Source organism: Yersinia mollaretii ATCC 43969 (assembly GCF_013282725.1).
Lineage (GTDB): Bacteria > Pseudomonadota > Gammaproteobacteria > Enterobacterales > Enterobacteriaceae > Yersinia > Yersinia mollaretii.
Map to the genome: position 1 here is coordinate 2941244 of NZ_CP054043.1, position 115343 is coordinate 3056586.

A 115343-nucleotide genomic window follows, 5' to 3' on the forward strand; every position below is an offset into this window, starting at 1 on the left:
TGCTTGGGGGCGTATCCAACTGACCGACGCCATTGATGATCTGGCGGCAACTCAACCCGTGGAGGCAGTCGCTTTAACCGGCCAATCTTACAACTGCGGTGAAAAACTCGGCTATATGCAGGCTTATGTTGCCTATGGCTTACGGCATCCTCAGCAAGGTGCAGAGTTTAAAGCTTGGCTGAAAGATTTCGTGGCTTAATTCGAGTTTGGTCGTAATGAAAAGCAATCGCGTGATTGCTTTTTTTATGCATATCAGTGAAGTAAAATGATTCATATTCGCTCCATACCTCACAAAGGCAAACGTGTGCGCACAGCAACTGGTCAGTTGTGCTATCTATCGCACCAATCACTACCCAGCGGACATAATCCTGAGTTAACATGTTTCCCACATCAAAAACCTGTTGGCTTCAAGGCCGGTAACAGGTGTCATCCTTCAGACAGGAGTTTTTTTAATGTCCAAACAACAGATTGGCGTTGTCGGTATGGCGGTGATGGGCCGTAACCTCGCGCTCAACATCGAAAGCCGTGGCTATTCCGTCTCTATTTTCAACCGTTCATCAGACAAAACCGACGAAGTGGTTGCTGAGAATCCAGGTAAAAATTTGGTGCCGAGTTACACCGTTGAAGAGTTTGTTGATTCACTGGAAAAACCACGCCGCATCCTGCTGATGGTGAAAGCGGGTGAAGCGACTGATAAGACTATTGCTTCACTGACGCCGCACCTTGATAAAGGTGACATTCTGATTGATGGTGGTAATACTTATTACAAAGATACCATCCGTCGTAATCGCGAACTTTCTGCGCAAGGCTTTAACTTTATCGGAACTGGTGTTTCCGGTGGTGAAGAGGGCGCATTGAAAGGCCCTTCAATTATGCCTGGCGGCCAGAAAGAAGCTTACGAATTGGTAGCACCGATTCTTGAGAAAATTGCGGCCCGTGCAGATGACGGTGAAGCCTGTGTTGCTTATATCGGCTCTGATGGTGCAGGCCATTACGTAAAAATGGTGCACAACGGTATCGAATACGGCGACATGCAGCTGATCGCTGAAGCCTATTCTTTGTTGAAGCAATCTCTGGGCCTGAGCAACGAAGAGCTGGCAAGCACCTTCGCTGAATGGAACAAAGGCGAGCTGAACAGCTACCTGATTGATATCACGAAAGATATCTTTACCAAGAAAGACGAAGCAGGCATCTATCTGGTTGATGTCATTCTGGATGAAGCAGCCAATAAAGGCACCGGTAAATGGACCAGCCAGAGTTCTCTGGACTTAGGTGAGCCACTGACACTGATCACTGAATCTGTGTTTGCCCGCTATTTATCTTCCCTGAAAGATCAGCGTGTTGCGGCATCTAAAGTATTAACCGGTCCTAAAGTGCAGCCTTTTGCAGGCGATAAAGCTGAATTTATCGAAAAAATCCGTCGTGCGTTGTATCTGGGTAAAATCGTCTCTTACGCGCAGGGCTTCTCTCAGTTGAAAGCGGCATCTGACGAAAATAACTGGGATCTGCATTACGGTGAAATCGCTAAAATCTTCCGTGCAGGTTGCATCATCCGTGCTCAGTTCTTGCAAAAAATCACAGATGCTTACGCAGAAAATCCGAAAATCGCTAACCTGCTGTTGGCTCCATACTTCAAGCAAATTGCTGATGAGTACCAGCAAGCGCTGCGTGATGTGGTCTCTTATGCGGTACAAAATGGCATCCCAACCCCAACATTCTCTGCTGCGATTAACTACTACGATAGTTACCGCTCAGCCGTGCTGCCAGCAAACCTGATTCAGGCGCAGCGCGACTATTTCGGTGCGCATACTTATAAGCGTACTGATAAAGAGGGCGTGTTCCATACTGAGTGGATGGAGTAATCCATTTAACGGCTACTGCGCTTTGCCATTCTGGGATTGCGCAGTGCTCGGACAAAAGTACATGTACTTTTGAACGCCTGTAAGGTGGCCCTGTAGGGTGCATCAGATCTGGCGCTTACGGTTTAGCAGCAGATTGGGTTATCCAATAAAAAACGCCTCCAGTGATAAGCCGGAGGCGTTTTTTTGTCAGCAGGAGAGCAATCAGTAATTACTTCTCGTGGCGTTCCCGCAGGCGGCCAATGACTTTGCTCAGATCCAAATCTTGATCCTGCAATAGCACCATGAGGTGGTACATCAAATCTGATGCTTCATTAGTCAGCTCTTCACGGTCATTTACCGTCGCGGCGAGGGCAGTTTCTACCCCTTCTTCCCCCACTTTCTGGGCAATACGCTTAGTCCCGCTGGCATAGAGTTTTGCAGTATAAGAACTGTCGGGATCGGCTGACTTACGTGATGCGAGTAGCTGCTCCAACTGATACAGGAAACTCCAGTCGCTGGCCGCAGGGGCGAAGCAACTGTTATTGCCTAAATGACAGGTTGGGCCGATAGGATTGACCAGAATCAGCAGGGTGTCATTGTCACAATCAGGGTAGATACTCACCACATTCAGAAAATGGCCGGAGCTTTCGCCTTTGGTCCATAAACGCTGTTTAGTCCGGGAGAAAAAGGTCACTTTGCCCGAGTCTTCCGTTACTGACAGCGCCTCGCGATTCATATACCCCATCATCAGAACTTCACCTGATACGGCATGTTGAACGATGGCAGGCATTAGATTGTCGACTTTTTGCCAATCCAGTTGGTTAATTTGTTGTTCGCTTAACACACTCTTATCTCCACGCCTTGTTCAGACAAATACTTTTTCAATTCGCCGATGTTAATGATTTGCTTATGGAACACTGAAGCTGCCAAGGCACCGTCTACATCGGTATCGCGGAAGGCTTCGAGGAAGTGCTCCGGTGTACCGGCACCGCCAGAGGCGATTAACGGCACATGGCAGATAGCCCGCATCTGTTTCAGTTGACGCAAATCATAGCCGTTACGCACGCCATCTTGATTCATCATATTCAGCACAATCTCACCGGCTCCGCGCAACTGGACTTCTTTGATCCAATCCTCGGTCTGCCAAGTGGTGGCTTTGGTCCGCTTTTCATCGCCGGTGAATTGATAAACCTGATAACTGCCACTTTCTGCATCATACCAAGTATCAATACCCACCACGATGCATTGTACGCCATAGCGGTCAGCCAGTCGGGTAATTAAGGTCGGATCAGCCAGCGCGGGTGAGTTGATAGAGATTTTATCTGCGCCGAAGGTCAAGATTTGGGCCGCGTCTTCCACGCTTTTAATACCGCCTGCGACACAAAACGGGATGTCGATCACTTCCGCGACCCGTGATACCCAGCTTTTATCGACAACACGGCCATCGGAGGAGGCGGTGATATCGTAAAATACCAGCTCATCAGCGCCTTCTTGTGCGTAGCGCTGCGCCAAAGGCACAATATCACCAATAATTTCATGGTTACGGAACTGGACGCCTTTGACCACCTGACCATCTTTCACATCCAGACAGGGAATTATACGTTTTGCCAGCATGCGATCGCCTCCTTCACGTTAAATTTGCCGTCCAGTAGCGCACGACCCACAATCACCCCTTGTACACCGCTGCCGCGTAGACGGGCGATATCATCCAGACAACCGATGCCGCCAGAGGCTTGGAACGCCACTTGCGGGTAACGCTGGCAAACTTCCTGATACAGCTCAACATTGGAGCCATTCAGGGTGCCATCGCGGGAGATATCTGTGCACAGCACATGTTTTAGGCCGAAAGGCAGGTACTGCTCGACGATCTGCTCCAACGTGGCATCGGAGTTTTCCTGCCAACCGCTGATGGCAACTTGTTTGCGCCCCGCCTCATTGATGCGCACATCCAGCGCCAAAACAATCGCCTCGGGGCCGTAACGCTCAAACCACTGCTGCACCATTTCCGGCTGCTTAACGGCGGTTGAACCGACCACCACTCGCGTCGCACCCGCTTCCAATAGCGCGACCACATCCTGCTCATTGCGGATGCCGCCACCCACTTGCACGGGCACATCGACACCGGCCAATAGCTCTCGCAATAATGGGATCTGGCGGGCAGCCGGATCTTTGGCCCCCGTGAGGTCAACCAAGTGCAAGACCTGAGCGCCTTGCTGCTGATAATCCTGTAAACGTGGCAGCGGGTGATTGCCATAATCACGTTGCTGACCGTAATCGCCCTGATGCAAACGCACCACCTTACCTTCGATCAAATCCAAAGCGGGAATAATCATGGTGTTTACATCTCCAGAAAGTTTTTCAGCAATTGGGCTCCCGCCGCGCCGGAACGTTCCGGATGAAACTGCACGCCAAAGAAGTTGTCTTTTTCGACTGCGGCGGTAAACGGCTCGCCGTAATTGGCTTGGGCGATGGTATTTGGGCATATTGGCATTGCATATCCGTGCACAAAGTAGAAATAGGTTCCGTCTGGGATACCACGGAACAGATGATTCCCCGCTTGCGCGGTAATCTGATTCCAGCCCATATGCGGTAGCGGTAAGCCAAAATCGGTCATCTGTTTCACTGGCGCATCAATGATGCCAAGGGTTTTGATGCCACCACTCTCCTCGCTGCTGTTTGCCAGCAACTGCATACCGAGGCAGATACCCAATACCGGTTGAGTACAACTCTTAATCAGTTCGATAAGCTCGCGCTCTTTCAACTGATCCATTGCGGCGTGCGCGGTCCCCACGCCCGGTAGGAACAGTTTATCGGCACGTAGCACGATTTCAGGGTCACGGCTGATAACAGGTGCGTAACCCAATCGCTGCACCGCGTAAGTGACAGAGGAGAGGTTGGCGCAACCGGTATCCAGAATCACTACATTCATCAGAGTACCCCTTTGGAGCTGGGCAAGGTGTTTCCTTCAACGCGGATCGCCTGACGTAGCGTGCGGCCAAACACTTTAAACAGGCTCTCTACCCGGTGGTGATCGTTACGGCCTTTGGTTTTCAGGTGCAATGTGCAGGCCATAGCATAAGAGAGGGAACGGAAGAAATGCTCGACCATCTCGGTGCTCAGATCGCCAACACGCTGATAGTTAAACTCGGCTTTGTATTCGAGGTGCGGGCGGCCGGAAATATCCAGCGCGCAACGTGCCAAACACTCATCCATTGGCAGTACAAATCCGAAACGGCCAATACCACGTTTGTCGCCGAGCGCATTATTAATCGCCTCGCCCAGAGCCAGTGCGGTGTCTTCCACGGTATGGTGGTCATCAATGTAGAGGTCACCGCTGACCTGAATATCCATGCGGAAACCGCCGTGGGTGGCGATTTGATCCAGCATATGGTCGAAGAAACCGACGCCCGTTTTGATCTTGCTACCGCCTTCGCGATCCAGCCAGACATTCACGTCAATCGCTGTCTCTTTGGTGACACGGTTAACGTGAGAGTGGCGATCACGTTGGGTTAACTGTTTAGCAATTTGTGACCAGTTAAGGCCGTCGCGCTGATAACGCAGGCCACCGATACCCATGTTTTGCGCCAGTTGCAGATCAGTTTCACGGTCACCTATTACATAACTGTTGGCGCTGTTCATCACGCCATCTGCCAAATAGCGCTCAACCAAGGCGGTTTTTGGCTTACGGCAAACACAGTTATCTGCGGGTAAGTGAGGGCAAATCAACACCTGCTCAAAATTGATCCCCTGAGAGCTGAAAATCTGCATCATCAGATTGTGCGGCGGATCGAAGGTCTCCTGCGGGAAGCTGTTGGTTCCCAAACCATCTTGGTTAGTGATCATCACCAAACGATAATCTGCTTTTTGCAGTGCCAGTAATGCCGGGATCACTTCTGGCTCTAGTGCCAGTTTATCTAACCGATCAACTTGGTAGTCTTCCGGTGGCTCGGCAATCAGGGTGCCGTCGCGATCAATAAAAAGAAATTTCTGGCTCATATCGTTTCCTTACGGAGGCTGGCGGTATTGGTGTTATTCGGGCTATCAACGCCGGGCAGGGGAGCAAGGGCGGCAATCACTCGCTCACACTCCTGACGGGTGCCAATAGTAATGCGCAGGCAGTTGGATAACCCCGGCTGCTTATTTTGATCACGTAGAATAATGCCTTGATCCCACAACGCTTTGAATACACTGCTGGAGGCCGTGAAGCGAGCCAGTAAATAGTTGCTCTCACTGGAGAATACCTGCTCAACACAGGCGCAGCCATTCAGCGCATTTTGTAGCCACTCACGGTTAGCCCGCACTTCATTCACTCGCTGACGCATTTGCTCAAGCCCTTGCGGGTTAAGGGCTTGTGCGGCGATATCGGCGACTGGCGTAGATAATGGGTAGGGCGCAATCACTTTAAGCAGCAACTGGATAATATCGCTATTGGCTAAGGTAAAGCCACAACGTAAACCGGCCAATGCGAAGGCTTTCGATAAGGTGCGCAAAATCACTAAATTCGGATAATCTTTTAGCCAACTGCTGACACTGGCCTGTGGGCAAAACTCAATATAGGCTTCATCAATGGCGACGATAGCGCGGCCTTGCGCCAGTTCCAGCACTTCGCGCAGGTCAGCCGGATTGATTAAGTTGCCGGTCGGGTTATTCGGGCTGCAAATGTAAATTAGCTTTACCCGATCCAGACTTGCTTTAATTGCCGGTAAATCGAGCTGCCAGTCCGTTTGGGTCTGCACGGTGCGCAGCTCTACACCAAAAGTTTCGGCACTGACGGCATACATGCCATAGGTTGGCGGGCAGAACAGGATGGCATCCTGACCCGGCTCACAGAAGGCGCGGATTAACAGTTCGATACCTTCATCAGCCCCACGGCTCACCAGCACTTGCTCCGTCTCTAAATCGGCATAAGCCGCGTAGCGCTCAATCACCAGCTTCGGCTGGCACTCGGGGTAGCGGTTGAAGGTTTGCGCGGTCAACTGGTATTCGGTCGCCAGTGGATATTCGTTGGCATTGAGCCATACATCGCCATTGCCGCCTAAGCGGCGGGCCGACATATAAGGGGTCAGGGCGCGGATATTGGCGCGGGCCAAATCAGTGATGTTGGCAGATTGACTCATGCTTGCTCCTTATTGGCGGCGGTCAGGGCCGCGACGCGTAGAGTGACGGCATTTTTGTGGGCGGTGAGTTGTTCGGCCTGAGCCAGTGTTTCGATGGTCGATGCCAAGCCTAGCAAGCCTTGCGGGGTTAGTTGCTGAACTGTCATGCGTTTAACAAAATCGGCCAGACCCAGACTGGAATAGGTGGAGGTGTAACCATAAGTTGGTAACACATGATTAGTCCCGGAGGCGTAATCACCGGCGGATTCCGGCGACCAGTCCCCCATAAAGACTGAACCAGCATTATCGATTTGGTCGATAATTTCTTCCGGCTGACGTATTTGCAGAATCAAGTGCTCTGGGCCGTATGCATTGCTGATATCAATGCATTGCTGCAAATCTTTGGTGATAATCAAGCGGCTACTTTCCAATGCCTGGCGGGCAATATCGGCGCGCGACAACAGCTTAAGCTGCTGCTCAACTTCCACTGCCACGGCTTGCGCGATGGCGGCATCTGGCGTCAGCAACACCACTTGCGAATCCGGCCCGTGTTCGGCCTGAGACAGTAAATCAGAGGCGATAAACGCCGGTGTTGCGCCGCTGTCGGCGATCACCAACACTTCTGACGGGCCAGCAGGCATGTCAATGGCGGCACCATCAAGGCGCTGGCTGACCTGACGTTTCGCTTCGGTCACATAAGCATTGCCCGGCCCGAAGATTTTATTTACTTTCGGCACAGACTCACTGCCGAAGGCCATCGCGGCAATGGCTTGCGCCCCGCCAATCTGGAACACTTCCTTAATCCCGCACAACTGCGCGGCATACAGAATTTCATCGGCAATCGGCGGCGGTGAACATAAAATGACGCGCTGACAACCCGCAATACGCGCTGGGGTGCCGAGCATCAGCACAGTAGAGAGTAGTGGGGCGGAGCCACCGGGAATATACAAGCCGACGGAGGCAATCGGGCGAGTGATCTGCTGGCAACGCACGCCCGGCTGAGTTTCAACATCCACCACCGGCATTTTCTGCGCATTGTGAAAGATTTCAATATTACGTACCGCTTGCGCCATGGCCTGCTTGATATCATCACTCAAACGCGTAGCGGCAGCGACTATCTCTTCGGCACTGACGCGAATATCGGCAATTTGTACGGCATCAAAGCGCTGGCTGAAATCACGTAAGGCACTGTCGCCCTCGGCTTTTACCCGATCAAGGATTTCGCTGACCGCTGCCGTAATCCGGCCCGATGCATTAATGGCCGGGCGGCTCAGCAGCGATTTTTGCTGCTCTTCACTGCATTGCTGCCAGTCGATTAAGGTATTGAAATTCGTCGGCTGCATCAGTTACTCCATCATTTTTTCAATCGGTAATACCAGAATGGAGCTGGCACCCAGCGCCTTCAGTTTTTCCATGGTTTCCCAGAACAGAGTTTCGCTACTCACCATGTGCATCGCGACGCGGCTCTTATCGCCAGCCAGTGGCAGAATGGTAGGGCGCTCGGCACCCGGCAGCAGGGTAATGATTTCGTCCAGACGTTCGCTCGGTGCGTGCATCATGATGTATTTGGATTCACGCGCCTGAATCACGCCTTGAATACGGGTCATCAGACGGTCAATAAGTTCTTGTTTCTCAGCAGGCATTTCGCCATCACGTTGGATCAGGCAGGCTTTCGAGCGGTAAATCACTTCAACTTCGCGCAGGCCGTTGGCTTCCAGCGTGGCACCGGTTGAAACCAAATCACAGATGACATCGGCTAAGCCCGCACGCGGCGCTACTTCAACTGAGCCGTTCAGCAAACAAGATTTAAAGCTAACACCTTGTTTGTCGAGGTACTGTTTTAAGATGTGGGGGTAAGAGGTGGCGATACGTTTATTTTGCAGGCATTGCGGGCCGGTGTACTCCGTATCCAGTGAGGCCGCCAGTGACAGGCGGCAGCCACCGAAATCGAGACGGCGTAAGGTGAAGTAACGTGGGTCTTCGCCCTGAGCGCGGCGGCTTAGCAACTCCTCTTCCAGCACATTTTCGCCGATAATGCCCAGATCAACCACTCCATCCATCACCAGTCCCGGGATATCGTCATCACGTACGCGCAGAATGTCGATTGGCATGTTTTCTGCGAAAGCGATCAGTCGCTGTTGCTGCAAATTGATTTTAATCCCGCAGCGTGACAGCAATTCATGGCAATCGTCACTCAGGCGGCCTGATTTCTGCATTGCGATACGTAAGCGTGTTTTATCCAGCATGGTAATCCTCTTAATCTATCAATATCTAATTTATAAAATGGTGGGCAACAAAAAAGCCCTCGGAAGATAATCTTCCGAGGGCTTTCTCTATTGCGTTCTACCGCCACCTGGAAGATTCGTTAACCGTCTTCCAGCACACATCGGCCTGCAAGACTAGTCAGGATGATGGTGATGATGGTGATTAAATTGAACGCGATTCATTATAATTTCTCTATGTGGGCTTTTTGAGGAAATCAAAATAGCCATAATTGGAACGTGCCATAATTTCTGTCAATCAACGTAAACCATCTGGCGGCAGTGGTGCAACCTTTTTTTCACCCGATGAGGTGATTTCAAGGTGGCAGGCCGCGACTGATCTGCCGCTAATCGTTTTCTTTATGGCGGTTATGACTCTATTTTATGTCAGTTTAAGCACAAAATTGTTACGCATTGCCATTACGCCGATGAATGACATGAACGTCATAATACGCTCAACATAATTGTTAGCGACAGCCAACTGGCGTAGGTTATCAGTATAGTATTTGTTATCGGTATGAATTATCAGCATGAGTTATCGGTATGAACCGGTGGAGAGCCATTAAAATGAAAAAAGTCGCCATTATTGGATTGGGCTGGTTGGGAATGCCGTTAGCGCAATCATTGATCCGTCGCGGAGTACAAGTGGTTGGCAGCAAGACCACACCGGATGGCGTCGAAGCCGCCAGAATGAGCGGAATTGATTGCTACCCATTACAACTGACACCGGAACTGATTTGCGAGCCGGATGATTTAGCGCAACTGATGACAGTTGATGCCTTGGTCATTACCTTACCCGCCAGCCGGACTACGGAAGGGGGCGGGGATTATTTTCAGGCGGTACAAATGGTGGTTGATAGCGCACTGGCTTTTGGTGTGCCGCGCATTATTTTTACCAGCTCCACCTCGGTGTATGGCGAAACCCGTGGTCGAATCAAAGAGAGTTCACCACTGCAACCGGTGACCACTGCCGGAAAAACGCTCATGGAACTCGAACTTTGGCTACATAAACTGCCCAATACCTCGGTGGATATTTTGCGCCTTGCCGGGTTGGTGGGGGCGGATCGCCACCCTGGGCGCTTTTTGGCGGGTAAAACCAATGTGAAAGGCGGTTCACTGGGGGTTAATTTGGTGCACCAAGAAGATGTGATCTCAGCCATTGAACTGTTGCTCAATTTGCCCAGAGGCGGCCATATTTACAATCTGTGCGCACCGCTTCACCCGAGCAAACGCGACTTCTATCCCGCCAGTGCACGGGCGTTACAGCTCACACCACCGGAGTTTGCCGTGGAGGATATTGAGGAGCCTGCACGTGAGATTGATGGCAGTAAGATTTGCAGCGAATTGGGGTTTGAGTATCAGTACCCTGATCCCGCAAGAATGCCTTTGAGCTGAAAATATACGGCTACTGCGCGTCGTCATACTGAGATTGTGCAGTGCTCGTACTCCTCACGTACTACGTGTACGTTCCGGGTACTGCGCGCTGTACGCACTCAGTCTGACTTAGCTCGTTACGCCTAGAATGGATGGGAACTTAAAACATTCAAAATAAGAATCAAATAAATGGGAGCATCCCATCACCGTTTCTGATGAATATAGGTCAGTGCCAATGCCATCGCCAGCACCAGCCCTTTGATGATGTCCATTGCATAGTAGGGCACAGATAACATCACCAGCCCATTTTGCAATACGCCGAGGATCACCGCGCCAATCAAGGTGCCGAAGGCATTGGGTTTGCCTGAACCCGCCAGCGAGAAACCAATATAGGCGGCTGCCACGGCATCCATCAGATAACCGCCACCGGCGTTCACTTGTGATGAACCAATGCGTGATGCCAGTAAAATCCCGCCCAGTGCCGCTAATAGTGATGAAAGCACATAGGCCAGCACCCGATAGCGCACCGTGCGGATACCCGCCAGCCGTGCGGCTTCTGGATTACCGCCGATGGCATACATCCGGCGGCCATGTTTGGTCAGCGACAAATACAACTGCACCACAATGGTGACCGCCAACATAATCAGCACGATAACCGGGACTTGTCCCAACGCTGAAAACATCTCAGGGATGACGCCCTCCGCCATATCGCCGCTTGGCAGCAACATATTCTGTGTAATCGAGCCGCCGTAGCTGTAGGTCATTGCCACACCTTGGATTACAAACAGACTGGCGAGGGTTGCCAGCATGTCGGGGATCTTCAGCACCACAATCAGGAACGCATTAAACAATCCGACCAGCGTACAAATCAGCAAGGTGAGAATGATCGCGCCTGTGGTGCCAAAGCCGTACCAGACAAACAGTGACACCACGATGGCGTTAGCCAATGACGCGGTGGAGCCGACTGACAGGTCAAACCCGCCAATCGACAGCGAAATCGACACCCCGATGGCGATCACCGTCACGATGGCAATCGATCGCAAAATATTGATGATATTGTTCGGATCGAGGAAGTTTTCCGATGCCAGACCAAATAACGCGATGAGCGCCACAACGGTGAGCAACATCCCCCATTTGTAGAGAAAATCAAATAGCTGGTGACGCCATGGCTGTGCGTCTGGTAGGGGCAGTTCTTTGCTCACTCTGGGACTCCTCCCGTTGAAAATAGTAATAATGTCTCTTCATCGACCTCTGCGGCGTTCAGTTCGGCGACAATGCGACCATCCCACAACACACAGATACGATCACATAAACCAACCAATTCTGAGAATTCACCGGAGGCATAGATAATGCCTTTGCCCTGCTGCGCCAATCCATCAATCAGATGGAACAGATCCTGCTTGGCTTTGATGTCCACCCCTTTGGTCGGCTCATCAAAAATCAGTACTTGCGCATCCCCCCGTAACCACTTGCCGATAGCCACTTTTTGCTGATTTCCGCCGGAGAGGCGAGCCAGTTTTTGCTGTGGTGAAGCGGTTCGCACCCCAAGGCGCTGGATCAGCTCTTTGGCCCAACGCAACTCTTGGCGACGGCTAAAAATACTCCAGCGGGAAAAACTGTCATCGGCGGCGACACTCAGGTTCATTGGAATACCCTCGTGGATAAAAATACCCTCTTTGCGCCGCTCTTCTGGTACCAGCGCCAATCCTTGCGCCACGGATTGGTCAGGTGAGCGCGGTTTCCATGCTTTACCCCGCAATTCGCCGCGATCAACACGGCTAGGAGTGGCACCAAACAAGGCTTTGCACAATTCGGTTTTGCCGGCACCGGCTAAGCCAGCGATGCCCAAAATCTCTCCCTCATGCAGTGTCAGTGAGATATCACGCAGTTTGTGCTGGTCATGCAACCCACTGACAGATAAAAGGATCTTCTCGCTGATAATGGCTCGTCGCGGCGGGAAAATATCATCCAAGGTGTGGCCGAGCATCTTTTCCACAATCTGCTCGCCACTTAAATCCCCCATCAGATCATGGCTAACGCGGCGGCCATCACGTAATACGGTCAATTGATCGCAGATTTCACGTAATTCATGGATGCGGTGCGAGATGAAAACGATGGCCATTCCTTCCGACTGCAAACGGCGCACCACACGAAACAGCCGCGCGCTCTCCTCTTGATCCAGTGGTGCAGTGGGTTCATCCAGAATCAGAAAGCGGCATTGGTGGGAAAGGGCGCGTGCCAGCAGCACCTGCTGTTTCTCTGCCAGCGTGCATGACTCCAAGCGCTGACGCACATTCAACTTAAGATCGAGCTGCCCAAGGAGGGCTTCCGCCTGACGGTAAAGCTGCGGCCAGTTAAACAGATGACCCCGCTCGGCGAGGGTATCCAGCATAATATTTTCCGCCACAGAGAGGGTAGGGATCAGCGCCACATCAACCTCTTGCTGAACCACATGGATGCCGTGCTGCTTTGCCTGCCGGGGGGAGTGAATGTCTATCTGCTGACCATCAATATAGATCTCGCCGCGATAGTGGCTGTGAGCGCCGGAAAGAATCGCCATCAGGGTCGATTTTCCTGCGCCATTGGCACCGACTAGCGCATGGGTAGAACCACCTTCCAGTGTAAAATCAACTTGTTGCAGAGCATGGAATCCAGAAAACGAGATAGAGATATTCCGCATCTCAAGGCGGGAGGAGGTGATGCTGGACATAAATTTCTGCAACTGCCCTATAAAGTATTGAGGCGGCCTACCCCTTTTGGCTATCTCGGAATAGGCTTATGAATTTTCTCAGGTAAACACGCTGGAGAAACAGCCAGTCAATTATGCTGCTGGCTGATAGCACTCTTTTTTAACACAGTTTTTATTAATCGCAACAAACTAAAATAGTTAAGCTATATCAAAAAATTATTAAACATTACTGGCGTTGCCCTTAAGATGAGAAAAACATTGCTGAGATTGCCATTTAAAAGGAACGCGCCATGAGCACGAATGCCATCCGAGTGCAGGTGGGGCCTGCTAACTATTTCTCTTTTCCGGGTGCTATCGACAAACTGAGTGAGTTTTATCCTCCGGCGGCACTGGATCATGCTTTGTGGATCTACGGCGAGCGCGCATTGGCGGCTGCCAGCGATTATCTGCCCGCCGCGTTTCATGGGGAAAATGCGGTACGTGCTGCATTCTCAACCCATTGCAGTGAATCGACGGTCGCCGATTTGGTGCAACAAGCGGGCAGTGATCGGCAGGTGGTGATTGGTATTGGTGGTGGGGCGGCATTGGATACGGCAAAAGTGGTGGCGTGTAAACTGGGCGTACCACTGGTTGCCATCCCCACTATCGCGGCCACTTGCGCGGCCTGGACGCCGCTGTCGGTTTGGTATAACGATGCCGGACAGGCGCTGAATTTTGAAATTTTCAACGACGCCAACCATTTGGTGTTGGTGGAACCGCGCATTATTTTGCAAGCCCCCGTGGCGTATCTGTTGGCGGGTATCGGCGATACGCTAGCGAAATGGTACGAGGCGGTGGTACTTAGCCCGCAACCAGAAACTCTATCTTTGACAGTGCGATTGGGGCTACAGGCGGCACTGGATATCCGCAATGTGCTGCTAAAACAGAGTGAAGCGGCGTTACAGGCAGTGAAGCAAGGTGAACTGACGCAAGATTTTCTGGATATTGTCGATGCCATTATTGCCGGTGGCGGCATGGTCGGTGGGCTGGGTGAGCGCTATACCCGTGTCGCGGCGGCCCATGCGGTGCACAACGGCTTGACGCTGCTCCCACAAACAGAACACTTCCTGCATGGCACCAAAGTCGCTTACGGGATCTTGGTCCAAACCGCACTGTTGGAGCAGGATGAAGCATTGAAATCGCTGATAACGGCCTTTAATAAGTTAGGTCTGCCAACGCATCTGGCCGCTCTGGATGTTGATATCAATGACCGCGAGGGAATTGAGCGCGTCATTGGCCGAATTCTGAAGCCGAGCGAGTCAATTCACTACCTACCCATTGCGCTAAATCCAGACAAACTGTGGGCAGCGATTGAGCGGGTGGAAATGGCCGCTCAACGCACGCACAGCGCGGGAATAGGTGTTTAGATCAATCCACCAGAAGAATATTGTTTCTAACGGTTTAACACCTTGTTTTTTGCCCTCGATTTAGGGCAAAATACGCGCCATGCAATAACCGACGTTTAAACGCGTCGGTTATTTTTTTGCATTCATGTTTTCACAAATCAAGAGGCCGGACAACGATCCGGATAGATAAACAGGTCCGCGAGCGATTATTCACATACGAAAATCGCCGTTATGAGGAAAGAAAGATGGGGCAATTATTTTCATTGGCACCGGTGCCCACCGGTATGCGCTGCACATGCAGCGATTATGGCGCAGCAGGTATGGTAAGTACCCGTTACACCGCTCTGGTTTCCCCACTTACGTATCCCAGGCAGATACGAAGTTTCCCCGTCACCTCTGACCGTTGCACTACACTTGCAAATCGAGTTAAAGGTATGGGGAGGCTGAATCATGACGCATAATGCTACTGTTGAAGTCGGCACCAATCAAACGGGCACCAACAACCGCGTTCAACTCAGAAAAACCCTGACGTTGGTACAAGTGGTGATGATGGGTCTGGCCTATTTGCAGCCGATGACCATTTTCGATACTTTTGGCATTGTATCCGGCCTGACCGATGGTCATGTCGCGACCTCTTACGCCATTGCGTTGATCGCGGTGCTCTTCACGGCTATCAGCTATGGCAAACTGGTTAAGCGCTTCCCGTCTGCGGGTTCGGCTTATACCTATGCCCAGAAATCCATTAGCCCGAACGTCGGTTTTATGGTGGGTTGGTCATCACTGCTGGACTACCTGTTCATGCCGATGATTAACATTCTGTTGGCGAAAATTTACCTTGAAGCCATTTTCCCTGGCGTGCCATCGTGGATTTTTGTTGGCGCACTGGTCACCCTGATGACGCTGTTCAACCTGCGTGGCATCAATGTGGTGGCGAACCTGAACTCCGTCATTGTGGTGGTTCAAGTCGCCATCATGGTGGTCTTTATGGGCCTGCTGATTCATGGCGTCTATCAAGGTGAAGGGGCGGGTACGCTGGTTAGCCCACGTCCGTTCTACTCGGAGAATGCCCATTTGGTGCCGATGATAACCGGGGCCACGATACTCTGCTTCTCATTCCTTGGCTTCGACGGCATCAGTTCGCTGTCTGAAGAGACTCCGAATGCCGGTAAAGTGATCCCGAAAGCGATTTTCCTGACCGCATTAATTGGTGGCGTGATCTTTATTGTCGTCTCTTACTTCTTGCAGCTCTATTTCCCGGACATTTCGCGCTTCACCGATCCTGATGCATCACAGCCGGAAATCATGCTGTTTGTGGCGGGTAAATTCTTCCAGTCAGTGATTCTGTGCTTCTCCTGTGTCACGGTGTTGGCATCCGGTATGGCCGCACACGCGGGGGTTTCACGCCTACTGTATGTGATGGGTCGCGATGGCGTATTCCCAGAAAAAGTATTTGGTTACGTGCATCCGAAGTGGCGCACTCCTGCCATCAACGTACTGTTGGTGGGGGGCGTGGCATTGTCTGCCATCTCCTTTGATCTGGTGACGGCAACCGCATTGATTAACTTCGGTGCGCTGGTCGCCTTTACCTTCGTTAACCTGTCAGTGATTTCGCAGTTCTACATTCGTGAACGCCGCAACCGCACCTTCAGGGATCACTTCAGCTACTTGATTCTGCCGATGATTGGCGCAGGAACCGTGGGTGTGCTGTGGATGAACTTGGAAAGCAGCTCAATGACCTTAGGGCTGGTATGGGGTGCTATCGGCCTGCTTTATATGATCTGGAAAACCCGCGCTTTCCGTCAGGCGTTGCCGCAGTTTAATGGTGAGCTGGCACAGTAACTCGATTTAACATTCTATTGTGACTGATGAGAAGTGTTATTACTGATGAAAACGGAGCCTGATGGCTCCGTTTTTTATGGGATAATCTTCAGTTGCCGAGGTTAACTCACCAAGCCTTTTGCATACTCAAACAGCGCTTTCAGTAGTGCCAATTTCTCTTTATCGTCTTCGTACTGGTTATAGAATTGCTCCAGTTGTAGGACGTAATCTTGCACACGCTCTGGATTGAGTGCTTCACGGCGATGTTCCAACCAGCGTTTCTGTTCACTGTCGGTCAAGGTGTTTGGATAGTTACGGGCGCGGAAACGAAAGAGTAGCGGTTCCAGCCGCGGGTCTTGGAACGTCAGATCCAGTGCTGGCAGGTTTTGCGCCTCAGTCTGCAAAATGATTTTCATGGTGGCGCGATCAGCATCGCTGAAAAAACCGTTATACAGTTGCGCATCCACATCGTCAGAGACAGCAAAGGGTTCAGCTTCGGCAAATAGCGCGACCACTTTTTCGCGCACTTGCGGGTTTTGTCGCAACAGTTGCAGATTTTGCAAGCAGCGTTGGCGGTCGATACCCAGCCGCTCGGCATTTTCTGGCAGCAATGTTTTAGCTGGGGCCAGCACCGGGCATTTATTGATATGCACCAGCTTCAGGGGGATAGCGGCATCCTGAGCACTGAGTTTATCGCGGCGGGTATAGAGACGTTCACGTAGCGTATCGCTATCCAGTTCCAGCAATGGCGACATATCACCCGCCAAATCGCACATGATCACCGCATTTTTATTCTCGGGATGCCATGCCAGTGGCGCGACCCAACTGGTGTTGCCCCGTGCGGCCCCGAACATGCCGGACACATGAACCAGCGGTGTCATCTCTGCGATATCAATCAATGCATTGATTTTATGCTTACTGCGGTGCTGATACAGGTAGTCGAACAGCCGTGGTTGTGCCTGTTTCACCAATTTTGCCATGGCGATGGTGGCGTGCACATCTGACATCGCATCATGGGCGTGAAGATGTTCGACGCCGTTGGCCTTGGTCAGATGCTCCAGTTTGAAACTCGGCAAACCATCTTCATTTTCCGGCCAGATAATGCCCTCCGGACGCAGCGCGTAGCAAGCGCGCATCACATCCAGCAAGTCCCAGCGGGAGTTCCCCCCTTGCCAGCTATAGGCATAGGGGTCATAGAAATTACGGTAGAAAATATTGCGGCTGACTTCATCATCGAAGCGAATATTGTTGTAACCGAGAATGCAGGTGCCGGGTACATTGAATGCCTGATTGATTTGGCGGGCAAATTCAGCTTCATTGACCCCATTGGCTAAGGCGTGTTGCGGGGTGATGCCGGTAATCATCACCGCCTCGGGCTGTGGCAGGTAGTCATCTGCTGGTGCACAGTAAATAACCAGTGGCTCTTCGATAATATTAAAATCTAAATCGGTACGCACCCCGGCAAACTGCGCTGGCCTGTCGAGAGCAGGCCGCTGACCGAAGGTTTCATAATCATGAACGTAAAATGTTGGCTGCTTATTTTTATCTGACATTATTCGGTTTAACCCTTAATTGACTAAGGTCGTGTACTCAGGTCATGCCTTATGAGTGGCCTGTTTGAACCCGCGTCTTTTTGAACAGGGGAACTCAGCGACCCATGACGTTGGGGGTAGAATAACATTTCAGACGGAGAGAGACGCTAATTTTGTCGCAACCATGCAACAATCAATGGGTTGTAAAATGCGCCACTGTTAATTATTGTGCCGGCATTCGCTGAAGTGACTTTTCTCTATCGGCAGATTTATTTTGAAATAATTATATTTCTCTCTAAATATGTCGATCGTAATAATATTTATCTGCCGTTTACTTAGCTATTTATATAATCCGCCTACTAAATAGCATGGTAGGACTCATAGTGAAAACACTTCTGTTAACCGGTGCAACAGGTTTTTTGGGCGGAGCAGTGCTCGAAAAGTTATTGTTGGAAAACTCAGATTTTAATTATTTATTATTAGTTAGGGCCAAGACACCGGAACAGGGATTAACCCGCATTCGAGAAAATCTGGCAAAGTTTTATCTGCCTGCCGGGCGGTTGAATAAAATAACGACGAACCATATTTTATTGGGTGATTTAGCTGAACCCAATAGTTTTATTCATGATCCGCGTATTAACGAGGTGACCCATGTTATTAATTGCGCGGCTGTCGCGTCATTCGGTAATAATCCATTAATCTGGAAAGTGAATGTTGAGGGTACGCTACTCTTTGGCAAAAGAATGGCCGAGGTGGCGGGTTTACAGCGGTTTGTCCATGTTGGGACGGCCATGTCATGCACCCCTGATGCGGATACTGTTGTGAGTGAGCAGGTATTATTAGCGGAAGATGATGCGCATTTAGTGGAGTACACCAAATCTAAATCTGCCATTGAACGCCTGCTGGTGGAACAGTGCCCAAATTTACCCTTAGTATTTGCTCGTCCATCGATTGTTGTTGGGCATACCCGTTTAGGTTGCCAGCCATCGAGCAGTATTTTTTGGGTATTCCGAATGGCGTTAATGCTGCGTAAATTTATGTGCTCATTGGATGACTATATTGACGTCATTCCTGTCGATTATTGTGCTGATGCGTTGCTCTGTATTTTGCAGCACCCAAACTTACCCGACAATATCTATCACATTTCTGCTGGGGAAAAAGAGAGCGTCAGTTTTGCCGAAATTGATCTGGCAATGTCATCAGCGGCGAGGCAGACCCCAATGGGGGCAGATTATCGGCAGGTAGAATATAGTGTGTTGGTACAGATGCGTAATCAACTGAAAGGTATTTTCGGCCCCTGTAATGAGCGGCTCATGTTGAAAGCCATGCGTTTATATGGCTCCTTCGCCATGCTCAATGTACGTTTTAATAATGAACGGCTACTGAGTTTGGGCATGCCACGATCGCCACGCTTCACCGATTATATTGCCTGCTGCGTGGAATCCAGCCACGGAATCACTATTCAGCAGCAAATGGCGGTTGATTTTAAATAAGCTAATTTCCCCGCCAGACTCCCTCTGGCGGGGAAACTCTATTTGACGCCATTTCCCACGACACATTGCCCACGACTTTTGGTTACGGTTAACCTCGTGTCAGCGAGCCATAACTCAGCTAGACTTGGGTTTTGGTATCTTATTGGAAGTAGGTGTGTTGTGCGCCTGAATAAAAAAATCTCGCCACTGGATAACCTGATTTATAGCCATTACCGCATCACTCATGCTTTGCGTATTACGCTGGCATTTATCTTAACGTTTCTGATTATCCGCTTGCTGGCACTCCCGGAAGGGACATGGCCACTGATCACACTGGTCGTGGTGATGGGGCCAATATCTTATTGGGGCAATGTGTTATCGAGGGCGCTACAACGTATTGGCGGCACTGTTTTTGGTGCCATCTCTGGCCTGATAGCCCTCTATCTTGAATCCTACTCCCTGACACTCATGCTGGTTTGGTGCGGGGTCGTGATGTTCCTGTGCGGCTATCTCACCCTAGGAAAGCGGCCTTATATGGCGCTGCTGATCGGGATTACGCTGGCGGTGGTCTGTGGCTCTGCACCGGGGGATATGAACACCGCGCTATGGCGCAGCGGCGATGTGATTTTTGGCTCCTTATTGGCGTTGATTTTTACCAGTGTTTATCCGCAGCGTGCCTTCACCCACTGGCGTATGCAAATGAGTGATAACTTGCGGGCTATCAGCCAGATTTACGCCGCTTATCTGTCGCCAAATGTGGTTGAGCGCCCGCGATTAGAGCCAAAGTTAAAAGCTGCGCTAAATCAGTCAGTGAAGATGCGCACGCTGATTGCCCCCTCGAGCAAAGAATCTCATATCAATAAAGACGTTTTCGAGGCTATTCAGACACTGAGCCGCAATCTGATATGCACCTTGGAGCTGTTGGTGGATGCCTATTGGTCGTCGCGCGAAAGCCATTTTATTATGCTCAACGCCAAAGGTTTACGTAGCACCCAGTTGATGACGATTCGCACGCTGAATACACTCAGTGACAGTCTGCGTGATGGTTCGCCTGCCCGTGAACGGGAGGTCGCGGCGGATTTGAGTGTGATTTCCAGCGAGTTAAAATCACTGATGCTGGCTGTGACGCAGGAGCAGCAGGTAGAAACGCCGATTTATGGCTATGTTTGGTTGAGTCTGGAGTTGACCAAACAGCTTGAGGAATTGGATGATCTGATTAATATGACTCTGCGCAGGTGATCATTCGTGGCGATCAGGCAGATGAAATTTCTGTCTGGCGGGTAAAGCAGGTAAGATAAGCCAATGAATCTTGTCACCGGGTACGGCAAAGCGGTAAGGTGCAGGTAGCCTGGTCACCAGCAATTGAATTTGTGTAAAACTTAAGTGAAGGTGTAAAAATGGATAATGCAATTAAGCCGACTTTCCAGGACGTTTTGGAGTTTGTGCGTATGTTTCGTCGCAAAAACAAGTTGCAGCGTGAAATCGTTGATAACGAAAAGAAAATCCGTGATAACCAAAAACGCGTTCTGTTGCTCGATAACCTGAGTGATTACATCAAACCCGGCATGAGCATTGAAGAGATTCAGGCGATTATCGCTGATATGCGCACGGCTTATGAAGATCGTGTTGATGAATACACCATCAAAAACGCCGATCTCTCTAAAGAGCGCCGCGAGTTGTCGAAAAAACTGAAAGCGATGGGCGAAGTTAAGTAACTTTTACCCAACGCGGGGTGGCTTTGAGGCTATCGAATATTAGGCTGGCATTGATTGCCAGCCTTTTTCTTAGCGGTTTTGACGTAAGAAGCGAAACGCCGGAATATTCACCCCTTTGATAAAGATAAAGGCCAGCAGCAGCGACCCCCAGAGCGCCATAGTGATATAACTACTGACCCCCATGATGTTCAGCCCGCTTTCCAGCATTTGCAGCAGGAACAGTGCCAGCACAATCCCGAAAATCTTACCGAATCCCCCATCAGGATTAACCCCGCCCAACACCGTCGCCAAAATGGTGATCAGCAGCAGTGACTCACCATAGGAGGCTTTGGCCGAGTTCAGTTTAGACATCATCAGCAGTGCGGCGACAGCGCACAGCAGGGATGAGATGACGTAAACCCAAATCAGTGTACGGCGGGTGTTTATGCCAGAGAAAAAGGTCGCTTTCTCATTGGAGCCGGAGAGATAAATTTGGCGGCCCAATGGGGTCTTCGCCAGAATCAGCCAGATAACCAACGCCACTGCGATGAACAGATAGAGCGGCAATGGCACACCGAGAAAATGACTGCGATCCAGAGCCAATACATAGTTTGGGAAGTTAGAGATGGCCGAGCCCTTGGAGATCAGCACGTTCACGCCTTTTAGCAGCGTCATGATGCCGAGTGTCGCCAAAATAGGGGAGACGCGAACAATCGAGATCAGCACACCATTAATCAGCCCCACCACTAAGGCGACCGAGGCACCGGCCAGCAGCATGAGCATCATTGAGCTGAATGTCGGCTCCAGATGAGTACAAACCCACGCCATGACAAGCGCACTGGCATTGGCGGTCGCAATAATGGATAAGTTAATCCCACCCGTCAGCATGGTGATAGCCATAGCCAGCGTTAATACCCCAGCGACAGGAATTTGCGAAGCGATGGATTGGAAGTTGGCCGCCGACCAGAATACCTGTGGGATCAGCAGGCTGAACACCACGCCAACCAGCACCAGCAGTGCGATCAGCCAGCGCTCGGTATGATCACGTTGCGTTGTTTTTGACATGATTATATCCCTACCTTATGACGTTGGCCCCAAGCCGTCACACTGATACTGATGACAATCACCAGACCGATAACCACGGTGTGCCAGTACGACGAAATACCCAGTAAATTCAATCCATTCTGTAATATCGCCAGCAGAATCACCCCCAGTAAAGTCCCCGTGAGGGTGCCACGCCCGCCCACAATACTGGTGCCACCGAGCACCACTGCTGCCAGCACGGTCAGCTCATAACCCAGCAATGAATCCGGCGCGACGGTTAAGACGGTATAGGACTGTACTACGCCGGCGATCCCAGATAAAAAACCCATATAGCCATAGACAAAGAGTTGCAGCTTAAGAATGCTGAACCCCATGCGGGAGGCCGCTTCCTGATTGCCGCCCAATGCATAAATTTGGCGGCCAATACTGGTGCGGGTCATCAGTAGGGCCGTGACGATAATGGTGATCAGGAGTGTCAGAATGGGCAGCGAGAGGCCATAGTCATAGCCATCGGCAGCGGTAAAGGAGAAGATCATTGGCCCATGTTCGAACCACTCAGGGTAGGTATAGAGCCAGACCCCCCGGCTGAGATACAACAGCAAGCCATAGAATATATTCAGCGTAGAAATGGTGATGATGATAGAGGGCACGCGCAGGCGATTAACCAGCAGCGCATTAATCAACCCCAACAATAATCCAATACCGCCTGCTAGCGCGAAAGCCACCGGGAAGTTGCCGCCAAATTTCACAATTAATGTCACCATGACATATTGCGAAATAATGGTCATGGCAGGGAATGAAATATCAATGCCGCCAGAAATTAACACGATAAATAATCCACACGCCAAAATGGTCAACATGGCATAGTTATTGATCAGATCGTAAATATTGGCGAGGGTCAGAAAATCTGGGCTAGTGAAGGCAAGATAAGTCGAAATAATCAAAATAGTGAAGGCCAACATCACTTCATGACGTTTCAGATGTTCTTTATTAAATAAACCGTCATGACTGCGGTTCACTTTATGGGGCACAGATTTATCTACCGCATGGGGATTAGCCATTGACTACCTCCGCGATGGCTGCTTCGCTGCTGTTGCTGGGTAAGAACTCCTGCACCAGTCTCCCGGCCCGCATCACTAAAATTCGGTGGCTGTTAAAGTAAGCCTCATCAATCTCATCGCAAACCATGAATATCGCAATGCCCCGTGCTGCTAGCGCATTGATAATATTATAAATACCCGCTTTATTGGCGATATCGACCCCGACGGTGGGGGAGTCGAGAATCAATATTTGGGGATCAGTGGCGAGCCATTTGGCTATCGCAATCCGCTGCGCATTACCGCCGGATAAGGTATTTACCGGCAAGTCGCTATTGCCGATTTTGATCGACAGGTGCTTCACCATATCTTCGACCAAGGTATCGACCCGCTCAGTGCGCATCAGATGAAAGGCATTTTTCAGCCGATGCAACACGGTGGCGCTGATATTGTCGCGAATAGATTGCGCCATAATCAATCCGGTGCTCATTCTATCTTCCGAAACGTAACCGATACCCGCAGCAATGGCGTCGCGGTTACTGGCAAAATAGACCGGTTTATCATTGATACGAATGGTGCCTGACTCCGGCGTGGTCAAACCGAATAAACTCAGGCAGAGTTCAGTTCGCCCAGAACCCAGCAAGCCCACCAACGAGACAATTTCGCCGGGATGCAGAGTCAGTGAGATATTGTGATACTCGTGGCTGCGGGACAGCTCCTCCACCGCTAACACCGGTGGGCGGGCGGCGTGATAGGGCGGCAGCACCTGAAAATCAAACTTCATGCCGGTCATTAGCCAAGCCAATCTCTGGTTATCCACTTCGGCAGCAGGGTAAGTACCGACCCAATCCCCATCTTTCAGCACCGTAATGCGGTCTGAAATTTCCAGCACTTCACTCAAGCGGTGGCTGACAAAGACCACGCATATATTGCGTGATTTCAGCTCATGCACCACGCGCAGCAAGCCGTTAACCTCTTGTCGCGTCAGAGAGGCGGTGGGTTCATCCATCACAATCAGGCGGGCATCCTGTGCCAGTGCGCGGCAAATGGCGACCAATTGCTTCTGAGCAATGGGTAAATTCTCAACCAATTCATCCAGATCAAGGTGGGCATCAATGCTACTGATCACCTGTTTCGCTGTGGCGCGCATTTGGCGTTTATCCACCCACAGATGATGGTGATAATGGTTCATGGCGATATTCTCAGCCACAGTCAGATTTGGGAAGAGTGACAAATCCTGATAAATCACCTGAATCCCCAGCCGAACCGATTCGATCGGTGTCAGGGTGGCGTAGGTTTTGCCATCAATGGTTATTGCGGCATCCGCATCGGGCTGGTAGACGCCGGAGATAATCTTGATCAGTGTCGATTTACCACAACCGTTCTGCCCCGCGAGGCAATGAACCTCACCCGGTAGCAGGGTCATCGCGACCTTGTTTAGCGCCTTGACGCCATAAAAGGTTTTGCTGATGTTTTCCAGGGTAATAAATGGCTGCATAGATCCTCTGGATACAAATAGATGCTATCTAAACCATAAAAGAGCCAGACAAGAGACTGCGACCATGAAGCTGGAGCAATATCAATTGAAGGGGAAGCGTGCCGTTGGGGTCGTAGCGGCGTAAGCCGCCGGAGTGCCCCTAGGTGCGTTAAACCCTTCTGACTCAGAACTTATCGGCTATTTTTTTCATTAATGGCAGAACCGAACAGGCCATTCGGTTCTGCCATAACGTGGTGAATCAATACAGCGAATCGACGTTATCTTTGGTGACACGCAACACATTGTGGAACTGAATCAGATGCTTATCCTGATCGACTTCCGCTTTACCCACCCCCGGGATCTCCATACCGGTTTCGATTTTCTCGCCTTTCAACACTTTGTCAGCGACGGCGGTCAAGGCATAACCGGCAGAACCTGGGTCATAGGTCACGCCCATCGCAATATCACCGCTTTTCACCAGAGAAGCCGCTTGAGAAGGGATCATCATGCCAAAGACATGCACTTTATCTTTCGCCCGTTTCTCTTTCACGGCACGACCGGCCCCAATCGGGCCTTGTGAACCGAAAGCCACAATCCCTTTCAGGTCACTGTGGGCTTTCATCAAGTCCAGCGTGGTGCGGCGTGAATCATCAATGCTCTCGGCAACTGGCATACGGCTGGTCACTTCGAACATATCGGGGTAGTGCTCTTTCTGATATTTAACAAACAGATCGGCCCACAGATTATGTTGTGGCACGGTCAGGCTACCGACATAAATGACATAGCCGCCTTTGCCCCCCATGGCTTTCGCCATCTCTTCCACGTTATCGGCGGCAAATTTAGCGTTATCAATGATTTCGATATCCCAGTTGGCACTTGGCTGCCCCGGAGATTCATTGGTCAACACCACGATCCCTGCGTCACGGGCTTTCTTGAATACCGGCTCCAGCACATCGGCATCGTTCGGTACAATACTGATAGCACTGACTTTCTTGGCGATTAAGTCCTCGATGATTTTCACTTGTTGTGGGGCATCGGTACTGGAGGGGCCGACCTGATAGGCTTTGATACCCAAGTCTTTACCCGCCCGCTCCACGCCTTCACCCATGCGGTTAAACCACGGCATACCCGCGATTTTCGAGATATTGACCACTTCGACTTCTTGCGCCAGTGCGCTACCCGAGCACGCCATCATGCTAAACAGGCTGGCGGCCAGTAAGGTTTTGACACTCAATTTATTCATCTAATAAGGCTCCCGGAGCAAATGTAGGTTGAGGTTATCGTTATGACCTGCGGTATTGCTGCAATAGTTGGCTTCTGTATTACATGAGTTTTATTTATGTTTTTAAAAAATTGAAGATTTAACAGGCAGCAGATTTTACATCTGCACTACATTTCCTGTTGCTCGACTCTAATCCCCCGATAGCGATTTCCCCCATATCCCTGAATGCTATTTATATGGATTAATTAGCTGCTTTCCCTGTTTGTGACTGAGGTCATGATTCTGGCGGGAAGGGCAAAGAGAATTACATAAAAGTGATGGGCAGGAGGGGAATAACAGGGGTGATTACATGGACATTATGATTCGGATATTTCTCACCCATTTAGCTCGCCATCTGGGACTCAATAGCGGCCAAAGAGATTACCGCACCCCACCGGACACCATGGTCAGCAGGTGCTGGTTTGGGTAGTTTTGGGTGATATTGCGCCGCTGTAGTTGCCAATAAATCTGTTCTACGTCATGGCGTTGGCGGTCTAGTAGCAACCCCACCACACTGCCGCTGTGGGCGACATTCAGCCCGTATAAATCCAGATCTTCCACTAATTCCATCAGCGCCGAAAAATCGGGTTTGACCAGCAAACGCTGGCTGGCTTGTGCGCTGAGGGTGGTGGCTTGGCCCAACAGTGAACAGTCGCGGCGGTCAACGGCTTGGGTAAAGAGTTGCCACGCTTGCGCCAGTGAAGCGGCACTGGTCAGCAGTTCAGCTTGGCGATCACGGCGATGGTAATCCTCGGTATTTAGGATCTGCGGGCTTTCCAGCAGCAAAATATCCACGGCGGGCTGCCAATCATAAGAAATTTGTGTGGCGGCGGTTTGGTGATCAAACAGAGTTAACTGCTGAAACAGTGTGCTGTCAGTGGGTTCGAGGCTGACACACAGTGCCGCGAGGGTGGTCTCATCAAGGGTTTCACCCAAATGACGGGCGGTGGCCAGTGCGGTGGCAGCAATATCTGCGGTGCTGCTCGCCAGCCCTTTTGCCACCGGAATGGTGGAATCAAAATGGATATTAAGGCCACGGGCCAGCTCGGCGGGGTGGTCGAAGTGAGCCAGCACCGCCGCCAACATCTGGCGCATCCGGGGCCGCTCATGGCCGCTGGGTATCCCGTCACTCACCGAGACGGTGCTGAACCAGTTCACCGGGCAGGAGATCAGCTTCTCGCCTCCCAGTATCCAGCCCTGAATTAACTCACCACAGGAGGCAGGGCATCGGGCTTCAGCCATGGCCGAAAACCTGTTGCAGGGCGCTGATCAGCCGCTGATTATCTGCGGCACTTTTGATCGCCACGCGGTAGTGGTCACGGGTCAAACCGGGGTAGTTGGCGCAATGGCGGATCAAAATATGGTACTGCAAGAGCGCCTGTTGTAGGTGGATTTCCGGTGTCAGGCAGCGCAGGAAAATATAGTTAGCCGCCCCTTGCCAGACCTGTAACGCAGGCAGGGTAGACAATTGTTGATATAACCAACGCTGCTGCTGTGCCAGCCATTGATGCGTGGCCTGAATATAGGGTTGGTCATCGAGGATAATCTCGCCCGCCAGCGCCGCGAAGGCATTGATAGTCCAAGGTTCGCGCTGCTGTTTCATCTGGGCGATGGCCGCCTGATCGCCACTGAGTAGATAACCCAAGCGCAGCCCCGGAATGGCGAAAAATTTGGTCAGCGAGCGCAGCACATAGAGACGCGGGAAATCCGCCAGTTGGGGGATCAACCCCGGCGCATCCGGCAGAAAATCGATAAAGGCCTCATCGACAATCAACGCAATGTGATGTTGGTGGCAGCACTGCACAATGGCTTGCAGCAGCGCACTATCAGGCATCAGCCCCGTGGGGTTATTCGGTGTCGCCAGAAACAGGCAGTCAGGGCGTAGCTGTGCCAATCGCGCCAGTAAGCGCTCATCGGGCTGATAGCCCTCCGCTTCACTCAGCGAATAATCATGAATCTGGCAGCCGACCCGTTGCAGGGCGCGGCGATACTCGGCAAAACCCGGTGTCAGCAGCAAGGCACTGCGCGGTTGCAGATACTGCACCACCGCATAAATCAATTCGGTGGCCCCATTGCCCGCCATGATGTTCTCCGGCTGGCAGTGGTGAGCGCGGGCCAGCGCGGCATGGAGCTGGCGATACTCAACATCAGGGTAGCACTCTGCACGGGCTAACTGCGCAACAATGGCGGTTTTCAGCGAATTGGGCATCCCCAGCGGATTAATATTGGCACTGAAATCAATGATATTCGCTGCATCTGTCCCGATTTTCAGCGCCATCTCCAGCACATTGCCACCATGCTCACTCATTGCTGCGTTATACCCTTAGTTAGTTTGGGTGTTCAGAGTACCATAAGCGAGGGAATTGAGCTTAGCGACAACGTTTCTGGCGTGAATGCCAGAATCTCCCGCAGGCGCACTACATCCCCAATCACAATCAATGCCGGAGCCGATAAACCCTGCGCGGCGGCCTGATCCGCTAAGGTGGTCAAGGTGCCACTGGCGACTTGCTGCTGCTGGTGGCTGGCATACATCACCACGGCGGCGGGCGTAGTCGGCGCTTTTCCTCCAGCGATCAACTGCTGGCAAATCGTCGCCAGTTGCGTCATCCCCATCAAGATAACCAGTGTGCCCTCCAACTTCGCCAGTGTCGCCCAATCCTGTGGCTCATTACCTTGGCGCAGATGCCCGGTAATCACATGAAAACCAGAGGCATAATCACGGTGGGTCACCGGAATGCCCGCATAGGCTAGCCCGCCAATGGCGGAGCTGATTCCCGGAATCACTTCAAATGGGATCGCCGCCAGCGCCAGTGCTTCCGCTTCCTCCCCGCCGCGCCCGAACACATAGGGATCGCCGCCTTTGAGCCGCACCACATTCAGCCCGCGTTGGGCGCAATCCACCAAAATCTGATTGATCTCCGGCTGCGGCACCAAGTGGTGATTGGGGTTCTTGCCCACATTAATCATTTCACAGCCGTCAGGGGCTTCCGCCAGCAGCTCGGCACAGACCAGCCGGTCATACACCAGTGCCTCGGCCTGACGAATGGCATGCAACCCTTTTACCGTAATCAGCGCCGCATCCCCCGGCCCCGCGCCCACCAGCCACACTTTTCCACTTTTCATCTTGTTTCTCACTGTAGGGCGAGGGCCGGTTGGACCGGCAGGGGTTGCGCCACGCGCATAACATCACGGGCAATCATTAATTCTTCATTGGTATTGACGATAGCAATCTGTACCGGCCCAGAATCCTTCTGGATAAAGAACTGATTTTTTTGGTTTTTATCGTCATCCAGCTCAATACCAAGAAAAGCCAGATCCCGGCATATCCGCTGACGGGCGTTGCGGGCATTTTCGCCAATACCGCCAGTAAAGATCAGCGCGTCGATCCCGCCCAGTTGCACGATATAGCTGCCAATCACTGCACGGATGCGCTCAGCAAACAGCTCAAGGGCCACTTGTGCGCGGCTATCACCTTGGCTGGCGGCCTGCTCCACATCGCGATAATCGTGTGAGATGCCGGAGATCCCCAGCAAGCCGGATTGGTTGTTGATCAGATGGTTGATTTCGGCGGCGCTTTTGCCCTCGGTCTGCTGAATAAACGGCAGAATCGAGGGGTCAATATCGCCACTGCGAGTCCCCATCATGATCCCCGCCTGTGGGGTGAAGCCCATCGAGGTATTGACCGAGCGACCATGGCCGATAGCACACAGGCTAGAGCCGTTGCCGAGGTGGCAGGAGACAATGCGCAACTCCGCCAGTGGCCGCCCCATGCGCTCTGCGCAGACCGTGCTGACATATTTGTGGCTGGTGCCGTGGAAACCATAACGACGAATCCCCAGCTCTTCATAGTAGCGCCACGGCAAGGGGTAGAGATAGGCGGTTTGGCTGAGGGTTTGGTGGAAGGCGGTATCAAATACCGCCACGGCGCGGGCATCGGGCAGGGCATGTTGAAACACCCGAATCCCCAAGGCGTTGACCGGATTATGCAAGGGCGCGAGCAGACCCAGTTGCTCGATTTTATCCAGTACATCGGGGGTGATCAGCACCGAATCGGCAAAGGTTTCGCCGCCGTGGGCCACCCGATGACCGACGCCGATGATCTCATCCAGCGAATCAATAATGTTGTGCTCAATCAGTGCGCGCAGCAGATGTTCTGCCCCTTGGCGGCAATCGGCGATTGGCAGGGTTTCCCGCCATTTCACATCACCTGCCCGCAGGGTAAACACCGCATCATCCATACCGATGCGCTCAATTAACCCTTGGCACAGCACCTGCTCTTCCCCTTGGCCGCTCTGCGCATTGCGCATGGAAAATAGCTGAAATTTCAACGAAGAACTGCCGGCGTTTATCGCCATAATCTTACCGGACATACGACTCTCCAGAATGATTCAAATAAGTTATAAGGTCAGTGAGTCCCTCGCCAGTGAGCGCCGAGGTGACAAAGAGAGTGTGTGCGCCCGCTTGCGTCAGGCAATCCGCCGCCCAGCTCAGTGATTCTGGCTGGCTGACGGTGTCCGCTTTGCTGATAATGCCGATCACCGGTTTGTTGAACACCTGCGCCAGCATTGGGGCAAACCAGCTCTGAGTGGCATCGGCGTTTTGCACCAATCCCACCACATCTGCCTCACAGGCACTTGCCAGTAACGCGCTGTATAAGCAGCGGTTTTCCAGATATTCACCCGGCGTATCAATGGCATTGTCCTGCCAGATAATCGACTGGGTTTTCTGGTAATTCAGCGCCTCGCCCTGCAAGCGCTGAATCAGCGAGGTTTTACCGCACTGGCTGGGGCCAATTAACATGATGCGCTGCATGGCATCAGGTCCGGGTCATCGGGCAGGCGGTGAATTTCATCATGTCGCCCAAGGTGTGAATCACCTGTTTTAGCGCATACTCCACTGCCGAAACATCGCCGGTAAACACCACTGCGCCGGTGAATCGGTCGATAAAACCAATCTCAACCGCACCGGATTTTGTGGCGATATCACTGGCAATAATCGAGGCTTCGCTGGGGGTGATGGTCAGAATGCCAATGGCGCTGCTGACATCATTCAGCCCCAGTTTTTTATAAAGCGCCTTATTGGGGTTGGCGATAAGATGCGCGAGGGTGATCTGTTTACCGGGCACATACTCCTGAATCACGCGCTCGGGGGTGCTGCTCTTCTCCATCATGCCTCCTGAACTAACTGACGCCACAGCGCCTCATGGGGACGGGGGATCACTGTGCTATAGACCAATAATCCCTTCTCGCCAGCACACTGGCTGGCAACTTCAACGGCGGTTTGCACGTCGGCAATATCGCCGCTCAGCACCTGATAACATTTACCGCCGATACCAAAGGCCATATGGATGCGCACCAAGGTGACATTGGCGGCTTTGACCGCGCGGTCTGCGGCGGTGATGCAAGCCGCGACACTCCAAGTCTCCACCACGCCCGCCGCTTGGCGATTCTCCACTGTGTTTAGGCCGCTGATGGCGGGTAACACCGAGGGGTGCAAATTGGGCAGCACGATGCTATCGACCAATAAATGGCCGCTGTGCTTTTCGCCATTTTGCACTGACTGGCTGACAGCACCGATATCGCCACCCACCATCAGCAGATATTTACCGGGGCAGAGGGTTTTACTGACCAGTAACTTGACGTTGGCGCTTTTCAGCATCAGGTCGCAGACTTCCATCCCCTTGGCGATACTACTTAATTCAACAATTCCAATGGCTTGAGACATGCTCACTCCTGTTAAATGGCGCGACAAAGTGTGATGGCGCTGGCACTGATCTCTGTGACGACACCCGAAATCGTGGCGTGCAGAGGCGCACCCAAGGCGTTTTCGGGGATCTGCCCAATCAACTGGCCGTGCTCGACCTGCTCACCCACCGTCACCACCGCTTCTGCGGGTGCGCCAATATGTTGACGCAGCGGTAACACCACCTGCGGTGGCAGATAGTGTTGCTCGCTGAACGGGGCGGGCTGATACCAGTCGGTCAGATCCAGCCGTGCAATCAGCCGCGATGTTGGCACCATGCGGTAATTCGCCATCGGATCAGCCTCACGCAGCTCCCCCTGATAGCGCGCGCCCTGTGCACGCAACTGCGTTTTCAGCAGGCGATTAATGCGCATGGGCGAGATATCCACCGGACAGGCGTAGCTTTCGCACAACCCACACTCCGAGCAGGTGAGGGCGCTGAGCAAGATATCCGGCGTGGCAACTTGCTGATAGGTTATCGCCCGCACCAGCAGATGGGGCGGCAGCTCATGGCCGATCAGGTGGCGCGGACACAGCTCGGTGCACATGCGGCACTGCTCGCAGACGGCGCGCGCAATGGCGAGCACATCCTGATCACTGCGGGCGCGGCGGGTGATCAGCAAGTGATTGGCGGGTAGCACCAACAGGCCACCCGTGGTTTTGGTTACGGGCTGATCGAGGTCGTGTAGGGCATGGCCCATCATCGGCCCGCCATTGATATAGGCGGGATTGTCGATGGTTGCGCCTCCCGCCAGTGCCAGCACTTCCCGCAGCGAAGTGCCCAGCGGTACCGTCAGGGTGAGTGGCCGTGCCACCGCCCCATTCACGGTCAGTGTGCGGCGGGTCACGGGCCACTGCTGCTCCACCGCCCGCGCGACGTTAAGCAGGGTTTGCACATTATTCACCACCACGCCAATAGTGATGGGCAGCGCGGCGGGCGGGACACGGCGACCGGTCGCCAGCCAGATAGTGATCACCTCATCACCCGCGGGGTAAACGTCGGGCAGAATATGCAGCCGAATCTGTGGCGGCAGCAGTGGCGTTAGTGCCGCAATCGCCTCCTCATATTTGGCTTTCAGCGCAATGATCCCCTCACGCGCGCCAGTAGCGACCATGCCATAGAGCACGCCGCGTACCAGCCGTCCGGCCTGACGGGGGATCAACTGCTGATCCACTTTCAGCATCGGCTCACACTCAGCGGCATTGACCAGAAAAATGTCAGCCTGCGCTTGTAGTTTCACCGCCGTCGGGAAACCCGCGCCACCCGCACCGACCACCCCGGCATCGCGCACCCGTTGCTGAATAGTGGCGGCATCACACGGCATCAGTTCACCGCAGGCGAGCGGGGCGCTCAATAACGGCGCAATGGGCATCTGGAGATCACTCATACAGCGCCTCGACAATGCCTCGAATCGCTTTTTCATCTGCCGGACGCGGGTTGGTGCGCAGGGTGACGTCCGCCAGTGCGGCGGTGATGATGTCCGGAATGCGCTGTTGCAACTGGCGTTCGTTAACTTTCATCGCCGCCAGCGGCTGAGGCAATCCACACTGGCGCTTAAGCTGCTCAATCTGATAAATCAGTTGATTCACCGCGCCGCGATCCTCCCCGTTGGCCGGGCTGAAATGGCATAATTTCGCCAGCCGCGCATAGCGTTTACAGGCTCGCGCATCGACGGCATTAAAGCGAATCACCGGGACTAACAGCAGCGCATTGGCTAACCCGTGGGCGATGTGGAACTGACCGCCCAGTTGGTGAGCAATGGCGTGATTGATGCCCAGCCCTGCCTGACTGAAGGCCATGCCCGCCAGTGTTGAGGCGTTATGCATCTTGCCTCGGGTGATCAGGCAATCGCCTTTCTGGCAGGCGGTCGGCAGATGGCGAAACACCAACTGCACCGCTTTTTCCGCCAGCGCATCAGTAAAATCACTGGCGCGTGGCGAAACATAGGCTTCCAGCGCATGGGTCAGCACGTCCAGTCCGGTATTGGCGGTGATGGCAGGCGGCACGGTGACCACCAGCGCGGGGTCCAGAATGGCAATATCCGGATAGATCGCATCGTCAAATAGCGGATATTTAATGCTTTTTTCCGGATCGCTGATCACGCAAGCGCTGGTGACTTCTGAGCCAGTGCCGCTGGTGGTGGGGATGGCGATACAGGTTTCAATCTCCAGCCCCTGCTGGCGGCTAAACCAGACGATAGCTTTCGCGGCGTCCAGCGCCGAACCGCCACCAAAGCCAATCACCACATCAGGGCGCAGGGCTTGCATCTGCTCAATACCCTTGACCACGGTGCTGATATTGGGGTCCGGCGTGATGTCGCTAAACAGGCTGATCTGGTTATCTGCCGCCAGCGCCTGTTGCAAACGATCCAGCAGTGGCGAGGTGGCGAGAAAGCTATCGCAGACAATCCAGATTTTTCGCTGATGGAAGCGTTGCAGCACTTTGAGGCTGCCTTCCCCGCTATAAATGCGTGTTTGCAGGAAAAAAGTCTTCATACGTCCTCGCTCAGCGAATGGAGAAACCGTTAGTCAGCACACAGCGGCGTTGACGCGCAAAGGTGCGGGCCGAGGTGGTGCCCTCTCCGGTGGGGGTGGCGATGGTGAAGGTGGTAAAGCCCTCGCCGCCGACCCCGATCCCCGCATAGGAGGGGCCATTTTTGACAAAAATGGAGGTCTGCAATAGGCGGGCCGCCAGATTCAGGCGCGAGACATTCTGGGAGTGCATGGTTGCGGTGTGATGCAGGCCGCCTTCCACTTGCAGCGCCAGTGTCAGCGCCGCATCAAAATCCTTTACCCGCACCACTGGCAGCAGCGGCATCAGTTGTTCCGTGGTCACTAGCGGATCGTCACCCGCCACTTCCACCAGCAGTAGGCGTGGGGCTTTGGCAGGGCAAGTGATACCCGCCGCTTTCAGCAGTTCAGCCGGGCTTTTGCCCACCAGATTTTTGTTAGCGTGGCCTTGGGGGGTCAGGCAGGCTTTGCGTAGGCTATCGACCTCTTGCGGCTGAGTGATCAGCAGCGCGTCGAAAGCTTGCATCTGCTGCAACAGGCGGTCGGCGACACTCTCCACCACAATCAAACTCTTCTCGGCAATGCAGGGCAGGTTGTAGTCGAATGACGCGCCGGACACGATATCTTGCGCCGCTTTCACCAGTTCGGCAGTCTCATCCACCAGACAAGGCGGATTACCCGCGCCCGCACCAATCACTTTTTTGCCGCTCTTCATGCCCATCGCCACAATGGCTGGCCCACCGGTGATCGCCAGTAGAGCGATTTTGTCGTGGGCCATCATCTGTTGGGTGGCCTCAAAGCTCGGTTCTTGCACCGTCACCACCAAATTGCGGATGCCGCAACGGTTGAAAATGATCGCTTCAATTTGGGCAATCAGATCCAGTGAGACGGCTTTAGCGCCGGGGTGCGGGCTAAAATAGACCGCATTACCCGCGGCTAACATGCTGATGCTGTTATTGATAATGGTTTCGGTGGGGTTAGTGCTGGGGGCGACAGAGCCAATCACGCCGAACGGCGAATATTCGAACAGCACCATACCGCCGTCGCCCGTCAGAGCCGTGGTGGAGAGGTCTTCGATGCCGGGGGTATTCTCCAGCGCGGCCCTGTTTTTCAGGAATTTATCTTCTTTGTTGCCCATACCGGTTTCGCTGGCACCACGCTCAGAGAGTGACGCCAACTGAGGGGCTAACTGCTCACGCAGGGCGCTGATAATGGCGCTACGGGTTTTCATCGGGCTTTGCTGATAGCGCAAAAAGGCGCTGTGGGCGGCAGTCACGGCTTCATCCACGCTGGCAAAAATGGCGCTGACGGCAGAGGCCGTCGCAGGCGTCAGTTGCTCGGTGAGGATAGTGCGAATGAGAGATTCAATATCATGGGTGTTCATTATTCATTCCTCAGATGTAGAGCCGATATGGCGGCTTCTGCGATGTGCATATCTTGTTCGACGCTACCGCCGCTGATGCCTAAGCCGCCCACCAGTTGGCCGTGACGCCACAGGGGGTAGCCGCCACCAAAACTCACCACTTTGCCGCCGGTGCTGGCTTCCAGTTGGAACAGGTCAGCCCCCGGTTGCACGGCGCGGCTCAGTTGATGGGTGGCGGTTTTCAGGGCGACAGCGGTCCAGGCTTTTTTCGGTGCCAGTTCGCTACTGACCAGCAGGGTATCGGGCATACGGTAGGTCATGATCAGGTTGCCGTGGCGGTCAGTCAGTGCCACCACCACAGCGATCTGCAATTTCATGGCGGCTTCAACCGCCAACTTAACTAATTGGTGGACATCGGAAAATCCCAGTCCGGCGGGCTGGGTGACTATTGACTCGCGGGTAGGCTCTGCCGCCTCGCTGGCCGCCAGATAGCGCGCCAGCACGGTTTGTGCGGTTTGCTGCAATCGTTGGCGCTGATCTTCATCGCGGGCCACGGCATACAGACAATCGGATAAGCGATTGAGATACTGCAACAGCACCGGGCGCACCGGCACCTGTTCGGCCAGCTCAATCAGCCGCCGTTCACCGCGCCGCGCCAGCGTGCGGGCAAAATGCAACCGGCTACCCGCTTCGGTATCACCGGGTAGAATAAAACCTTTTACTGGCGGCAACTGCGCCATGCAGCGGTCAACCGCTAACTCCAACGCCTGAATATCCTGCTCGCTGATACTGTTGCGCCCAACAGGCGGGGTTTCGATACCTTCGCTGGCCAGTTCAGCGCTGAAATAGAACAACTGATGTTGTACCGCATCAAGTAGCTGACGGTTCTCTTCGCCTTGCGTCACGCGGGCGCACAGGCTCAGCGCGGCGTTAAGTTCATCCAGCGTGCCGTAGGTCTCCACCCGTGGGTGGCTCTTTTTCACCCGTTGCCCGGTAAACAGGGCTGTGGTCCCTGCATCACCCGTTTTGGTATAGATGCTCATAAAATCACCGCTCAATCAGTCAAGTTATTCATCATCAGTAGGAACACTCATCGACGATGGCGACAATCGCCAGATCGATGGCATCATTTGGCTCGGCAAAGACGCGTCTGGCACTGGAGCCGCCCGCCAGCAGCACCAGCTCTCCCTGACCCGCGCCCACAGAATCCACCGCCACTTCATCCGGTGTTTTACTGTCCGGTGGCAAGGAGCCATCCCCGGCGACACGGCGCACCAGTAGCAGCTTCTTGCCAATCAGCGTCGGCGATTTTTGCGTTGAGACCACCGAACCTACCACTCTGGCCAGTTGCATGATTTACTCCTGCCTTAACAGTTGAATGTGACGGGCTGATACGGTGTCCTGTGCCAGCGGTGTAACCAGCGTATGCGCATCGATCAGCAGCCAGCCGGGGTCGAGCGTGGCAATATCGCGATAACTCAATACCTTGCCTGTGTGCAGCCGAACCGCGACCCCCTGACTGTCGCTAAAACTCAGCGGCAAGGGGCGCAGGGCGGCGGCGGGCAGGGCGGCCAGCAGTTGACGATGTAAGCTGATATGCACTTTCATGCCCCATGACCACGCCTCGTTCAGTGCCGTGACTGCTGGGCAGCGGGTATCGAACTGCGCCAGACGGTGCATAAAGGCTAAATCCGGCAGCATCAGATGCAGCGTGGCATGGTGGACGAAGACCCATGAGTCAAGCCCGGCGCGCAACTGAGGCAGCAGCAAGGCGTGAACCCGCCGTTCGCGCTCGGTCAACCGCGTGACAATCTGGCTGACCAGTTGTTCGGTTTGCGCCTGAGTCAGATTCATGGTTGTGATGTCCGTGGGGTTAGAGTTTGTGGCATCAATAACGTCGCAAACGCCGCAGGATCATCCGCGCCAGCGGCATTGGCCTCGTCGGTATCGATGTGCATCTCCAGTTTCATTTGCGGTGAAACACGGATCGCCACATCGTCCATAATCATCCGACGACCACTGCCCTGAATCGCCACTTGTACCCGGTCGCCGTGCTTAACCCGATAGATAAGGGCATCCAGCGGCGACATATGAATGTGCCGGAGTGCCACAATCACCCCATGGGGCAGCTCTACTTCGCCGTAGGGGCTGACCAGACGAATGGCGGGTGTGCCCTCCAGATTGCCGGACATGCGCAGCGGGGCATTGATCCCCAGTGTGCGGGCATCGGTGCGGGAGATCTCCACCTGACTTTGGCTGCGCAATGGCCCCAGAATACGGACGTTTTTTAGGCTGCCTTTCGGCCCGACCAAGGTCACCGTCTGTTCGGCGGCATATTGGCCGGGCTGAAGCAGCGTTTTTTTCTCGATGAGCGGCTGCTCAGGGAACAGCCGTTGGTAGTCCTGCGCCGAGAGATGCAGGTGTCGGTTGGAAACCCCAAGCGGGATCGGACGAAGACGCATTTCGTCGAGGATCTTACTGACAACGGGTTCCAGTAATGCTTTTTCCATCAGACTTTTCCTCGTTTACCCAAGTGGATGCAGCGAAAGCGAGGCTCACCTTTATGGCGTCGGCAAGCCGGGTCGAGGCAGAGATTGCAGCTCACACGAGGAGCTGGCGGGGCCTCACTTTCTATCCTGTTTTTGTCTATCCTGTTTTTGTCTGCGCTGTCTTTGTCTATGCTGACATTATCGCTACCCGCCGCTGTGTCGGGGGCATCGTCAGAGGCAGTGTCAGCCGAGGCTGGGGCATCGGCTTCTTCTGTCTCCTCGGCGCTAATCACCTCTGCCGCTTCAATCACGGCTTCGGCTTCAGCGGGCGCTTTGGCCGTGATGTCAGCGGCGGGGTGCTGCCAATAGGCCATCAGGCTATCTGCCGGACGGGCCAGTACCGCGTGGGAGACCAGCCCATGATGCTGTTCGGCAAAGGCGGCACCGGTACTGATTGCCGCCTGAACTGAGGCCACATCCCCCGTCAGGCGGATTAACATCCAGCCGGAACCCTTGGTTTGTTCTATGCCGATCAGGGTGACGGAGGCGGCTTTTGCCATGGCATCCGCCGCGCCGATAGCCAGCGCCAGACCACTCACTTCCAGTAAACCCAGTGACGTTTTCACGCTGTGCTCCTCGTCTCACCCTTAGGCAGAGGTCGGTAAAATGGCTTCTACGTCGCTGTGCGGGCGTGGGATCACATGGCTAGAGGTCAATTCACCCACCGCACTGGCTGCCGCAGAACCTGCATCGACCGCCGCTTTGACTGCGCCGACATCACCGCGCACCATCACTGTGACCAGACCGGAGCCAATTTTTTCGTAGCCCACCAGTTGTACGTTGGCCGATTTGACCATGGCGTCTGCCGCTTCGATGGCGGCGACCAGACCTTTGGTTTCAATTAAGCCCAATGCATTGTTCATAGATATGAGTTCCTTGTTATAAAGTAAGGGCTATCTTGTTTGCCATTTTGAACCCGGGCAGTGCTCGCCATCCTCACGTACTCGGACTTTATAAGACCAGGTGTACGCTCCGGTGGCTGTGCGCTGGCCGAGTCCAAACTGCCTGCACCGATTACGCCCTATGATTTGAGTGTGATCACTTAAACGGTAAACCTTTCACTAACCGGGCGGCGTTGTTGCCGAGCCGCCGTAATTGCTCATCGTCTTGCGCCCGCGCCTGCCGGAATAGTGGGCTGGCGGGGGGGAGATGACGGAAATGCAGCACCACTTCGTCGGCAGAACAGGCCAGCCCCACCAATAAGGGGGAGCGGGTGGCGGCTTGCCAGGCGCGTTGTGTGGCATCAGTGTCATCGTCGTGCTGCCACTGCCAAGGAATGCCCTCCTCCTCGATGCCCAGTAACACTTGATGCCAAATGGCTTCCGGTGTGGGCGTGGTGAGGCTGATCACGATGGCGGGGGCATCTTGGGTGAAGTTCATCAGTTGCTCTCCCGCTGATAAGCCAGAATCAGGCCCGTGGCGACCGCATTGCGTGGGCCTTCACTGGCGCGGATGTTGCCGCGACCTGCCACCAACTTGTAGTGGGAGAGGGCGTCGGTCACCAATTGCGGGATTTCGAAGTCCAGCGACGAGCCACCTACCAGCACCACGAAGGGGATATCGCGGATATTGCCGGTTGGGCTGACTTGGCGCAGCGCACGAAGCGCATTGGTGACAAACACCCGCTCTTTAGCTGAGCGGCGGATATTGCGGACTTTTTCCAGTGCGTAATCACCCGGTAGCGGCACCAAACCTTCCGGTTTGACTACCACCAGTCGGGCAAAAACCTCGGGTGAAAGCGGTTGTGGGAAGAACTGAACACTGCCATCTTCGTGGCGCAGGTGGAACAGACTCTCCACTTTGGCGAGCGGATACTTTTTGATATCTTCCGCCAGATAGCGGTCTTGGAGATCCAGTTCCGAAGCGATGATCATCGTCACCATGTCGCCAGCCCCCGCCAGATGAGTGGCGACAATTTGGCCTTGCGCGTTGATGATGGAGGCGTCGGTAGAGCCAGCCCCCAAGTCGAGAATGGCGAGTGGCCGCCGCGTCCCGGGTGTGGTCAGCGCGCCAAGTATTGCCGCTTCGGCTTCCGCCCCCCCGACCTGAACATCAATACCCAAGGTTTTTTCGATCTCACTGGCGATATGCGCCATTTGCAGGCGATCAGATTTCACCATCGAGGCAATACCTACCGCTTGCTCAAGGGAGAACTCGCCCGCCAGACCGCCAATGACATTGACTGGCACCGCCGTGTCAACGGCGAGCAGGTCTTGAATGAAGATCTCATTGGTCGGTTTGTTGGTCAGTTCGGCCATGGTTTGGCGCACGTGTTCGAGCATGCCGCCGATATTGGTGCCCGCTTCGCCACTGACATTGTCCAGATGCCGGAAGCTGTTCACCGCCGTCATAATGGCTTCACTGCCCGTGGCGACATCCACCCGCACAGTACGTCCATCGGCGAACAGCTCCAGATGACCCGCAGGAATAGAGCGCGCTTTTACGTCCCCTTCCGGCGTTTTCACCACCACCGCTGAACGTGTGCCAATCAAGGCGCGTGCCACCGGGACAATGTTTTTGGTCTCTTCGGCGCTGAGTTCAAATACCGTGGCAATGCCATAGGGGTTAGAGAGGGTTTCAATCACCTGACCCGGCATGGCAACCTCCACCGCCGCCAACATGCCCATCGGGATGCGGTCAATGTGCAGCACCTCATCGACGATAGGCAGTGGGTGGTTGAGGCGGTTGCTGACCAGCACGCCATCGTCACGTTGCAAGATAATCGCCGTAATGCGGTATCCCGCGCCGTTAGCTGCATTGACCACCGTCGCGACATCAGCAAAATCAACTGCCGATGGCACCACCAGAATATAGGGTTGGGCAGGGTCACGGGTGACCAGCTCATCAAGGGTGATGGTCAGCCCAACCCCTAACCCCAGTCCGCCGGGGGTTTTCGGGTTGTGGCCGATCATGGTGGATTCGGTGATGATGGTTTCCGTGATGGTCTCCATCGCCACATCACCAATGACCGGGGTCGCTTCGTTAATGCGGATCAGACTGATATCGCCCAGCGCGATACCGGCCTTCTCCACCAACAAGGCCAGCGCTTTGTGGATGCCGAAAATGTTGCGTTGCGTCCCTTTGATACCGGTGGTTTCGGTGAGGGCGCTGGTGACAAACTGCAACTGACCGTCAGCCGCACATTGTGCCAATGCCACTTCCGTTGATGAGTTACCGATGTCAATGCCTGCTATATACCGCATGTCCGTTCCTTAGATGGCTGACGATTGATTAATCGTCGCCTTTGAGCTTTTTGCGCTGGACATACAACACGGCAGCTTCGCGCACGAAGGCGGCGCAGATAGTCGCTTTGTAGGTTTTTTCCAGATCATCAGCAATGGCGTTCAGCTCCTCTTTGCTTGAGCGGAACGGGCGCAGGGCGTTATAGATATCTAACACCTTGTCATCCGGCACGGCGGTCAGCTCAGCGGCACGTTCGAAGTTCATTGCCAGCAGCGGGCGGCCCGCATCTTTCGCAATCGAGGCTTGAATGCGCAGGATCTCCGGGGTAATCCGCAAATCCTGTGAGGTGACACTGCCGTTCAAAACATTCGCCAGCGTCAGATCATCCAGCGTTTTATTGGTGGCGGTTTTCACCCAATCAGGGTGTTTGTTCGCCAGCGGATAATCTGAGACTTTGGCATTGCTGCGCGAACTGGCTGCGGGTGCCGCACAAGCCGCCGCAGGTGTCTGGCCCTGCAAGCTGTTCATCTTGTTCAGCACATCGCGAACCATGGATTCAATAGCTTCGGAATTCATTGTGTTTTCCTTTGTTAAAGCGCCACCCGGAGTTCCTGAGGATTCTTGCCGGTCACCACATATTTGGTTTCTTTAATGTGCAGAATCGCGGATTTGGCCTGATATTTTGGCCGTGCCATTTGGTCGTTCAGGGTCGGTACTGGTTGTGGTGACTCCCGTTTGGCATAGCGCGCCGCATTTTTACCAATCAGGCGGTAGGTATCCAGCGTCAGCAGCGGCGCTTGCGGGAACAGCTCCAGATTGGAGAGTGGCGGCAGACCTTGCTGATGAATGACTATCGTGCCTTTGGATTGGATGCCGATAGAGATACCGGAACCGCTCAGGCGGTTGCCCTCCACCGCGACAAACGCCACATCGGAGGATTTGAAGCAGCGGATAACCCGCGCCTTGATCCCCTCCTCTTCGATACCGGCAATCAGCTCGCGCAGAATATTTTTGTGCGGGATGCCGACGATATTGGCGGTTTGCGACAGACCAAATGCTGGGCCGACCGCAATGATCACCTCATCCTGATTGCTGCCGGGGCGGGCTTCACCCACTTCGGTGAGGAAATCCCCGGCGGCCACGGCCGTTGCCGCCGTCGCAGGCTGGGACACTGGCTTAAAGGAGACGGTATTGTTGTCTCCCTGCATTTCCTGCAATACGCCTTCGATAATTTGGCGTAACAGTTTTTCGTTAATATCGACCATCTCGTGAACCCCTTAGCCAAGCTCATTCGGATCAAGCGCGTTTGGAATGTTTTTGATCTCTTCCCAACGTGCACCTTCCAGCCGGTAACCGGTAGCTGGACCCGCGTAGTCATTGACGTCATTCACCGCTGACAGCACTTGGTTGTCACCTTTGATGATCGCCGAGGTGTGCAGGTAGTCACCGGCAATTTTGGCTTTCTGGATGTTGAGCATGTCTTGCGCCACATCTTCGAAACCACCTTGTGCCAAGGCCTTAACCACTTCCAGACCGGTGCGGTTTTTGCTGATGATCTCCTGAGCGAACTTGATGTCTTCGACGATGTTACGGTCCGGCATATCTTTCGAGCCGTGAGCATAAGTGGCCGCAATCACCTCTTCGTCAGTGATGGGCGGTAGCCCCATTCCGGCGAACACCGCTTGCAGGGCGCGCGCGGCTTTATTACGAATCGCCACCACGTCCGCTTCCAACACTGGGCGCAAGCCGCCATCCACTTTCAGGTCGCGCTGTAACACGTTGTAATCGTCAAAGTCTTCGGCGTCTTCGTTGGAGCCAGCGAACATGTTGTCGTAGTTCGGCACCGCAGAATAACCGGAGGAGATAAAGTCAGTCCCCGGCAGGAACTGCATCAGCAGGCGTGCAGTACGGCGCATATCTGAGTGGGTAAAGGTCTGGTCGTTACTGGAGGCGCACTCTAAGTCCAGCGCCGAACAGATCAGGTTCTCCGCCAAGATGGCACGGATGCCGGATGGCACAGCCGAAGGCACACCGACGCAGCTTACTGAGCCGTTTTGCAGCCCTTGAACCCCAGCCGCTTTGGTGATGTAGATACAGCGAGCCTCCAGATAAAGCATGGATTTACCTTCGGCGTAGCCCATTTGGACTTCAGAGCCGGAGCCAGAGGTAAAGCGCATTTTTAACCCGCGTGAGGCATAGGAGGAGGCAAGGAAGCCTTTCGACCATGGGGTGTCATCGCCGTCGGTAAACACCGGTTCTGTCCCATAGACCGAAATGGTTTCGGCGTAACAGGTGTGGCCCAACATGCCTAATTTCAGCTCGGTGGCTTCTTCCAGCGAACATTGGGTCAGTACACCGGGGCGACCGACTTGCGAACCGACCAACAGCGCGATGGCATTAAAGGGCGCATAACGGGCTACGGCCACCGTGGTTTCCTGCTCGTCGAAGCCACGGAATGCGCCTTCGGCAGCATCGGCGGCAATCTGCACCGGATTATCTTTGACGTTGGTGACGTGAGCTTGCTGTGATGGGGTACGACGTGCGCGCATTTTCTGCATCGACATCATCATCTCCACCACATTCATGTGGGAGACCACTTCGACGATTTTGGCCGGTGTCATGGCGGTCGTCAGCGGCACAATGGTGCGGCGCGACACATTGGGGTCACACAACATATTGGCCAGCTTGATGGAATCCATCTTCATCACCTCTTCCGCGTGGTCGAGATTGATGCCGTAGCGGGCGATAAAGTGATCGATCAGGTCGAAACTGCTCTGTGGTTTGCCATCCAGCTCGGTCACCACGCCGTTAACGATCTTGATGGAGGGTTTAGGATCGTTCGGGCTTTCCATGGCAATAAAGCCTTCCTCGATCCACTCTTTGACAAAGCCGTCCTGATTAACCGGGCGTTTCGCCAACGCTTCAAATCTTTTCGATTTCATGAAACAGCCTCACTGTGGCGTCAGATATAAGAAGGGCGGTCGTTTTTCGGTTCAGAACCCAAGGTTCCTAAGACCGTTTTGCCGATCTCACGGGCAGAGATGACTGCCTGACGGACTGCGCCAGAGTCGCCGGAGATAACCAGAATCACTTCGTTACTGAAGCTGGTGCCCTGTGCCGGAGAGCTGTAAGCCACCACGTCAACATTGGCGGATTTCACAGCAGTATCGGCCATCAGCACCCCAATTGACGCCGGAGCACCCACAATCACGCCGCAAGAGCGACCCAGTGGTGCGCCGAAGGCTTTCTCTAAGGCATGACTGGCGCGGGCGCTGTATTGCAGCTCAATGTGGCCCGCTTCATTGGCGTAAACGTCGCCGAAGGTCCGGTCCAACTCTTTCAGTGCCACTTCGACGGCGCGTTTGACATCAGACACATCATCACCGCCGAAGATAATCAGTGAACCATGACCGGCACCGCCTTTGGTGTCGCGGGGTAACTCAATGCTGACCACTTCGGTATTGGTGGCTTTGACTGCTTCATCGGCTGCCATAATGTGTGGGCCTGCGCCAGTACGCGCGCCCAAAATGCCGATCGAGCGGTAGCGTTTTTCCAGCTTCATTGCGTCTAGCAGGGCGCTATCGACGTTGGCGATAACCAGACCGACCGTGTCACCGATCGCGGTTCCAACAAATTCCGTTAAACTGCACGTTTTCTCAGCCATAGCCGTATCTCGTTGTTTATGGGAGGGTTGCGTAGAAGACGCCGGAGCGTGTTCACTGACTTTCGCTATCACCTGCGCCATGATTTGGTCGACCAGGTCATTGCTTTTCATTCGTGACTTCCCTTAGGTAGACGGCCCTTCGGTAAAAAAGCCTCGACATCGGTATGTGGGCGCGGAATCACATGAGTTGATTTCACTTCGCCCACTTTAGCGGCCGCGCTAGCCCCTGCATCGGTAGCCGCTTTCACTGCCCCGACATCACCCCGGACGATGACGGTGACCAAGCCCGAGCCGATTTTTTCGTAGCCCACCAATGTCACATTGGCCGATTTCACCATGGTGTCAGCCGCCTCAATAGCTGCGGTCAACCCTTTGGTTTCCACCATTCCTAGTGCTTCTTGTTGCATAAGTACCTCGACAAATATCATGTTCAAAAATAATGTTGTTATATTCAGTAATAACGTTGTCAGGTTCGTGCTGAGAACGAATATACAAACAAGCAATGAAAAAGAATGGCTGTATTGAATTTACTGGCGGGAATGGTTAGCGACCCAATAACAAAATATTGTCATCACAATGCGCTAGTGGCGTGTTTTTTATGGGGATTCTCATTATTTATTAGGGTAATAACTGGTCATTGACTATTCAAAATTTAAATTAAGTAGGTGACAGTTGTTATTTATTTTGATAATCGCGCGCCTGCCCAGTAATAGAGGGGATGGAGGTCAATATAAATATAATGGGAGAGCTGGCGGTGTATTAAAGGTAAAAGTGCGAGCCTGATAACAATAACGGAAAGAATAAAGAGCAAGAAAGTCATATGGCTGAATAAAACCTAAAAGTCTCTGTTTGCATGGGGTTAACGCTAATTTTGGCGGCAGCAATGGCAAGAATGTGTTATCGAAAGTCTAGTTTTTGTTTAATGAATCACGAATCACGACAACACTTTCATTTTGCGCCTCTTTATAGTGGCTGAGTCAAGGGCCGTGCACTACTTCATCTACTTTTGGGTAGATTGATCATAATAATCACAAGCAGGGTAACTCTATGAACGACTCACTCAAGGCTCAGTGTATTGCAGAATTTCTTGGTACTGGGCTATTTCTGTTTTTTGGTATTAGTTGTCTGGCGGCACTGAAAGTGGCGGGGGCCAGTTTTGGTTTATGGGAAATCTGTATCGTGTGGGGGTTGGGGATTTCATTGGCCGTTTATCTGACCGCAGGGATTTCCGGCGCTCACCTTAACCCCGCGATTACCATTGCGCTGTGGCTATTTGCTTGTTTCCCCGGCCGCAAAGTGATCCCTTACTCTATCGCCCAAGTGGCGGGGGCGTTTGGTGGCGCGGCACTCTCCTATATGCTGTATCACAACTTATTTACTGATTTTGAAACGGCACATCAGATGGTGCGCGGCAGCTTGGAAAGTCTGCAATTAGCCAGTATTTTCAGTACCTTCCCATCACCGGCTATCAGTGTTTGGCAGGCCGCATTTGTTGAAATCATCATCACCTCGATTCTGATGGGGCTGATTATGGCGTTGACCGATGATGGCAATGGTGTGCCGCGTGGCGCATTAGGGCCATTGTTAATTGGTATTCTGGTGGCGGTCATTGGGGCATCTACCGGCCCGTTAACCGGCTTTGCCATGAATCCAGCACGTGACTTCGGTCCTAAATTATTTACTTTCTTTGCCGGGTGGGGAAAAATTTCCATGACCGGTGGCCGCGATATTCCCTATTTCATCATCCCTATCGTGGCTCCTATTATTGGCGCTTGTCTGGGCGCGGCGGTCTATCGTTTCTTCATTGGCAAAAATCTGGCGTGCAATACCTGTAAATTAGAGGATGAAGAAGCCGCTAATTAGTTGTCTGGCGGTTAACGCGAATTTCCTCATCTTGAAACGGTGAAACAGGATGAGGAAATTTCGTGATCTGTTCTGGTTAATGGGTTGATTATTGTCCCCTGTTGACGATGACTCTGGTAAGGTGGATTGTTATTTATCTTCATTTTTCCAGAGAGTAAACCTTCACAGGGAAATAGGTTTTTATCTTGCTAACGGGAATGAAAATATAACAATGCGTTAACACATTAAACATAACAGGGATGATTTGTGGCAACAAACAAAAACGTAATAACAATAAATTATAATTAACTGAGAGGTTTTATCATGATTTCTGCCAGTTCTCTAAACTCAGAGCTCATCAATAAAATCGCGCAGGACTTTGCTCAGGCAACGGGGTTGGCCGTAGTGGTGGTCAATATTCACGGCGAAGAGATTTCCGACTTATTTAATTTCACGCCATTTTGTCAATTAATGCGTCAAGACCCAGTGAACCACCTTCGCTGTCGAATGAGTGATCGTTGTGGCGGTCTTGAAGCCTCAAAATCCAATGAACCTTGTATTTATCGCTGTCACGCTGGGCTGACGGACTTCTCTATTCCGCTGGTGATTGCCGGCCATCTGGTGGGGTTTGTGTTATGCGGTCAGGTGCGGTTGCACTCTGATGTTTATCTGATTGATATTTTGAATATTGATAACCACTGGAAACAGAATCCGGCCCTGATGGATGAGTTCCACAATGTGCCAATAATGGATTTTTCGCGGGTGATCGCCTCGGCGGATCTGCTGAAGCTGATTGTTGAGAATTGCTTAAAAAAACACCTCAACTTCGTGGTCATTAATGACAATATGGGCAGCAAAGAGCCGGGCAAGGTACGGCCTGTTCATCCGCACGATAGCAAAATGAAGAAAGTCTTACGCTACATCGATACCCATCTGTCAGAAGAGCTGCGGCTAGAGGATGTGGCGAGTAAGGTCTATCTCAGCCCCTACTATTTCAGCAAATTATTCAAAAAATATCAGGGCATCGGGTTTAATGCTTGGGTGAACCAGCAACGGATGGCCAATGCCAGAGAGATGCTGCAACACAGCGATTGGAGTATTGCCAGTATTGCCAAGAATCTGGGTTTTTCGCAAACCAGTTATTTTTGCAAAGTGTTCCGCCAGACCTATAACGTTACACCGCAGGTATTTCGCTCACTCTCTTCTGAACGCAGCGAAATGGAATAACTGTGATTGAGTTAATATTATTCAATTGCGCCCTGTGCTTTCGTTTTCTATTTAACAAATAAGCTAAAAATTAACTATTCAAAATAATTAATGACAATATTTTGTTATCCTTAGAATGGCTTTATTTACAGTAACTGGTTGTTATTGATTGTTTTTCTAAAGTCAGACGGCAATTTTTTGTTGTTTTGATGCCAGAAAAGGATCACCAAAAAATGAAATTCACCATTTTTTCTGAACGGAAAGGCGTATATTAATTTTATGGCAGGCTAATAAAATGCCCATGAATAATCGCGCTGTTATAACAGTGTAAATAAAGAGATAAATTAGATAACGAAATAATAAATTAAATAACAGAATCTACTGTTTTAAGTATTTGTAGTTACTGATAGGGTCATGTTATGCGCTAAAGCATAACTGGGAAGGGGGTGACAATCCCCCGCAGCCCCCGCTGCTGTGATGCTGACGAACCCGCTGTTACCACTGATCCATCGGATTGGGAAGGTGCGGGGGAGAATGACGCTAAGCCAGAAGACCAGCCAGATCGGTAAAAGATATTCAACTCCTTCGGTGGGAAGCGGGTTGTCATCAGATGCGCGCAGCGGTGACGTTGCGTAGACGCACCTTTTTGACACTGCTATCCCGCTTGAAATGGCGGGATTTTTTATGCAACGGTCAGGCAAACACGCCTTTATTATCGCCGGAACAGGCAGCGGATGCGGCAAAACCACCGTGACGCTGGGCATTCTGCGTGCCTTGATGGCCCGAGGGCTGTCGGTGCAGCCATTTAAAGTGGGGCCAGATTACCTCGACACTGGCTGGCATACCGCCGTCAGCGGCGTGACCTCACGCAATCTCGATGCCTTTATGTTGCCCCCCACCACCCTCAATGGGCTGTATAACCAGCATATGCGCCATGCCGATGTGGCGGTGATTGAGGGGGTGATGGGGCTGTACGACGGTTACGGCATCGACCCCGATTATTGCAGCAGTGCCGCGATGGCGAAGCAACTGGGCTGTCCGGTGATTTTGCTGGTGGATGGCAAGGCGGTCTCGACCTCGGTCGCCGCCACCGTCATGGGTTTCTGCCAGTTTGACCCCAAGCTGGTGATTGCTGGGGTGATTGTTAACCGCGTCAACTCTGACTCTCACTATCAGCTATTGCGCCACGCCATTGAGCACTATTGCGGCATTCCGGTCTTGGGCCGTTTGCCAGTGATGGAAGAGGTGGCGTTGCCATCGCGCCATTTGGGGTTGATTCCGGCACCCGAGCGGAGTGGGGCGGGCAAGCCGCCGGACAGTGATCCGTGCTGGCAGCGACTGGCACAGCAGATTGAGGCGACCCTTGATCTCGATCGGCTACTGGCGCTGACCCACTGTGCCGCACTGCCCGCAGGCACCCCACCTGAGTTACCTCCCCATACATTGGCCGATGGCCTGACACTGGCCCTCGCCGAAGATGAAGCCTTCAATTTCTACTATCCCGACAATCTGGATCTGCTCGAGCAAGCTGGAGTGCGCATCCAACGTTTTAGCCCGCTGCATGACCGCCAGTTGCCCGCTTGCCAGATGATCTATCTGGGCGGCGGCTACCCCGAGATCCACGCCGCTAAGCTGGCCGCCAATACTGCCATGCGCGCGGCGTTACAGCAGGCTCACCGCCAACAGATCCCTCTGTATGCCGAGTGTGGCGGCTTGATGTATCTCGGCGACGGTTTAACTGATGAACAGGGGCAGCGCCATTCGATGGTGGGGATTTTGTCCGGCGAAAGCCGGATGGGAAAACGGCTGACCCGCTTTGGTTACTGTCAGGCCGAGGCTCGCCGCGACACCCTATTGGCGGCCCAAGGCGAGACTCTGCGCGGTCATGAATTCCACTATTCCGATTTTACCAGCGCACTGACGCCCGCCTTTGATAGCAGCAAGTGGCGCGATGGTGTCGCCCTCCAGCGCTGGCAAAGCGGCTATCAAGTGGCGAACACCCAAGCCAGCTACCTGCATATCCACTTCGCCCAACGCCCCGGTTTACTCAATGGCTGGCTGAGCGCGGCTCGGAGTCGGCTATGACCCTCGCCGCGTGGTTTGTGGCTTTCTTGCTCGATAGCTGGCTCGGCGACCCGCCGCACTGGCCCCATCCGGTGCGCTGGATAGGCAATTTGATCACGTGGCTGCAACGGGGAATTCGCGCGGTTTGCCACAGCGAGCGCTCACTGAAATGGGGGGGAGCGCTGTTGTGGCTGCTGGTGGTCGGTGTGACTTGGCTGGTGAGTTGGGGATTTTTAGCGCTGATGACGCAGATTAACCCTTGGCTCGGCTGGTTGGCGCAAGTGTGGATGATTTACACCCTGCTGGCGGGGCGCTGCTTGAGTGACGCGGCACAGCACGTGTTTGAGGCGCTGCAAACGGGGTCGCTGGCGCAGAGTCGCGAAAAGCTGTCATGGATTGTTGGGCGCGATACCTCGCAACTGGAAAAACCGCAGATCACCCGCGCGGTGGTGGAGACCGTGGCGGAGAACAGTGTCGATGGCGTGATTGCCCCGCTGTTTTTCCTGATGTTAGGCGGCCCACCGCTGGCGATGGCCTACAAAGCGGTCAATACCTTGGATTCGATGGTGGGGTACAAAACCCCGAAATACCGGGCGATCGGTTATGTGTCGGCACGAATGGATGATCTGGCGAACTGGCTACCTGCGCGGCTGAGCTGGTTACTGCTCAGTGCGGCGGCGGGGTTGATTCGGGCTGATTATCGGCAGGCGCTGCGCATCGGTTGGCGCGATCGCTATCAACACGCCAGCCCGAACTGTGCATGGTCGGAAGCCACGGTAGCCGGAGCCTTGGGGGTGCGCCTCGGTGGCCCGAATCACTACTTTGGCGAGCGGGTCGAAAAGCCTTGGATTGGTGATGATCGGCGTGAAATCGCGCTCGAAGACATTCCGCGCAGCATCAATTTGATGCGGATAGCGTCACTGTTAGCCCTTCTACTCTTTGCCCTGATTCACCTGCTGCTGGTCGGCATTTAACAAGGATAACCTGATGAACTATATAAAAAACCCGCAGCAGATCGAGCAAAACAGCTTCGTGATTATCGGCGATATCATTGCCGAGCAGCGGCCCGATTACCACTTTGCCAGTGAAATGCACGAAGCGGTGATCAAGCGGGTGATCCATACCACGGCCGATTTTGATTGGCTGGATATTCTGCACTTCTCGCCGCAGGTCTTGACCCACATTACTGAGGGCATCCAACGCGGTTGCACTCTCTACACCGACACCACCATGGCGATGTCCGGCATCAATAAAACGCTACTCAAGCAGATGGGCTGTGAATGCCGCTGCTATATCAGTGACCCACGAGTGGTGGAGAGTGCGCCGCAACAGGGCATCACCCGCTCAATGGCGGCGGTGGATGTGGCGCTGGCGGAGCCGGGCGAAAAACTGTTTGTGTTCGGCAATGCACCCACCGCGCTATTTCGCCTGCTGGAGCGGCAAGGCACGCCAGTGGCGGTGATTGGGGTACCGGTCGGTTTTGTCGGCGCGGCGGAATCAAAAGCGGCGCTGGCTGAAAGTGAGCTGCCCTGTATCGCCGCGCTGGGGCGCAAAGGCGGCAGCAATGTGGCGGCCGCCATCATCAACGCCATCCTCTACCAGTTACGGGGGCGCGATGAGTGATCTGACGGTGAGTGACCCTCAAGAGCGGCAAAACGCGCCACTCGACAGCATTTGGCATAACGGCAAACAGTACCGCAAGGGCTATACCACTGGCTCCTGCGCTACGGCAGCAGCGAAAGTGGCGGCGTTAATGGTACTGCGCCAGCAAGTGATTGATCAGGTAGCCATTGTCACTCCCTCCGGCATCAGCTTGAGCCTGAATGTCGAGCAGCCGCTGATTGAGGGGCAGCAAGCCACGGCGGCGATCCGCAAAGATGGCGGTGATGATGTTGATGCCACCCACGGCATGTTGATTTTTGCTCGCGTCACCCTCACCGAACAGACCGAGATCACCCTGCGCGGCGGGGAAGGGGTGGGCACCGTCACCCGCAAAGGCATTGGCCTGCCAGTGGGCAGTTCCGCCATTAATCGCACCCCACGCCAGACCATCGAGGCCGCCGTGCGCGAGGTGATCGGGCCGTTACGCGGCGCAGCGGTAGAGATCTTTGCGCCCGAAGGGGAAGAGCGGGCGAAGAAAACCTACAACGGGCGGCTGGGGATTCTCGGCGGCATCTCCATCATCGGCACCACGGGCATTGTTACGCCGATGTCGGAGGAGAGCTGGAAACGCTCACTGGCACTGGAGTTGGAGATGAAACGGGCGGCGGGGGAAGATCGTGTGATTCTGGTGCCGGGTAACCACGGCGAGCGCTTTGTCCGCGAACATTTGGGCTTGGATAGCCAGCGGGTGGTCACCATGAGCAACTTTGTTGGTTACATGCTGCAAGAGACGGTGCGACTGGGTTTTCGCCGCGTGCTGTTGGTGGGGCATCCCGGCAAATTGGTCAAAGTCGCCGCTGGCATCTTCCACACCCACAGCCATATTGCCGACGGGCGCATGGAGACGCTGGTGGCAAATCTGGCCCTGATGGGTGCACCCCATGCGCTGTTAGTTGAGGTTAATCAGTGTGATACCACCGAGGCCGCCATGGAGCTGATTGCTGAGCAGGGCTGGCAGGGGGTCTACACCCGCATCGCGGAGCGCATTTGTGAGCGCATTAGCGAAATGATGCGTTTCTCCGTTAACCCGCCGCAGTGCGACGCCATTTTATTCTCTTTCGATAACCAAGTGCTGGGCAGCAACCGACCACTGGATGAGATTCTGGAGGCGCAACGATGATTATCGTCGTGGGCATTGGCCCCGGTGATACCCAATACCTCACCCCCAATGCATTGCAGGCGATTGATTGCGCCGAGGTGCTGGTGGGCGGCAAACGCCATCTGGCGACCTTCAGCAGTGATGGCCGCGAAAGCCGCCTGCTGGATGCGGATCTGCTGGGGCTATTGGAGTGGCTGGACAGCAACAAAGATCGCGCCATTGTGGTGCTGGCCTCCGGCGACCCGCTGCTGTATGGCATCGGCAAACTGCTGGCGGCGAATTTTAGCGCCGACCAACTGCAAATTGTCCCCGGCATCAGCGCGATTCAATATCTGTGCGCCAAAGTGGCACTGGATATGAATGACCTTTTCCTCACCAGCAGCCATGGGCGAGCGCCCGATTTTGACTGGATCTTCCAGCACGACAAAGTGGCGATGGTGACTGACGGCACGATCGGCCCGCGCGCCATTGCTGATGCGCTGCATCAACGCGGCCTTGCCCGCACCCTGATTATTGGTGAAAACCTCTCCCAACCCAATGAACGCATTCACCGCCTGTCGGTGGATCAAGTGGCGGCCCGTTACGAGATGAATGTGGTGGTGATCCTCAATGAGAGATGAGCTTTTTATTCGCGAACAAAATGTACACGGGCGAACCGTGCCGATGACCAAAGAGGCGGTGCGCGCGCTGGCACTGGAACGGCTGGAGTTACCCGGTGCGACTCACCTGATTGATGTTGGCGCGGGGACGGGCAGTGTGGCGCTGGAAGCGGCACTGCGCTTTCCCGATTTACGGGTGACGGCCATTGAGCGCAATCCGGCGGCACTGGCGCTGATTCACGAAAACCGCCAGCGGCTAGGGTGCCACCATGTGGAGATCATCGCGGGTGTGGCTCCGTTGCCACTGCCCCATAGCGCGGATGCCATTTTTATCGGCGGCAGCGGCGGCCATTTGACCGCACTGATCGACTGGGCGCTGATGATGCTCAACCCGGATGGGCGTCTGGTGCTGACCTTTATTCTGCTCAATAACCTCAATGAGGCATTGAATCACCTACAGACCTGCGCCGTCAGCCAACTGGATTGCGTGCAGTTGCAACTCGCCAATCTGACGCCGCTGGGCAGCGGACACTATTTTAAACCGAATAATCCTACTTATCTTATTTCCTGCCACAAGGAGGCGCGCCATGTCTGAGTATCCTAATACCGCGACCCAAAATACCGTGCAACGCGATCTCGTCCAGCCATGGGATACACAAAAAGTGTGGTTTGTCGGGGCCGGGCCAGGCGACAAAGAGCTGATCACGCTGAAGGGCTACCGCTTGCTGCAACAGGCGCAGGTGGTTATCTATGCTGGCTCCCTGATCAATACCGAGCTGCTGGAGTACTGCTCGCCACAGGCAGAGTGCCACGACAGCGCGGGCCTGAATCTGGCTCAGATCATCGCACTGATGGTCGAGGGAGTGCAGGCGGGCAAGTTGGTGGTGCGGCTGCAAACCGGAGACCTCTCACTCTACGGCTCGATTCGCGAGCAGGGCGAAGTCTTGGGTGAGCATGGCATTGGCTTTGTGTCGGTGCCGGGGGTCAGTGCTTTCTTGGGGGCGGCGGCACAACTGGGAGTGGAGTACACCGTGCCGGAAGTGGCGCAGAGCCTGATTATCACCCGCATCGAAGGGCGCACACCAATGCCGCCGCTGGAGCAGTTGGAAGCCTTCGCCGCCCACCAAACCTCAATGGCGATTTTCCTCTCGGTGCAAGAGGTGGATCGTGTGGCTGAGCGCTTAATTGCCGGCGGTTATCCCGCCACCACGCCAGTGGCAGTGGTCTACAAAGCCACTTGGGCGGAGAGCCGCACCGTGCGCGGCACTCTGACTGACATTGCCGAGTTGGTGCGGGCGGCAGCAATCAATAAAACCGCACTGATTTTGGTGGGAGCCTTTTTGGGCGATGAGTACCACTACTCCAAACTCTATGACGCGGGGTTCAGCCATGAATACCGTCAAGCCTGAGTCGATCGCGGTATTTTGCCTGACCCCCGGCGGGGTGCGGCTGGCGCGGCGCTTGCAAACCCACTTACCGCTGACCTGTTTCACCAGTGACAAACTGCTGGAGCCGGGCTTTCTGCCCTTCACGGGCACTTTTGGCGAGACGATGCGCGAGGCGTTTAAGCACTACTCGGCGCTGGTGGTGGTCGGTGCCATTGGCCTGACGGTGCGGGTGATCGCGCCACTGGTCAAAGACAAAATGAGCGACCCGGCGGTGGTGGTGATTGATGAGCGCGGCCAGCACGTCATCAGTTTGCTCTCCGGCCATGTCGGCGGCGCGAACACACTTACTCGCTATTTGGCGGGCATTTTGGGGGCCGATCCGGTGATTACCACCGCCACTGACGTCAACGAGATGGCGGCACTGGACACACTGGCAAACCAGTTGGATGCCGAAATGCAGGATTTTCGTCACGCGGTCAAAGTGGTCAATCAAATGCTGGTCAGCCACCAACAAGTGGGGCTGTGGTGGGACACGCCACTGCGAGCCGAATGTGCGCGCTGCGACACCCGAGGCTTCGTTCCGGTTGAGTCACTGGATGATTTGCCGCCACTGGACGCCTTAGTCTGCATCACCCTGCGCGACACTCTGCCGCTCAGCGCCGAGCAACAACTCGCCTTGCCGGTCTACAAGCTGGTGCCGCGCCGCGTGGTGGCGGGGATTGGTTGCCGCCGCGCCACTTCGCTGCAAACGCTGGTGGAGCTGCTGCAACAGCAAATGGCAGAAAATCACTTTGACCTCATGGCACTGCGGGCCATTGGCAGTGTCACCATCAAGAAAGATGAACCCGCGCTCCATCAGCTCGCACAGTGCTGGCGCGTGCCCTTCGAACTGTTCAGCGTCGGCGAACTGAGCCGCCATGAACAGCGTTTCCCTGCTTCTGAATTTGTCCGCCAAACGGTGGGTGTCGGTAGCGTTTCACAACCGGTCGCCTGGCTGATGAGCGACGGTAAATTGGTTGGCAATACTCTGCGTCAGCAGGGCGTCACCATCACTCTGGGAGTATCGCATTAATGTTAACCGTGATTGGCATCGGGCCGGGCAGTGAATCGATGATGACTCAGGAGGCCATAGCGGCGATCCAAGAGGCGGAAATTATCGTCGGCTATAAAACCTACACCCATCTGGTCAAGTCGATGACCCAAGATAAGCAGGTAATCAAAACCGGCATGTGCAAAGAGATTGAGCGCTGTCAGGCGGCGATTGATCTGGCGCTGGCGGGTCATAAGGTGGCGCTGATCAGCAGTGGCGATGCTGGTATTTATGGTATGGCGGGGCTGGTGCTGGAGTTGGTTACCCAACAGCAATTGGAATTAGAAGTGCGGCTGGTGGCGGGGATCACCGCCAGTATCGCGGCAGCTTCGTTACTCGGCGCACCGCTGATGCATGATTTCTGTCATATCAGCCTAAGTGATTTGATGACCCCGTGGGCGGTGATTGAAAAACGCATTATTGCCGCTGCGCAGGCGGATTTTGTCATCTGCTTCTATAACCCCCGCAGTCGGGGCCGCGAAGGGCATCTGGCACGCGCATTTGAGTTAATGCTGCCGTGGAAAAAAGCCGAAACGCCCGTGGGCGTAGTAAAAGCCGCTGGGCGTAAAAAGCAGGAGAAATGGCTCACCACCTTGGGTGAGATGGATTTCGAGCCAGTGGACATGACCAGCTTGGTGATTGTCGGTAATCAGGCCACTTATTGCCGCAATGGGCTGATGATCACCCCTCGCGGGTATTCGCTATGACAGGGCATTCGCTATGACTCAGCGCCACCCACCGATTCATCTGTTCGGCGGCACCAGTGATGCGCGGCTGATCTGCCAATTACTCGATGCGGCAGGCGAGCGCTATAGCTTGTCCGTCGCCACCGAGGCGGGCAAACAGTTGGCGGGGGAGATTCGCGGTGAAGTGATCATCGGGCGGATGGATGCGGCGGCGATGGCTGATTTTCTGACCGCCCGAGAGGTGTGCTGGGTGATTGATGCCTCGCACCCCTATGCCGATCTGCTCAGTGACAATGTGGTTGCCGCCTGCGAACAGGCGAATGTGCCGATGACCCGCTATCAGCGCCCGAGCGAGATTGACGCGCTTCATCATCCGCTGCTGCACAAAGTCGATAGTCTCGCGGCGGCCTGTGCGGTGGCTCAGAAATTGGGGCCACGGGTGCTGCTCACCACTGGCAGCAAGCAGTTGGCCGAGTATCAGCGCGGGCTGAGTGGCAAAACGCTGTTGGCGCGGGTGTTGCCGACCGCCGAGGTGCTGAGTCAGTGCGAAGCGCTGGGGTTAGGGGTGGACAACATTATCGCGCTGCGCGGGCCATTTAGCGCGCCATTCAATCAGGCGCTGTATGAATTTTGCCAGCCGGATGTGGTGATCACCAAGGAGTCCGGTGCGCAGGGGGGGTATCAAGAGAAAGTCGCCCCCTGTCTGGAGCTGAACATTCCCTGCATTGTGGTGCGCCGTCCGGCCTCCGTGGTGTTGGGCCGTCTCGGGCAGCAAGTGGCTTCATTCGATGAATTGACCCAGCATCTGACCCACTGGCAAGAACAACGAGGAGCATAAATAAAATGAAAAAAGCACTGTTGGTGATCAGTTTCGGCACCAGTTACGAACAGACCCGCCAGAAGAATATTGATGCCTGCGAGCAGCAATTGGCTGCCGCCTACAGCGACCGTGATCTGTTCCGCGCCTTTACCTCGGAGATGATCATTCGCAAGCTGCGTAAACGCGATAGCCTGCTGATCAATAACCCGCGTGAAGCCCTAAAACAACTGGCTGAGCTGGGTTATCAGGATGTGGCAATTCAATCACTGCATGTGATCAATGGCGATGAATATGAAAAAGTCGCCAATGAAGTGCGCGCCTTCAGTGACACTTTCCATCATCTGGTACTGGGCACACCGCTGTTAAGCAGCTTTGCTGATTACCAGCAGTTGATGCTGGCACTGCAAGCGCAAATGCCCGCTCTTGCGGCAGATGAGCGGGTGGTATTTATGGGGCATGGAGCCAGCCATTTCGCCTTCTCCGCCTATGCCTGCCTTGATCACCTGATGACCTCACTGAACTTCCCCGCCTTGGTCGGCGCGGTGGAAAGCTACCCCGAAATCAGCCATATCATCACCCGCCTACAACAGCAGGGGGTGCGCAAAGTGCATCTGATGCCACTGATGCTGGTGGCTGGGGATCACGCCATCAACGACATGGCCTCTGACGAGCCGGACTCATGGCGCTCGCAGTTGGAAGCCGCAGGGATTAGCGCCCAATCATGGCTGCAAGGATTAGGTGAAAACCCATTGATTCGCCAAATGTTCGTTGAACATCTGGATCACGCCTTACAACAAAAACAGCAGGAGGCAGCGTAATGAGCGGCAGACTTTATGCCCTAGGTGTCGGCCCCGGAGCCAGTGATTTGATCACGGTGCGCGCCGCCCGAGTGATAGCCCAACTGGATGTGCTCTATGCCCCCGCTGGGCGCAAAGGGGGCGACAGTCTGGCGCTCTCTATCGTGCGCGAATACTTATCGCCCGCCACGGAAATTCGCACCTGCCACTTCCCGATGAGTGCAGATGATAGCGAAAAACAGGCGGTGTGGGATGAGGTGGCGCAACAGCTACAAAACGAAGTCGCCCAAGGGCGTCAGGTCGGCTTTATCACCCTAGGCGACTCAATGCTATTCAGCACGTGGGTGTTTTTGCTGGAACGCATAGGCCGCCCTGATTGGTTAGAGATCGTGCCGGGGGTGACCTCCTTTGCTGCTATCGCGTCCCGTGCGGCACTGCCCTTGGCGATGGAGCAACAGTCGCTGGCGATTATGTCCTGCACTGCGCCGGAAGCCGAGTTGGAGCGGGCGCTGCGCGACCACGACTGCGTGGTATTGATGAAAGTGTATGGTCGCTTCGCCCGCATTCAGGCGCTGTTGGCCCGCTTAGACCTCTTCCCCCATGCGCTGTTGATGTCGGAAGCCTCGCTGCCGGGGGAGGTGTGCTGGCGTCAATTGGATAGCATTGCTGCCGACCAGCCATTGCCCTATTTCTCCACCATTTTAGTGAATAAGCAGCAATACGTTAATTAAGAACAATACGTTAATTAAGAACAAAGGGTTAATTAATTTTAAAAAACATCCCCAAATTAATTGGAGTTGCAAATGGAAAGACAGCTAAAAAAACTCTCATTTACCGGATTGGCGATGGCAATCCTGCTGACCATTGCCCCGAATGACGTTTTTGCCATGCACATTATGGAAGGTTTTTTGCCGCCGATGTGGGCGCTGGCTTGGTGGGTGCTGTTCCTGCCGTGCCTGTTTATGGGCTTGGTGCGCTTAAAGCAGATTGTCGCGGAAGACAGCAATCAGAAAGTGTTACTGGCTCTGTGTGGCGCTTTTATCTTCGTGCTCTCGGCGCTGAAAATTCCGTCCGTGACGGGGAGTTGCTCGCACCCCACAGGGGTTGGGCTGGCAGTGATTCTGTTCGGGCCAGTGGTGGTGGCAGTATTAGGGGCGATTGTACTGCTGTTCCAAGCACTGTTATTGGCGCACGGCGGGTTGACCACTCTGGGCGCGAATGGCATGTCGATGGCGGTGATTGGGCCGGTGGTGGGGTATCTGGTCTGGAAACTGGCCTGCAAAGCGGGGTTACGTCGTGATGTCGGTGTGTTCCTCTGTGCCATGCTGGCGGACTTAACCACCTACTTTGTCACCTCGGTACAGCTCGGATTGGCTTTCCCCGATCCGCAATTTGGTGTCAGTGGCTCGATTATCAAATTTATGGGGGTGTTCTGCATTACCCAGATCCCGATTGCTATTGCTGAAGGTTTACTGACAGTGATGATTTACGACCAATTGACCAAACGCCAGCTTATCCATGCGGAGACTCACTAACATGAAAAAGACCCTTATCTTGCTGGCGATGGTGATCGCACTGGTGATCATGCCCTTCTTTATCAATCACGGCGGCGAATATGGCGGCTCGGATGGTGAGGCTGAAACCTTGATTCAGGTCACCGCTCCCCACTATAAACCGTGGTTCCAGCCGCTGTATGAACCGGCCAGCGGTGAAATTGAGAGCCTGCTGTTTACTCTGCAAGGTTCCATCGGTGCGGCGGTAATTTTCTATATCTTGGGCTACTACCGGGGGAAACGCGGTGAGCATGCTGGGGATTGATAAGCTAAGTTATCAGAGCCGCTGGCGACAGGCCGATCCGATGGGAAAACTGCTGCTGTATGGGGTTTTCCTGCTGCTGGCGATGCTGAGTCCGCCGATGTATCAGGCGCTGCTGTTGCTGTTTATTGCCGGATTGACCTGCTATTTGCTGCGAGTTGGCCCGCGCCGCTATCTGCGCTGGCTGGCGATTCCGCTCTCCTTCCTGCTGGTGGGGTTGGTGACCATTGTGCTGTCGCTGGCTCGCCAACCGGAGAGCTTGTGGTGGGGAGTACAAATAGGCCACTGGTGGTTCGGCATCGATAAAATCGGCTTAGCCACCGCCAATCAAACACTGTGGCGCAGTCTGGCAGCGCTGGCGGCCACCTTCTGGTTTGTGCTCAACACGCCATTTCCGCAGTTGATTCAACTGTTGAAACGCTGCCATGCACCCCGTCTGCTCACTGAGCAGATCCTGCTGACTTGGCGTTTCATCTTTATTTTGATCGAGGAGGCGGCGGCGATTCGTCAGGCACAGTCACTGCGATTTGGCTATATCTCACTGCCGACGGGTTACCGCTCGCTGGCAATGCTGGTGGGTATGCTATTTACCCGCGTGATGATTCGCTATCAACAGATGGTCATCGCGCTGGATATGAAACTCTATCAGGGTGATTTTCACCTGTAAGGCAGGATCTGATGTTAGCCACCCGACACTTAAATTTCAGCTATCAAGATGAGCAGGTATTGCATGATTTGACGCTGGATTTCAGTCAGCATGCAGTCACTGGTATTTTGGGGGCCAATGGTTGCGGCAAATCTACGCTGTTTATGAATTTGACGGGCATTCTGCAACCGCAGCAGGGGGCGGTGCTGTGGCAAGAGGAGCCGCTCAGCTACAAAAAAGCCAGCCTGCGGGCACTACGCCAGCGGGTAACCACGGTATTTCAAGATCCCGAACAGCAGATTTTTTATACCGATATCGACAGTGATATTGCTTTCAGTTTGCGCAATCTGGGGATGCCGGAGGCGCTCATTGCTGAGCGGGTGGATCGGGCGCTGACCTTGGTGGATGCGCAGAGTTTTCGCCACAAATCGATCCAGCACCTAAGCCACGGTCAGAAAAAACGGGTGGCGATTGCCGGGGCGCTGGTGATGGAAGCGGAGTATCTGTTACTGGATGAACCGACCGCCGGACTCGACCCCGCGGGCCGCCAGCATATGATTACTCTCATTGAGCGCATTGTGGCGGAGGGAAAACGAGTTATTCTATCCAGCCATGATATCGACCTGATTTATAAGGTTTGTGACTATCTTTATGTGCTCTCTCATGGGCACCTGATGATTGCCGGAGAGACCACCGAGGTGTTCCTGCAACAGGATAAACTGCAAGCTGCGGGGCTGGTTCAGCCGTGGCTGGTCAAAATGCACACTGAGCTAGGCTTGCCGCTGTGCAAAACCGAAGAACAACTTTTTGCGCTGATGCGTCAGCGTGAAGCGGAGGAGAGGCGATGAGTCTGTCGGCAACTAAGCTATCGACCACAAAGCTATCGGCCACAAAGCAATCGACCACAAAGCTATCAATCATGGTGCAAGGCACGGCATCTGACGTCGGAAAAAGTGTGTTAGTGGCGGGGCTATGCCGCATTTTTATGCAGGATGGTTATCGCAGCGCGCCATTTAAATCGCAAAATATGGCGCTGAATTCGGGCATTACGCCGCAAGGCGAAGAGATGGGGCGGGCGCAGATTTTTCAGGCCGAAGCGGCGGGTATTGCCCCGGATGTGCGCATGAACCCGGTGCTGCTCAAGCCCACCAGTGACCGCAAAGCGCAAGTGGTGCTGATGGGCAAGGTGGCTTGCAATATGGATGCAGTGGAGTATCACCAGTACAAGCCGCAGTTGCAGCAGCAGATCAGCGAGGTTTACCACAGTCTGGCTGGCGAATATGACGTGATGGTGCTGGAGGGGGCGGGCAGCCCGGCGGAGATCAATCTGCGCGACCGCGATATCGTCAATATGGGCATGGCGGCGATAGCCGATGCACCAGTGGTATTGGTGGCGGATATTGATCGTGGCGGCGTATTTGCCTCTATTTATGGCACGCTGGCATTGCTGCATCCCCATGAAAAAGCGCGGGTCAAAGGGGTGATCATCAATAAGTTTCGCGGTGATATTGCGCTGCTTAAACCCGGTTTGGAGCAGATTGAAGCGCTGACAGATGTCCCTGTTTTGGGGGTGATGCCGTGGCTGGAGATTGATTTGGAAGATGAAGATGGCGTGGCACTGCAAAACGGCAAATATGACGACGCGGCCGCCAAGGCGCTGGATATCGCGGTGATTCGCCTGCCACACATTGCCAACTTTACCGATTTTAATGCGTTGGCCGCGCAACCGGATGTGCGCCTGCGCTATGTTTCGCAGCTTTCGGCCTTGGGTCAGCCGGACTTAATTATCCTGCCCGGCAGCAAAAATACGCTGGGAGATTTGCAGTGGCTGCATCACAGCGGGTTGGCGGCGGCACTGCTGGCGCAACATCAGCAGCAGGTGCCGGTGATCGGGATCTGCGGTGGCTATCAGATGTTGGGTAAGCGCATTGTTGATGGGGTGGAGTCGGGCCTCGAACAGATGGAGGGGCTGGGTTTGCTGGATGTGGAAACCCAGTTCGCGCAGGAGAAAGTCACCACGCGGGTCAGCGGAGCCTGTCTGGCGGCGCTGCCGGGGATGCTAGCAAATTGCGCGGAGCACCCACTGGAGGGCTATGAGATCCACATGGGCGTCTCTCAACTGGGGGCCGATGCCACCCCTTTTGCCCGCCTGACCTTACGTAACGGGCAAGCAGAGCAGTGGGAGGATGGGGCGGTGAACCGTGACGGCAATGTGTTGGGCAGCTATATTCATGGCCTGTTCGACAGCCACCACTTTACCCGCCCACTGCTGGACAATTTGCGCCAACGCAAAGGGCTGGCGGCGTTTGACGGGGTGACCGTCAATTACGCGGAACATAAGCAGCAACAGTTTGATCTTCTGGCAGCAGAGATGCGACAGCATATTGATATAGAACGGATTTATCAGCTAATGACAGCACATCACCAGGAGCGCACACAGTGATTTTGATTACCGGCGGTGCGCGGAGCGGCAAGAGTTCGCTGGCTGAACGGCTGGCAGCACAGGCGTGCGATCGGGTATTTTACATTGCTACGTCGGTGGTGACTGACGCGGAGATGGCCGAACGGGTTGCGCTGCACCGCGCCACCCGTCCGGCCCACTGGCGCACGTGGGAGGGGTATCGGGATCTCGGCGCGGTACTGGATCAGCAAGTGGCGGCGGGCGAGGCGGTGATGCTCGAATGCATCACCACACTCATCACCAATCTGCTGTTTGAACAGGCGGGCGACACCCCACCTGAACAGATGGATTTTGCGCAGTTGGAGGTGGGGATTCAGCAACAGATTAGCGATCTGCTGGCCGCCTGCGCCCGAAGCTCGGCACCCATCTATCTGGTCACCAATGAGCTGGGCATGGGTATCGTGCCGGAAAATCGCCTCGCGCGGCACTTTCGCGATATCGCGGGGCGGGTTAATCAGCGGTTGGCCGCAGCGGCAGACGACGTGTTTTTAGTGGTTTCTGGCATTGGAGTAAAGATTAAATGAGCCTGCGACTCTTTCTCGCCACCTTGCAATTTATGACCCGCATTCCGGTGCCGGAGCGCTGGACACAAGGGCTGGCGATGGATCACTACGAGCGCGGTATTGTCGGTTTCCCCTTGATTGGCCTGATTGTCGGGGTGATGGGGGGGGCGGTCTTTACCTTGTTGGCCCCTTGGTGCGGCGTGCCTTTGGCGGCGCTGGGCTATGTGCTGGCCTTGGCGCTGATCACCGGGGCTTTTCATCTTGATGGGCTGGCCGATACTTGTGATGGGGTTTTCTCCGCCCGCAAACGCGAGCAGATGTTGGAGATCATGCGCGACAGCCGCCTCGGGACTAATGGCGGGTTAGCGCTGATTTTTATTGTGCTGGCAAAAGTGCTGGTGGTGAGTGAACTGGCGCTGCGTGATCTGTCGATGTTTGCCCTACTGACCGCCGCCTCGGTGGTGGGTCGCACCGTAATTGTGCTGCTGATGTATCGTCAGCGCTATGCGCGCGAAGGCAATGGGCTAGGCAATATCTACATCGGCAAAGTGACGGGCAGGCAAACCGTCATCACTCTGGCGGGCGGCGCGATATTGACGCTGTTGCTCGGCCAAGGGGCGGCGGTGCTGGCGCTGGTGATCACGATGGTGGTGGTCTGGCTGTTGGCAACCTATCTGCGCCGCCGTTTAGGTGGACAGACCGGAGACACCTTGGGTGCGGCTGCCGAAGTGGGCGAATTGGTGTTTTTACTGGCGCTGTTGTGACATTGCCGCCTCTTGAATCCTCTCCCTATTGGACCACGCTATGCGACTTTTTTTGGTACGCCACGGGCAGACCGAGGCCAATTTGCGCGGTGTTTTTTGCGGCTTGACCGATTTGGATCTGACCCCGCACGGCGTAGCGCAGGCCGGACAGGTCACCGAGTGGTTGGCGGAGGTTGATTTTACTCATGCCGTGAGCAGCCAATTGCGGCGCGCCCGGCATACCGCCGATATTCTGCTGGCTGGGCAGGATATTGATCTGAGCATCGACGGCCAATGGAATGAGATGAATTTCGGTGAGTGGGAGATGCGCCATCACCATGATTTACAACGGGAAGACCCCGAGGCGTGGGCCGCTTGGGTGGCGGACTGGCAACAGGCTAGCCCCACGGGCGGGGAGTCTTTTCCTGAGTTTTCTGCCCGCATCGAACAGGCCGTAGAGTCACTAAAATCAGTTAAAAATAACGACAATAATCAGTTATTGGTCGCCCATCAGGGGGTATTGAGCCTGATGTTGGCCCGTCTGCTGGCGATGCCCGCAGCGGCCATGTGGCACTTTCATTTTGAGCAGGGGGCATACAGCGTGTTGGAGATCCATGATGGATTTGTCACGCTACGTGCATTCAATAGCCAGGCTGTTTGGCAGCCTGCGACACGAGGTTAAAGAGATGCAAACACTTTCATCGATTCTGGCGCGCATTCCACCGTTAGATAGCAAGGCGATGGCCCGCGCCAAAGTGCGGCTGGATGGCTTGCTTAAACCGCCCGGCAGTTTGGGCCGCTTGGAGCAGTTGGCGATTCAGTTGGCGGGGATGCGCGGGCTGTATGGGCATCAAGTCGATCGCAAGCAAATTATTGTGATGGCCGCTGATCACGGAGTCTACGACGAAGGTGTGGCTATCTCGCCCCGCGTGGTGACCCAAGTTCAGGCGCTGAATATGGTGAAAGGGGTGACGGGGGTCTGTGTGTTGGCGGCCAATGCCGGGGTGGAAGTGAAGATTGTCGATGTGGGCATCGACAGCGAGAAACTCCCCGGTGTTGTGGACATGAAAGTGGCCCGTGGCAGTGGCAATATTGCGCGCGGAGCGGCGATGACCCGTCAGCAAGCCGAAGATCTGCTGTTCGCCAGTGCAGCGCTGACTCTACAGCAAGCCGCCGATGGGGTGAAAGTCTTTGGTGTCGGTGAGTTGGGGATGGCGAACACCACGCCTGCCGCCGCGATGGTCAGTGTGTTCACCGACAGCGACCCTGAGTTAGTGGTCGGTATTGGGGCGAATTTCCCCAGTGAGCAACTGCATCATAAAGTGGCGGTAGTGCGCCGCGCCATCGAAACCAATCAGCCTGATGCCAGTGATGGCATTGATGTGCTGGCAAAAGTCGGGGGTTTTGATCTGGTGGGGATGACGGGCGTGATGCTGGGCGCGGCGGCGGCGGGATTACCGGTGGTGCTGGATGGTTTCCTCTCCTATGCCTCGGCGTTAGCAGCTTGCCGTATCGCACCGCGAGTGCGCGAATACCTGATTCCGTCCCATATGTCGGCGGAAAAAGGCGCGGTGATCGCCCTAAATCACCTGCAACTGGAGCCTTATTTGCAGATGGGCATGAGGCTGGGTGAGGGCAGTGGGGCGGCAATCGCTATGCACTTGGTCGATGCGGCCTGTGCGGTCTATAACAATATGGGGTCGTTAGCCGAGAGCAATATTGAGTTACCGACGCCCACGGCTTAATGGTTAATATTGCCATCTCCATCCCCCTGCTTCCTTGAGGTTGCAGGGGGTGTTATTTGCGCCAACCTGCAACTTTGACTCAGTACCGGGGGTTTTTAGGCGCTGGATGATCAGATGATGTTATTATCCCAATACGCATTGAGGTAACGCATTAAAATAATTGGGTATATGACATGCAGAAGCTGCTTTTTTCCGGTCGTATTAACTTGAAAATGATTCGCTATTTCTTAGCCGTATCAGAAGAACTGCACTTCGGCAAAGCCGCTGAACGCCTTCATATCTCCCAACCGCCCTTAAGTTTGCAAATTAAAGAGCTGGAAGAGGCTTTAGGCTTCCCCCTATTTATTCGCGATAGCCGCAATGTGGTGCTGACTTTGGCCGGTGAGATGATGCAGGCTGAAATGAAAGAGGTGTTTGAGAATATAGAAAACTCCCTTAGCCGCGTCTCCTATATTGCTCGCCACGAACAGAGCCACCTGAATATCGGCATTATTGGTTCCGCCCTATGGCATCAATTATTAGAGAAATTCAAAAGTTTTAAAACGCTGAATCCGAATACCACTTGGTCGCTCCATGAATTTCCCCCCAGCAAACAGTATGAAGCGCTATTAAATAAAAAACTCGATATTGGCTTCTGGCGTTGCGCGGATCTGGAACAGAATCCGGCGCTGGTCTATCGGCGAGTCGAAAAACAGCGGGTGGCTGTCGCAGTCTCCTGTGAGAGTGAGTTAGCGGCTTGCGAGCTGCTGTCGTTGAAGGATCTCTCAGGGCAAACACTGATATTCCTCACTTTTACCCACTCTGGCTACTCCAAAAACCTCTACAATAGTTGCCTCAGTGCGGGCTGTAAGCCGCAGGGTATTTACCAATTTGATGAGCCGCAGACGCAACTGGCTTTTGTCAACAGCAACTTGGGTATCGCTTTAGTCCCTGAAAGTATGCAGGAAATTCCTTGGCCGAATATTAAGTTTATTCCGCTGCAAGAGCACCTCTCAGCGGATCTGTTTGCGGTTTACCCCCCCGGTAGCACTACTCAGGCGCTAGAGCGATTACTTGAGTTATTCTAAGCCCACGGCTATTTAGCGCTATCATTTGGCCTTAACTAAAATCGCCATCGCAATTATGACTAACCCTGCGCCACTGGCGATCTCTTGCCACTGGATCTCCTGACCCAGTAACCCATTTGTCGCTATCACCGACAGCGGAATGAGATACACATAACCTGATATTTTGGCGGGCGATAATACGATGCAGGCTTTTTGGAACAGGAAAAAACTTAATGCCGTCGCAAAGGTGGCGAGATAGAGAACACCACTCCAAGTGATCACGTTAATATTACGCCACTCAATATTCGGCAGTTGATAAGCGACGACGGCGGTCAGTAACAGTGTGGCGCACATTAAACTCCAGCCCGTCAGCACCAGTGCGTGCTCACCGCGATGCAGTTTTTTCACCACAATGGGATTCAAGGCCATGCCTAAACAGCCAAATAGAAACAGGTAATCTGACGGCATCAGCGATAATTGTAAAAGCTGCGATAAATCACCCTTAAAAATAATTAACAAGGCACCCGAAATACCCAATAACAGTGCAATCAATACCGCCCATGTTGATCTTGCGTTGAGCAACAGCATGCTCATTATCAGGCTCATCAACGGCACAGTGGTATATAACGCACTCGAATTTAATGCGCTGGTGGTCTGAAGTGAAAATATCATGCAGGCAAAATAGACTAGTGGCGGTAGGCTAATCAGAGTGTAACGGCCTAAGTCACGATAATGAGGTAGTTTTAGTAATCCTTGCCCCGCTAACAGCACAATAAACAGCAGGCTGGCAATGGCATAGCGCATCCAGGTGATCACCATCGGCGGCAATGCATTGCTGATGGTGGCGCTGGCAATAAAGGAGCCGCCAAGGAGTGCGGTAAATCCTAGCATCTGCAAATGTGCCGTCACTGTTTTTGTTGTCATGTGCATCCCTATTACCCCTCGAGTGATCGACGATAATTGCGTGGAAACACAGACTGAACCATTACCTTTTCAGTATGGATAATCGTAATTTTAGTATTGGTTGTGTCATAACCGGCTCCCTATGATGGATTATTGATGTTTCTATCATGTGTATTCGTTAACCCACTCCTTTGATCCCTATTCAATTAAAATAATTAAGGTTTTTATTATGACAACCGCAAATTCAACTATTGATGCCGATTTCAGTGAATTACCTTTTCAGGCCGTCGACTATATTCAGAAAATAAAGCCCGGATTTAAGCCTCAAGCCGCATTCATTCTTGGTTCGGGATTAGGTGATTTGGTGGCTCAAATTACTGATGAAACGACCATTAGCTATGCCGATATTCCCGGCTTTCCGGTCAGTTCAGTACATGGGCATGCCGGTGAACTTGTTTTAGGTCATCTGTTTGGTGTTCCCGTGATGTGCATGAAAGGCCGTGGTCATTTCTACGAAGGCAAAGGCATGAGCATCATGACCAATCCGGTGCGCACCTTTAAATTAATGGGATGTGAGTTCTTATTCTGCACCAATGCCGCCGGTTCACTTCGCCCAGAAGTATTACCGGGTTCGGTTGTCATGCTAAAAGATCATATTAATACCATGCCGGGAACGCCATTGGTTGGGCCTAATGATGATCGTTTCGGTCCACGCTTCTTTAGTTTGGCGAATGCCTATGATAAAGATTTGCGCGCTGATATGGCGACTATTGCTCAGCAACTTGATATTCCACTGACCGAAGGCGTATTTGTCTCTTACCCTGGCCCTTGCTTTGAAACGCCCGCTGAAATTCGCATGATGCAAATTATCGGTGGCGATGTAGTGGGGATGTCTGTAGTGCCAGAAGTGCTCTCTGCGGCCCATTGTGGTTTAAAAGTCATTGCATTGACGGCCATTACTAATTTGGCTGAAGGGCTTTCTGATGTGGTTCTCTCCCACGAACAAACTTTAAAATGTGCAAAATTGGCATCGGTTAATTTCACCAAACTAATTGAAGCTTTCTTGAAAAGCAAAGTCTCGCACTGATCGATAAAATCACTATTCTCCAGACTTGGCGTGCAGTGACAATGCCGTATTAGCCAAGTCAGGAGAGAATATCTCTGAAGAGGGAAGTCCCCTACAGACTCAATAAGCAAAAAAGACTCCCTCGACGCATTTGTATCACGGAGAATAAAAATGATAATAAAAAAACGGCTTAAAGTGATGTTCTTCCTCCAGTTCTTTATCTGGGGTGCCTGGCTGGTCACCTTGGGTGCTTACATGATGAATACGCTGAATTTTACCGGTGCGCAGGTGGGGCTGGTCTATGGTGCGAAAGGGATTGCCTGTATTTTGATGCCCAGTATTGTGGGTATTATTGCTGACCGCTGGGTTAAGGCCAATATTCTCTACGCCGGTTGTCATTTATTGGGGGCGTTGGCGTTACTTATCGCGGCTAATATCTCAGATCCCAACTTCATGTTCTTTGTGATGCTCTTCAATGCGATGGTTTATATGCCGACGATTGCCTTAGCAAATACAATTTCTTATATCTGTTTAGAGAAGGCGGGGCTGGATACTATTAAGGATTTTCCAGCGGTGCGTGTTTTTGGCACTGTCGGCTTTATTTTCGCCATGTGGACAATTAGCCTGTCCGGTTTCGAATTGAGTAATATTCAGCTCTATATTGCCTCCGGTGCCGCGCTATTGCTGGCAATATATGCGCTTTCATTACCAAGTTGCCCGACTTCGAATGTGAAAAAAGATCGTTCGTGGGTCAATCTATTAGGGCTGGATGCTTTCGTCTTATTCAAGCAAAAGAAGATGGCGATCTTCTTCCTATTTGCCATGTTGCTCGGCGCTTCATTACAAATTAGCCACACTTTCAGCAGCCCGTTCTTACATGACTTTGCCAAAAATCCGGTTTATCAGGATAGTCTGGTGGTGCAATATCCGTCGATATTATTGTCGATGGCGCAAATTGCTGAAGTCTTTTTCATCCTGACCATTCCCTTCTTCTTATCTCGCTATGGTATTAAGCGCGTGATGATGATCAGTATGGTGGCATGGACCCTCCGCTTTACCTTATTTGCCTATGGTGATCCCTCTGCGACGGGTATCGTCTTATTGCTATTATCCATGGTGGTCTATGGATGTGCTTTCGACTTCTTTAATATTTCCGGCGCAATTTATGTCGAAAAAGAGGTGGACTCGACTATCAGGGGCAGTGCACAGGGCTTATTTATGACGATGGTCAATGGTGTTGGCGCTTATGTTGGCGCAATAACCAGTGGGCATGTGGTCGATTACTTTACTGACGGGGGCGTGAAGGACTGGAACAGTATTTGGCTCTCTTTCGCCGCTTATACGCTGGTGCTGCTCGTTATTTTTGTCTTCGTGTTCCAATATAAGCATGATGCGGTTGAGTTGAAGGATCGCCAGTTATCCCATTGATGGTTTAGTGTGAATGAGTGGCTTATTGTGATTTGAGGTGGCGCGCTAATGGGCAACGCCACTCACCAGAAACCGGATCATTTAACCCTGATCCGGTTAATGCAGATAAAAAATAATTACTGACTCTTATCCTGAATGCCGCGCACATTAAGATTATTATTATCCACTTGCGGCAACCCGGTTTTCGCCGAGGTGGATAATAACCCCGTTTCCGCGTAGTTAAACAGTTTCTCGCGGGTATCAGTAATATCCAGATTGCGCATGGTCAATTGACCAATACGATCGTCTGGTGAGAACACCGAATCCCCTTTCTCCATGGTCAGGCGCTCTGGCTTGTAAGTCAGATTGTCAGACACGGTATTGAGGATCGAGTAGTCATTACCCCGACGCAGTTCCAGTGTCACTTCACCAGTAATTTCGCTAGCAACCCAACGCTGAATGGAGTCACGCAGCATCAGAGCTTGTGGATCAAACCAGCGGCCTTGATAGAGTAGACGGCCCAGAACACGGCCATTGGCATGATATTGCTCAATGGTATCTTCGTTGTGAATCCCTGTCAGCAGGCGCTCGTAAGCAATATGCAGCAGTGCCATCCCCGGTGCTTCATAGATGCCACGGCTTTTCGCTTCGATAATCCGGTTTTCAATCTGGTCGCTCATGCCGAGACCATGACGGCCACCAATGCGGTTGGCTTCCATCATCAGCTCAACACTGTCGTCGAAAGTCACGCCATTCAGCGCAACCGGATAGCCGCGCTCAAAACGGATGGTAACTTCTTCCGCTTTGACCACCACATTTTCGTCCCAGAATTTCACGCCCATAATCGGATTAACGATTTTGAGGCTAGAGTTCAAGAACTCCAGATCTTTGGCTTCGTGAGTCGCGCCCAACATATTGGAGTCGGTGGAGTAAGCTTTTTCGGTCGACATTTTGTAGTCGAAGCCGGATTGAATCATAAATTCGGACATCTCATGACGGCCACCCAATTCATCGATGAAATCGGTATCCAGCCACGGTTTGTAAATTTTCAGTTCAGCATTGGTCAATAGACCGTAACGATAAAAGCGCTCAATATCGTTGCCTTTATAGGTGCTGCCGTCACCCCAGATATTCACGCCATCTTCTTTCATGGCGGCGACCAGCATGGTTCCGGTAACGGCACGGCCCAGTGGGGTGGTATTGAAGTAGGTGACTCCGGCGGTGGTGTTGTGGAAGGCACCACATTGAATAGCGGCGATCCCTTCAGCAACCAGTTGTTTGCGGCAATCAATTAGGCGGGCTTTCTCTGCACCATACTCCATCGCTTTACGCGGAATGGCATCATAATCTTCTTCATCAGGCTGACCCAGATTGGCAGTATAGGCGTAAGGAATTGCCCCTTTTTTCTGCATCCACAGCAGCGCTGCACTGGTGTCCAAACCACCGGAGAAAGCGATACCAACACGCTGATTAATAGGAAGGTGTTTGAGAATAGTTGTCATCAATTAAATCCTGTATGAATTAGGTCAGTCTGGCAAAGGTTTCAATGCCTACATTGATATCGCAAAACCGGTATTCGAGTCAAAGACATTTTGCATATTTATGTGTATTTTATTGCATAAGTATTTAATTTGTACTTTGGTGAAATTACGTTCCATTTAAAATAATTCAACGTTCTGTTATGCTATTCACATCGATTTTTTATCACATCTAACACGTTAAAATTTAAAGCGGAAAACCGCCATTGTAAACCGGCGCATCAGAATATTTCACCCGAGTGGTGGAAAGCGTAGGTGTCGACAAATGGGCGTGGTTTCAGGGACAGTTAAGTTGAAAATCTTTCGCGAAAGCGCGTGGTATAAAAAGCGAAAATCCTACCGGGTATTATTCTGGCGTGAGATAACGCCGCTGGCGATTCCGCTGTTTATTGAAGGGCTGTGTGTCCTGCTGATGGGGGTGTTTAGCACCCTGCTGGTGAGTTGGCTGGGCAAAGAAGCCATGGCAGCAGTGGGCTTGGCTGACAGCTTTAATATGCTGATGGCGGCCTTTTTTGCCTCTGTGGCGCTGGGCACTTCGGTCGTGGTGTCATTCAGTCTCGGCCAACGCAAGCGCAAACAGGCGCAAACGGCGGCTCGCGAGTCCATCTCTCTGCTGGTGTTAATCTCCCTACTCTTGGTGGTGCTGGTCCATTTTGCCGGTGAGGCCATTATCAATCTGATGGCGAATCAGGCCGATCCTGCTGTGAAAGCGATGGCGCTGACCTACCTGAATTTGACGGTCTGGAACTACCCGGCCATGGCGATAACATTGGTGGGATGCGGCGCGCTACGGGGTGCGGGTAATACGCGATTGCCCATGTTTATCAATATTGCGATGAATATTCTCAATATTGCTATCAGTAGTGTGCTGATTTATGGCCTGTTTAGCTGGCAGGGATTGGGTTTTGTCGGCGCGGGTATCGGCATTACACTTTCCCGCTACCTCGGTGCCGCCGTGGTGGTCTTGGTGCTGATTTTCGGTGCCAACAATACCCTGCGCATCCCCTTTAAAGCCTACTTTATGCCCTTTACCTCGGCCATTATGTTTGAGGTGTTAAGCATTGGTATTCCCGCCAGTGTGGAGTCCGTGATGTTCAGCATTGGTAAGTTGATTACCCAGCGCTTTGTCGCGGGAATGGGGACGGAAGTTATTGCCGGTAACTTTATTGCTTTTTCAATCGTCGGGCTGATTAACCTGCCGGGCAATGCGCTGGGGTACAGTTCGACCATCATCATTGGCACGCGGCTGGGGAAGGGGCAGATTTTGCAGCCGATCCGCCAGCTTAAACATATCTTCTGGCTATCAACGGTGGGCGTCTGTTTTATCGCGCTGCTGTCGATCCCCACGGCCGGATATCTGGCCTCGCTCTACACCAATGAACCGGGCGTCATCGAGGTGGTTAAACATCTGATTTGGATAAATGCGCTGTTTATGCCGATCTGGGCCGCGTCTTGGGTACTGCCATCGGGCTTGAAAGGGGCGAAAGATGCCCGCTATACCATGTGGGTAGCGCTGGCGGGGATGTGGGGTTGCCGCATTATTGCTGGCTATATCTTGGGTATCACGCTGGGGTTTGGCGTCACGGGGGTGTGGATGGGGATGTTCCTCGACTGGATAGTGCGCGGCGTGCTGTTCTATCGGCGCATGTCCACTGGCCGCTGGCTGTGGCGCTATCGGCCAGTGGGTTAAGTCGAATAATTAAGCATTTCCTGCCGATTGCCGATAAAAGAGATAAGCAGAATGTTATTCCTTATTTTCCGAATGACTTAATTCGCCTTGTAACCACTTATCACTCTTCATTCGCATTGGGGAAAGTATGGATAATTTTCAAAAAGAGATTGAGGAGAGAACTAATCTCACCTCATCAAACCGGTTTGAGCTGTTGCTGTTTCGCTTGGGCGAGTCGCAAGATGAAGAGAAATCCGAGCTGTTTGGCATCAACGTGTTCAAACTACGTGAAATTGTGCCTATGCCGACCCTGACCAAGGCGGCGGGTATGGTGTCGCCAATGATGGGGATGGCGAATATTCGTGGGGAGATTATTCCTGTGATTGATCTTCCGGCGATTGTCGGCTGTGAGCCAAAAACCGGATTAAATATTCTGCTGGTGACCGAATATGCCCGCAGTACTCAGGCATTCGCGGTGGAGTCGGTCGACGATATTGTCCGCCTCGAGTGGAGCCAAGTGCTGGCGGCCGACGCGGGGGTTAAGAGCCGTAATATCACCAGTATTGCTCGGCTGGATAATGACACCGCAAGTAATCGTCTGGCTTTGGTGCTGGATGTTGAACAGATTTTGTATGACATCATTCCCGCCAATCGTAATGTTCAAATCGACAGCACCAAAACCAAGGCATTTGATCTGAAACCCGGTTCTGTTGCCATTGTGGCGGAAGATTCTAAGGTGGCCCGTTCGATGCTGGAACAAGGGTTGAAGATGATGGATATTCCTGCCGTGATGCATATCACGGGTCTGGAGGCGTGGAATAAGATTCGCAAGATGGCCGATGAGGCGAGGGCAGAGGGCAAGCCTATCTCGGATAAAATCGCTTTTGTGTTAACTGATTTGGAAATGCCAGAAATGGACGGCTTTACATTGACGCTAAATATTAAACGCGATGAGTTCCTGAAGCATATTCCGGTGATTATCCACTCCTCGTTGTCGGGCAGTGCAAATGAAGATCATGTCCGCAAAGTGGGGGCGGATGCTTATGTGGCAAAATTCGAAGTCAATGAATTGGAAGCCGCCATCCACAGTGCCCTAGATTCAAAGAAAGCCCTGAACGGGTAATCTATCCTCCTGTTTTGGTCTCTAAGCTATTGATCTGCATTACAATGGCTTAGAGACTGGACTCACCCTGTGATGGCAAGGGTTCAGTCAAAAGCTAGCACTGGCGCAATGGCAGAAACCCCAATATAATCTCTTTATTCATTCACTAACGCTATTTAAGGAGGATTACTATGTTGACCCGTGAATTGTTTCTTTTTTCACTCGTCTTTAGTGATCGTGATGGCTCAAGCATTACTGGTATCGTGCTGCGATAACCTGCTTGAGCGAAGCTAACTAACACTCTGAGAACTTCCCTCCAGCTTACTGGTTATCGTCAGTTTCTTTGACGATCGGCATCTCTATGCCTGTAAAACTTGAGTAAGCCATGACCACATTACTTTCTACACAATCTGTCTGTTACGACAACACCTTCGGCCCACTGCTGGCTGAGATCTCTTTTGGCCTGAAAAAAGGCGACCGCATTGGTCTGATAGGCCATAACGGCAGTGGCAAAAGTACCCTGCTAAAAATCCTCAGCGGCGATCTGCCTGCGACTTCTGGCACGATCACCACCGCCAACCAGTGCTTGGTGGCTCGCGTTGAACAACATCTGCCCGCCGCACTGGCTGATTGCACTCTGTTGGAGGCAGTGCTCAATCATCTACCCAACAGCCTGCATCAACCCGAACGCTGGCAAGCCGAAGTTTTACTGGTCAGTTTGGGCTTCGACGAAGCCGCTTGGGCGCTGACCGCCGGGACATTGAGTGGAGGGCAGCACACACGCCTGCTATTGGCGCGGGCGCTGATTCGTCAACCTGATTTGCTGTTGCTGGACGAACCCAGCAACCATCTGGACCTGCCCACACTGCTGTGGTTGGAGCAGTTCCTACTGAATTGGCTCGGCAGCTTTGTGCTGGTTTCCCATGACCGCAGCTTGCTGGACCATGTCACCAACTGCACTTGGATCTTACGCGACAAAAATCTACAGTTCATTCGGATGCCCTGCACCTTGGCGCGACAGGCGCTCGCGGAGAAAGATATCGCGGATAGCCATCGCCGTCAGGCCGAGCAGAAGGAGATTGATCGGGTGGCAAAAAGTGCCAAACGGCTGGCTATCTGGGGCAGCGTGTATGACAACGAGAAGCTGGCGCGCAAGGCCAAGCAGATGGAGAAACAGGTCGATCGACTGAAGGATGAACAAACCCAACTGACGGCGGGTAACCAGTGGCAGTTGCGCCTAAACGGCGAGGCGCTACCGGCAGATCGGGTGCTGGCACTGTCAGCTTTGCGGGTGCGGCCTGCACCACTGGCTCCGGTACTATTCGAGCTGGATCAGTTGCGAGTAAAAAGCGGCGATCGCATTGCGTTGGTGGGACGTAACGGCTGCGGTAAATCTTCACTGCTGCACTGTTTGTGGCAGGCATTTAGCCAGTCAGAGGCCGCCGACGCAGGCGTGATGTTTCATCCCAAAGTGCGGGTCGGCTACTATGATCAGAGCCAGCAACAGCTACGTGATGAGGAGACATTAATTGAGGCGTTAGCGCCGTTCGCTTCGCTAACGGAAGATCAGCGGAAAATGGCGCTCATTGGTGCCGGATTCCCCTATATCCGACATCAACAGCGGGTGAATACGCTGAGCGGTGGCGAGCGCTCGCGATTACTGTTTATCGGCCTAACGCTGGCGAACTACTCGCTATTGCTGCTCGACGAGCCAACCAATCACCTTGATATGGAAGGTAAAGAGGAGCTGGCGGAGACGCTGAAGACATTCAGTGGCGCAGTGTTATTGGTCTCCCATGACCGGGCATTGATTGAGCAGAGCTGTAATCGTTTTTGGCTCATCCATCAACAGCGGCTGGAGGAGTGGCATGATATGGAGCCGGTTTACGCCATTTTGGCAGACAAATCGGCTCCCACGACTCTCCCGACGGCAACGCACTCAGCAGTAATGTTGCCCGCCGCAATGCAAGCAGAAGAAACACAAACGGAAAGTGAAGAGGAGCGCCTGTTGGCGACACTGTTGGATTTGGAAAGCAAACTCGCGGAGGATCTGGCGCGTAAACCCAAGCATCAGAAACTTGAGTTGCAACGGCAGTGGCAGCAGCAGATTACGCAACTTAATTCGCAGCTAGGGTTGGCGTAAGCACTAGGCCGCAAGGAGGCGGCCATATTCATCAACGACCCCGATGAATCAGTTACCGTGCTATTTATGCAATTTCACGCCATATCATGATTAGGTCCTGCAACCGGATACAGCCTCAAAAATTACAGGTATAATCCCACACATTACTCAACGGGTTTAGAAGCGAAGATGACAAAACTTACCTTACAAGAGCAGATGCTAAAAGCGGGATTAGTGTCCAGCAAAAAAATGGCCAAAGTCCAAAGAACAGCTAAAAAATCGCGAGTTCAGGCTCGTGAGGCAAGAGAGAGTGTGGAAGAAAATAAAAAAGCACAACTTGAGCGTGATAAGCAGCTGAGCGAACAACAAAAGCAAGCGGCTTTATCGAAAGAATATAAAGCTCAGGTAAAGCAGCTCATTGAAATGAACAGAATTAACATTTCAAAAGGCGATATTGGTTTTAACTTCACAGACAATAATTTAATTAAAAAAATTGTTGTGGATAAGACGACTCAAGCTCAGCTGATTAGTGGTCGTCTCGCCATTGCCCGTTTGACTGTTGATAACAAGGCTGAGAGTGAATACGCGATTATCCCCGCGAGCGTAGCCGACAAAATTGCGCAGCGAGATGCGAACAGTATTGTATTGAATAGTGCGCTGAGTCAGGAAGAGCAGGATGAAGAAGATCCCTATGCTGATTTTAAAGTGCCTGATGATTTGATGTGGTAATTAACATTTTCAGAACGGGCTGGGGTTACGGGCTTTGATACACTTTCCGCCAATGGGATGAACAAAATGCAGCTCACTGGCGTGCAGCATCAGTCTAAGTGTCCGTTCAGTCCCTGGCAGCAGGCGACCGCCATATAAGTCACAGCCCAAAATAGGGTGGCCCAACTGCTGACAGTGGATGCGGAGTTGATGAGTGCGTCCGGTTTCCGGGGTTAGTTGTACCCGCGTCAATGGCAGTAACGTCCCGTCTTCCAACTCATGATAAAAGCGCTCAACGACTCGGTAACCGGAGCGAGCGGGCTTGCCGTGGATGGCGCAAATTGACATCAGCGGGAACAGTGCTGGGTCTTTGGCAATTGCTGCGTCTATCACTCCTTCGTTGTCGTCCAGATGTCCGCAGAGCAGCGCGCTGTACACTTTGGTCACCGTGCGCTGGCTAAACTGTTGGCAGAGTGCGGCATTTATCGCCTTATTGCGGGCAATCACCATCAGCCCGGAAGTCCCGAAATCAAGTCGGTGAACCAGAGTGCAGCCGGGGAAAATCTGTACCAGCCGATGATGGACCGAATCGAGATTTTGCGGATTCTTCCCCGAGAGGCTGAGCAGCCCGGCGGGTTTATTGATCAGCACTAGATGATCGTCCTGATAGAGAGTCTCGATCTTGTCATGGCACGGCGGGGCAATAAAAGTATCGATAATCTTAGACATCAGGCTACTCGGATGAAGAGTGGGAGCGGATGATAACGAATTTTAAGCCGACTGTCAGAAACGACTGAAAAGCAAAAAACCCGCCTAAGTTTCCTTAAGCGGGCTTCTCTAATATGGCTCCTCTGACTGGACTCGAACCAGTGACATACGGATTAACAGTCCGCCGTTCTACCGACTGAACTACAGAGGAATCGTTTGAACGAGGCGAATAATAGCGGGGGTATAGGCGTTTGTCAAAGTAGAAAAACGCTAAAAATGCGCGTTTGCTGAGAGAATGAGCTTATTGGCGTGTTTTTCAGCAAAGTTGCACTTTTTCCCGTCAGTTATTCCCCTTGTTAAGTCGCTCACACTATTCGGCTCCACCATGCTTCGCATCCTCACGCGGATCAGGTATAGTTCCGCTTTTTGCGAAGGTAACATGCTGACTAACTCCTCCATTCGTCTCAATAAATACATTAGCGAAAGCGGTATCTGTTCTCGTCGCGATGCTGATCGTTACATCGAACAAGGAAATGTTTTTATTAACGGCAAGCGGGCTGCGGTCGGCGTTCAGGTCTTTCCTGGAGATGTAGTGAAAGTTAACGGTCAGACTATCGAGCCGCGTAATGAAGAGGACTTGGTGCTGATCGCGCTGAATAAGCCGGTGGGGGTCATCAGTACCACGGAAGATGGTGAGCAGAATAACATCGTTGATTTTGTTAACCATAGCAAACGGGTCTTTCCGATCGGGCGGCTGGATAAAGATTCGCAGGGGCTGATTTTACTGACCAATCACGGCGATTTGGTCAACAAGATCCTGCGCGCAGGGAATGATCACGAAAAAGAGTATGTCGTGACCGTCAACAAGCCGGTGACTGACGAATTTATTCTCGGTTTGGGGGCGGGTGTACCCATGCTGGGAACGGTGACCAAGAAGTGCAAAGTGAAGAAAGAGTCCACCTTTGTGTTTCGTATCACGCTGGTACAAGGGCTTAATCGCCAGATTCGCCGCATGACTAAGCACTTTGGCTATGAAGTGACGAAGCTTGAGCGCGTCCGCATCATGAATATCAGCCTGAAAGGGCTGCCGCAGGGTGAGTGGCGAGATTTGACCGAAGATGAACTTATCGAGTTATTTAAGCTGATTGAAAACTCATCGTCCGACGAAAAACCAGCGAAAAAAGCACCGGTTAAGCGTGTCGAAGCGAAAAGAGTGAGCATCAGTGGGCCGAAAAAAGCCGAAAAACCTGACAGTAATGCGGCAGCCCGTAAGCGCTTTGCCCAGCCAGGGCGTAAGAAGAAAGGGCGCTAAAATCGCATTCTGTTACGGTGTCACTTTGACTAACTGACTGTTTTTGACCTCATTACCGGCATCATTGAAGTAAATATAATTCAGGGTCACTCCACCTTTGAGTGATGTCGGTTGCTGTTCAAAATGATATTGGCGCTCGGCAAATGGGGTCACCATCATGTCCATCTCTTGGGCGACCAAATAGCTTTTTTGCTGGTTTTGCAACTGAATCTGGCCAAAAGAGACGTGGTAGGGGGTGGGGTTATGGGCGGTGAGAACGTATTCATTATTCTGCTTTTTGAGAGTGAAAGTGACTTTTTTCAGCGCTTCAGCGGGTTGCGGTGTTAACCCGTCGGGGCGATAGAAAATCTTCATCTGGGTGTTCATCGCCATCGCCACCTGAGCATGGGCATCAACATTACGCCGTGTTTTCGGCGGGATTTCGTATAGATTTAGCCAGTAAACTGATTCCCGATCAGTGGGTAGATTGTCGCCTTTATTGATAATCCGAAGCCCCTGAGCTGCCCCTGCTTGCATTTTGAAAACAGCAGGTAACACCATAAACGGCGCTTTACTCTGATCCGGCGTGCTGTCCACGTCGCCATCATCAATCCAAGTCTGTACCACCACCGGATAGTCATTGGTATTCGCCAACATCAGTGTGCGCTCGCGCGATTCGGGCTGATAAATCATGCGCGTCGCCCCCGCCACTAGCCCGGCGACAGCATGCTGATGAAGAGTTAACATCAGTAACAACAGGCATAAGTATCTCATTGTATTTTCACCAAAACGTAAGCAGTGGCATCGACTTTACCAGCCGTGGGAGTGCCGTTAGGCAGTTTTTTCAAGGTAGCAGTGAAGTGATGAGAGTAGTTGTTATAACCAGCGGCACTACTGCCATTGGCGCTAGCTCCCGTTAAGATGGGATACCAACCGGCAGCACTCGAACCGGTGATGCAATTGCTAACGCATCCCCCCCAACCGACAAAGTTCATGGCTGCACCGTTATCGTCACTCAAGCTGATCCCCACCCCGGTGGCAATACGATTATCGGTGCCGTAATTGTCGGAGAGCAGATAGCTGACGCCCCCCGCCGCGTTGACTAGCCCTAAACCCTGTGCTTTCAGGTAGCCTGGTAATGACGTTTGGATTCCCAGCGCAGTTTGCCCGCTATTAATGCCCGATTCCGTGCCGGATTGGCATTCGATATCCACTGTAATATCGGCGCTGCGGGTTTGGTTATTGTTGAGTTCATTCACGGTGATGATAGGGAAAACGACATAAGGCGTGACGTTGCGCACCACACAGGTATTTTTACGTGTCAGCACGGCGACCGGTGAGGTATTCATGCCAAATGCCATATAGCGCCCGCTTCCCCACGTTTGATAATTAGTCGCTGAATCATATCCTGCTTCTGGCACAGGCATTCCGGGGCCTTTGAAAACCACATAGCCGTTGGGTTGATTGCAGGTGTAACTGCCGGAGTAATTGTCGGCTGCTGGCCCAGGGCATCCCCATGTCGAGGGGCCGGGGGTGCGGTCTACAGAACCCACTTTTTTTAATTCAGCGCGGATCTGGCTGAAATGTTTACCTTTAATCTGAATTTTATTCCCCACCACATCGAACTTCCTCAGGGGCACTTGTTGCCAGATGCGGCTGAATTCAATCCCTGAATCGACATGAATCAATTTCAGTGCGGTATAGGGGAAGAAAGTCTGAAAATAGTTATCCCCCATATTGGTGTAGCCGCCCACATTACTGTCGCCGTTAGTGGCGAAGACTTCGAAAAGACTCTCTTTATCGGCGATATCGCATTCATAAATAACGGCTTCTGGGTCTGACCAGAAACGCGCGGGGACTAAGCTAACCATACTGGAGGCCAGAATCGAATCGACGGGCTGAATGTAGTTGCTCGTCATATTGATATTGCCCAGTTGTAGTGAAGCGCCGTAGTTGTCGCCACCGATATTGGCCCCTTTCCAGACGCATTGCGCATAACTGGGTAAAGCCACACTCAGTAAACCGAATGTCAAAAACAGTCCCATACCCTGAGAGAATAGGGGGCGGCGGCGTCGATCTAACATGGCGCGGCGGGTCGTCATAGGATTCATACTGTTTCTCTGATTTAAGTCTGTGTAACGACACACAAGGCATCGAGTTTATAAAGTTGTTGATCGTTCTTGGGGGTGCCGAGATCGTAATCAAGTTTACAGCGTTCATCAGCGGCATCGCCCCATGCCAGAATGAGCGTCCCACGCGGGTTTTCTGCCCGCAAATAGGCTTGGCTGGCCTGTCCTACCATCCCGACTTCATGTGCTTGGCTGCGGTCATCGTGCCCCGATTCGGTACTGCCATCGGTGCTATAAACTACCGTGCCCATGGGCAGTTGGCCGCCATTGGCGAGCTTGACGTTAATCAACACCGGATATCCGCTCAGTGTGCGGAAAGTCACTTTCACCGTCGAACCGGCATAAGGCGCAATCTGCCGCTCGCCATCTCGCAGCTCGGTATTGAAGTCCATCCCTTCAGGATCGAGGGTAATGGTGTTGTAGCGATAAGGCGTCAAGGTAGGCACCAAGGCGTAGCCAAAGTGGTCAATACGTGCACCTTGGCCGTACATCACTTTGGCCCCGCTGGCCCCTTTGGCTTCGATTAAGGCAAAGGTATCGCTCAGGTACGGCCCTAGTGTGACTCCGCCACTGTGGAAGGCGGCCGAACCTCTTGCGCTGGCTGATCCTTGCCAATAACCGGGACTGCTGGAGGCACTGCCGCTCAGGCTGGTCACCGGTAACCGCTTTTGCAAACTCCCGCTAAAGGTGTTCTCTTTAGTTTGCTCACTGCGGGCAAAGTCCATGCTGTAACTGGCAGATTGATCATCACCCATCACACCGGATAACGAGGTCTGATAGCTGGCACCGCTAGTTTGGCTGTTGACCGCTCCGGCTGAAATATAGGGGGCACGAGGGCTACTGCCCAGCGGGAATGAGATGGACATCTGCACCAAGGTTTCGCTGACGCCAAGTGTCTTGGCACCATTTGCCGCAGGCATGCCGCTGCCGGGGTCAACAAAGTAAATTTCATTGCTGCCACCGCCGGTTTTTTGTTGTGAAACCGCAAGGTTGAAACTGGTATCGCGCCACAGGGTATTGGCATAGCCCAACTGCAATTGCGTGTCGCGTTTGCGGTCATTACGGTAGTCCTGCGAGGAGGCGGTCAAATAGAGTGAACCGTAGCGGTTAAAGCTCTGATTAAGCGAGATTTCAGCTCGGCTGCGCTGTTGGTAGGAGCCAGAACTCCAAACTTTGCCATTATTGGCAGCCCTCACGCCTAATACATCACTCAGATCACGGTAACCCTCGGTTGAGTAGCGGTAACCCGCAACCGAGAGCGTGGTGTTGGTGGCTTCAAAGGTGCGACTGAAAGCGGCGCGCGCCATCCAGCCACTCTGCTGCTCATCATCCGGCAAACTGGCCTTCGAATAAGTAACATCTAGCCCTAAGGCACCAATATAGTGGGTAAAAACACCGCCTAGCATGGCGGCTTGATAACCGGGGGCCAGACGTAAACCGGTGTTGGCCGTAATGGCGTTACTGACGCCGCGCTGATAAGTCAGCTCACTGAAGACTTCATGATTGCCCTGATCACGAACCTTTCCAGCGGCAAAGCTGTAGCGAGAGTAACCGGGGCGCAAGGACTCTGGCACTGAGGAGAAGGGCACCTGAAAGGTACTCAGGCTGCCATCGGCTTCTTGAATTTCGACCGTCAGGTCACCGCCGAAATTGGTGGCTGATAAATCATCAAACTCAAACGGCCCCGGTGACACGGTGGCTTGGTAAATCGGGCGGCTATTTTGATATACCGTCACCTTCGCATTGGTTCTGGCAATACCGCGCACCACAGGGGCGTAGCCACGCTGTGATTCAGGCAACATGCGGTCATCAGTTGCCAGCGCGATGCCGGTAAATCCCATGCTGGAGAAAAACTGACCGGAACTGAAGGTTTCTCCGGCGGTCACTTCACTGCCAATAGAGGGCAGTGCGCGCTGGCTGTAGAGTCGGTTAGAGGTCCAGTTAGCCCCTCGAGTCTGGTCATAGCGCAAGGAGCCTTGCTGACGAAAACGCCACATCCCAGCATTGATGCCATTGGTCAGGCTCAGATAACTCGAATCGGTCGCCCGTTTAATGCCATCTTTGTTATAACCCACGTGATATTGGTTGAAGTTGTAATTGCTAAAACCAATGGTATCGCCGGAGGTGAGATTACGCGGATCGACATAACCCCGAGGCATTTTCTTAACAAAGAGCTGCGGAACTGACAGGTCAAAGCGTAATTTTGCATAATCAAAATGATAATCGCTGGCGGGTAGAATCGTTTTGAAATCTAGGCAGTTGTCTTCCAGATGGGCATTTTTTAGTGCCGTTTCTTCTACGCCAGCTTGTAGCAACTGTGCGCCTGACAGGCAGGGAATAACGTCATCACCTTTCGGGATAAACGTCAGTTCGACACGATCGACAAATTTGTTGTTCATATAGAGATCAACTTGGTATTTGCCTGCTTCATAACTGTCTTTTTTGTTAAAGCGAGAGATAGAGCCTAAACCCAGTGATGAGCCGCGTAATAATGCATCCTCAAACACATATTCATCTTGATGATGCTCTTCCGCTGCTGACACGATATGACTGACTAACAAGCCGTTCGTTAGCAAGCAGGATAGCCATGAGGCAAACCTCACTGACTATCCCTACGCCTGAGTCGGTGCTGGATTATCAACATGGGTAGATCACAGATGATAATTACAGGGAATGTTGGTCCCATAATCATTAACCACGTTCAGTGTCAGCAATTCACCTTTTTTGGCCTTAACTCCTGCTGGGAGGGCCAGATCCGTGGTTGAATTGGGGGCAAACATCTCGCTTGTGGCAAACGAAATCGTCTTATCACCGTTGATTAGTTTGGCATCACGTAGACTGATGAAATAACCCGTTGGGTTATGTATCTTGATCTTATCACCGGTAACACTGTCCAACGTGACTTGGATTTTTTCACCCAATGTATCGACATTTTCTTTTAAGGCGGCAGGGCGGTAAAAGACTTTCAGCCGATTATTCACGATCAATACCAGTTTATTTTCAGTCTGCTTATCGGCTTTTAACGCGGGGATCTGCAAAAAATTAAGATAGAACACTGACTCACGATCTTTAGGTAAATTACGCTCTAAATAGGATAACCGCACCACTTGTCCGCTTTGGGGTTCCATGCGAAATATCTGTGGTGTCAATGTGAAAGGGACATCACTTTTTGAAGGCGAAGATTGATTATTGCCATCATCCATCCAAAGTTGGACCAGATTAGGGTGGTCATCTTTATTGCTGAGCTGTAATACTTTTTCTCGTGTGCCTTCAAGATAAATAATACGAGTCCCTGTCATGACAACACTGGCTTGCGTCCATAAGGGTACGCCGCTGAGCAGTAATAACGTGCAGGCGATAAATTTGTGGGCAGTCAGTGTCATAGCGCTTACTTATCCTTGGTTTTTTCTGGTTTATTTAGGCTCCGTTACCGGTTGGCCAACATCTTCATGAAACAGTTCGGTTTCACGAATAGTCAGGGGTAAGTGATCGCATATTGCGCAGAGGCAATCACACTGCCTGCCGTCGCACGACCTTCTTCCGTAATGTATTGTGCTGCTAGATCCTGTGACGCGGATGTGGAGCCAGCAACCAGAGTAATACCGGGCACTTGAACACTGCCGCCAGACATACGAATGGGTGCACCGTTGGTATCAAGTAGCTGAATCGCGACGTTTTGTGCTGTGCCGACATTGCCCAAGTTACCGGCGCTCGTGACATTCATTCCCTGAAAAACTGAGCTGATTTTGGTGTCTTGAAGGGCAATGTTGCAGCCAGTGAGATTAATGGTGAAATTGGTTTTACCCGCAACAGAATTCACTTGATTCAGGTTGCTGGTTGAAACGGTGGGTAACAAAACCACTGGAGTGTTAGCGGTACCATTAATATCAACCATGCAAGTTTGTTCGGCCACTTCGCCCTGAAACTTAATCGTGTTATTTGAGGTCGCTGCTAACGCCATACCCGGTAGGGTAAGTAACACCAACGTTAATAGAGTCTTTCCCATGAAATTCCTACTTAAATTTAAGATTTATATTTTGGCAAACACCGACTTTTTGTATTCAGCGAAATGAGCGATCATTAGATTGAATAGCATTAGCCGTTATTTCGTTTTTTCTGTTCAGTTTTTGGGCCGCAGGTAGTGTAGGGGGAAATGGAGGGGAGGTGAATGAGATGCGTCCTTGTTTTATATCCGAAATTTCCCACAAAATATGTAGGAACAGATCCAATTAAAACTAGAGAAATAATAAAATTGTTTTATTTCATTATGTTAGTTGGTGTTCATTGCTTAATGACAAAATTAGACTTTTATCCGAAACAGAAATAGTGGTGGGCTTAATAAGAAAAACCGCCAAAGTTTCTGACGGTTTTTAATGACGACACTCGCTAAGTCTCTATTTTACCGAGTCACTACTACCTATTTTGGTGTATGTGGCTACTAGCTCAATTAATAATTGGTGAGTCTCGGCTAACAGTGCCAGATATTCGACTCCATGCGCAATAATTGCGGATTTATTATGGGTATGCAGCAGTGACTCGAACTTAATGCAGCTATCCACCAGTTCGTGTGCATCAATCAGTTGCACACCCCCTTTAATTCGGTGCACCAGACTGGCCATCTCGTCATAGATACCCTCTGGAATCGAGTTCTTATTTGCCGTGACCAACTGCTGGTATTGCTGTGTCAGCGCCTCAAAATCCTGCGAACTGCTCTCCAGCAATGAGTGCAATAACTGCAACTCCACCTCAGCACTTCCCCCCGATAGTGACCTTAACTTCTCTTGTGCCGCCGCCTGTGGGGATGGCGGCAGTTGAGAGGCTTCACTGTTTTCTGTGCTGACAGCAGGGTCCGCTGGAGTGCGAGGGTGACCCGTGCTCATATTGCCCATAATATCTTGGCGTAGTAGAACCGTGCGCAAGGTATCGATGGTGACAGGTTTGATCATGCAATCATTCATTCCGGCGTCAGTACAACGGCGAGTACTCTCTTCCCGTGCATCCGCCGTACAGCCAATGATGATCATCTCGTTGATCGTAGGGCTACTACGGATGTGGGCAGCCAGTTCGTAACCATTCATCAATGGCATATTGTAATCGGTAATGACGACGTCAAAACTATAATGCTGCAATATTTGCCAAGCTTCCGCGCCATTATCTGCACTCATTACCTGCTCGATACCGATAAAGGCAAGCTGCTGTTGAAGCAATTGGCGGTTAGCAGAGAGATCATCTACCACCAAAACACGGAGATTTTTTAAGTGATCCAACTGTTTTTCATCAGCATGATGAATGGTCGTATCTTGTGGTATGTCATCCTCTGAGGCGATCGCCAGTGGCAAGGTAATAAATAGGCTGGTGCCTTTATCCAATTGGCTCTCTAAGATGATTTGTCCACCCATCTTATGAATCAACTGATGACAGATCCAAAGGCCCAATCCCGAGCCACCGAAGCGCGGTGATTTACCTTCATTCGCCTGACTAAATGGCTGGAACAGTGTTGCCTGCGCAGCCAAAGAGATGCCGATACCGGTATCAGTAATATCGATATTCATGACACCTCGCTTACTATCTGTCGGCTCCCAAGTGACATCCACCGAGACACTGCCTTTCTCAGTAAATTTCAAGGCGTTACCCAACAGATTTCCCATCACCTGCCGCACTCTAAGCATATCGACCATCAGCAACGGAGGGATTTGATCATCCAGCCAGCCAGCGAATCGCAGCCCGCGCTCATCGGCAATTGGCTGATAGATAGTGAACATCCGCTCCATCTCCTGCCGGAAATCCACCACTGCTGGGTGAACGCTCAGTTGACCGGCTTCAATCTTGGCGGAGTCGATAATGTCATCCAGCAGTAGCATCAGTGACTGGGCTGTTTTGGATACGGTGACTAAGGTATTTTTCTCGACCGGCTGCTCACTGCGAATTTCCAGCTCCAGTAAGCCCATAATGGCGTACATAGGTGTGCGCAGTTCATGACTGATGGTGGCAAGGAAAGTGCTTTTGGTCCGGTTGGCACTTTCGGCTTCGACACGCGCCGCTTCCAGCTCACGCTCGACCGTTTTACGTTGACTGATATCCAGCCAGCCGCCCAGTAAACTGCGCTCCGCATTATCCAGCGGAATAATCCACAGGAAGATATCGCGCAGTTCCCCGTTGATCTCAAGGGAGAGATCCACCATTTGTGGTTTTCTATCCAGCAAGACATACCGACAATATTTATCTATCTCGCGATCGAGCTGACTGGTCATCGGCCAGTGGGCAGACTCGCTCTTCTGATTGAGCATATCGTTCAGTTTATCTTGGTGCGCGGCAGCAAAGTGGCTGTTATAAACCGCCAGATCACCATTCCTAGCGCGAATAAATACCGCGAAGGGCAAGGCATTAATGATAGATTCTTGTTGCAGTAAACGGGTATGCAGCAACATGGCCTGACGGCGCTTATTGAACACCAGATAACCGAGGTATAAGCCGAAGATCAATAATAGCCCCGAGCTTATTTTCAGCGCCACCATCAGTAATTCATTATCCAGTGTGCTGCTATCGAAACTCACTGGATTCGGTTTGAATGTACTCCACTCGCTGATCAGATTATCGAGCTCTTCCGGCGGAATAGATTCAATCACTTTATCAATGATGGCTTTTAATTCAGGCAGCTTAGGGCTGATGCCGAATGCCATCATCAATGGCTCTTCACCCGCGACAGCAACGGTTTTAATATTGGGACTGAAATTCTGCGCAGACAGATAGTTGGCTGTCATCATATTTTTGAGCACGGCATCGACTTTGCCCTGCTGCAACCAACGCACCAGTGTCATGGTATCGGGGGCTTGAACAAAGGTAATCTTCTGGGCTAACAGGGGATTACCAATCATACCACTGGAGGTGCTGCCCGCTTGTATACCAACACGTTTCCCCGCCAGATCGGCTACATTGTTGATATCAATACGGTCTTCGCGAGTCAGTATCCCCCATAAAGATTGGGCGACAGGCGAGGAGTATAGATTGTGACCATAAGTACCATTGCGGACGGCCACAATTGGCAGCATATCTATTTTTCCGGCGATAAACTCACGGACACTTTCACCCGTATCTTTGGTGTAAATCGGCTCAAACTTAATGCCAGTGCGGCGTGAAATAATATCAATAAGATCGACGGAGAAACCCGCCATCACGCCCGTTTGGCGTTCACGGAAAATCAGCGGGGCCAGATCCAGTGGGGCGACATAAGTCACCACCGGATGTTTCTGAATCCAGCTAACCTCTTGTTCGGTCAAGAGTAACTTGGCATCAATATTGTAATGATGTTTGCTACCAAACCAGCGCTGCTGAATATCGCCGGTCGCACGGGTGGGCAGTAGCTCCAGAATCTGATTAATGTAATCAATGAGTTTTTGATTACTTTCCCGCGCCAGAAATGTGTATGGGGCAGGGTGGTAAGGGGCAAAGTTGCGAATTTGCAAGGTCAGCAACTGCAATTGGTCAATCAAATAGTTGGCGGAGGTGGCATTAGAGACAAAAACATCCGCATTACCATAGGCAACCGCCAGCAACCCTTGCAACTGGTTAGGGTAGGCGACAATTTTGTCGGCATGATAATTAAATAAAAACTCTGGCGAAAGCGGCTCGTTATTGACGATAGCCACGGTTTCCGGATGGGTACGCTTGGTGGGATCCCAATTTTTGCTGCGGACTTCAACATGCCGATTGGTAAAGAATGCATGGGAAGCAATCAACCCCGGCTGAGCAGGCATGGGCGTTCCGGCCATCAAGTCAATCTGACCATTTTCCAATGCATTCAGCACTAATCCGTAGTCGCAATAACCAATCATCTGGAAAGATAACTGGCTGGCATCACTGATGATTTTCAGGTAATCCGCGACAATGCCCTCAATGGCATTATCATCGCGATTAACCACAAAAGGCGTATTGGCATCAATGACCACGCCCACTTTCACCGTGCGCCGGCTTGATTGGCGCGTGTCGGTGGAAGGAGTGAGTAAAAGGTCTTCGCTGTAACTATTGGCGATGCTATGTATTGACAAGGGCTGACCGGTGTCACACCCTTGGCGGCCTGTCATCACGGCGGCATGAAGTTGCCCGCTCAATAACAGCAAGCTGCACAGTAAAATGAGTAAGGAGAGCCAACTACGTAGAGAGGACTCAGGTCGTCGGAAACCAGACCAGACTGAGCTACACCAAATTATGGGTATGTGCATAATCTGCCAGTTCAATTACAGAACTTAACCCTAATTTGGTCAGGATGCGGGTTTTATAGGTACTGACAGTTTTGTTGCTGATAAACATTTCGTCGGCAATTTGTTTATTAGACAAGCCATTCACCAGATAACGTAAAACATTAATTTCTCGCTCCGACAACAAGCGCGCCCGATTGACAGGATCATGGCTCGAAGGTTGCCCGGCTAATTGGGTCAAGGCTTCAGAGGGGAAAAATGAATATCCACGTAATACGTTCTGCGCAGCAAACAGAATTTCGCTAATATCTTTATTCTTACTGATGAAGCCATTGGCTCCAGCCTGTAATGCGCGTACCGCAAAAACTTGCTCATTCTTGGCGGACAAAAATAATGATTTGCCTGTAAACCCGCGCTGTTGCAGTTTTTTCAGTAATGAAAAACCATCGAAATTAGGTAACTCAATATCGATGATGACTAAATCAACAGGATTATTCTTTAATATTTCTAGTGCTTCGCTACCATCGACTGATTCATAAATTGTTGTAAATTCATTACTTTGTGATAGTAGTGCTCGAATGGCGACGCGTATAGCCGGATGGTCATCAACTATCATCACTGATTTTGTCATGTTATCTCCATAAATGTTATATCTTGGGATTCGCAGGGTTAATTCACTGCCCCTCACTCGCACCGATAGACTCCAAATGATTACCCAAGATGAGATAAGCAAGAACCGCAACTGCCGATGCCCAGAGTACTATTTCGGTGATTCTAATCTCTAATTATAGATTATCAAGAAAAGATTCTTGCTTATGTATAGGCTGCATGACCCAATCTAGGCCCATGCGCTTATTTTGCCTAGTGAGTTGATTATAAACGAGTTAGGAATTTTTTTACCGAAATAAGAATAAATCATTCAAGAAAACAGATGAGAGATAGTTAATTTATAATTTCAAATGTAAATATATACGATTTTTCACCATGATGTGTAGGAAGATTCCATAATCCATTCGGGTTATTATTCCAGTATAAATATCAGGGAGATAGGCACTGTTTTGATAATGCCACCGCACTCTCAGCATAGTGCTATTAATGATAATACATTAACGATTCTTAGGCTGCGATGGATTGTAAATTTGCAGGAGGGAAGCAAAAAGCCCGCTTAAGTTTCCTTAAGCGGGCTTCTCTAATATGGCTCCTCTGACTGGACTCGAACCAGTGACATACGGATTAACAGTCCGCCGTTCTACCGACTGAACTACAGAGGAATCGTGTGAACGAGGCGAATAATAGCGGGGTATCAGGGGCATGTCAAAGGGGAAACCGTAAATTTGAATCGTTTGCTTAGAGTTTGTGCAACTTATTGAGATTTTTGGCTTTTAGCTCAATCTTTATGCGGAAAGTAGTGGGCAGGCCTTTGATGACGAAGCGGGCAGCGCTCTTTTCGCGCTGCCCGCTCATGGACTTACTCGGGGGTATCCGCGAGGACAAACATGCCATACGGGTGGATTTGCAGATAATAGCTGTCGCCCGGTGCGGGTTGCAGTTGCGTGGCGTTCACTTGCAGCAGCAATGATTGCCCATGCCAATCCACCAACACTTCATATTGCGGCCCCATATAGGCCACTTTATTGATGGTGCATCGCTGGCTGGGTTCGCCCTGCTGGCTCAGGGTGATGGCCTCTGGCCGCACACCTACGGTAGCTTGTTGATATCCGGCGGCAAATCCTTGCGGGCGCGGGATGTGATAGCCAAATATCTCCACGCTGTCACTGTTGATGCGTGCAGGGAAGACGTTGGCATCCCCCATAAAACTGGCCATAAAGTGAGAAGCGGGCTGACGATAGAGTGTCTGTGGCGCGCCAATTTGCATGATTTTGCCTTTATTCATCACCAAAACAGTATCAGAGACGGCAAAAGCTTCACTTTGGTCATGGGTGACATACAGCGAGGTGATATTAAACTGCTGCTGCAATTCACGGATTTTATCGCGCATGCTGCGGCGCAGGTTGGCATCCAAATTACTCAGTGGCTCATCAAACAACAACACTTTGGGTTTGAGGATCAACGCCCTCGCCAGCGCTACCCGCTGCTGTTGTCCGCCGGAGATTTGGTCAACAAAACGGTCAGCAAAACCCGCTAAATCCACCAACGCCAAGGCTTCCTGCACACGCTCGCGAATCTCATCTTTGGGTCGCCCGAGCATTTTTAGCCCATAGCCAATATTCTCCCCCAACGACATATGGGGGAACAGGGCGTAGGACTGAAACACCATACAGATATCCCGTTGCTGGATAGATCTGTCGGTTACATCTTCCCCATCGATAAAAATCTGGCCGCCGGAGGGCTTCTCCAACCCAGCAACCAGCCGCAGCACGGTGGTTTTGCCGCAACCGGATGGCCCGAGCAAAGTGACCATTTCGCCTTTTGGGATCGCCAGATTTAAGTCGTCAATCACGGTATTGGTGCCAAAGCGTTTGGTGACGTGCTTGAGTTCGACAAAATGCTTTTTATCAGAAACGGTATCTTTATTTGACATAATATTTGGCCTTATCAGGACGTCATTATTCAGCATTGCTGGCTTTCGAGCGGGCAATACGCGCTTCGCCAACCAGATAATCAAACAGGAAGATGATGGCGAGCATCACCACAATCAAAATAGAGCCATAGGCAATCGCGATGCCATATTCCCCATCTTCCACGCGGTTAAGGATGTAAGAGGTGGCGACGCGGGTGTCCGGTGTGACCAAGAAGACGATGGCACTGACGGTGGTCATGGCGCGTACAAAACTGTAAATCAGCGCGGATAAAATCGCGGGTCGCAGCAAGGGCAGCAAGATATAGATGACGGTGCGCAGCGAACCGGCCCGTAAGCTGAGGGATGCTTCATCCAGCGATTTATCCAACTGCCCCAGCCCGGCAATCCCGGCGCGGATGCCCACTGGCACATTGCGCATCACCATAGAGATAATGACGATAGCGGCTGTTCCGGTGAGATAGACCGGCGCACTGTTAAAGGCCAAAATATAGGAGACGCCTGCAACCGTTCCCGGTACAGCGAAGCAGAGCATGGTGCTGAATTCGATGGTTTTTTTACCACGGAACTGTTGGCGCACCACGATATAGGCGATCAATAGGCCAAAGGCGGCAGTGATTGGGGCGGCAATGCCGGCATACAGTAGGGTATCGAGCAGCGAAGGCCATGCACCGTCACTGAAACCTTGCCCGAAGAGCTGATTAAAGTTGTTCATCGTCAGGGTGTAATCGACCCCCCAGTTGACGGTGAAACTGCCGTAGAAAATGCTGCCGTACAGCAACACGTTAAAGGCAATCCACACATACAACATGGCGGTGGTGCCCCATACCAGTGACACAGGTAGGGGTTGAACATCGCCACGGGAGGATTTGCCGGAGATAGTGACGTAGGAGCGCTTGCCTATCCACATATACTGGATACAGAAGATAAACAGCGAGAACATCAGCAGAATGACACCCAGTGTGGAGGCTGCCGGATAATCGAGTTGTGCGCCGGTAATATAGAAGTAGATTTGCGTGGCGAGCACGTCAAAGTTCCCCCCCAGCACCAGCGGGTTACTGAAGTCAGCCAGTGATTGCACAATCACAATCAAAAATGAGTTCGCCAACGCGGGTTTTAGCAGTGGCAGGAACACCTGCATAAAGGTCTGCCAGCGGCTGGCACGCAAGGTGTAGGAGGCTTCTTCCAGTGAGGGGTGGATGGTCTTAATCGCGCCGTCGAGGATCATAAATGACATCGGCGTAAAGGCTAAAACTTGTGCCAGCCAGATGCCAGTGAAGCCGTACAGCCAGTTGGTATTGGTCAGCCCGAACCAAGTGACCATTAATTCGGTCACGTAGCCGGAGCGGCCCATCATCAGGGTGACGCCCAATCCGACGACAAAGGGTGGGGTGACAATCGGTAAAATCGAGAAAATGCGCCCAAGCAGCGCCGAGCGTTTGGCAATGCGCGTGGTGTAAATCGCCAGTACCATGCCGAAGAAGGTACAACCGATACCGACTGCGACCGACAGCAGGAACGAGTTCCAGATCACTTGTAGGATATGGGCCTGCCCGAGGATCGCCATAAATTGCCATGGCGCAAAAGCCCCGCTTTCATCGGTAAAAATGGGGATGAAAATCGCGATGCTGGGGAACAGAATAAAGACGGTAATCAGGGCAATAATGGTCACCAGTGACCCGAGCACAAAACGGTCGCCCCCCAGCCACTCAAGGCGAGCCAGTGCCAGCGTAATAATGGCACCCAAGGCAATAAACAGCCCGATGGTGGCAAAACCTAGCCCGCGCTCTAGCCAGGCGGAGGTCACTACCACGAACAGGGCGCAGAACAGGGCATAACCGGCATCAAACAGATGGCGACTACGATGCTCGCGGCCCGCGGGTGAAAGAGGGCGGAAAAGCAACAGCAGCGGCAGGGCAAACCACAACGTGCTGATGTTCAGGCCAGACCAACCATAGGCGGCCAGTAGCTCAGTGCGGCTAGATTCAAGCAGGCCGTAATCCAGACTGAATGCAGGTAATAAGGCAAAAGCAGCCACGGCGAAAGCCAGCCAATAGAAGATGGCATCCCGTGTCTGCGGTAGCCGCAGAGTGTTTGTCATGGTGTTCCCCAGAGATAACCTTCGTCCTTGACGTTGCAGCGCGGTTCCCATACTGCCTTGCTGCAACGCCAATGACTCGGTTATTGAAATAAGTTATTGATACAAAGCGGGATTGATTGTGGGCTGTTATTGCCCCATCTTGACGTCGTTGACCCACTTGGTGATCAGCTTCTTACGCATTTCGGTGGCACCGTAGGTATCCATGTCGTAATCAATCAGCTTCAGCTCATCAAGCTTGAGTGAGTTCGGTGAGGTCGCAGCGGTGGTATTGGTCAGAATTTGGTAGGACTGACCCTTCTGCCATGCCAACTCTTGCGCGTCTTTTGACAGCACCCAATCGACGAATAACTTGGCGTTATCCAGATTACGCGCGCCTTTCAGGATGCTGACGCCGCCGATTTCATAGCCGGAACCTTCACATGGCGAGATCAATTTCAGCGGTGCGCCTTTCTCTTTTTCCAGCGAGTAGTCGTGCAAGAAGCCAATGCCAATGGTCGTTTCACCCCGGGCGGCGTTGCGGGCCGGGGCAATGCCCGACTTGGTGTATTGCGACACGTTGGCGTTCAGTTTTTTCAGGTAATCGAAGGCGGCCTCTTCACCCCAAAGCTGGGAGAAGGTGGCTAACGCGGTGTAAGCGGTGCCGGAGCTTTGTGGATCGGCAATCTGGATTTCACCTTTGTAGACCGGATTGGTCAGATCTTTCCAACATTTTGGCTCCGGCAGCCCTTTCTCTTTCAGGCGGTCAGTATTCACGCCTATGCCCAGAATGCCAATGTAGACCGCCGAGGAGTAGTTACCTTTGCGTTTTGCTGGGTCACGGAATTGCGGCATGATCTGAGACAGATTCGGGGATTGATAGGCGTAGAGCAGATCCATCTCACCGGCTTGCGATTGGGGATCTAGCGTGCCGCCATACCAGACATCCGCTTGCGGGTTTTTCTTCTCTGCATCCACTTTGGCTAGCGTGCTGCCGGAGCCATTACGGATAAAGCTGGTTTTGACATCATATTTTGCGCCGAATGCTTTGGCTTCTTCTTCACACATGGCATTGGTGGCGCTGCAATAGATTACCAGACGCCCTTCGGCCTTGGCGACGGTGGTAAAGGCGCTCAGGGCGAGGCCCGCAGCAATGAGTACAGAGAGAGGTGCAAGTTTCATAACATTATCCTTTTTATTCTCTGATGGCCCGCAAGCGGGTGACAAACAGAGTTATCGTTGTAGGAGAGGTATTATTTGACGTACTTTTACTCTTTACCCGTCGGGATGAAGCGCTTTCCCGCCGGTTCAAACCCTAATCGGCTGATGTCGGTCATCAGCAGCGGCATCAGTAACAAACCCACCGCCGCTGAGGCCAATGTGAGCAAGGCAAAAAATCCTTGCCAGCCATACTGTTGCAGTACCTGCGCCAGTGGCCATCCGGCCAGTGCAGCACCGAGATAGGCAAACAAACCGAGAAATCCGGTGACGGTCCCCGCCGCATCTTTATGGGTATATTCCGTGGCCGCCAGACCAATCAACATTTGTGGTCCAAAGACAAAAAATCCGATACTGAAAAAAGTCACTGACAGCAGTGGATAGTTATGCACCGGAGCCAGCCACAGGGCGGTCATGGTCAGAAACAGCCCCAGTGCGAATAACAGAATTATTGGCGCTCGCTGACCGCGAAACAGCAAGTCCGATCCCCATCCGGCAAACAGCGCGCCACACAATCCCCCCAGTTCAAACAGCGACAAGGTGGCATTAGCACTAAGCAAATTCACCCCATGACTCTCGGCCAGCCAGATATTGCCCCAGTCATTGAGGGCGATGCGGATCAGATAGACCAGCACGTAAGAGACACCCAGCAACCAGATGGTGCGGTTGCGCAAAATCGCATCGCGGAAAATACGTCCCATTGGCATCGGCGGACTTTGCTGTTCCTGCCACTGATCTTGCGGGTCGCGCCGCCATTGGCCGATGGTCGGCAAACCTTGCTGCTGCGGCTTATCGCACAACTGCCAACACAGCCAAATACCGAGCACGATACCGATTGCGCCGGGGACCAGCAGTGCGGCCTGCCAGCCATAGTGCGAGGCCAGAAACGCCGAGAGCAGTGGCACCGCCGCGCCGCCGATACTGATGGAGGTATTCCAGCAGCCCCACCATGTGCCTCGTTCATTGCGTGAATACCAAGTGCTCAGTAATTTAGCGCAAGGCGGCCAGCCCCATCCCTGAAAGAAACCATTCAGTGTCCAGACCACCAATAGGGCGGGCAGGGTGTGGCACAGGGTAAACACCACATTCAGCACCCCGGTCATCATCAAGCCGATGCCCATAATCCAGCGGGCTTGGGTGCGGTCACTGACAATGCCGGAGACAAATTTGGAGCCGCCGTACGCCAGATAGAACAGTGTGCCCAGCAAGCCGATATCCCCTTTATCCAAGCCCAGCTCCAGTTGCATCACCGGCATGGCGTAGTTGACACTTTTGCGTGTCAGATAAAAGGCGGCGTAACCCATCACCATGGCGGCCATCAGGCGCGGCCGCCAGTAGCGGTAACGCGCATTCACCTGTTCCGGCGTCAAAGGCTCAGGGGGTAACGTCTTCGACGACAAAAATGATGCAGCCATGGATTCCTCCGGTCATTGTGTTGAGTGTAGGGAAGGTCAAAGTGAAAGAGATGAGACAAGGTTGTAGACGGCTAGGAATAATGCTTATTTATGAAGGTGTTTGATCCTGTTTTGTGGGCAGGCTCACAGAGTCGCTGGTGCGGACCTGCGTGGGCAGGTTGACCACCACGCGAGTGCCTAAACGGCGTTGCAGTACCCAGTCGCCGCCCAGCGCGCGCACCCGCTCTTCAATACCGCGCAGACCCAAGCCCCCGCCTTGTGGTTGCACCGGAATACCCATGCCATCATCGCGCACCTCCAGCGTGATGATATTGTCAGTGAGGCGCAGGCTGACCTGAATATTGTGCGCCTTCGCATGTTTATTAATGTTATTGAGCAACTCCTGCACCAGCCGATAGAGGGTAAACACCACCGCATCCTCACCGGGAGTGGGGGGCAGTGAGTAATCGAGTTGGAAGTTGATCCCTTGCTCGGCAAAGGCAAACTCTTCCGCCAAATGGTGTAGCGCTTGATCCAAGGGCATCTCATCCAGCACTGGCGGGCGCAATTGGCGCAAGAGCTGGCGGGTGGTTTGATGGATGCGCTGTGACAAATTACTGATCTGATTGGCCGCCGATTGTGCCGCTGGCGTGGGGGCACTGCGGTTGACCAACATCGCCTGAATTTGAATGGCGGTGATGTTCTGACCAATCTCATCATGCAGCTCACGGGCAATCTCTTTGCGCACATCTTCCTCGGTATGCACCAACCGCGCCATCAGCTTGCGGCGGGTTTGCAGCTCTTGTTCCAACTGATTGCGATAGCGGTGTAGGCGCTGTGCCAACTGCTGTTGGCGACTGATGGCGATCCCCAGTGTCAGCCCCAATAGCGCTTGGGTCGAGAGAAAAAGCTCCAGCTCGGCCAAGTCATGAAATGCGCCGCTGGCTTGCCGAGTGACGGTAATCATCAGGCTCCCTAACACCGCCGCTAATACCCCCCCTTGCCAGCCGAACTTGTAGGCCATAAACACATTGGGCAGAAAGACAAAAATCAGCAGCAGGCGCTCCATATTGGGCGCAATCGCCACCTGCACACACACCAAAATGGCGAAAATTAGCGAACACCAAATCAACAATGAGGTGCGCAGCGGCGGATCGGGAATCTGCTGGGAGAATAGATTACGAACATGCTGCTGCTTTAAGTATTCATAGATGAGATAGGTGAATGGCACCAGCAGAATACCGCCGGTAAAGGTGGCGAGCAGCACCTGAGTGACCGGTAGGGGCAACCACAAGCCCAATACCGCGCCATGCAGCAGGCTATTCCCCGTCACCGCGGTCAGCAGCAGCAACAGCCGTTGCCAATACAGGGTGTAGTGATGCCAGAAACGCTGGGTCAGCCACGCGGGCAGTAAACTTAGTAGGGGCGACAGCAGAATCAGTGTGGAGGTTTGCAATTGCTCACTGTGGAGCCACCACAGTCCTGCACACTCTGCCAGCAATAGCACTGGCCAATAGCGCCGTGGCAGGAGAATCATCAACGCCAATCGCAGCCCCTGTGGTAGCAATAAAATGGCGTGTAAACCGTCATCGCTAAGATAAAAACTGATGGTCCACAGGGCCAGCCAACTCAGGGAAAAGAAGATCACCAGAAACAGCGATAGCCCCATTGACCGCAGCTGCCACATCTCAGTTACCTGCCAGCAACTGGTGTTGCAGCGCAAAATGCACTAACTCGACGGTGGTTTCACACTGGAGTTTGCCCAGAATGTTGGCCCGATGCACATGCACGGTTTTGTGACTGAGTAGCAGTTGCTCAGCAATGGATTTAACACTTATCCCTTTGATTAATAACTGAAATATCTCTTTCTCGCGTGGCGTCAGTACTGCCAGTTGTGGCGGTTGGAGTGGCATATGGCGCAGCGCGCGCAGAGCGTCGGAGCAGAGATAGAGACCCCCGCCACTGACGGTGCGCAGTGCTTGTACCAGCTCATCTGGGCCGCAGCGCTTGGTCAGATAGCCACTGGCTCCGGCATCCATCGCGCTTTGCACAAAAGCGGTGGTGTCATAGATACTCAGAATAATGGCGCGAAAATGGGGCATTTTTTGGCGCAAGCGCTTGAGCAGACTTAGCCCGCTTTCGTCCGGCATTGAAATATCCATCACGGCAACATGGACATCAATGCTGGGGAGATTAGCCCATGCCTCTGCCGCCGACCCATACTCACCAATAATACGAATATCTTTTTCCAGTGATAACAACTGGGCAAAACCGGAGCGGACCACAATATGGTCATCTATCAATGCGACATTAATCATAATTTTTCATTATTGTGGGGCAGATAGCTGCATGATGCTGATCAATCGTTAGCTGAGCAATAGTTGTTATCAGAAATGTTAGAGGCTTAACATCTGCAAGATAAATCTGATGAGGAAGTAGGCAATTGTGATTAAAAAATGGGGCGCTCCACAGATTGCCGTGGAGCGAGAAACACAAGTTTACCCCTGCTTCCGGCTGCGGTAAATGCGCTGCGGACGGCCGACCTTGCCATAGATGATCTCTGCCTGTAGCGCTTGATTGCTGGCACTGAACTCCAGATAACGCCGTGCTGTAGTGCGGCTTAATCCCAGCATTTGCGCGACATTTTCGGCGGTGTACTCGACGGCATTATCACTGAATAGCGTTTGGATTTTATCCAGCGTCATCTGGTCAATACCCAATGGCAGGGTCACTTTTTGCTCACCGCGGGCATAGGTATTGTACATCTCATCGATCTGGCGCTGATTGACCTGGGTGCCATCCTGCAACACTTGATGACGGTGGCTGTAGCGGGCCAATGATTGCTCCAACCGCTCGTAGGCCACGGGCTTAATCAGGTAATCAAACACCCCATAGCGGATAGCTTCCGATACGGTTTCACTGTCGCTGGCAGCGGTGACGAAGATAATACCACCCGCAAAGCCCTGTAAGGTCATTTCACGTAATAATTCCAAGCCACTGCCATCGGGCAGATAGTTATCTAACAGAATCAAATCGGGTTTAAAGCGAGCCACCATGCTGCGGGCTTGCTGCAAATTGCCCGCCAGCCAGACTTCATGGCAGTAGCTGCTCTGTTTGATAAATTCTGCATGCATCTCTGCCAGTGGTGTTTCATCTTCTACCACTAAAATATTGAGCCATTCCATGGGATCTCCCCGTCTTTGAGATCAATGCGTCTTCGGAATAAAGACTGTAAATAGGGTGCCACGTGGCGGATTTTCTTCTATCGTGATGGTGCCGCCACTTTGCTGAACATAGGTCGCCACCAGATAGAGGCCGATCCCGTGTTCATCTGAGTTTTTAGAGCTGATACCCCGTTCGAACAGGCTATCTTGTAATTGTGGGTCGATACCGCAACCGTGGTCAGCGACCTCCAGAATCACATCATCACCCTCATCAGACAGATAAATCTCCACCTGTTTATCACTGTCTGGATTTTTCAAGCTGGCCTCAAAGGCGTTATCCAGCAAATTCCCCATGATGGCGGCCAGTTCATTCTCGCCAATCGTGGCGGGAAGATGGCTTAACTGACAGCCAGGAACAAAGTTCAGGTTCAGCCCTAACTCCTTGGCGCGATGGTATTTACCAAACAGTAACGCGGCAATCTGCCGGTTATTGAAGGCCGTGCGCAGCATATCAATCAGGGCTTGATGGGAGGAGGATTCGGTTTTCACCATCTCCAGCGCCCGATCAAACTCTTTCATCTGCAACAGCCCGCTTAGGGTGGACATCCAGTTCAGGTGTTCGTGCCGGACGGTGCGCAGATTCTCGACATATTGCTGAATCTGGCTGAGCTGAGCGCTGAGGGTATGAATATCATCCTGACTACGAAAGCTCACCACCCAGCCCTGAAATACCCCCTCTTCTGACCAGATGCCAGCCCGATTCGCAATAGTATTCAAGCCATTAAAGGTGCAAAGCTCATCCTGACGGTTATCACCGGTTTGATCGAGGAAGAAGTGGTCAGGTGAGACGACCTCACTGACTTTGCTACCAATCAACTGCTGTGGCGTGGCTGAGATTCGCAGCATTTTACGCGCATTTTGATTGATTGCAGTGATCTTCCCCTCAGGATCTACCGCCAGTAGTCCCTCAAATACTGCCCCGAATAGCGCTTCTTGCTGGCGCAGAACCCGTGCGATCTCCTTCGGCTCCATCCCCATCATTTGGCGGCGGATATGGTGCGCAAACAGCCATGACAGCAAGAGCAGCAGCGCCAGCACGAGAATAAATGAGTGGGTGAGGGGCAACAGATAGATAAGCCGCCAGTGATCTATTTTGCTGATCAGGTAACCGAGGGAGACCACCCCGATGATCTTCCCCTGCTCATCGCGAATCGGGGTTTTGGCGCGCATGGCTTCACCCATCGACCCTTTGCCGAAAATAATGTAGCTCTCACCTTTCTCGAGTGCGCCGGGTTTGGTCCATTGCATCGGGTAGCCAATCATTTTCGGATTGGGATGATACAGGCGAATGGATTGAGTGTCGCCGATCACCAGATAGTCCAGATCTGAGGTACTCCCGAGCCGACTCACAATCTCCGCTAACTGGGCCTTATCACGATGTTTAACGGCACTCACCACCGAATCCATCGAAGCAATAATTTTGGCCTGATTCATCGCGGTTTTGCTGACCTGATCCAGCAGGTATTGCTCAAAATTATGGCTAAGAAAACGATCCAAGGCACCGACAAGCAGAATAGAGACAGTTAATAGCAGCAGAAATATCCGCAGCGGGAAGGCCATATTTTTTAACCGACCCCATATTCGGCCGCGCCATTTTAATTTAGCTGCTCTACTCACCTTCACCTTCATCTTTATTAACAAATGGGACATTAGTCATGGCGCTAACATAATTCAATTTAGGCAATAATTAAATAGCTAAGAAAAATAAAAATATATATTAATAATTAAGAAAATTAAAACCATTAAATAACTTATATTTACTATCTTATATGTGAAATAGGTCAATTAATCACGCTATTTTTATGTTTAGCATGTGCTCGTCAATTAATCATAATTAAAAAATAGAGTGTCGAAATATTATTTTACATTGTTGTTTTTATGTGAATTTCTTATTTTAAGAGTGAAGGTTAAATTATTTTACTAGCCGTATTTAACTTGTCACTTACTTGTTATGTAAACGTTATGATAGAGAGTTAATTATGGATGCGGTATTTAGCCGAATTAATCGTTCAGACCATCAACAGATTGCGGAAATAACCCATTTCTTACGGGCTAACGATCTGAATATAGATACCACGGTTGACGTATTTATTACCGTAAGCCGTAATGAAAAATTGGTGGCCTGTGGTGGCATTGCCGGCAACATTATCAAGTGCGTGGCGATTAGCGAGGAGGTCAGGGGCGAAGGCTTGGCGCTGACACTGGCAACTGAGCTGGTTAATTTGGCCTATGAACGTCATCACAGCCATCTGTTTATCTATACCAAAACGAAAAACGAGAGCTTATTTAAAGATTGCGGCTTTTATCCTATCGCCAGTGTGCCGGGTATTGTGGTGCTAATGGAAAATAGCGCCTGCCGTTTGCAGCGCTATGCCAAACAGTTGAGCCAATTACGTCAGCCGGGGAAAAAAATTGGCAGCATCGTGATGAATGCCAATCCTTTTACGCGTGGGCATCAATATTTAGTACGTCAGGCGGCGGCGCAGTGTGATTGGTTACATCTGTTTTTAGTAAAAGAGGATAATTCACGTTTCCCTTATGACGATCGGCTGCAATTAGTGCTGGATGGCACACAAGATATTGCCAATCTCACCGTGCATCCCGGTTCGGAATATATGATCTCCCGCGCCACTTTCCCCTGCTATTTCATTAAAGACCAAGGTGTCGCCGATGACTGCTACACCGAAATTGACCTAAAAATATTCCGCCAATATTTAGCGCCCGCGCTGGGTGTCACTCACCGCTTTGTGGGTACGGAGCCATTTTGTACCGTGACCGCCAAATATAACCGCGACATGGGCTACTGGCTGGAAACCGCGTCATTACCTTACCCACCGATCTCACTGGTGGAAATTGAGCGCCTTAAATATCACAACACTGCCATTTCCGCCTCTTGGGTCCGCAAATTATTAGCGCAGGGAGATGCGGAGACCATTCGCAAACTGGTTCCGCCAGCCACCTGCCACTACTTACAACGACTGCTGGCGCAGCGCGCGCAAAAGACCGCCAGCACAGAGAAAAGCGCCTTGCCCGCAAAGAATCCAGCCCTGTTTTAGCCGATTGATGGGAGTCGGTAAAGCAGGGCGCAAAGATAGGTACTGATACGTCAGTCAGAAGCCACTGAATTTGAAGATAAGTTAATCAGGTGAAAAATGAAAATTATCAGAGAGGCCGTCGCCGGAACACTGGAGTCGAGCGACGTCATGGTGCGTATTGCGCCATTAAATCCACCGGAAATCGATCTGCAAATTCACAGCAGCGTGGATAAGCAGTTTGGTGAGGCCATTCGCTACAGCGTATTGGCGTTACTGGAACAGCATCGGGTGACCGGGGTGCAACTGATTATTGATGATAAAGGCGCACTGGATTGCGTTTTGCAGGCCCGACTTGAAACGGCGCTGCTCAGAGCCTGCGATGAAAAAATTCTGCCATGGAGAGCGCAGTGATGAAAACTGAAATGAAAAACAGAATGCGCCGCAGCATGTTGTTTGTTCCGGGTGCCAATGCCGCCATGGTGAGCAATGCGTTTATTTATCAAGCTGATGCGCTGATGTTTGATCTGGAAGACTCGGTTATCCTGCGCGAAAAAGATGCTGCCCGCCGTTTGGTCTATCACGCCTTACAACACCCGCTTTATCAAGATGTGGAAACCATTGTGCGAGTCAATGCATTGGACTCCGCTTACGGCTTGGCGGATTTGGAAGCCGTGGTGCGCGGCGGGGCGGATATCGTGCGATTGCCGAAAACTGACAGCGCGAAAGATGTGGAGGATATGGCGCGGGAGATCAGCCGTATTGAGTCGGAGTGTGGTCGCGAAGTGGGTAGCACGGGGCTGCTGGCGGCCATTGAGTCCGCACAAGGGATTACGCAGGCGCTGGCGATTGCACAAGCCTCTGAGCGCCTGATGGGGATCGCCTTGGGGGCGGAGGATTATGTCCGCAACTTGCGTACTGAGCGCTCACCGGAAGGCATTGAACTGCTGTTTGCGCGCTGTTCTATTTTGCAGGCCGCCCGCGCGGTGGGGATTCAGGCTTTCGACACCGTCTACTCCGATGCCAATAACGAAGCGGGTTTCTTGCAGGAAGCGGCCCTGATCAAACAACTGGGTTTTGATGGCAAATCGCTGATTAATCCACGTCAAATCGAACTGTTACACAACCTTTATGCCCCGACTGAAAAAGAGGTTCGCCATGCTCAGGCGGTGGTCGATGCCGCCACGGCAGCAGAAGCCGAAGGGCGCGGGGTGGTCTCCCTGAACGGCAAGATGGTAGACAGCCCGGTCATTGAACGGGCGCGGTTGGTTTTGCAACGTGCAGTCAGCGGTTTGCGTGAGGAATAAATGATGAATAGGCAACAACGCGTAGAAAATTTCACTCTCCGTCAGGATAACGGCCCGGTGCATCCACCGTATCAAAACGCCTCGAAAGCGAATTTGCAGGCGCAGAAGCCCCGTGACATCAAGATTTGCGACTCATTAGAAAAGGCGATTCGCCGCTCAGGGCTGCACGATGGTATGACCATCTCCTTCCACCATGCTTTCCGTGCTGGCGATTTAACCTTGAATCTGGTGATGGATGCCATCGCCGCCATGGGGTTCAAAAATCTGCGATTGGCCTCCAGCTCTCTCAGCGACTGCCATTCGCCACTGGTGGATCACATTCGCAATGGCGTGGTCAGTGAGATCTACACCTCTGGCCTGCGCGGGCCACTGGCTGAAGAAGTCTCACGCGGATTACTGAGCAAACCGGTTCAAGTTCACTCCCACGGTGGACGGGTTAACCTCATCGAGTCCGGTGAACTGACCATTGATGTGGCCTTTATCGGCGTGCCCGCCTGTGACGAATTCGGCAATACCAATGGTTTTAGTGGCAATGCCTGCTGCGGCTCTTTGGGCTACGCCAGAGTGGATGCCGAATATGCGGGTTGTGTGGTGCTGCTGACCGAAGCGCTGGTGGCTTATCCCCATCACCCCGCCAGTATTACGCAGGATCAGGTTGACTTGATTGTGCAGGTTAAAAAGGTGGGTGATGCCGACAAGATTGGCGCGGATACCACCCGGATGACCTCCAATCCTCGCGAGTTACTGATTGCCCGCCGTGCTGCTGATGTTATCGCTGGCTCAGGCTATTTTGTCGATGGATTTTCGCTACAAACCGGCACCGGCGGGGCCTCACTGGCCGTCACCCGTTTTCTGGAAGACAAAATGGTGCGGCGCAACATTACTGCCGCTTTTGCCCTCGGTGGGATCACCTCAACCATGGTGGAACTGCATGAGAAAGGGCTGATCACCAAACTGCTGGATGTCCAGAGCTTCGATCGGCAGGCGGCCGCCTCGCTGGCCCGCAACCCCCGTCATATCGAGATCAGCGCAAATCAGTATGCCAATTTCAGCTCGAAAGGGGCATCAGTTGATCGGCTGGATGTGGTGGTGCTCAGCGCGCTGGAGATCGACACCCGTTTTAACGTCAATGTGCTGACTGGCTCGGATGGCGTATTGCGCGGGGCTTCCGGTGGTCACTGTGATACGGCGGTCGCGGCGCGCCTGTCGATTATCGTCGCCCCGCTGGTGCGTGGGCGCATCCCGACGCTGGTTAATCAGGTCACCACCTGTGTGACCCCCGGTTCCAGTATCGACATTTTAGTGACCGATCATGGTATTGCGGTCAATCCGGCGCGGCCAGAATTGGCAGAACGCTTGCAGCAAGCCGGATTGCCTGTAGTGACCATCGATTGGCTCTATCAACGCGCCTTGATTCTGACTGGGCTACCGCAGCCCATCAAATTCAGTGATCGCGTCGTGGCCGTGGTGCGTTACCGCGACGGGTCGGTGATTGATGTTGTGCACCAGATTGAGGAGTAGGCGATGAATACGCTCTCTCCCGCATTAGCGGCCAATCGGCCCATCAGTTTGCCGGAATTGCTCACCAGCCGTGAATCCCGTCAGCAGCGGCAACAACTCTGGTTGGCGCGTCATCAGGTGAGCTTGATTTCACTCACACTGGTGGCTCCCGGCGCGGTGAAAGATAACCCATTGACTCGCAAGCTATTTGCGTTGGCATGGCAGGCTATCACCACCCTGATCCAACAACAGCGCTGGCCCGTGTTGCAGCAAGAGGTTTTCCCCTTGCCGACTGGCTGTGAAGGTCTGATTGCCGTTGATCTCCCGGCTGAGCAGGTGAAAGACGCGGCACTGCTGCTTGAGCTTAAGCATCCACAGGGCCGGTTATGGGATATCGATGTGCTTGATGCCTCCGGCCAGATCTTGTCGCGCCGCGACCTTGGCTTGCCGCCGCGCCGCTGCCTGTTGTGTCATCGCCCGGCCAATGTGTGTGGTCGGGCGCAAACCCACAGCATTGACGAATTGTTGGCTCAGATGGAGTTGATGCTCAATGCCACAACTGCAACGCACTGACAATAGGGCAGATCCCTCACTCACGGGGCTGGCCGGGACGGCTTCGGGCTTCTCAGCCTACTGGGGCGCGCTGGCTTATCGGGCGATGTTGACCGAGGTCAACCTGACACCCAAGCCCGGTTTAGTCGATCGCTTCAACTGCGGCGCACATCAGGATATGGCGCTCATTGACTTCTATTACAGCGCCGATGCGATTGCGCCATGGTTGCCGCGTTTTATTGAGCATGGCATCAGCCACCCCCATCTACACGGGCAGGCGGCACTGAGCCGTTTGCGCCCGTTGGGGCTGGCGTGTGAAAACAGCATGTTTCGTGCCACTGGCGGCGTCAATACCCACAAAGGCAGTGTTTTCTCATTGGGATTGATCTGCTGCGCGCTTGGGCGGCTGAAAGCTCGGGCAGAACTTATCAGCGCTGAGGTGATCAACGCTGATAGCGTTTGCCAAGAGGTGGCGAGCCTGTGTTGCGGGCTGACGCAACGTGAGCTGTGTCAAGCCAACCCCCAGCAAACGGCGGGGCAGCGCCTGTTCTATCAGCACGGTCTGACGGGCGCGCGAGGCGAGGCGGAATCGGGCTTCGCGACCGTATTGACTCATGCCTTACCTGCGTATCAGCGCTTATTAGCTGAGGGTACGCAACCTGATCACGCCCTATTGCACACCTTGCTGATTTTGATGTCCGTCAACCGCGATACCAATGTGGTCTCTCGTGGCGGTATGGCGGGGCTGCAATGGCTACAACAACAGGCGACGGAAATTCTGACGTCACTCTCATCGGCAGGGATGGGCAACCCACTCAGTCAGAAGCGGGTGCGAGAGTTTGACGCCCAATGTATCGCTCGCAACCTGAGTCCCGGCGGCAGTGCTGATCTGCTGATCTTGACCTGGTTGCTGGCGCAGTTCCCCCCATCATCCCTCTCACAAAAATAATAACGGTGTTATAGGAGTCTCTTTATGTTGAAGTCGCAAGAGAAATTATGGAAAGCGCTCGCGCCTTTTGTGGTGCTGGCCATTCTGCTGCTGATCCCGACCCCAGAAGGTATGCCACCTCAAGCATGGCGCTATTTCGCGATTTTTGTCGCCATGATTGTGGGGATGATTTTAGAGCCGATTCCCGCCACGGCGATCAGTTTTATCGCGGTGACGATCTGTGTGCTTAGCTCCGACTGGGTGCTATTCAGTGCCGCAGAAGTGGCTGATGCAGGCTTTAATGGCGGCAAAGAGTCACTGAAATGGGGGCTGGCAGGATTCTCCAGTACCACCGTCTGGCTGGTATTTGGCGCATTTATCTTTGCTCTCGGCTATGAAGCCACCGGACTGGGCCGCAGGATCGCCTTGTTTATGGTGAAGTTTATGGGCAAGCGTACCCTGACGCTAGGTTATGCCATTGTTATTATTGATATTCTACTGGCTCCGTTTACGCCATCGAATACCGCCCGTACCGGTGGCACGGTGTTCCCGGTGGTGAAAAACCTGCCGCCGCTGTTTGACTCCTTCCCTAATGACCCCTCGTCACGGCGCATTGGCGGTTATCTGATGTGGATGATGGTGATCGGGACCAGTATCAGCTCCTCCATGTTTGTGACTGGCGCAGCCCCTAATGTGCTGGGTATTGAGTTTGTGAATAAAATCGCTGGCGTCCATATCGGTTGGATGCAGTGGTTCTTGGCCTTCTTGCCTGTTGGGTTAATTTTGCTGATCGTGGCACCGTGGCTCTCTTATGTGCTGTATAAACCCGGCGTGACCAAAAGTAATGAAGTGGCGGCTTGGGCGCAAACTGCACTGAATGAGATGGGCGCGCTGACTCGCAAAGAGATGATTTTGATCGGATTAGTGCTACTGAGCCTCTGTTTGTGGGTATTTGGTGGCGCATTTATTGATGCGACGGCGGTTGGCTTACTGGCGGTATCCCTGATGTTGGCGCTGCATGTGGTGTCATGGAAAGATATCACTAAATACTCCAGCGCTTGGAATACCTTGGTTAATTTGGCAACACTGGTGGTGATGGCAAACGGCCTGACCCGTTCCGGTTTTATTGATTGGTTTGCCAACACCATGAGCACCCATCTGGATGGCTTCTCACCGACAATGACAGTGGTGGCGCTGGTCTTGGTGTTCTACTTCTCTCACTATTTGTTCGCCAGTTTATCTGCGCACACGGCCACCATGCTGCCGGTTATTTTGGCGGTAGGGAAAGGGTTGACTGGGGTGCCGATGGAGCATTTATCCATGCTGCTGGTGTTGTCCATCGGGATCATGGGGGTTCTGACGCCGTATGCCACGGGGCCGGGGGTGATTATCTATGGCTGCGGTTACGTCAAATCGAAAGATTACTGGCGGCTGGGTGGGATCATGGGGCTGTTCTATATCTCCATGCTGCTGCTGGTCGGCTGGCCAATCATGAGCCTGTGGTACTGACTTAAAAACCTGCTCCGACAACAGGTTACGCTATTGAATAGGGTTCTCATATTGTGGTGGCGAAGGTTAACTACTACTATAAAGCCGATGAATCAATATGATTAGGATACTGTGTGACGTCGGTATTTATCCGTAACTTTACCTTTGCCGCACTGCCCGCCAGCGGTTTAAATGGTCAGCCGCTGTTCCATGGACTGCTGGCGAAATGTGATTTTGATGTCAATGAATACCGGGATGAACTCTTTGCTGTCTATGGCATTGCGTTTCCCGGTAGCTTGCACAAGGCCGTGAGTCAACGGCGTGCTGAATATCTGGCCGGGCGCTTTGTGGCCCGCCAAGTTCTGAATATGCTGGAAATCCGTGACTATCCGCTGGCTAATGGGTTGGATCGTGCACCCCTGTGGCCAACGGGCCTGATTGGCAGCATTAGCCATAATAACCAACGTGCATTATGCACGGCTCAAATTATCACTCCCGCCGTAGGACCACTCACTGAAAGCCGCGATGTCCACGGTATTGGGCTGGATATCGAAAGTCTGATTCCTGTTGAAAGAGCCAAGAACCTGTGGCCGGGTATTCTTAGTGAGGAGGAGTACCGCGACTCTCAAGAAGGCCCACTGCCTTTCAACCATTTGCTGACGTTAGCTTTTTCAGCGAAAGAGAGCTTATTCAAAGCGGTCTATCCGCAACTGGGCCGCTATTTTGATTTTCTTGAGGCACGTCTCATTAGTTATTCGCTGGCATCAGGGCGTTTTGAATTGCAGCTACTACGCGACTTAAGTGATGACTTCCCCGCAGGCCGCTGTTTTACCGGCTGTTTCACCGTCAACGATAGTGACATTCAAACATTTATTGCTTATTAATCTTGATGCTAACGATTTTCGAAATAAATTTTCAGAATTTAAAATTGGAAATTTTAATATAAATGGACTAAATATTTTTTCTACCAGCCATATTTATCTGATAGGAAATCATGAAATATATCGTGCTCATTGTTTTTATCCTCTGTGTCATCTATGTACACATTCGAGGGAAAATACGTTATAAGTTTTGGCGGCAACTTTCAGACCATTCGACATTTGTTTCCCCCATCAATGTGTTTATGTATCTGTTTTCACGCGTTCCCACGACACCCTTTTTAAAGCAGGATCTTTTCCCTGAGCTGGCCATTTTGCGCGAAAACTGGCCAACAATCAGGGAGGAAGGCAAAGCACTGATGGAGATCCAGCAAATCAAAGCATCGGATAAATATAATGATGCGGGTTTTAACTCTTTCTTCAAAACGGGCTGGAAACGTTTTTACCTAAAGTGGTACGAAGATAGCCATCCCTCGGCGATGACGCTCTGCCCGCACACCACCTCGTTATTACGCGAGTTACCCTCAGTCAAGGCCGCGATGTTTGCTGAGTTACCTGATGGCAGCCGCCTACCCAAGCATCGTGACCCCTATGCTGGCTCTTTGCGTTACCATTTGGGCTTAATGACCCCGAACGACGATCGCTGTTTTATTGATGTTGACGGCACAACCTACAGTTGGCGCGACGGTGAGGGAGTCTTGTTTGATGAAACCTATATTCACTATGCCGAAAATCAAAGCGGGCAGGACAGGCTGATTCTGTTTTGTGATATTGAGCGCCCCATGCGCTACCGCTGGGCACAGTGGGTTAACCACTGGTTAGGGCGTCATTTGATGAGTGCCGCCACGGCACCCAATGAAGAGGGGGATCGTACTGGCGGCGTGAACCGGATGTTTAAATATATCTACGCGGTGCGCAAGGTTGGTAAGCGGCTAAAAGCCTGGAATCGCCGGATTTACTATCTGATCAAATGGATATTATTCGGCGGTATTGCCGCGCTGATTTTTTATGCGCTGTAAAATCGGCGTTGATAAAAGAAGAAAACAAAAAGCCCGCTTAAGTTTCCTTAAGCGGGCTTCTCTAATTTGGCTCCTCTGACTGGACTCGAACCAGTGACATACGGATTAACAGTCCGCCGTTCTACCGACTGAACTACAGAGGAATCGTGTGAACGGGGCGCATGATATCTAGCATGTCCGATACTGTCAACGTTAAATGAGTACATTTGGATCGATTGCTCAGCATCTGAGCAATCGAGATTGAAACGGCACTACTGTTTTTCCCAACGTTTCAGTCTGGCCAGTGGGTCTTGGCGATAGAAAGCACAAAAATGTTGGTAAACAGCGGGGAAACGGCCTTCAAGCAGCTCGGGCGCACTGAAAAAATACTCTGATAGCACGGCAAAACACTCTGCCGGGTCACTGGCGGCATAAGCATCCATACTGGCAGCCTCGACCCCCACCATATCTATCTCATCTTGAATATTATCCATCGCCTGATGCAGGTCATACTCCCATGAGGCGACATCACGCATAGCAATCGGCGGCACACCGTTTGAGTTGCCGCCGTTACGCATATCCAACTTATGTGCGGCTTCGTGAATGACCAAATTAAAGCCTGACAGATCAAATGAGTCTTGGATATCTTGCCAATTCAGGACAATCGGCCCCTGTTCCCAACTCTGGCCGGATTGTACCGTTTGACCTGAATGTACCAAGCCGAGATCATCTTGCCACTCATCCTCAACCACAAACGGTGAAGGATAAATAAGTACCTCATGAAAGCCATCTAACCATTTGGCCCCCAGCTCCATCACCGGTAGCGCGAACAGTAGTGTAAGACGGGCTTGCATCAGTGGGGTTAAAATCAACCCCTGCAATGGCACTAGCCGCTTTTGTTGCAGCAGATGACTCGCCACTGAGACCAGTCGCTCCTGCTCCTGCTCATTTAAAGGCGCTAACAAGGGAATATTTAGCGCCTCGCGCCACTGCGCAAGAATCTCCGCTTGCGGTTGATTTGCTTTCCACAGCCACTTAATCATCAGGTTGCTCACAAAGTGATAATTCGAACGTCTAAAGCAGGGAGGTGTTGTTGTAAACATGCCGCAAAAGGGGCCATGTTCGCAACCATTTCATGGAGTGATACATGAGCGGTTGAAAAGGCCGCCTCGAAAACACCCGAGGAGATATTCTTTCAGAGGGGGAAATTCCTCGCACTCTGCAATTATTCAAGCACTTATAGAAAAAAAATTCAGCGATCCTTATCACACTAAGACTCGGTAAAGGGTCGCTCAGTAGCTGGTTACCACTCAGCAATTTACGATTAAATCAGCGCCCACCTCAGTTAAAGTCACACCACTGAGCCGATATGGATTTGTGCAGGCTGAAGTCACCGTTTCTGTAACACGCTAATATCTTATTGTTGCGGCTAAATACGATTAATTAATGGCGGCCGCGATGGCCGCTTAGTTGTTTTCTGTGCTATTTATCCAAGGGATAGTTTGGGAACTAAAAAAGTTAGTTATCTTTTTTCTTCCCAAAAATCTTCAGTAAAGCACCCACGGCACAACCAATAACCACACCCAGAATGACCCACTCAGTAAATGACATAATCAGACCTTCTCATTTGTTTGGCCTGATTATATAAATTATTCCCTGTTTGTCCACGTTAGCCCCAAACTGTACTCGCAACTAAAACATATCTCTCTGATAACGGCTACAAAACCCATTGCCCGTATCATCGTTCACCGTGTACTTCTTTTTGTGTTTTGCTGTTTATTGCTTTTGCACATTGTGAGGCCCGTGATCGTCAACCATACTCGTTGTGGCAAAAATATTCGTAGTTTTAATAAGGATATAAAATTGTGAAAATAGCAATGAATAGCATGCGATTAACTGCACTGGGCTTAATGCTAGGTAGTTTTGCGATCAGTGCTGCACCAGTTGCTGCACCAGTGACGGGTTACACTTTGGAGCGAGTGGTTATCTTGAGCCGCCATGGTGTTCGTTCGCCGACGAAACAAACAGAGTTAATGAATGATGTCACACCGGATAAGTGGCCTCAATGGCCGGTACCAGCGGGGTATTTAACCCCCAGAGGTGCGCAATTAGTGACACTGATGGGCGGCTTCTATGGTGATTATTTCCGCAATCAAGGATTGCTCCCGGCAGGATGCCCGGCAGATGGAACCCTCTATGCGCAAGCCGATATCGATCAACGAACCCGTTTAACTGGGCAAGCATTCCTTGATGGCATAGCTCCGGGGTGCGGTCTAAAGGTGCATTATCAGGCTGATTTGAAAAAGGTTGATCCACTGTTTCACCCCGTCGAAGCCGGTGTGTGTCAGCTAGATTCGACACAAACCCATAGGGCCATTGAGGCGCAACTGGGGGCGCCATTAAGTGAACTTAGCCAGCGTTATGCTAAGCCATTTGCCCAGATGGGCGAGATTCTCAATTTCACTGCTTCCCCCTATTGCAAGTCACTACAGCAACAAGGAAAATCCTGTGATTTTGCCACCTTTGCTGCCAATGAAGTTAAGGTGAATCAGCAGGGGACAAAGGTATCGCTCAGTGGGCCGCTGGCACTCTCATCCACATTGGGTGAAATCTTCTTGCTACAAAATTCGCAAGGGATGCCGGATGTCGCTTGGCATCGATTAAGTGGAGCGGAAAATTGGGTCTCATTATTATCGCTGCATAATGCGCAATTTGATTTGATGGCTAAAACACCTTATATCGCCCGTCATAAGGGAACTCCGTTGTTGCAACAGATTGTGACGGCGCTAGTGCTTCAGCGTAAGGGGCAAGGCCAAACTTTGCCATTATCTGAGCAGACCAAACTCCTTTTCCTTGGCGGTCATGATACCAATATCGCCAATATTGGCGGTATGCTAGGAGCCAACTGGCAGCTACCGCAACAGCCCGATAACACCCCGCCGGGTGGGGGGCTGGTGTTTGAACTATGGCAGAATCCAGATAACCATCAGCAATATGTCGCAGTTAAGATGTTCTATCAAACAATGGATCAGTTACGAAATAGTGAAAAGTTAGACCTGAAAAGTCATCCAGCCGGTATTGTTCCCATTGAGATCGAAGGTTGTGAGAACATCGGTACAGACAAACTTTGCCAGCTTGATACCTTCCAAAAGAGAGTGGCTCAGGTGATTGAACCTGCATGCCATATTTAAATTGGGCTATCTGGCTGATTTTAACATTGGCCGGATATATGGCGACTCGGTTAAATCTTGTGGTTGTTATAATAGAATGAGTCAGTGCTATATAAGTAATAACGCCGGAGCTACCTAGACGATATAGGTTCACTCCGGCGCATAAGCACTCGTATTAATAAGGATAGATATCAATTTACAACGTCACGCGATGCAAAAAATAATTAGCCCAGTCTGACTAAATCGAAAGGTACGTAACGCGCACCCGTTTGTTGTAACTCTACAACTGGCTCACGCTCGGCCTGTACAGGAGCCAGACCCTCTGCATGGATAGCTTTTGCTACGTCTATTTCCCCTGTTTGCGCGACCATAACACGTTTGCCTGGGATAATTTGGTTTCTATTTCTGTCATAGACTTTAACCATATTAACCTCCAATACTTTAACTATTACAGCCTTCGTTGACTTGACGCGGAAAATGATATTTATTTTTTTATCGAGGATCAAGATGAATAAGCGTTTTTTTTGCAGTGAGATGGTGGGGAATATAATGTCATGCGGTAACATTACCCTAATAAGGAATCCGCCTGTTTGCAGACTCCCTGTGGTGTGTATTCAGTAACAAGTGGTGAGCTATATCAGTTTCTTTTGTGTCAATGATTCCAATATTTTTAGCGGGGATTGTTGAGGGTTTTTCATTCCGGCTACAGGCAGTAGGAAGGTTTGCTCCAACATATATTGCCCGCCCATTGCCGCGTGGGGAGTTTGATCTGAAAAACAGATCCAGCTACTGCCCGCAGGGAAATCAATCGCTTGTTGCAGACCATTTTGTTGATAATCCAGATCTGACTTCATTTTATCGTGTAACTGAAGCATCAGATGGTCGTAATGGCTACGGCGGCGCTTAGTGATCCCCACTTTATGTTGCAGCCAACTGCTGATAGGTGAATAGCGTTCAAGTTGGGGCAAATAGCGGCTGGCAAGTTGTGTAAAGTC

Annotated in this window: 110 protein-coding genes, 3 tRNA genes, 1 pseudogene, 1 riboswitch and 1 other annotated feature (2 of these 116 running past the window's edge); of the genes and pseudogenes, 51 read left to right on the top strand and 63 right to left on the bottom strand. The window is 52.3% G+C overall.

Annotated elements, in window-relative coordinates; all coding sequences use genetic code 11:
• A protein-coding gene (gene galU / locus HRD69_RS12935; protein WP_004873667.1) for a UTP--glucose-1-phosphate uridylyltransferase GalU crosses the window boundary here: on the top strand, positions 1-199 show its 3' portion. Its footprint begins 695 nt before the window's first position; 199 of the gene's 894 nt are visible here — the last part of the coding sequence; the start codon falls outside the window, past its left edge; the stop codon is at positions 197-199.
• Between the two features lie 253 nt (positions 200-452).
• Positions 453-1862, top strand: coding sequence for an NADP-dependent phosphogluconate dehydrogenase (gndA, locus tag HRD69_RS12940; protein WP_004873666.1), 1410 nt, complete (start codon positions 453-455; stop codon positions 1860-1862).
• 208 nt (positions 1863-2070) lie between these two features.
• Here gndA and hisIE read toward each other — a convergent pair whose 3' ends face one another.
• The 9 genes from hisIE to hisL form a co-directional block, all read right to left on the bottom strand.
• A complete protein-coding gene (gene hisIE / locus HRD69_RS12945; RefSeq protein WP_032813096.1) occupies positions 2071-2685 on the bottom strand; it encodes a bifunctional phosphoribosyl-AMP cyclohydrolase/phosphoribosyl-ATP diphosphatase HisIE in 615 nt (204 codons plus the stop codon).
• Positions 2679-3455, bottom strand: coding sequence for an imidazole glycerol phosphate synthase subunit HisF (gene hisF / locus HRD69_RS12950; protein WP_032813094.1), 777 nt, complete (start codon positions 3453-3455; stop codon positions 2679-2681). Before hisF ends, hisIE begins: the two co-directional genes overlap by 7 nt.
• Positions 3437-4174 carry a 1-(5-phosphoribosyl)-5-[(5-phosphoribosylamino)methylideneamino]imidazole-4-carboxamide isomerase gene (gene hisA / locus HRD69_RS12955; RefSeq protein WP_004873663.1) on the bottom strand — a complete coding sequence of 246 codons (738 nt, stop codon included), beginning with the start codon at positions 4172-4174 and terminating at the stop codon, positions 3437-3439. Before hisA ends, hisF begins: the two co-directional genes overlap by 19 nt.
• Before the next feature lie 5 nt (positions 4175-4179).
• The gene (hisH, locus tag HRD69_RS12960) at positions 4180-4770 is read right to left on the bottom strand and encodes an imidazole glycerol phosphate synthase subunit HisH (RefSeq protein ID WP_032813092.1); all 591 of its coding nucleotides are present in this window, start codon (positions 4768-4770) and stop codon (positions 4180-4182) included.
• Positions 4770-5837: a bifunctional histidinol-phosphatase/imidazoleglycerol-phosphate dehydratase HisB gene (gene hisB / locus HRD69_RS12965; protein ID WP_032813090.1), complete on the bottom strand. Its 1068-nt coding sequence runs from the start codon at positions 5835-5837 to the stop codon at positions 4770-4772. The genes hisH and hisB overlap by 1 nt, the downstream gene beginning before the upstream one ends.
• The gene (hisC, locus tag HRD69_RS12970; RefSeq protein WP_032813089.1) at positions 5834-6958 is read right to left on the bottom strand and encodes a histidinol-phosphate transaminase; all 1125 of its coding nucleotides are present in this window, start codon (positions 6956-6958) and stop codon (positions 5834-5836) included. Before hisC ends, hisB begins: the two co-directional genes overlap by 4 nt.
• Positions 6955-8280: a histidinol dehydrogenase gene (gene hisD / locus HRD69_RS12975; protein WP_004873660.1), complete on the bottom strand. Its 1326-nt coding sequence runs from the start codon at positions 8278-8280 to the stop codon at positions 6955-6957. Before hisD ends, hisC begins: the two co-directional genes overlap by 4 nt.
• Before the next feature lie 3 nt (positions 8281-8283).
• Complete coding sequence (gene hisG / locus HRD69_RS12980; RefSeq protein WP_004873659.1) at positions 8284-9183, bottom strand: ATP phosphoribosyltransferase; 900 nt, start codon at positions 9181-9183, stop codon at positions 8284-8286.
• Between the two features lie 47 nt (positions 9184-9230).
• Positions 9231-9361: a sequence feature (His leader region), on the bottom strand.
• Positions 9337-9384: a his operon leader peptide gene (gene hisL / locus HRD69_RS12985; protein WP_002231208.1), complete on the bottom strand. Its 48-nt coding sequence runs from the start codon at positions 9382-9384 to the stop codon at positions 9337-9339. Its footprint overlaps the feature before it by 25 nt.
• A gap of 381 nt (positions 9385-9765) precedes the next feature.
• Here hisL and HRD69_RS12990 point away from each other — a divergent pair, with 381 nt between their 5' ends.
• A complete protein-coding gene (locus tag HRD69_RS12990) occupies positions 9766-10593 on the top strand; it encodes an SDR family oxidoreductase (RefSeq protein ID WP_004873657.1) in 828 nt (275 codons plus the stop codon).
• A gap of 182 nt (positions 10594-10775) precedes the next feature.
• Here the strand turns inward: HRD69_RS12990 and HRD69_RS12995 are convergent, their stop codons facing one another.
• Together HRD69_RS12995 and HRD69_RS13000 are read right to left on the bottom strand one after the other, a co-directional pair.
• Positions 10776-11774, bottom strand: coding sequence for an ABC transporter permease (locus HRD69_RS12995; protein WP_032813088.1), 999 nt, complete (start codon positions 11772-11774; stop codon positions 10776-10778).
• Positions 11771-13282 (bottom strand): sugar ABC transporter ATP-binding protein, encoded by a 1512-nt coding sequence (locus HRD69_RS13000; protein WP_004873655.1) that lies wholly within the window; start codon positions 13280-13282, stop codon positions 11771-11773. Before HRD69_RS13000 ends, HRD69_RS12995 begins: the two co-directional genes overlap by 4 nt.
• A 269-nt stretch (positions 13283-13551) precedes the next feature.
• On the opposite strand from HRD69_RS13000, the gene HRD69_RS13005 reads away from it, so the two are divergent.
• From HRD69_RS13005 to HRD69_RS13010, 3 genes are all read left to right on the top strand, one after another.
• Positions 13552-14667, top strand: coding sequence for an oxidoreductase (locus HRD69_RS13005; RefSeq protein WP_032813087.1), 1116 nt, complete (start codon positions 13552-13554; stop codon positions 14665-14667).
• 224 nt (positions 14668-14891) lie between these two features.
• Positions 14892-15107 (top strand): hypothetical protein, encoded by a 216-nt coding sequence (locus HRD69_RS20780; protein WP_032813085.1) that lies wholly within the window; start codon positions 14892-14894, stop codon positions 15105-15107.
• Complete coding sequence (locus HRD69_RS13010) at positions 15097-16485, top strand: APC family permease (protein WP_004873653.1); 1389 nt, start codon at positions 15097-15099, stop codon at positions 16483-16485. The genes HRD69_RS20780 and HRD69_RS13010 overlap by 11 nt, the downstream gene beginning before the upstream one ends.
• Before the next feature lie 101 nt (positions 16486-16586).
• On the opposite strand, the gene sbcB is transcribed toward HRD69_RS13010, so the two are convergent.
• Complete coding sequence (gene sbcB, locus HRD69_RS13015) at positions 16587-18017, bottom strand: exodeoxyribonuclease I (protein ID WP_004873652.1); 1431 nt, start codon at positions 18015-18017, stop codon at positions 16587-16589.
• A 362-nt stretch (positions 18018-18379) separates the two neighbouring features.
• On the opposite strand from sbcB, the gene HRD69_RS13020 reads away from it, so the two are divergent.
• From HRD69_RS13020 to tmaR, 3 genes are all read left to right on the top strand, one after another.
• Positions 18380-19489, top strand: coding sequence for an SDR family oxidoreductase (locus tag HRD69_RS13020; RefSeq protein WP_004873651.1), 1110 nt, complete (start codon positions 18380-18382; stop codon positions 19487-19489).
• Positions 19490-19648: 159 nt separating this feature from the next.
• Complete coding sequence (locus HRD69_RS13025; protein ID WP_004873650.1) at positions 19649-20707, top strand: FUSC family protein; 1059 nt, start codon at positions 19649-19651, stop codon at positions 20705-20707.
• 158 nt (positions 20708-20865) lie between these two features.
• On the top strand, positions 20866-21183 hold the full coding sequence (tmaR, locus tag HRD69_RS13030) for a PTS system regulator TmaR (RefSeq protein ID WP_004711143.1): 318 nt from the start codon (positions 20866-20868) through the stop codon (positions 21181-21183).
• 69 nt (positions 21184-21252) lie between these two features.
• Here tmaR and HRD69_RS13035 read toward each other — a convergent pair whose 3' ends face one another.
• The 27 genes from HRD69_RS13035 to pduA form a co-directional block, all read right to left on the bottom strand.
• Positions 21253-22227 carry an ABC transporter permease gene (locus HRD69_RS13035; protein WP_004873648.1) on the bottom strand — a complete coding sequence of 325 codons (975 nt, stop codon included), beginning with the start codon at positions 22225-22227 and terminating at the stop codon, positions 21253-21255.
• 2 nt (positions 22228-22229) lie between these two features.
• Complete coding sequence (locus HRD69_RS13040; RefSeq protein ID WP_032813112.1) at positions 22230-23168, bottom strand: ABC transporter permease; 939 nt, start codon at positions 23166-23168, stop codon at positions 22230-22232.
• Positions 23169-23259: 91 nt separating this feature from the next.
• Positions 23260-24741 carry a sugar ABC transporter ATP-binding protein gene (locus HRD69_RS13045; protein WP_004873646.1) on the bottom strand — a complete coding sequence of 494 codons (1482 nt, stop codon included), beginning with the start codon at positions 24739-24741 and terminating at the stop codon, positions 23260-23262.
• A gap of 238 nt (positions 24742-24979) precedes the next feature.
• Positions 24980-25915: an autoinducer 2 ABC transporter substrate-binding protein gene (locus tag HRD69_RS13050; protein WP_230675070.1), complete on the bottom strand. Its 936-nt coding sequence runs from the start codon at positions 25913-25915 to the stop codon at positions 24980-24982.
• A 447-nt stretch (positions 25916-26362) separates the two neighbouring features.
• Positions 26363-27223, bottom strand: a complete 861-nt coding sequence (locus HRD69_RS13055; RefSeq protein ID WP_032813082.1) for a GHMP family kinase ATP-binding protein — start codon at positions 27221-27223, stop codon at positions 26363-26365.
• Positions 27216-28289 (bottom strand): threonine-phosphate decarboxylase CobD, encoded by a 1074-nt coding sequence (gene cobD / locus HRD69_RS13060; protein ID WP_004873643.1) that lies wholly within the window; start codon positions 28287-28289, stop codon positions 27216-27218. The genes HRD69_RS13055 and cobD overlap by 8 nt, the downstream gene beginning before the upstream one ends.
• Positions 28290-28321: 32 nt before the next feature.
• Positions 28322-29104: a uroporphyrinogen-III C-methyltransferase gene (gene cobA / locus HRD69_RS13065; protein ID WP_004873642.1), complete on the bottom strand. Its 783-nt coding sequence runs from the start codon at positions 29102-29104 to the stop codon at positions 28322-28324.
• 8 nt (positions 29105-29112) lie between these two features.
• Positions 29113-30351: an acetate/propionate family kinase gene (locus tag HRD69_RS13070; RefSeq protein WP_032813080.1), complete on the bottom strand. Its 1239-nt coding sequence runs from the start codon at positions 30349-30351 to the stop codon at positions 29113-29115.
• On the bottom strand, positions 30341-30793 hold the full coding sequence (locus HRD69_RS13075; RefSeq protein ID WP_004873640.1) for a EutP/PduV family microcompartment system protein: 453 nt from the start codon (positions 30791-30793) through the stop codon (positions 30341-30343). Before HRD69_RS13075 ends, HRD69_RS13070 begins: the two co-directional genes overlap by 11 nt.
• A gap of 4 nt (positions 30794-30797) precedes the next feature.
• On the bottom strand, positions 30798-31148 hold the full coding sequence (pduU, locus tag HRD69_RS13080) for a propanediol utilization microcompartment protein PduU (RefSeq protein WP_032813079.1): 351 nt from the start codon (positions 31146-31148) through the stop codon (positions 30798-30800).
• Complete coding sequence (locus HRD69_RS13085; protein ID WP_004873639.1) at positions 31148-31705, bottom strand: BMC domain-containing protein; 558 nt, start codon at positions 31703-31705, stop codon at positions 31148-31150. Before HRD69_RS13085 ends, pduU begins: the two co-directional genes overlap by 1 nt.
• Before the next feature lie 11 nt (positions 31706-31716).
• On the bottom strand, positions 31717-33111 hold the full coding sequence (locus HRD69_RS13090) for a 4Fe-4S dicluster domain-containing protein (RefSeq protein ID WP_032813078.1): 1395 nt from the start codon (positions 33109-33111) through the stop codon (positions 31717-31719).
• Positions 33104-34219 carry a 1-propanol dehydrogenase PduQ gene (locus HRD69_RS13095; protein WP_004873637.1) on the bottom strand — a complete coding sequence of 372 codons (1116 nt, stop codon included), beginning with the start codon at positions 34217-34219 and terminating at the stop codon, positions 33104-33106. The genes HRD69_RS13090 and HRD69_RS13095 overlap by 8 nt, the downstream gene beginning before the upstream one ends.
• A gap of 10 nt (positions 34220-34229) precedes the next feature.
• Positions 34230-35618 (bottom strand): aldehyde dehydrogenase family protein, encoded by a 1389-nt coding sequence (locus HRD69_RS13100; RefSeq protein ID WP_004873636.1) that lies wholly within the window; start codon positions 35616-35618, stop codon positions 34230-34232.
• Positions 35618-36640, bottom strand: coding sequence for a cob(I)yrinic acid a,c-diamide adenosyltransferase (locus HRD69_RS13105; RefSeq protein ID WP_032813077.1), 1023 nt, complete (start codon positions 36638-36640; stop codon positions 35618-35620). The genes HRD69_RS13100 and HRD69_RS13105 overlap by 1 nt, the downstream gene beginning before the upstream one ends.
• Positions 36641-36674: 34 nt before the next feature.
• Complete coding sequence (locus HRD69_RS13110) at positions 36675-36950, bottom strand: EutN/CcmL family microcompartment protein (RefSeq protein WP_004873635.1); 276 nt, start codon at positions 36948-36950, stop codon at positions 36675-36677.
• Between the two features lie 3 nt (positions 36951-36953).
• A complete protein-coding gene (gene pduM, locus HRD69_RS13115) occupies positions 36954-37451 on the bottom strand; it encodes a microcompartment protein PduM (protein ID WP_032813075.1) in 498 nt (165 codons plus the stop codon).
• Complete coding sequence (locus HRD69_RS13120) at positions 37448-38107, bottom strand: phosphate propanoyltransferase (RefSeq protein WP_004873633.1); 660 nt, start codon at positions 38105-38107, stop codon at positions 37448-37450. The genes pduM and HRD69_RS13120 overlap by 4 nt, the downstream gene beginning before the upstream one ends.
• The gene (locus tag HRD69_RS13125; RefSeq protein ID WP_032813073.1) at positions 38107-38712 is read right to left on the bottom strand and encodes a BMC domain-containing protein; all 606 of its coding nucleotides are present in this window, start codon (positions 38710-38712) and stop codon (positions 38107-38109) included. Before HRD69_RS13125 ends, HRD69_RS13120 begins: the two co-directional genes overlap by 1 nt.
• A 21-nt stretch (positions 38713-38733) precedes the next feature.
• A complete protein-coding gene (gene pduJ / locus HRD69_RS13130) occupies positions 38734-39009 on the bottom strand; it encodes a propanediol utilization microcompartment protein PduJ (protein ID WP_004873632.1) in 276 nt (91 codons plus the stop codon).
• A gap of 175 nt (positions 39010-39184) precedes the next feature.
• Complete coding sequence (locus HRD69_RS13135) at positions 39185-39526, bottom strand: glycerol dehydratase reactivase beta/small subunit family protein (RefSeq protein ID WP_032813072.1); 342 nt, start codon at positions 39524-39526, stop codon at positions 39185-39187.
• A complete protein-coding gene (locus HRD69_RS13140; protein ID WP_004873631.1) occupies positions 39526-41349 on the bottom strand; it encodes a diol dehydratase reactivase subunit alpha in 1824 nt (607 codons plus the stop codon). Before HRD69_RS13140 ends, HRD69_RS13135 begins: the two co-directional genes overlap by 1 nt.
• Positions 41350-41377: 28 nt before the next feature.
• Positions 41378-41905 carry a propanediol dehydratase small subunit PduE gene (pduE, locus tag HRD69_RS13145; protein ID WP_004873630.1) on the bottom strand — a complete coding sequence of 176 codons (528 nt, stop codon included), beginning with the start codon at positions 41903-41905 and terminating at the stop codon, positions 41378-41380.
• 14 nt (positions 41906-41919) lie between these two features.
• Positions 41920-42594: a propanediol/glycerol family dehydratase medium subunit gene (locus tag HRD69_RS13150; protein WP_004873629.1), complete on the bottom strand. Its 675-nt coding sequence runs from the start codon at positions 42592-42594 to the stop codon at positions 41920-41922.
• Positions 42595-42606: 12 nt separating this feature from the next.
• On the bottom strand, positions 42607-44271 hold the full coding sequence (gene pduC / locus HRD69_RS13155) for a propanediol dehydratase large subunit PduC (protein ID WP_004873628.1): 1665 nt from the start codon (positions 44269-44271) through the stop codon (positions 42607-42609).
• 20 nt (positions 44272-44291) lie between these two features.
• Positions 44292-45104 carry a propanediol utilization microcompartment protein PduB gene (gene pduB, locus HRD69_RS13160; RefSeq protein ID WP_032813071.1) on the bottom strand — a complete coding sequence of 271 codons (813 nt, stop codon included), beginning with the start codon at positions 45102-45104 and terminating at the stop codon, positions 44292-44294.
• Complete coding sequence (pduA, locus tag HRD69_RS13165) at positions 45101-45400, bottom strand: propanediol utilization microcompartment protein PduA (RefSeq protein ID WP_004873626.1); 300 nt, start codon at positions 45398-45400, stop codon at positions 45101-45103. Before pduA ends, pduB begins: the two co-directional genes overlap by 4 nt.
• A gap of 640 nt (positions 45401-46040) precedes the next feature.
• Between pduA and pduF the strand changes: the two genes are divergently transcribed.
• The 24 genes from pduF to HRD69_RS13285 all read left to right on the top strand — a co-directional run bounded on the left by pduF (position 46041) and on the right by HRD69_RS13285 (position 67226).
• Complete coding sequence (gene pduF / locus HRD69_RS13170) at positions 46041-46856, top strand: propanediol diffusion facilitator PduF (RefSeq protein ID WP_004873625.1); 816 nt, start codon at positions 46041-46043, stop codon at positions 46854-46856.
• Between the two features lie 303 nt (positions 46857-47159).
• Positions 47160-48062, top strand: a complete 903-nt coding sequence (gene pocR / locus HRD69_RS13175; RefSeq protein ID WP_004873623.1) for a transcriptional regulator PocR — start codon at positions 47160-47162, stop codon at positions 48060-48062.
• Between the two features lie 371 nt (positions 48063-48433).
• Positions 48434-48617: riboswitch (cobalamin riboswitch) on the top strand.
• A 108-nt stretch (positions 48618-48725) separates the two neighbouring features.
• The gene (locus HRD69_RS13180; protein ID WP_032813070.1) at positions 48726-50126 is read left to right on the top strand and encodes a cobyrinic acid a,c-diamide synthase CobB; all 1401 of its coding nucleotides are present in this window, start codon (positions 48726-48728) and stop codon (positions 50124-50126) included.
• The gene (gene cbiB / locus HRD69_RS13185) at positions 50123-51079 is read left to right on the top strand and encodes an adenosylcobinamide-phosphate synthase CbiB (RefSeq protein ID WP_032813069.1); all 957 of its coding nucleotides are present in this window, start codon (positions 50123-50125) and stop codon (positions 51077-51079) included. Before HRD69_RS13180 ends, cbiB begins: the two co-directional genes overlap by 4 nt.
• Positions 51080-51092: 13 nt before the next feature.
• Positions 51093-51728, top strand: coding sequence for a cobalt-precorrin-8 methylmutase (locus HRD69_RS13190; RefSeq protein ID WP_004873620.1), 636 nt, complete (start codon positions 51093-51095; stop codon positions 51726-51728).
• Complete coding sequence (gene cbiD, locus HRD69_RS13195) at positions 51721-52887, top strand: cobalt-precorrin-5B (C(1))-methyltransferase CbiD (protein WP_032813068.1); 1167 nt, start codon at positions 51721-51723, stop codon at positions 52885-52887. The genes HRD69_RS13190 and cbiD overlap by 8 nt, the downstream gene beginning before the upstream one ends.
• Positions 52884-53486 (top strand): cobalt-precorrin-7 (C(5))-methyltransferase, encoded by a 603-nt coding sequence (locus HRD69_RS13200; RefSeq protein WP_032813067.1) that lies wholly within the window; start codon positions 52884-52886, stop codon positions 53484-53486. Before cbiD ends, HRD69_RS13200 begins: the two co-directional genes overlap by 4 nt.
• Positions 53476-54060: a decarboxylating cobalt-precorrin-6B (C(15))-methyltransferase gene (locus tag HRD69_RS13205; RefSeq protein WP_032813066.1), complete on the top strand. Its 585-nt coding sequence runs from the start codon at positions 53476-53478 to the stop codon at positions 54058-54060. The genes HRD69_RS13200 and HRD69_RS13205 overlap by 11 nt, the downstream gene beginning before the upstream one ends.
• Positions 54053-54874: a cobalt-precorrin-4 methyltransferase gene (locus HRD69_RS13210; protein ID WP_032813065.1), complete on the top strand. Its 822-nt coding sequence runs from the start codon at positions 54053-54055 to the stop codon at positions 54872-54874. Before HRD69_RS13205 ends, HRD69_RS13210 begins: the two co-directional genes overlap by 8 nt.
• The gene (gene cbiG, locus HRD69_RS13215) at positions 54855-55925 is read left to right on the top strand and encodes a cobalt-precorrin 5A hydrolase (RefSeq protein ID WP_032813064.1); all 1071 of its coding nucleotides are present in this window, start codon (positions 54855-54857) and stop codon (positions 55923-55925) included. The genes HRD69_RS13210 and cbiG overlap by 20 nt, the downstream gene beginning before the upstream one ends.
• A complete protein-coding gene (locus tag HRD69_RS13220; RefSeq protein WP_032813063.1) occupies positions 55925-56650 on the top strand; it encodes a precorrin-3B C(17)-methyltransferase in 726 nt (241 codons plus the stop codon). The genes cbiG and HRD69_RS13220 overlap by 1 nt, the downstream gene beginning before the upstream one ends.
• Before the next feature lie 13 nt (positions 56651-56663).
• A complete protein-coding gene (locus HRD69_RS13225) occupies positions 56664-57467 on the top strand; it encodes a cobalt-precorrin-6A reductase (RefSeq protein WP_004873614.1) in 804 nt (267 codons plus the stop codon).
• Positions 57468-57472: 5 nt separating this feature from the next.
• A complete protein-coding gene (gene cbiK / locus HRD69_RS13230) occupies positions 57473-58267 on the top strand; it encodes a sirohydrochlorin cobaltochelatase (RefSeq protein WP_004873613.1) in 795 nt (264 codons plus the stop codon).
• On the top strand, positions 58267-58977 hold the full coding sequence (locus tag HRD69_RS13235) for a cobalt-factor II C(20)-methyltransferase (RefSeq protein WP_032813062.1): 711 nt from the start codon (positions 58267-58269) through the stop codon (positions 58975-58977). Before cbiK ends, HRD69_RS13235 begins: the two co-directional genes overlap by 1 nt.
• Before the next feature lie 66 nt (positions 58978-59043).
• Positions 59044-59781 (top strand): cobalt ECF transporter S component CbiM, encoded by a 738-nt coding sequence (cbiM, locus tag HRD69_RS13240; protein WP_032813111.1) that lies wholly within the window; start codon positions 59044-59046, stop codon positions 59779-59781.
• A 1-nt stretch (position 59782) separates the two neighbouring features.
• A complete protein-coding gene (locus HRD69_RS13245) occupies positions 59783-60064 on the top strand; it encodes an energy-coupling factor ABC transporter substrate-binding protein (RefSeq protein WP_004873611.1) in 282 nt (93 codons plus the stop codon).
• Positions 60051-60728: an energy-coupling factor ABC transporter transmembrane protein gene (locus HRD69_RS13250; protein WP_032813061.1), complete on the top strand. Its 678-nt coding sequence runs from the start codon at positions 60051-60053 to the stop codon at positions 60726-60728. The genes HRD69_RS13245 and HRD69_RS13250 overlap by 14 nt, the downstream gene beginning before the upstream one ends.
• Positions 60729-60739: 11 nt before the next feature.
• Positions 60740-61555 carry an ATP-binding cassette domain-containing protein gene (locus HRD69_RS13255; protein WP_004873609.1) on the top strand — a complete coding sequence of 272 codons (816 nt, stop codon included), beginning with the start codon at positions 60740-60742 and terminating at the stop codon, positions 61553-61555.
• A 71-nt stretch (positions 61556-61626) separates the two neighbouring features.
• Complete coding sequence (locus tag HRD69_RS13260; RefSeq protein WP_004873608.1) at positions 61627-63150, top strand: cobyric acid synthase; 1524 nt, start codon at positions 61627-61629, stop codon at positions 63148-63150.
• Complete coding sequence (cobU, locus tag HRD69_RS13265; RefSeq protein ID WP_032813060.1) at positions 63147-63692, top strand: bifunctional adenosylcobinamide kinase/adenosylcobinamide-phosphate guanylyltransferase; 546 nt, start codon at positions 63147-63149, stop codon at positions 63690-63692. Before HRD69_RS13260 ends, cobU begins: the two co-directional genes overlap by 4 nt.
• Complete coding sequence (gene cobS / locus HRD69_RS13270) at positions 63689-64435, top strand: adenosylcobinamide-GDP ribazoletransferase (protein WP_032813059.1); 747 nt, start codon at positions 63689-63691, stop codon at positions 64433-64435. Before cobU ends, cobS begins: the two co-directional genes overlap by 4 nt.
• Positions 64436-64475: 40 nt before the next feature.
• Positions 64476-65096, top strand: a complete 621-nt coding sequence (locus tag HRD69_RS13275) for an adenosylcobalamin/alpha-ribazole phosphatase (RefSeq protein WP_004873605.1) — start codon at positions 64476-64478, stop codon at positions 65094-65096.
• A 4-nt stretch (positions 65097-65100) separates the two neighbouring features.
• Positions 65101-66159 carry a nicotinate-nucleotide--dimethylbenzimidazole phosphoribosyltransferase gene (gene cobT / locus HRD69_RS13280; protein ID WP_004873604.1) on the top strand — a complete coding sequence of 353 codons (1059 nt, stop codon included), beginning with the start codon at positions 65101-65103 and terminating at the stop codon, positions 66157-66159.
• 173 nt (positions 66160-66332) lie between these two features.
• Positions 66333-67226, top strand: coding sequence for a LysR family transcriptional regulator (locus tag HRD69_RS13285; RefSeq protein WP_004873603.1), 894 nt, complete (start codon positions 66333-66335; stop codon positions 67224-67226).
• Between the two features lie 21 nt (positions 67227-67247).
• On the opposite strand, the gene HRD69_RS13290 is transcribed toward HRD69_RS13285, so the two are convergent.
• The gene (locus tag HRD69_RS13290) at positions 67248-68096 is read right to left on the bottom strand and encodes a DMT family transporter (protein WP_032813109.1); all 849 of its coding nucleotides are present in this window, start codon (positions 68094-68096) and stop codon (positions 67248-67250) included.
• 241 nt (positions 68097-68337) lie between these two features.
• On the opposite strand from HRD69_RS13290, the gene xapA reads away from it, so the two are divergent.
• Both xapA and HRD69_RS13300 read left to right on the top strand, forming a co-directional pair.
• Entirely contained in the window at positions 68338-69195 is an 858-nt protein-coding gene (xapA, locus tag HRD69_RS13295) for a xanthosine phosphorylase (protein WP_032813058.1), read from the top strand.
• A gap of 150 nt (positions 69196-69345) precedes the next feature.
• Positions 69346-70602 carry a nucleoside permease gene (locus HRD69_RS13300; RefSeq protein WP_004873600.1) on the top strand — a complete coding sequence of 419 codons (1257 nt, stop codon included), beginning with the start codon at positions 69346-69348 and terminating at the stop codon, positions 70600-70602.
• Between the two features lie 116 nt (positions 70603-70718).
• On the opposite strand, the gene argG is transcribed toward HRD69_RS13300, so the two are convergent.
• Positions 70719-72083, bottom strand: coding sequence for an argininosuccinate synthase (argG, locus tag HRD69_RS13305; protein ID WP_004873599.1), 1365 nt, complete (start codon positions 72081-72083; stop codon positions 70719-70721).
• 301 nt (positions 72084-72384) lie between these two features.
• Here argG and HRD69_RS13310 point away from each other — a divergent pair, with 301 nt between their 5' ends.
• The 4 genes from HRD69_RS13310 to HRD69_RS13325 all read left to right on the top strand — a co-directional run bounded on the left by HRD69_RS13310 (position 72385) and on the right by HRD69_RS13325 (position 77741).
• Positions 72385-73809, top strand: coding sequence for an EmmdR/YeeO family multidrug/toxin efflux MATE transporter (locus HRD69_RS13310; RefSeq protein ID WP_004873598.1), 1425 nt, complete (start codon positions 72385-72387; stop codon positions 73807-73809).
• Positions 73810-73936: 127 nt separating this feature from the next.
• Positions 73937-74911: a chemotaxis protein gene (locus tag HRD69_RS13315; protein WP_004873597.1), complete on the top strand. Its 975-nt coding sequence runs from the start codon at positions 73937-73939 to the stop codon at positions 74909-74911.
• A 364-nt stretch (positions 74912-75275) separates the two neighbouring features.
• Complete coding sequence (locus tag HRD69_RS13320) at positions 75276-77033, top strand: ABC-F family ATP-binding cassette domain-containing protein (RefSeq protein ID WP_004873596.1); 1758 nt, start codon at positions 75276-75278, stop codon at positions 77031-77033.
• Positions 77034-77201: 168 nt separating this feature from the next.
• The gene (locus HRD69_RS13325; RefSeq protein ID WP_004873595.1) at positions 77202-77741 is read left to right on the top strand and encodes a DUF2058 domain-containing protein; all 540 of its coding nucleotides are present in this window, start codon (positions 77202-77204) and stop codon (positions 77739-77741) included.
• A gap of 9 nt (positions 77742-77750) precedes the next feature.
• On the opposite strand, the gene HRD69_RS13330 is transcribed toward HRD69_RS13325, so the two are convergent.
• Positions 77751-78449 (bottom strand): RluA family pseudouridine synthase, encoded by a 699-nt coding sequence (locus HRD69_RS13330; RefSeq protein ID WP_004873594.1) that lies wholly within the window; start codon positions 78447-78449, stop codon positions 77751-77753.
• A 114-nt stretch (positions 78450-78563) separates the two neighbouring features.
• Positions 78564-78639, bottom strand: a tRNA-Asn gene (locus tag HRD69_RS13335).
• Between the two features lie 228 nt (positions 78640-78867).
• Between HRD69_RS13335 and rluF the strand changes: the two genes are divergently transcribed.
• The gene (rluF, locus tag HRD69_RS13340; RefSeq protein ID WP_004873593.1) at positions 78868-79740 is read left to right on the top strand and encodes a 23S rRNA pseudouridine(2604) synthase RluF; all 873 of its coding nucleotides are present in this window, start codon (positions 78868-78870) and stop codon (positions 79738-79740) included.
• 12 nt (positions 79741-79752) lie between these two features.
• Here rluF and HRD69_RS13345 read toward each other — a convergent pair whose 3' ends face one another.
• The 16 genes from HRD69_RS13345 to dpiB form a co-directional block, all read right to left on the bottom strand.
• A complete protein-coding gene (locus tag HRD69_RS13345) occupies positions 79753-80493 on the bottom strand; it encodes a fimbrial biogenesis chaperone (RefSeq protein WP_032813056.1) in 741 nt (246 codons plus the stop codon).
• Complete coding sequence (locus HRD69_RS13350; protein WP_032813054.1) at positions 80490-81830, bottom strand: fimbrial protein; 1341 nt, start codon at positions 81828-81830, stop codon at positions 80490-80492. The genes HRD69_RS13345 and HRD69_RS13350 overlap by 4 nt, the downstream gene beginning before the upstream one ends.
• 14 nt (positions 81831-81844) lie before the next feature.
• Complete coding sequence (locus HRD69_RS13355) at positions 81845-84451, bottom strand: fimbria/pilus outer membrane usher protein (protein ID WP_032813053.1); 2607 nt, start codon at positions 84449-84451, stop codon at positions 81845-81847.
• Positions 84452-84499: 48 nt separating this feature from the next.
• A complete protein-coding gene (locus HRD69_RS13360; protein WP_004873589.1) occupies positions 84500-85231 on the bottom strand; it encodes a fimbrial biogenesis chaperone in 732 nt (243 codons plus the stop codon).
• Positions 85232-85323: 92 nt separating this feature from the next.
• Positions 85324-85854: a fimbrial protein gene (locus tag HRD69_RS13365; protein WP_032813052.1), complete on the bottom strand. Its 531-nt coding sequence runs from the start codon at positions 85852-85854 to the stop codon at positions 85324-85326.
• A 388-nt stretch (positions 85855-86242) separates the two neighbouring features.
• Positions 86243-89962 (bottom strand): response regulator, encoded by a 3720-nt coding sequence (locus HRD69_RS13370; protein ID WP_032813107.1) that lies wholly within the window; start codon positions 89960-89962, stop codon positions 86243-86245.
• 79 nt (positions 89963-90041) lie between these two features.
• The gene (locus HRD69_RS13375) at positions 90042-90674 is read right to left on the bottom strand and encodes a response regulator transcription factor (protein WP_004873586.1); all 633 of its coding nucleotides are present in this window, start codon (positions 90672-90674) and stop codon (positions 90042-90044) included.
• A gap of 564 nt (positions 90675-91238) precedes the next feature.
• A tRNA-Asn gene (locus HRD69_RS13380) sits at positions 91239-91314 on the bottom strand.
• A 197-nt stretch (positions 91315-91511) separates the two neighbouring features.
• Complete coding sequence (gene fbpC, locus HRD69_RS13385) at positions 91512-92585, bottom strand: ferric ABC transporter ATP-binding protein (protein WP_004873584.1); 1074 nt, start codon at positions 92583-92585, stop codon at positions 91512-91514.
• A 25-nt stretch (positions 92586-92610) separates the two neighbouring features.
• Complete coding sequence (locus HRD69_RS13390; protein ID WP_032813051.1) at positions 92611-94683, bottom strand: ABC transporter permease; 2073 nt, start codon at positions 94681-94683, stop codon at positions 92611-92613.
• A gap of 126 nt (positions 94684-94809) precedes the next feature.
• On the bottom strand, positions 94810-95841 hold the full coding sequence (locus HRD69_RS13395; protein WP_004873582.1) for an ABC transporter substrate-binding protein: 1032 nt from the start codon (positions 95839-95841) through the stop codon (positions 94810-94812).
• Positions 95842-95927: 86 nt separating this feature from the next.
• A complete protein-coding gene (gene uhpC, locus HRD69_RS13400) occupies positions 95928-97292 on the bottom strand; it encodes an MFS transporter family glucose-6-phosphate receptor UhpC (RefSeq protein WP_004873581.1) in 1365 nt (454 codons plus the stop codon).
• Between the two features lie 88 nt (positions 97293-97380).
• Positions 97381-98958, bottom strand: a complete 1578-nt coding sequence (locus HRD69_RS13405) for an MASE1 domain-containing sensor histidine kinase (protein WP_032813050.1) — start codon at positions 98956-98958, stop codon at positions 97381-97383.
• A gap of 1 nt (position 98959) precedes the next feature.
• Positions 98960-99589 (bottom strand): response regulator transcription factor, encoded by a 630-nt coding sequence (locus HRD69_RS13410; RefSeq protein ID WP_004873579.1) that lies wholly within the window; start codon positions 99587-99589, stop codon positions 98960-98962.
• A 180-nt stretch (positions 99590-99769) separates the two neighbouring features.
• Complete coding sequence (dpiA, locus tag HRD69_RS13415; RefSeq protein WP_004873578.1) at positions 99770-100456, bottom strand: two-component response regulator DpiA; 687 nt, start codon at positions 100454-100456, stop codon at positions 99770-99772.
• A 21-nt stretch (positions 100457-100477) separates the two neighbouring features.
• Positions 100478-102055: a sensor histidine kinase DpiB gene (dpiB, locus tag HRD69_RS13420; protein ID WP_004873577.1), complete on the bottom strand. Its 1578-nt coding sequence runs from the start codon at positions 102053-102055 to the stop codon at positions 100478-100480.
• Positions 102056-102474: 419 nt separating this feature from the next.
• Between dpiB and citC the strand changes: the two genes are divergently transcribed.
• The 9 genes from citC to lpxO all read left to right on the top strand — a co-directional run bounded on the left by citC (position 102475) and on the right by lpxO (position 111199).
• Positions 102475-103551 (top strand): [citrate (pro-3S)-lyase] ligase, encoded by a 1077-nt coding sequence (citC, locus tag HRD69_RS13425; RefSeq protein WP_004873576.1) that lies wholly within the window; start codon positions 102475-102477, stop codon positions 103549-103551.
• Between the two features lie 96 nt (positions 103552-103647).
• The gene (citD, locus tag HRD69_RS13430; protein WP_032813048.1) at positions 103648-103941 is read left to right on the top strand and encodes a citrate lyase acyl carrier protein; all 294 of its coding nucleotides are present in this window, start codon (positions 103648-103650) and stop codon (positions 103939-103941) included.
• A complete protein-coding gene (locus tag HRD69_RS13435) occupies positions 103941-104834 on the top strand; it encodes an aldolase/citrate lyase family protein (RefSeq protein WP_004873575.1) in 894 nt (297 codons plus the stop codon). Before citD ends, HRD69_RS13435 begins: the two co-directional genes overlap by 1 nt.
• A gap of 3 nt (positions 104835-104837) precedes the next feature.
• Positions 104838-106355 carry a citrate lyase subunit alpha gene (gene citF, locus HRD69_RS13440; protein ID WP_032813047.1) on the top strand — a complete coding sequence of 506 codons (1518 nt, stop codon included), beginning with the start codon at positions 104838-104840 and terminating at the stop codon, positions 106353-106355.
• A 3-nt stretch (positions 106356-106358) separates the two neighbouring features.
• Positions 106359-106907: a citrate lyase holo-[acyl-carrier protein] synthase gene (gene citX, locus HRD69_RS13445; protein ID WP_004873573.1), complete on the top strand. Its 549-nt coding sequence runs from the start codon at positions 106359-106361 to the stop codon at positions 106905-106907.
• Complete coding sequence (citG, locus tag HRD69_RS13450; protein WP_071984806.1) at positions 106885-107835, top strand: triphosphoribosyl-dephospho-CoA synthase CitG; 951 nt, start codon at positions 106885-106887, stop codon at positions 107833-107835. The genes citX and citG overlap by 23 nt, the downstream gene beginning before the upstream one ends.
• 24 nt (positions 107836-107859) lie before the next feature.
• Positions 107860-109323, top strand: a complete 1464-nt coding sequence (locus tag HRD69_RS13455) for an anion permease (protein WP_004873571.1) — start codon at positions 107860-107862, stop codon at positions 109321-109323.
• A gap of 113 nt (positions 109324-109436) precedes the next feature.
• Positions 109437-110186: a 4'-phosphopantetheinyl transferase family protein gene (locus HRD69_RS13460; protein ID WP_004873570.1), complete on the top strand. Its 750-nt coding sequence runs from the start codon at positions 109437-109439 to the stop codon at positions 110184-110186.
• Positions 110187-110296: 110 nt separating this feature from the next.
• Entirely contained in the window at positions 110297-111199 is a 903-nt protein-coding gene (gene lpxO, locus HRD69_RS13465) for a lipid A hydroxylase LpxO (protein ID WP_004873569.1), read from the top strand.
• 67 nt (positions 111200-111266) lie between these two features.
• Here the strand turns inward: lpxO and HRD69_RS13470 are convergent.
• Positions 111267-111342, bottom strand: a tRNA-Asn gene (locus tag HRD69_RS13470).
• A gap of 108 nt (positions 111343-111450) precedes the next feature.
• Positions 111451-112221 (bottom strand): DgsA anti-repressor MtfA, encoded by a 771-nt coding sequence (gene mtfA / locus HRD69_RS13475; RefSeq protein ID WP_032813046.1) that lies wholly within the window; start codon positions 112219-112221, stop codon positions 111451-111453.
• A 262-nt stretch (positions 112222-112483) separates the two neighbouring features.
• On the opposite strand from mtfA, the pseudogene HRD69_RS13480 reads away from it, so the two are divergent.
• Positions 112484-112591, top strand: a pseudogene (locus tag HRD69_RS13480) (fimbria/pilus chaperone family protein); the annotation flags it as partial.
• Positions 112592-113055: 464 nt separating this feature from the next.
• The gene (locus tag HRD69_RS13485) at positions 113056-114369 is read left to right on the top strand and encodes an AppA family phytase/histidine-type acid phosphatase (RefSeq protein ID WP_425273778.1); all 1314 of its coding nucleotides are present in this window, start codon (positions 113056-113058) and stop codon (positions 114367-114369) included.
• 203 nt (positions 114370-114572) lie between these two features.
• On the opposite strand, the gene ydfZ is transcribed toward HRD69_RS13485, so the two are convergent.
• Together ydfZ and kdoO are read right to left on the bottom strand one after the other, a co-directional pair.
• Complete coding sequence (ydfZ, locus tag HRD69_RS13490; RefSeq protein WP_032813106.1) at positions 114573-114773, bottom strand: putative selenium delivery protein YdfZ; 201 nt, start codon at positions 114771-114773, stop codon at positions 114573-114575.
• A gap of 207 nt (positions 114774-114980) precedes the next feature.
• Positions 114981-115343: the 3' end of a Kdo hydroxylase KdoO gene (kdoO, locus tag HRD69_RS13495; RefSeq protein ID WP_004873565.1), read on the bottom strand. The gene runs 543 nt beyond the window's last position; only the last 363 of its 906 coding nucleotides appear in the window; the start codon falls outside the window, past its right edge; its stop codon occupies positions 114981-114983.

What these genes read in the sequence shown, in the direction of transcription:
- gndA (WP_004873666.1), top strand. Translation starts at nt 453, where the DNA reads ATGTCCAAACAACAGATTGGCGTTGTCGGTATGGCGGTGATGGGCCGT.
- hisF (WP_032813094.1), bottom strand. Translation starts at nt 3,455, where the DNA reads ATGCTGGCAAAACGTATAATTCCCTGTCTGGATGTGAAAGATGGTCAG.
- hisA (WP_004873663.1), bottom strand. Translation starts at nt 4,174, where the DNA reads ATGATTATTCCCGCTTTGGATTTGATCGAAGGTAAGGTGGTGCGTTTG.
- hisH (WP_032813092.1), bottom strand. Translation starts at nt 4,770, where the DNA reads ATGAATGTAGTGATTCTGGATACCGGTTGCGCCAACCTCTCCTCTGTC.
- hisB (WP_032813090.1), bottom strand. Translation starts at nt 5,837, where the DNA reads ATGAGCCAGAAATTTCTTTTTATTGATCGCGACGGCACCCTGATTGCC.
- hisC (WP_032813089.1), bottom strand. Translation starts at nt 6,958, where the DNA reads ATGAGTCAATCTGCCAACATCACTGATTTGGCCCGCGCCAATATCCGC.
- hisD (WP_004873660.1), bottom strand. Translation starts at nt 8,280, where the DNA reads ATGCAGCCGACGAATTTCAATACCTTAATCGACTGGCAGCAATGCAGT.
- hisG (WP_004873659.1), bottom strand. Translation starts at nt 9,183, where the DNA reads ATGCTGGATAAAACACGCTTACGTATCGCAATGCAGAAATCAGGCCGC.
- HRD69_RS12990 (WP_004873657.1), top strand. Translation starts at nt 9,766, where the DNA reads ATGAAAAAAGTCGCCATTATTGGATTGGGCTGGTTGGGAATGCCGTTA.
- HRD69_RS13000 (WP_004873655.1), bottom strand. Translation starts at nt 13,282, where the DNA reads ATGTCCAGCATCACCTCCTCCCGCCTTGAGATGCGGAATATCTCTATC.
- HRD69_RS13005 (WP_032813087.1), top strand. Translation starts at nt 13,552, where the DNA reads ATGAGCACGAATGCCATCCGAGTGCAGGTGGGGCCTGCTAACTATTTC.
- HRD69_RS20780 (WP_032813085.1), top strand. Translation starts at nt 14,892, where the DNA reads ATGGGGCAATTATTTTCATTGGCACCGGTGCCCACCGGTATGCGCTGC.
- HRD69_RS13010 (WP_004873653.1), top strand. Translation starts at nt 15,097, where the DNA reads ATGACGCATAATGCTACTGTTGAAGTCGGCACCAATCAAACGGGCACC.
- sbcB (WP_004873652.1), bottom strand. Translation starts at nt 18,017, where the DNA reads ATGTCAGATAAAAATAAGCAGCCAACATTTTACGTTCATGATTATGAA.
- tmaR (WP_004711143.1), top strand. Translation starts at nt 20,866, where the DNA reads ATGGATAATGCAATTAAGCCGACTTTCCAGGACGTTTTGGAGTTTGTG.
- HRD69_RS13035 (WP_004873648.1), bottom strand. Translation starts at nt 22,227, where the DNA reads ATGTCAAAAACAACGCAACGTGATCATACCGAGCGCTGGCTGATCGCA.
- HRD69_RS13040 (WP_032813112.1), bottom strand. Translation starts at nt 23,168, where the DNA reads ATGTTGGCCTTCACTATTTTGATTATTTCGACTTATCTTGCCTTCACT.
- HRD69_RS13045 (WP_004873646.1), bottom strand. Translation starts at nt 24,741, where the DNA reads ATGCAGCCATTTATTACCCTGGAAAACATCAGCAAAACCTTTTATGGC.
- HRD69_RS13050 (WP_230675070.1), bottom strand. Translation starts at nt 25,915, where the DNA reads ATGATGGCGTGCTCGGGTAGCGCACTGGCGCAAGAAGTCGAAGTGGTC.
- HRD69_RS13055 (WP_032813082.1), bottom strand. Translation starts at nt 27,223, where the DNA reads ATGGCTGAAGCCCGATGCCCTGCCTCCTGTGGTGAGTTAATTCAGGGC.
- cobD (WP_004873643.1), bottom strand. Translation starts at nt 28,289, where the DNA reads ATGAGTGAGCATGGTGGCAATGTGCTGGAGATGGCGCTGAAAATCGGG.
- cobA (WP_004873642.1), bottom strand. Translation starts at nt 29,104, where the DNA reads ATGAAAAGTGGAAAAGTGTGGCTGGTGGGCGCGGGGCCGGGGGATGCG.
- HRD69_RS13070 (WP_032813080.1), bottom strand. Translation starts at nt 30,351, where the DNA reads ATGTCCGGTAAGATTATGGCGATAAACGCCGGCAGTTCTTCGTTGAAA.
- HRD69_RS13075 (WP_004873640.1), bottom strand. Translation starts at nt 30,793, where the DNA reads ATGCAGCGCATCATGTTAATTGGCCCCAGCCAGTGCGGTAAAACCTCG.
- pduU (WP_032813079.1), bottom strand. Translation starts at nt 31,148, where the DNA reads ATGGAGAAGAGCAGCACCCCCGAGCGCGTGATTCAGGAGTATGTGCCC.
- HRD69_RS13085 (WP_004873639.1), bottom strand. Translation starts at nt 31,705, where the DNA reads ATGTCTCAAGCCATTGGAATTGTTGAATTAAGTAGTATCGCCAAGGGG.
- HRD69_RS13090 (WP_032813078.1), bottom strand. Translation starts at nt 33,111, where the DNA reads ATGAGTGATCTCCAGATGCCCATTGCGCCGTTATTGAGCGCCCCGCTC.
- HRD69_RS13095 (WP_004873637.1), bottom strand. Translation starts at nt 34,219, where the DNA reads ATGAAGACTTTTTTCCTGCAAACACGCATTTATAGCGGGGAAGGCAGC.
- HRD69_RS13100 (WP_004873636.1), bottom strand. Translation starts at nt 35,618, where the DNA reads ATGAACACCCATGATATTGAATCTCTCATTCGCACTATCCTCACCGAG.
- HRD69_RS13105 (WP_032813077.1), bottom strand. Translation starts at nt 36,640, where the DNA reads ATGAGCATCTATACCAAAACGGGTGATGCAGGGACCACAGCCCTGTTT.
- HRD69_RS13110 (WP_004873635.1), bottom strand. Translation starts at nt 36,950, where the DNA reads ATGCAACTGGCCAGAGTGGTAGGTTCGGTGGTCTCAACGCAAAAATCG.
- pduM (WP_032813075.1), bottom strand. Translation starts at nt 37,451, where the DNA reads ATGAATCTGACTCAGGCGCAAACCGAACAACTGGTCAGCCAGATTGTC.
- HRD69_RS13120 (WP_004873633.1), bottom strand. Translation starts at nt 38,107, where the DNA reads ATGGAAAAAGCATTACTGGAACCCGTTGTCAGTAAGATCCTCGACGAA.
- pduJ (WP_004873632.1), bottom strand. Translation starts at nt 39,009, where the DNA reads ATGAACAATGCATTGGGCTTAATTGAAACCAAAGGTCTGGTCGCCGCC.
- HRD69_RS13135 (WP_032813072.1), bottom strand. Translation starts at nt 39,526, where the DNA reads ATGAACTTCACCCAAGATGCCCCCGCCATCGTGATCAGCCTCACCACG.
- HRD69_RS13140 (WP_004873631.1), bottom strand. Translation starts at nt 41,349, where the DNA reads ATGCGGTATATAGCAGGCATTGACATCGGTAACTCATCAACGGAAGTG.
- pduE (WP_004873630.1), bottom strand. Translation starts at nt 41,905, where the DNA reads ATGAATTCCGAAGCTATTGAATCCATGGTTCGCGATGTGCTGAACAAG.
- HRD69_RS13150 (WP_004873629.1), bottom strand. Translation starts at nt 42,594, where the DNA reads ATGGTCGATATTAACGAAAAACTGTTACGCCAAATTATCGAAGGCGTA.
- pduC (WP_004873628.1), bottom strand. Translation starts at nt 44,271, where the DNA reads ATGAAATCGAAAAGATTTGAAGCGTTGGCGAAACGCCCGGTTAATCAG.
- pduB (WP_032813071.1), bottom strand. Translation starts at nt 45,104, where the DNA reads ATGAAAAGCAATGACCTGGTCGACCAAATCATGGCGCAGGTGATAGCG.
- pduA (WP_004873626.1), bottom strand. Translation starts at nt 45,400, where the DNA reads ATGCAACAAGAAGCACTAGGAATGGTGGAAACCAAAGGGTTGACCGCA.
- pduF (WP_004873625.1), top strand. Translation starts at nt 46,041, where the DNA reads ATGAACGACTCACTCAAGGCTCAGTGTATTGCAGAATTTCTTGGTACT.
- pocR (WP_004873623.1), top strand. Translation starts at nt 47,160, where the DNA reads ATGATTTCTGCCAGTTCTCTAAACTCAGAGCTCATCAATAAAATCGCG.
- HRD69_RS13180 (WP_032813070.1), top strand. Translation starts at nt 48,726, where the DNA reads ATGCAACGGTCAGGCAAACACGCCTTTATTATCGCCGGAACAGGCAGC.
- cbiB (WP_032813069.1), top strand. Translation starts at nt 50,123, where the DNA reads ATGACCCTCGCCGCGTGGTTTGTGGCTTTCTTGCTCGATAGCTGGCTC.
- HRD69_RS13190 (WP_004873620.1), top strand. Translation starts at nt 51,093, where the DNA reads ATGAACTATATAAAAAACCCGCAGCAGATCGAGCAAAACAGCTTCGTG.
- cbiD (WP_032813068.1), top strand. Translation starts at nt 51,721, where the DNA reads ATGAGTGATCTGACGGTGAGTGACCCTCAAGAGCGGCAAAACGCGCCA.
- HRD69_RS13200 (WP_032813067.1), top strand. Translation starts at nt 52,884, where the DNA reads ATGATTATCGTCGTGGGCATTGGCCCCGGTGATACCCAATACCTCACC.
- HRD69_RS13205 (WP_032813066.1), top strand. Translation starts at nt 53,476, where the DNA reads ATGAGAGATGAGCTTTTTATTCGCGAACAAAATGTACACGGGCGAACC.
- HRD69_RS13210 (WP_032813065.1), top strand. Translation starts at nt 54,053, where the DNA reads ATGTCTGAGTATCCTAATACCGCGACCCAAAATACCGTGCAACGCGAT.
- cbiG (WP_032813064.1), top strand. Translation starts at nt 54,855, where the DNA reads ATGAATACCGTCAAGCCTGAGTCGATCGCGGTATTTTGCCTGACCCCC.
- HRD69_RS13220 (WP_032813063.1), top strand. Translation starts at nt 55,925, where the DNA reads ATGTTAACCGTGATTGGCATCGGGCCGGGCAGTGAATCGATGATGACT.
- HRD69_RS13225 (WP_004873614.1), top strand. Translation starts at nt 56,664, where the DNA reads ATGACTCAGCGCCACCCACCGATTCATCTGTTCGGCGGCACCAGTGAT.
- cbiK (WP_004873613.1), top strand. Translation starts at nt 57,473, where the DNA reads ATGAAAAAAGCACTGTTGGTGATCAGTTTCGGCACCAGTTACGAACAG.
- HRD69_RS13235 (WP_032813062.1), top strand. Translation starts at nt 58,267, where the DNA reads ATGAGCGGCAGACTTTATGCCCTAGGTGTCGGCCCCGGAGCCAGTGAT.
- HRD69_RS13245 (WP_004873611.1), top strand. Translation starts at nt 59,783, where the DNA reads ATGAAAAAGACCCTTATCTTGCTGGCGATGGTGATCGCACTGGTGATC.
- HRD69_RS13250 (WP_032813061.1), top strand. Translation starts at nt 60,051, where the DNA reads ATGCTGGGGATTGATAAGCTAAGTTATCAGAGCCGCTGGCGACAGGCC.
- HRD69_RS13255 (WP_004873609.1), top strand. Translation starts at nt 60,740, where the DNA reads ATGTTAGCCACCCGACACTTAAATTTCAGCTATCAAGATGAGCAGGTA.
- HRD69_RS13260 (WP_004873608.1), top strand. Translation starts at nt 61,627, where the DNA reads ATGGTGCAAGGCACGGCATCTGACGTCGGAAAAAGTGTGTTAGTGGCG.
- cobS (WP_032813059.1), top strand. Translation starts at nt 63,689, where the DNA reads ATGAGCCTGCGACTCTTTCTCGCCACCTTGCAATTTATGACCCGCATT.
- HRD69_RS13275 (WP_004873605.1), top strand. Translation starts at nt 64,476, where the DNA reads ATGCGACTTTTTTTGGTACGCCACGGGCAGACCGAGGCCAATTTGCGC.
- cobT (WP_004873604.1), top strand. Translation starts at nt 65,101, where the DNA reads ATGCAAACACTTTCATCGATTCTGGCGCGCATTCCACCGTTAGATAGC.
- HRD69_RS13285 (WP_004873603.1), top strand. Translation starts at nt 66,333, where the DNA reads ATGCAGAAGCTGCTTTTTTCCGGTCGTATTAACTTGAAAATGATTCGC.
- HRD69_RS13290 (WP_032813109.1), bottom strand. Translation starts at nt 68,096, where the DNA reads ATGCTAGGATTTACCGCACTCCTTGGCGGCTCCTTTATTGCCAGCGCC.
- xapA (WP_032813058.1), top strand. Translation starts at nt 68,338, where the DNA reads ATGACAACCGCAAATTCAACTATTGATGCCGATTTCAGTGAATTACCT.
- HRD69_RS13300 (WP_004873600.1), top strand. Translation starts at nt 69,346, where the DNA reads ATGATAATAAAAAAACGGCTTAAAGTGATGTTCTTCCTCCAGTTCTTT.
- argG (WP_004873599.1), bottom strand. Translation starts at nt 72,083, where the DNA reads ATGACAACTATTCTCAAACACCTTCCTATTAATCAGCGTGTTGGTATC.
- HRD69_RS13310 (WP_004873598.1), top strand. Translation starts at nt 72,385, where the DNA reads ATGGGCGTGGTTTCAGGGACAGTTAAGTTGAAAATCTTTCGCGAAAGC.
- HRD69_RS13315 (WP_004873597.1), top strand. Translation starts at nt 73,937, where the DNA reads ATGGATAATTTTCAAAAAGAGATTGAGGAGAGAACTAATCTCACCTCA.
- HRD69_RS13320 (WP_004873596.1), top strand. Translation starts at nt 75,276, where the DNA reads ATGACCACATTACTTTCTACACAATCTGTCTGTTACGACAACACCTTC.
- HRD69_RS13325 (WP_004873595.1), top strand. Translation starts at nt 77,202, where the DNA reads ATGACAAAACTTACCTTACAAGAGCAGATGCTAAAAGCGGGATTAGTG.
- HRD69_RS13330 (WP_004873594.1), bottom strand. Translation starts at nt 78,449, where the DNA reads ATGTCTAAGATTATCGATACTTTTATTGCCCCGCCGTGCCATGACAAG.
- rluF (WP_004873593.1), top strand. Translation starts at nt 78,868, where the DNA reads ATGCTGACTAACTCCTCCATTCGTCTCAATAAATACATTAGCGAAAGC.
- HRD69_RS13345 (WP_032813056.1), bottom strand. Translation starts at nt 80,493, where the DNA reads ATGAGATACTTATGCCTGTTGTTACTGATGTTAACTCTTCATCAGCAT.
- HRD69_RS13350 (WP_032813054.1), bottom strand. Translation starts at nt 81,830, where the DNA reads ATGAATCCTATGACGACCCGCCGCGCCATGTTAGATCGACGCCGCCGC.
- HRD69_RS13360 (WP_004873589.1), bottom strand. Translation starts at nt 85,231, where the DNA reads ATGACACTGACTGCCCACAAATTTATCGCCTGCACGTTATTACTGCTC.
- HRD69_RS13365 (WP_032813052.1), bottom strand. Translation starts at nt 85,854, where the DNA reads ATGGGAAAGACTCTATTAACGTTGGTGTTACTTACCCTACCGGGTATG.
- HRD69_RS13375 (WP_004873586.1), bottom strand. Translation starts at nt 90,674, where the DNA reads ATGACAAAATCAGTGATGATAGTTGATGACCATCCGGCTATACGCGTC.
- fbpC (WP_004873584.1), bottom strand. Translation starts at nt 92,585, where the DNA reads ATGTCAAATAAAGATACCGTTTCTGATAAAAAGCATTTTGTCGAACTC.
- HRD69_RS13390 (WP_032813051.1), bottom strand. Translation starts at nt 94,683, where the DNA reads ATGACAAACACTCTGCGGCTACCGCAGACACGGGATGCCATCTTCTAT.
- HRD69_RS13395 (WP_004873582.1), bottom strand. Translation starts at nt 95,841, where the DNA reads ATGAAACTTGCACCTCTCTCTGTACTCATTGCTGCGGGCCTCGCCCTG.
- uhpC (WP_004873581.1), bottom strand. Translation starts at nt 97,292, where the DNA reads ATGGCTGCATCATTTTTGTCGTCGAAGACGTTACCCCCTGAGCCTTTG.
- HRD69_RS13405 (WP_032813050.1), bottom strand. Translation starts at nt 98,958, where the DNA reads ATGTGGCAGCTGCGGTCAATGGGGCTATCGCTGTTTCTGGTGATCTTC.
- HRD69_RS13410 (WP_004873579.1), bottom strand. Translation starts at nt 99,589, where the DNA reads ATGATTAATGTCGCATTGATAGATGACCATATTGTGGTCCGCTCCGGT.
- dpiA (WP_004873578.1), bottom strand. Translation starts at nt 100,456, where the DNA reads ATGGAATGGCTCAATATTTTAGTGGTAGAAGATGAAACACCACTGGCA.
- dpiB (WP_004873577.1), bottom strand. Translation starts at nt 102,055, where the DNA reads ATGGCCTTCCCGCTGCGGATATTTCTGCTGCTATTAACTGTCTCTATT.
- citC (WP_004873576.1), top strand. Translation starts at nt 102,475, where the DNA reads ATGGATGCGGTATTTAGCCGAATTAATCGTTCAGACCATCAACAGATT.
- citD (WP_032813048.1), top strand. Translation starts at nt 103,648, where the DNA reads ATGAAAATTATCAGAGAGGCCGTCGCCGGAACACTGGAGTCGAGCGAC.
- HRD69_RS13435 (WP_004873575.1), top strand. Translation starts at nt 103,941, where the DNA reads ATGAAAACTGAAATGAAAAACAGAATGCGCCGCAGCATGTTGTTTGTT.
- citF (WP_032813047.1), top strand. Translation starts at nt 104,838, where the DNA reads ATGAATAGGCAACAACGCGTAGAAAATTTCACTCTCCGTCAGGATAAC.
- citX (WP_004873573.1), top strand. Translation starts at nt 106,359, where the DNA reads ATGAATACGCTCTCTCCCGCATTAGCGGCCAATCGGCCCATCAGTTTG.
- citG (WP_071984806.1), top strand. Translation starts at nt 106,885, where the DNA reads ATGCCACAACTGCAACGCACTGACAATAGGGCAGATCCCTCACTCACG.
- HRD69_RS13455 (WP_004873571.1), top strand. Translation starts at nt 107,860, where the DNA reads ATGTTGAAGTCGCAAGAGAAATTATGGAAAGCGCTCGCGCCTTTTGTG.
- lpxO (WP_004873569.1), top strand. Translation starts at nt 110,297, where the DNA reads ATGAAATATATCGTGCTCATTGTTTTTATCCTCTGTGTCATCTATGTA.
- mtfA (WP_032813046.1), bottom strand. Translation starts at nt 112,221, where the DNA reads ATGATTAAGTGGCTGTGGAAAGCAAATCAACCGCAAGCGGAGATTCTT.
- HRD69_RS13485 (WP_425273778.1), top strand. Translation starts at nt 113,056, where the DNA reads ATGAATAGCATGCGATTAACTGCACTGGGCTTAATGCTAGGTAGTTTT.
- ydfZ (WP_032813106.1), bottom strand. Translation starts at nt 114,773, where the DNA reads ATGGTTAAAGTCTATGACAGAAATAGAAACCAAATTATCCCAGGCAAA.